Source organism: Propionicimonas sp., from assembly GCF_049840635.1.
In the GTDB taxonomy this organism is placed as follows: domain Bacteria; phylum Actinomycetota; class Actinomycetes; order Propionibacteriales; family Propionibacteriaceae; genus Propionicimonas.
This window is the reverse complement of the sequence record NZ_JASGKL010000005.1, coordinates 1718163-1833505: the sequence shown is the minus strand read 5'-3', so window position 1 is coordinate 1833505 and position 115343 is coordinate 1718163. Positions and strand designations below refer to the sequence as shown.

Sequence of the window (115343 nt, the reverse complement as noted above, 5' to 3'; positions counted from 1 at the left end):
ACGCTCAGCGGTCGTAATAATGCGTAGCTCCAACCCGTCCCAGACGGACGGAGCATGCCGCCGAACCCAATACGATGAATTCACCGGGGGTAAGCAAGTGTCACCGGGTAGCCATCGGATCGGAAACGAACCGGGGGGGAACGTTCGGGAACAGCAGGACATCGGCCTCGAATTTCGGGACCGGGCGCACGTGACTGGCATCTGGCGCCCGACCTGACAGGGCAGGACGGTGGTTCCCTAGATTCGGGGCTACCCGATGTGGCAAGGCACTTGGCCGGGTTCGCGATTCGGGGGGGTCGACGAGCTGGCCCGGGTAATCCACACGGCGAGGCCGGTCCGGAATAATCCGGACCGGCTTCCGCCTTTTCTCCTGCGTCAACAGTGAGTTCTCCTACCACCACGAGATCTCCGACCACGACCCTCCGGGTCCCCCACCCTGACCAGCTCCCACCCGAAGGCCACCATGACCATCGACGAAGAGACCCGCGCGACGACCGACCGGCTCCCCGCCCAGACTGTCCGGGTGCTGGCCGTGCTACTGGTCGGCGCGTTCGTCGTGATCCTCAACGAGACCGCGCTCAACGTGGCGCTCTCCCGGATCATGGCCGACCTCGGCATCGACGAGCGGACCGCGCAGTGGCTCACCACCGGCTTCATGCTCACGATGGCCGTGGTCATCCCCGTCACCGGCTGGCTGATGGAACGCCTGCCCACCCGCACCGTGTTCACCCTCGCGATGTCTCTGTTCAGCGCGGGCACGCTGGTGGCCGCCGTCGGCTGGGGTTTCCCCAGCCTGCTGGTCGGGCGCATCGTCCAGGCCAGCGGGACGGCGATCATGATGCCGCTGCTGATGACGACGGTGATGGAACTCGTCCCCGCCCGCAGCCGCGGCAGGGTGATGGGCACGATCAGCCTCGTCATCTCTGCGGCGCCCGCGATCGGCCCGACCATGTCCGGGGTGATCCTGCAGTTCCTGCCGTGGCGGTTCGTCTTCGCGATCGTCCTCCCGATCGCACTGGCCATCCTCGTCGTCGGCGCCCGCCAGGTCCCGAACCTGAACGAGCCGGTCGCGGTGAAGCTCGACATCGTGAGCATCCCGCTGACCGCGTTCGGCTTCGGCGGGCTCGTCTACGGGCTCAGCCAGGTCGGCAGCGCGAACACCACCGGCATGGAGGTCGGGCTCGGTGTCGGGGTGGTCGGCCTGGCGCTGTTCGTCTGGCGCCAGCTCGTCCTCCAGCGGACGGACGAGGCGCTGCTCGACCTGCGCACGTTCACCCGTCCGATCTTCGCCCTGTCGATCGGGGTGATGGCGATCGCGATGGCCGTCCTGTTCGGCACGATCATCGCCCTCCCGCTGGTGCTGCAGCAGGTGATGCACGCCCCGCCGCTGTACGTCGGCCTGCTCACACTCCCGGGCGCCCTGCTGATGGGCCTCCTCGGGCCGGTCGTCGGACGGCTCTACGACCGGGTCGGACCCCGCTGGCTGATGCTGCCGGGTGCGGTCGCCGTCCTCGGCTCGTTCGGCCTGTTCACCCAGGTGTCGGTGTCGACGCCGTGGTGGGAACTGCTCATCGCGCACATCCTGCTGAGCCTGGGCCTGGCCGCCCTGTTCACCCCGCTGTTCACCGTCTCGCTCGGATCCCTCCCACCGCACCTGTACGGGCACGGGTCGGCGATCGTCGGCACCGTCCAGCAGGTCGCCGGCGCGGCGGGGACGGCCCTGTTCGTGACCCTGATGTCGGCCGTCGCCGCGGCCCAGCCGCCGGGGACGCCCGCGGAGGTCGCGCTGGCCGCGGGTGCGCGCGCGTCCTTCCTCACCGTGGGCGCGCTGTGGTTGTTCGGCATCGTCGCGATCGTGTTCCTCCGCAAGCCGGCGGACGCCGACGACGCCACGGCCCCGGTGATGCACTGAACCACCGCCGCGGCAGCGCGTAGGGTTCGCCTGTGCCGACTCCAGAGTTCATCCTCGCCCTGCGGGAGAAGGTCGGGACCACCCGGCTGTGGCTCTCCGGCTCGACTGCCGTGGTGGTCAGGGACGGCGGGGACGGCGAGGAGGTGCTCCTCGTCCGGCGCGCCGACGACGGGGAATGGGCGCCCGTGGCCGGCATCATCGACCCGGGCGAGCACCCGCACGACGCCGCCGTCCGCGAGGTGGCCGAGGAGGCGGGGGTGACCGCTGAGGTGGAACGCCTCGTCTGGCTGACCGTGACCGAGGTGATCACCTACGCCAACGGCGACGAGACCCAGTACATCGACCACGTCTTCCGCTGCCGGTGGGTGGACGGGGATCCCCACCCCGTCGACGGGGAGGCGTCCGAGGCCGCGTTCTTCGCCGTCGGGGCGCTCCCCGCGATGTCGGAACGGCACGCCGAACAGGTGGCCGTCGCCCTGGCCAACCACCCCGAGGCCCGCCTCGGCTGACCGGCAGCCCCGCACAAACGCTCCCGAAACGCGCAGAAGCCACCGAAATTTCGGGAGCGTCTGTGGTGGGACGTGGACGGTGGCGGCGGGTAGCTCGGGCCGTGACGGGTGCGGGAGGATCGACCCATGAACACGACCGGGAGCCGCCCATGAGTCTGGAGCTGGTCGCCATCGTCGGGGTGGTGCTGGTCGTCGCGGTGTCCGTGATCGCGCCACGGGTGGGCGTGGCGGCACCGCTGCTGCTGGTCGTGCTGGGCGTCGCGGTCACGTTCCTCCCGTTCGTGGACCGCGTCACGATCCCCCCGGAGTGGATCCTCGGCGGCATCCTGCCGCCGCTGCTGTACTCGACAGCGGTGAACACCCCGTCCATGGAGTTCCGCAGGGACTTCCGGCTGATCTCGCTGTTCTCCGTGATCCTCGTGGTGATCACGTCGGTTCTGGTCGGCCTGCTCGCCTGCGCGCTCGCCCCCGGGCTCCCGCTGGGGATCGGGATCGCCCTCGGCGCCATCGTCAGCCCGACGGACGCGGTCGCGACCTCCGTGATCCGGCAGGCAGGAGTGCCCCGCCGAATCGTCACCGTGCTCGAGGGCGAGAGCCTGCTCAACGACGCCTCCGCGCTCGTGCTGCTGCGCTCCGCCGTCGCGGCGATCGGCGTCTCGATCTCGGTCTGGGAGGTGGGTCTGGACTTCCTGTGGGCCGTCGCTGCCGCCGTCGCGATCGGCTGGGTCGTGGGGAGGCTCAACCTGGCCATCCGGGCGCGCATCACCCAGGTGACCAGCAACGTCACGCTCTCGCTGGTGGTCCCGTTCCTCGCCTACCTCCCCGCCGAGCACCTCGAGGCGTCCGGCCTGGTCGCCACCGTCACCGCGGGCCTCGTCACCGGCTACGGGGCGCCACGCCGGCTGGGCGCGGAGGAACGGATCGCCGAACGCACCGTGTGGCGGACCGTCGAGCTGCTGCTGGAGAGTGCGGTGTTCCTGCTCGTCGGCCTCGAGGCGCCCAGCCTCGCGGCGGACGTCGTGGCGTCCGGCGGTGGTCTGGGACTCGCGGTCCTGGTGGCCGTCCTCGCCGCGACCTGCGCGATCGCGGTCCGGTCGGGGTTCGTCGCCTGGTCGCTGTGGACGCTGGCCCGACGCAACCGGAGGGCTCCCGAGGTGCGCGACCGCCTCACCGAACTCCAGGACCAGATCGCGGAAGGGAAGGTGCCGGACTTCGGCGCGTCCGACCCGCACCTCGCCCAGGGCCGCGGGGACAGGCGGCCGTCCCGGCGCAAGGCCCGCCGGCTGGAACGGCGCGCGGCCGCGGGAACCGCGACCAGCGAGGAGCGGATCGGCCGCTGGCAGCAGATGCTGCGCAAGCGGGTGGCGGACCTGGACTACCTGGCCGCGGAGAAGCTCGGCTGGCGCGAAGGCGTGATGCTGGTGTGGGCGGGCATGCGCGGGGCGGTCACGATCGCGGCGGCGCAGACCCTGCCGTCCGGCACGCCGCACCGGTCGCTGCTGATCCTCGTCGCGACCCTGGTGGCCCTCGGCACGCTGCTCATCCAGGGGTCGACGCTGGGCTGGCTCGCGACGAAGCTCGGGCTCACCGGCGCGGGCGAGGTCGACCCCGGACAGTGGGAGGCCCTGCAGGCCGAGCTCAACCGGGCGGCGTTCGACCGGCTCGCCTCCGGAAGGCTCGAGAGCTTCCCACCCGAGATGGTGGAGAAGGCCAGGGAGCGGATCGCGAGGGCGCCTCGTTCGGACGAGGACGATTTCCGTCCCGGCAGCCCGGCGGTGCGGGCCCGCATGGAGCAGTTCCGGACGCTGCGCCTCGACCTGATCGCCGCGCAGCGGGACGCGCTGCTGGACCTCCGCGACCTCGGCGCATACCCGTCCACGGTGCTGGACGCGGCGCTGGCCCAGCTCGACGCCGACCAGATCGGCATCGAACTCCACCAGCACTGAGCCCGGGGGTTCGGCGTTCACGATGCGGTCCGCCCGGCGGGGCGGACGGAGCTAGCATCGCGGCAACCGGAGGAAGGAACCTGATGCTGCCGTTCGCGGAGTTGCACCTGCACCTGGAGGGCACGCTCGAGCCCGACATGGTGTTCGAGCTGGCCGAGCGCAACCGGATCGCGCTGCCGTGGCAGGACGTGGACGACCTGCGCAGCCGCTACGAGTACGGGTGCCTCCAGGACTTCCTCGACGTGTACTACGCGAACATGGCCGTGCTGCGCACGGAGGCAGATTTCGCCGAGCTCACCGACGCGTACCTGGCGCGGGCGGCCGCGTCCGGGGTGGTGCGAGCCGAGGTGTTCTTCGACCTGCAGGCGCACACGGCGCGCGGCGTCCCCGCGCCGGTGGCGCTCGCCGGGGTCGCGGACGCGCTCGCGCGCTCGGAGGCGGACCACGGGGTGAGCTCGGGGCTGATCGTGACGTTCCTGCGGCACCTTCCGGCCGCGGACGCCGAGCGTGCCTACGCCGAGGCGCTGACCACCGGCGTCGACCTGCTCGGCATCGGACTGTGCTCGTCCGAGATCGGCTTCCCGGCGATGCCGTTCGCCCCGCTGTACGCGCGGGCGCGGGCCGACGGCCTGCACACGGTCGCGCACGCCGGGGAGGAGGGCGGCCCGGAGTACGTGTGGGAGGCCCTGGAGACGCTCGGGGCGGAGCGGATCGACCACGGGATCACCGCGCTGCGCGACCCGAGCCTGGTCGAGCACCTCGTCCGGAACCGGATCCCGCTCACGGTCTGCCCGCTGTCCAACGTGCGCCTGAAGGCGGTGCCGGACCTGGCCGCACACCCGCTGCCCGCCATGCTGGACGCGGGCATCGTCGCGTGCGTGAACTCCGACGACCCCGCCTACTTCGGCGGCTACCTGGACGCGAACCTCGCCGCCGTCCGCCGCGACCTCGCCCTCAGTGACGACCAGCTCGCCACCCTCGCCGCGAACAGCATCGAGGCGTCCTTCCTCCCCGCCTCGGAGAAGACCCGCCTGAAGCAGGCGGCCCTCGTCAGCTGAGGTGGACCGCCCCACCCACCACAAGAATGGACGCCTCCGCGGCGAACTCGCGACAAACCGTCCACCTTGACCCGGACACACAATCCGACAGCCCTGTCATCCCGGCGAAAGCCGGGATCTCGACGACAACCAGCCCGCACCCACACCGAGATCCCGGGTCAAGCCCGGGATGACAAGTGCCCCGCCCACGGCCCCCTACACCGAGATCCCGGGTCAAGCCCGGAATGACAAGAAGGGGCACGCGGGGGCTACGCACAGCGGCCACTTGACCGGTGCCGCACGAGCCCGAATGCTGAGACGTCGGCATGCCAGAGGGGGTGGGCAGATGCGCTCGGAGAGTGCCCAGAAGGTCGGGTGCGACACGTCGGACCTGATCATGATCCACAACATGTTCCGTCGGCTCTACGGCGAGGCGCCGGGGCTGATCCGCGGGGTGACGAACGGCGACACCGCGCGGTCAGAGGTCGTCGGCTTCCACATCGAGGAGATCGTCGCCGGCCTGCACATCCACCACCACGGCGAGGACGTCCTGCTCTGGGACCGGCTCGAGTCCCGCGCGCCGGCCTGCGCGCTGCACGTCGGCCAGATGCGCGCGCAGCACGAGGCCATCTCCGGCCTGCTGGACGACGTCAACGCCAGGCTCCCGGCCTGGCGGTCGACCGCGTCCGCCGCGGACAGGGAAGAGCTGGCCGCCGCCGTCGAGGCCGTGGCGGCCAGCCTCCAGGCGCATCTGGGCCAGGACGAGGAGCAGATCGCACCGGTCGCGGCCACCACCCTCACGCAGGCGGAGTGGGACGAACTGGCCGAGCACGGTCTGGGCGCCATCCCCCGTAACCGGCTGCTGATCCAGCTCGGCGCCATCCTCGACGCGCTGCCCGCGGACGAACGGGCCGCCTGGGTCCGGCAGAACCTGCCGCCGCTCCCCCGGCTGCTGTGGGCCGTGCTCGGGAAGCGCCAGTACGCGAACTACCTGCGCGAGTTGTACGGGACCGGCCGGGCCGCCTGACCGGCTCCGGACGAGCCGTGAAACGCGCCCGCCGGGTGGCGAGTCAGGCCGTCGGCGAGGTGGACGGTGCCCCGTCCTCGCGCGAGCGGGCGTGGGCGCGACGTCCCTTCTCCGGGGGGGACGGGAGCGCGAACGTCCCCAGGTGGTTGGCCCGCAGCAGCAGCCGGCTGGTTCGCAGCGACTTCGACCGTCCCGACAGCGGTGCCACGTCCGCGTCCCTGCTGAGCTCGACCACGCCGACCTTAAGGCTGCGAGCGAACGGCATCAGCAGCAGCAGGACGCCGACGCCCAGCACCATCACCCGCAGCGTGTCCGACTCGGGCCCTGGCAGCTGGTTGGTCAGCCCGAGGTAGGTGACGACGACGCCGAGCAGCAGGAATGCACCGTTGACAAGCCGCTTGCGCCAGTTCGACCACCGGTAGGCGATCATCAGCAGGGCGAGCCGGGACGCCTCGTCCCGATCGGGCAGGTGCCGCACCTGGTGCACCAGGCGCCGCCAGCGCGGCCCCCACGTCCGGCAGCACGGCTGGTTCACCGAGCGCAGGTGCTGGACGAGGTCCTGCGCGTCGTCGATCAGTTGTGCGTCGCCCTTCAGGCCGAGCCGGTCCAGGCCCTCCTGGGCGAGGATCGCCGCGTGCAGTCCCCGTCGGCACACCTCGATGAACAGTCGCGGCGCCAGCGGCTCTGAGCCGACCCTCCCGCCCGGCCGTGCGCGTCCGGTCTCCAGGTAGTACCGGGTGTCGCGGTGCAGGTCGGCAGCCATCCGGTAGTCGGCGACGGCCACCATCAACTGCTGCGCGTTCTCCACCGAGCCCGTGTTGCCGGTGCCGCCCTCCGGGCCCTCCGCCATCGCCAGCGCCGACTCGAACTCACCCTCCGCCTGGATCGTGCGGGCGAGGATGTGCTCGCCGACCGCGTCGGTGATCGCCATCGCCTCCCGCATCGCCTCCTTGTACCGCCCCGCGATGAGGGATGCCTGCGCGTCCAGCACGCGCAGGTCGAGGTCGTGGCGCCGCAGCGGCAGCACCTGGGCCAGCAGGGCGTCGGCGGCGACGTCGTCGCCGGTGCGGAGCAGCAGCATCGCCCCGAGCACCTGCACCGACCACGGGTCCGCCGGCGTGAGCGGCTCGGCCGCGATCATCGTCGCAGCCCTGTCGTCGTCGCCGGCGAGCAGCGCGAGGCGCAGCAGTTGCCGGCTGTCCACCTCCGGGCCCGCCTGGGCCAGCAGCGCCCTGGCAGCGGCCTGCCCCGTGTACCGGGAACCAGCGAACGGGTTGTCCGGGTCGACCAGCCGGCCCTCCGACGTCGGCGTCCCCCATTGCGTCCCCGCCCACAGGCAGGCCTCGGCGTACGACGTGTTGTACGGGTCGGGCGTGTCGAGCTGGCGCAGCTCGGCGAGGATCGCCAGCGCCATCGGCTGGTCGGCGAGCAGGATGCGGATCCGCAGGATCGAGCGACGCAACTCGTCCGGCAGGGACGTGTCGTCGAGCTCGACCGACTTGCGCAGGTGGTCCCACGCCGCCCGGAAGTGGCCCTGCTGCGCGGCAAGCCGGTAGGCCAGCAACCGGTAGACGTGGCGCCAGTGGGCGAACGAGTCCTGGGCCATCCCCGCCGCGGTCCAGCCTCCCGCGTCCCCGGGGCGTCCCTCGACCACGGCGATCGTGCGCAGACACGCCTCCTCGGCCTCGGCGAAGCGGCCCACGTCCGTCATGGCCTGCACCCACCGGGAGCGGTCCTCCACGTCGAGGTCGCGGACGCCGACGCCCCAGTCGGCGGCGAGCTGGTCGAACAGCCGTGCCGACGTCGTGAAATCGTCCAGCTCGGCGGACGCGACCGCGCGGACGAGGACCGCCGCAGCGCTCAGCTCCGCACCGGTGACGAGCTCGAGGGCGGTCACCGGGCTCTCGGCAGCCAGCAGGTCGGCCGCGCGGAGGGTCGATTCCGGTCCCGCAGCGGCGAACCGTTTCAGGGCGCTCTCGAACTCCGCGTAGCTGCCGATCGGCGTCCGCTGCCTGCGCCCGGCCTGGAAGAACCGGTCCAGCAGCCCGATCAGCCGGACGCCCTCCGCGTCCGTCCGCGGCACCGGCCCGGCCATCTTCAGCGCCGCCGACCACGCCTCCCTGGCGAGGTCGTCGTCGTCGGACTCGGCGTCGGCAGCCCTCGTCTCGGCCCGTTGCCACAACTCTGCGGCCACGAATTCGAGGATGTCCTGGTCGTCAGGGAAGCTGGCCACCAGTTCGGCGAGGCTCGGCTGCGGGCGCCGGACGCCGAGCGCGCGCAGCGTCCGCAACCAGTTCCCGGCGTCGACGCGGTCGAGGCCGCCGAGCCGATGGAGCTCGGCATAGGCGGTGTCGGCCACGTCGAACGTGCCGTCCGCGATGCCCGCCTCCGCCCGGCGTCGCAGGGCCGCCAGGTCGGCGGCAACTGTCGGCTGATCCAGCATCTCGCCCCCGGTGATGAATTCTTCGCCGGCGGGACACCCCCGGCAATGCTTCGAATTGCCCACCGGCTACGCAACGGAGCGCGCCGGCGGGTGCGGTCACAGTGGACGGAGCCCGCTGCTGTCATCCCGGGCTCGACCCGGGATCTCGGAGCGGGTGGTGTCGGGTTGTGTCGTCGAGATCCCGGCTTTCGCCGGGATGACAGGGGCCGTCTGCGCACGGCCCGCCCAGCGGACAGTGCCCCACTGCTGTCATCCCGGGCGTGACCCGGGATCTCGGTGTTGCTGATGTCGGGTTGTGTCGTCGAGATCCCGGCTTTCGCCGGGATGACAGGGGCCGTCTGCGCACGGCCCGCCCAGTGGACAGTGCCCACTGCTGTCATCCCGGGCTCGACCCGGGATCTCGGAGCGGGTGCGGAAGTCAGGCCAGCAGATCGGCGTAGTCGGGGTGCCGGTCGAACCAGTACACGACGTAGGAGCAGACCGGCCGCACCTTCCACTCCCCCGCCGCGCGGACCTCGTCCATCGCGTACTGGACGAGGCGGCCGGCGACCCCGCGCCCGCCGAACTCGGAGGGCACCATCGTGTGGTCGAACGCGGCGACGCCATCGCGCACCGTGTAGTGGGCCTCGCCGGCGAAGCGGCCGTCGACGGTCACCTCGAACTGGTGCGCGGCGGCGTTGTGGGTGAACTCCTCGCTCATGCGACGCTCAACGAGGGAGGGGGAGGCCCTATTCCGGCCGCCAGCCGGCCGACGGGTATCGTCATCGGGTGCGAGGAGTGCGGGGGGCGGCGGTTGCGATCGCCCTCTCGGTGGCGCTGACCGGGTGCCAGGTGGCCGCGTCTGATCCCGTGGTCCCGTCCGCTCCCGTGGTCGCGGAGAGCCCCGCGTCCGCGAGTCCCTCGGGGTCACCGGCCACACCGGGCCCGTCCGCCTCGGCGACGAGTGCCACGGCGGCGCCCACGCCGACGATGTCCCCGACGCAGGACGCGCTGCCGCTGGCGGGCAGGACGATCGTCATCGACCCCGGCCACAACGGCGTGTGGACGAAGCGCGAACTGCGCAAGGTGCCCAGCGGAAACGGCCGCTCCAAGGAGTGCAACTCCTCGGGAACCGCGACCAACGCCGGCTACGCCGAGCACGCCTACAACTGGGCGCAGGCGAACGCGCTGGCGAAGGAACTGCGGGCGCGCGGCGCCACCGTCCGGCTGACGCGTCCGAACGACCACGGCGAGGGGCCGTGCGTGAACCTCCGCTCAGCCCTGGCGAACGAGCTCAAGGCGGACGCGCTCGTGTCCATCCACGCCGACGGCAGCTTCGCCAGCGGTGCGCGCGGTTTCCACGTCATCGTGAGCACGACGATGGTCGGCGGGTCGGCGGTGGAGAAGGAGTCGACCGCGCTGGCGAAGCGGCTGCGCCGCGCGCTGGAGACCGAGACGGCGATGCCGCGCTCGACCTACATCGGCGGCGGCACCGCGCTGAGCTTCCGCAACGACCTCGGCACCCTGAACCTGTCGAAGCGCACCGCCGTCATGCTCGAGATGGGCAACATGCGGCACGCCACGGACGCCGCACTGCTCGGCTCCGCGAAGTTCCGCACGCAGGCCGCCAGGGCGATCGCGGACGGGCTCGAGGCCTACCTGGGCTGACGCGATCCTGCCGTCCAACGGCCCCGGCGGGACGGGTGTGCCGCCTGGGCCGGACACAGTGGCAGGATCACGTCACGGCCAGACCGGCCCGGCCGCTGCGAGCCTCAGTCGCTGACGCCGTCGATCGCCATGAACTTGGTGTTCTTGGAGATGTTGCCCATCGCCGCGGCGAACACCGACGTGAGGTCCGAGGCCGACGCCGCGCAGTAGTAGTAGTCGGAGTCGCTGTTCTCGGCAGCGATCTGCGTCGAGTTGCTGCAGGTGCTGTCCGCCGTGCCGGTCCCGGTCACCGAGGTGTTGGTGGACGCGGCGTACGCGAGCACCGAGCGCGCCGTCGCCGATGACCCGCTCGAGTTGCTGCAAGAGGCGCTGTTCACCGAGCCGAAGCCGATCGTGACCATCAGGATGCCGGCCGCCTTCACCTCGTCGGCCACCTTCTTGAAGTTCTGGCACGCCCGGTAGTCGTCGGTCGAGCCGATGTCGTCGGCGTTGGTCAGTGCCAGGGGCGTGGCCGCGTCGGTGGAGGCGTCGGTGAAGACCTCGTCCGGCTGCCCGTCGGTCTCGAAAATGATCACGTTCCTCACCGGGATCTTGAGGTCGGCGCGGAAGCCGTCGGAGTCCAGGCTCGACACGTAGTTGTTCGAGTCGACGTTGGCCAGCAGGTACCGGGCCGCACCCTTCAGTGCGGACGCGAGGTGGGTGCCGGTACCAGCGTTGGAGTAGGTTCCGTCATCGCCGAGCTGGCTGTTCCAGAAGTAGGTGGCGCTGGACCCGTTCGTCCCCGACGTCGTCAGGTTCGAGTACGCCAGGTTGTGAACGCTCGCGTAGAGGTCGGTGCTCGTGTTGAGGCTCTTGTCGGAGTTCAGGTAGGTCTTGGTGAACCCGACCGGTACCCAGGTGCCCGCGAACTGGTTCGTGCGGGCAGCCGTCGTCACCGTCGTGCGCGTCTTGTAGCAGGCGCTGTTGTACCAGTAGTAGCTGTACTTCTCGCACTTCGTCTGTGAGTTGTAGGTCGTGCCCGTGACCTGGTTGGAATAGGTGTAGGAGGTGCTGGTCGTCTCGCCGAAGATCTTCCCGCCCGATGCCAGCGGCTTCGTCAGGTTGTCGGCGGCAGAAGTGTTCGTGACCGTCGTGCTCTGGTGCAGGGCGCCGAAGGCGACGTACTGCTGGTTCGGCGTCATGATCTGGAGCATCCCCTCGATGCCAGAACGGAGGGCGCTCAGGTTGGAGTCGTTGCCGGTGCCTGTCACCTTGCCGGTGGAGGAGTTGACGGAGGTCAGGGTGCCCCACATGGACGGCGTCCGGTCGGCCATCACGACGACGTTCATCGGGTTGGGCGTCGCCTCGCCGCCGCAGCTGCCGCGGCACGAGACCGTCGAGGCGGCGGCCGAGCCGTGGTCGATGTTGATCGCCGGTCCGAACACGAACTGGACGGTCTTGCTCGCGCTGACCTGGACCGCGTTGCACACCGCGCCCGCGATCGTGGTCGGTGAGCACGGGATCGCGCAGGAGGTCCCGCTGCACTTGGTGCCCGTGGTGTAGTCGGTCGAGCTCGGGTTGGGCCGACAGGTGCTCGGGATCTGGTTGGTGTTGGGGCTCACCACGGCCGAGCTGCCGGACGTGTTGGCGACCACGCAGTAGAACGCCACGGTCACGTTGGCCGTGGTCAGCTTGGGACCGTAGGTGGCCGTGCCGTAGTTGGCGACCGCCGCGCTCTTGATCAGAGCGACCATGTCGGCGGCTGCGGAGGTCCCCATCGCCGTCGACGTGAGCCGCGCCGCGCCGATCTGGGCGGCGGCGTCGACCGCGGCACGCACCTGCTGCCGCTCGTAGACGAGCTTCGCGATGTCGAAGCCGAGCGCGCCGGCCGCGATCAGGACCATCATCACGAGGGAGAGGACGACGGCACTGGCGCCGCGCTGGTTGTGCCGGCGTCGCCGGGCCTGTGCACTCATGAGGTGGACTCGATTCTCATGTAGCTGGTCTGGCTGACCGTGACGGGGTTGCTCATGCCCACCCACCCCGGCAGCGGAGTGATCCAGGAGTACCGGTAGCTGACCGTGACCCGGACGATCGCGTCGATCGCGGCCTTGCTGTCGTAGGTGGTGGAGTCGCCGGACGCCGTCCCGCTGCACGACCAGGTGGTGGCGTCGATCGTGGCGGCCGTGCAGATCGTGTAGGCGATCGTGGAGCTGTTCAGCAGGGCACTCGTCTCGCCCCTGATCTGCGTGCCCGCGGCCGCGTACTTCTTGCCCAGGCTCGCCGCCCGGGCGCCGTCCCGCGCCGCGTTGGCGACGGTCGACTGCGCGTTGAACGTCATGGCGAAGTCCACCATGCCGAACACAAGCAGCATGAGGACGGGCAGTATGATCGCGAACTCAAGTGCAGCGGCCCCACGCTGCGACTTGCGCGAACGCCTCTTGGTATCCACGCATACTCCAGTTTTGTTCTGCCGAATTCTCCGGACCCCTCCAGAATTACTGTGAGTCTAGGTGGGCTGCTCGGGCAGTGTCAATGATCGGCGGCGAACCGTCCAGATTACTGCGCCCGGCTCGTCGGGTCGCGGATTTCCCGCTCGGTGTGTCGCCCCACTTCGACGCAACACCCCTAGTCAAACCGGTGTGCACGGCCAAGCGAGGGACTGGGCCCGCACCAATCATTTCCGGTGTCACCCTTTTGGATGACATGACCAGAAAATGCCAGAGAAATGAGTCGTTGTCACCCGTGAGGGGACGCCAGAAATAGATTCCGTGTCACCCGTCAGGGGGACACCGGGGAAAGCACCGCGGCGGCCGTGGCGCCAGCGCCGGCCTCGACCGAAGCGCCCGTTCCCGGACGCGGGAGGCCGATCTTGTCGAGGATCCGGCGCCGCCCGCTCGTGTACTCCACGTCGAGGTCGCCCAGCGCGACCGAGGACCCGTCACGAACCACACCCCTGGCGCTGGTCGCCCCGAACCGCAGGTTCACCCGGACGGCGCGCTGCCCCTTTCCTCCCCCGCGCGACCCGGCGACCGCGCCGGTCAGCCCGGCCAGGTCGGGCACCGCCTCCGGGGCGGTGAGCTTCATCCGGCGCCCTTCCAGCACGATGTCGGCCAGGTCCCTGCCGTTGCGGCGGATCGTGAGGAGGCCGCTCAGCGACGGCGTGAAGAGGGCACGGACGAACAGGAAGAGGACGAACGCCACGGCGAGCCCACCGGCGACGCCGGCCACAGTGGGCAGCAGGGTGGGCGGAACCTTGATCGGCGCCGCGGGCACGGTGGCCGTCCCCTGGATCGCGGGCGCGAACTCGAGCCCGAGGTCACCGGTGAGCGCATCGCTCCACGACGAGGTCACGACGGCGGTCAGTCCGACCGTGGCATCCGGACCGCCACTGCCCGACACCGTCGCCGTCGCCGACACGTCCGCGTGCCCGTTCGGGTCGAGGGTGACCTTGTCCGGGAGGCCGGTGAGGGTCACGTGCAGGCCGGGGGCCGTCTGGACGGCCAGCTTCGACAGCTGGACCGGGACGTGCGGGTAGGGGGAGACGAACTCGAGCTGGACGGCAGCCGGCGTCCCTTCGGCGAGAGCGGCGCCGAGATCACCGTGCCAGTTCACGACGATCGGCTGGGCGAGTTCGCTCTTCAGCGCCTGCGCAGCCTGCAGCCTGACCAGGTCGCTCCCGACCGCGGCGAAGCGATCCCCGACGTCCGCCGCGTCCACCTCCGTGGCCTGCGGCAACACCTTCTTGAGCAGCCCCGCGTCCGTGCTCGCCATGAGGGAGACGGCGTACGCGGCCACCTGGTGGTCGGTCCCGAGGGCGCCGGCCCGCGTCTTGAGTTCCTTCCACGCCGACGACTTCACGTCCGCGTACTTCGACCCGGGGGCGTCGAGCTTGCCGTCGGTGATCAGGATCAGGGCCGCCAGGCGGCGCGTGTCCGACCTCTCCAGTTCGGTGAGCCCTGCCGAGATCGCCGCGCCGATGTCGGTGTGCTCGCCGGCGGCCTTGGCCGGCAGCTCGGCGAGGACAGCTCCGCCGTCCTTGCCCACCTCACCACGGAACCGGGGGGTGACCGTGGTATCGAAGGTGAGCAGTGACACCCTGTCCTTGGGCGAGAGCCCCTTCACGAGCGTGGCGAGCTGGTTGCGCACGGAGGTGTAGCGTCCGTCGGCCTGCATCGAGCCCGAGGTGTCGACAAGGAGCACGTAGTCCGCCGGCTCCGCGGTGAGCCCCAACGCCGACACGACGTCATCCACGTCGGTGCCCGCGTGGGCCGTCGCCGGCGCACCCAGTCCGAAGCACAGCAGCCCCGCGACCGGCACCAGCCATCTCGTCCAGTTCCGCACCAGTTCCCCCTTATGTCCTCTTCCGGGTGACAAAGACGCATCAAATTCTGAGGCCATGTCCTCCTTCGGGGGACATTTTCGGCATTCATTGCCTGCCCTACGTCCTCCTTTGGGGGACCGCAAGTGGCCTTGTGAACACCACTTTAGTACGGATCTCGAAGTTCTTGAAGAAACCCTTTGACATCACTCACTCAGCGATGTAATCATTCTTCACGACGGAGTTCTGGTGGATGGTTTCCAGGCTCCAGCGGACCTATCCCACACCACCTGAAAGGGGTCTCTCATGAAGAACCTGCCCGCCAAGATCATCGGTTCGGTCGTCGCCACCAAGGACCGCGGCGCCACCGCCGTCGAGTACGGCATCATGGTCGCTCTCATCGCCGCCGTGATCATCACGGTCGTCGCCACCCTCGGCACCAACCTGACCCACCTGTTCTCCAACATCGGCACCGCGATCTGATTCGCCGGATACCCGGAAAGGCCTAGTCATGAGCAATATCGTTGCGAAGACCGTCGGTTCGGTCGTTGCCACCAAGGAGCGCGGCGCCACCGCCGTCGAGTACGGCATCATGGTCGCCCTGATCGCCGCCGTGATCATCACGGTCGTCGCCACCCTCGGCACCAACCTGACCAACCTGTTCTCCAACATCGGCACCGCGATCTAGGACCCACCGGGTTCTGGCTCCACGTCGAGCCTGATTCGAGGCGCCCCGCGCAGACGCCCGGGGCGCCTCGAAAGGCATCAACCCAGGAAATGCCCCCCATTTCCTCCCGCACAATCCAGTCACCCGCACGGAGGACATTCGTTCCCCGTTCCGAGGACCCGCCGGCCACACCGGCGCCGCTTCCCGGAGAGTGACTCACCAAATCATTGCGGCACGGACGACATTGTCACCCGAAAGGATGACAAGGACCCGGGCCACCGCCGGACCTGCATCTGGACCCGGCTCACGGAATTCAATACTCGTCAACGCCCTGCTGGCGGCAGGGGGGACGAGCGCCACCCGGCAGCACCGCTGCCGACGATTGTCTTGTCCACTCGAGCACCGAGGCGGTCCTCATGCAACGCCGAATCATCGCCGCTGTCGCGGCAGTCCTCCTCGCCGGCATCGGCGCGGTCCTTCTGTACAACTACGTCAGCAACGCCGACAAGCGCGCGATGGCCAACATGGAGACGACCGGCGTGCTGGTCGTCACCCAGGCTGTGCCCGCCGGTACCTCCGGCGCGAGCCTGACGCCCTACGTGCAGCTCAAGCAGTTGCCCAGGATGGCAGTCGTCGACGGGGCTCTCACCGACACCTCGTCCGTGGCCGACCTGGTCACCGACAGCGCCCTCGCCGTCGGCGAGCAGGTCCTGTCGAGCCGCTTCATCACCCCCAACACCACCAGCACCGGCAGTGTCGAGGTCCCCGCGAACCTCCAGCAGGTCAGCATCGCCCTCGAGGGCACCCGCACGGTCGGGGGCACGATCCAGGCCGGTGACAAGGTCGCTCTGCTGATCACCGGTCCCCTCAAGGACAAGGACGACACGGTCACCGCGCAGGCGCTGCGCAACGTGCTCGTCGTGAACGTCCAGGGAGCCTCCACGGAGGGCTCGGACGACGCGGCCGCCGGCAACACCCTGACCCTGACGCTCGCGCTCGACCCCGAGGACGTCACCCGCGTGGTCTGGGGTGCGGAGAACGCGAAGATCTGGGCCGCGCTGGAGCCGAAGGACGGCAGCACCAACTCGTTCCCCGTGATCACAGGGAAGACCGTGCTCAAATGAGCCCCGTCCTCGTCATCAGCCGCAACCCCCACGTCGTGGGCCTGGTCCAACAGGCGTGGGGTCCGGACGGCTACGCGATCGCCCCGGACCAGTTTCCGGACAAGGTCCAGGTCCTGCTGAACCACCTGCAGGGGGCGCCGCTGCCCGCGGTCGCCGTCCTCGATCCGGGCGAACAGGTCCCGGCCGCACTCTCGCTGGCCGTGGAACTCGATCAGAACTTCACCATCTCCTCCGTGCTGGTCACTGACCTGGGCGCAGAGGTGAGCCTCGACGCCATGCGTGCCGGCGTGCGTGACATCGTCATGCCCGGTGCGCCGGTCGAGGAGATGAAGAAGGCCTTGGAGCGGGCCGCCACCCACTCCGGGCCGCGGGTGATGCAGCAGGGGACGCTCGGCGTTCCCGGTGCTGTGTCGACCCAGCGGGGGAAGGTGGTCACGGTGGCTTCGCCCAAAGGTGGCGTGGGCAAGACCACCGTGTCCACCAACCTCGCTGTGGGTCTCGCCCAGCGCCTGCCGCAGTCGACGGTGCTCGTCGACCTCGACGTCCACTTCGGTGACGTCGGCAGCGCCCTGAACATCACGGCGGAGTACAGCCTTCCCGACATGGCGCACGGCCCGGCCGCGCACGACCCGCTGGCGTTGAAGTCCTACCTCTTCCAGCACCAGACCGGCCTGTACGTCGTGCCCGGTTCGGAGTCGCCCGCCGCCGCCGACGCGGTGACGAGCAAGGACGTCGTGAACCTGCTCGACACCCTCGCAGGGCAGTTCAAGTACGTGGTGGTCGACACCGCCCCCGGCCTGAGCGAGCACACCCTGGCCGTCCTCGACCAGACCGACATCCTCGTGCTGGTGACCAGCCTGGACGTCCCGGGGGTCCGCGGGCTGCGCAAGGAGCTCGACACCCTGCGTGACATCGGGCTGATGGTCGAGTCGCGGTCGGTCGTCCTGAACTTCATGCACCCGAGCCGCGGCATCTCGGTCGCGGACGTCGAGGCGTCCATCGACCGCAAGGTCGACTTCCAGATCCCGCAGTCGAACTCCGTGCCGATCTCGGTCAACCAGGGCATCCCGCTGCTGCAGGCCGGCAGTCGTGACCCGGTCGCCAAGCAGCTCAAGGCGCTCGTCGACGCGGTCGATGCCGGTGAGAAGGCCGGCGAGAAGGGCCGCCGCTTCTTCGACTTCGGCCACAAGAAGGAGGCGTAGCAGTGAACCTCGCAGAACGGGTCCTCGCCGCCCAGAAGGGCGAGCGCGGCATCCCCCGGGAACCGGACGCTCCCCGCTCCACCTCCAGCCCGACGCGGGCCTTCACCAGCATTCCGGCGCCCGGTGCGGCCAACCCGGCGGCACCCGCCGACAACGCTCCGCCCGCGCCGTGGCTGCCGGTGCCGGAGAGCGCGAGCCAGCCCTCGTCGGCCGCGGCGCCGACCGTGACCTGGGTGCCGCCGACGTCCGCTCCGGCCGCCGAGGACCACCGCCTGGTCAATCGTGCCTCCACCGCACCGGTGGTCGTGGAGACCCACGACGCGCTGGCGCGGATCAAGGAGGACGCGGTCGAGCAGCTCTTCGAGCGGATGGGCAACCGCCTGACCGACTCGACGCTCGACGAGTCCGCGCTGCAGGGGCTCGTGCAGGCCGAGCTGAACGCGATCATCGAGGGCGGCAAGCTGCCCCTGACCGCGCGGGAGCGGCAGCGCCTGATCCGGGAGGTCCACGACGACGTCCTCGGCCTCGGACCGCTCGAGCCGCTGATCACCGACAAGGCCGTGACCGAGATCATGGTGAACGGCCCGTACAAGGTCTACATCGAGCGGGCGGGCAAGCTGACGCTGAGCCAGGTCCGCTTCAAGGACGAGCCGCACCTGCGGCGCGTGATCGAGCGGATCGTCACCAAGGTCGGTCGCCGCATCGACGAGTCGTCGCCGCTGGTGGACGCCCGCCTCGAGGACGGCTCCCGCGTCAACGCGATCATCCCGCCGCTGGCGGTGAGCGGTTCCACGTTGACGATCCGGAAGTTCTCCAAGGACGCGCTGACCGTCCCCGACCTGATCGAGAAGCGCTCGCTGAGCCCCGAGATCGCCGAACTCCTGCACGCCTGCGTGTCCGCCCGGCTGAACATCATCGTCTCCGGCGGTACCGGCACCGGCAAGACCACGCTGCTCAACGTGCTGTCCAGCTTCATCCCGAACGACGAGCGGATCGTCTCGATCGAGGACGCGGTGGAGCTCCAGCTGCAGCAGGACCACGTGGTGCGACTCGAGTCGCGTCCGCCGAACGTGGAGGGCAAGGGCGAGGTCACCATCCGTGACCTGGTCAAGAACTCCCTGCGTATGCGTCCCGACCGGATCATCGTCGGCGAGTGTCGTGGCGGCGAGGCCCTCGACATGCTCCAGGCCATGAACACCGGCCACGACGGCTCGCTGTCGACCATCCACGCCAACACCACCCGCGACGCGCTCGCCCGCCTCGAGACCCTCGTCCTGATGGCCGGCATGGACCTGCCGCTGCGGGCCATCCGCGAGCAGGTCTGCAGCGCCATCGACGTGATCGTCCAGCTCACCCGTCTCCGCGACGGCACCCGGCGCGTGACCTCGGTCAGCGAGGTGAACGGCATGGAGGGCCAGGTCGTCACGATGCAGGACGTGTTCGAGTTCGACTACTCCGCCGGGCTGTCGCCCGACGGCAAGTTCCTCGGCAGCTGCCGGCCGACCGGCGTCCGTCCGACCTTCACCCAGAAGTTCGACGACTACGGCATCAAGCTGTCGCCGAACGTCTTCGGGAACGGCGGCCTGTGGTCGGCGGGGCACCGCTGATGACCGCCTTCCTCTCCTCGTCCGCAGCGCTGACCCTCGGGTGGGTCCTGCTGGGGATCGCCGGCCTGACCACCGTCGTCCTGGTGACGATGCCGAACAACCGGCTCCCGCTGGACCGGCGCCGCCCGGGGTCGGCACCACAGGGCTCGGGCATCCAGCGCATGGCGGACGCCGCCACCGGCGCGGTGGAGAAGATGATCCGCGGCCGCAACACGTCGTTCGACACGATCCTCGAGGAGGCCGGCGTCACCACGCCGATCAAGGACCTGATCGTGATCGTCGGCGCGGCAGCGCTGGCCGCGTTCGCGCTCGGCCTGGTCCTCGGCCAGCCCGTGATCGGCCTGCTGCTCGCCCTGCTCTGCCCGATCATCGGACGGATGCTGCTCTCGACGCTGGCCGACCGGCGCCGCAAGGAGTTCGGCAAGCAGCTCGACGAGGTCCTCCAGATGATGGCCGGCAGCCTGCGTGCCGGCTACAGCCTCCCGCAGGCCGTGGCCACGATCGCGCAGGAGGCCGGGGCGCCGGTGTCGCAGGAGTTCGCGCGGGTCACCAACGAGGCCCGGGTCGGACGCTCGATGATGGATTCCCTCAACGACGTCGCCACCCGGATGCGCAACGAGGACTTCTACTGGATCACGCAGGCGATCGGCATCAACCGCGAGGTCGGCGGGAACCTTGCCGACGTCCTCGACAACGTCAGCAAGACGATCCGCGAACGCACGGCGATGAAGCGCCAGGTCGCTGCGCTGGCCGCGGACGGCAAACTGTCGGCGATCATCCTGATGTTGCTGCCGTTCGTGGTCTCGCTGTTCCTCTTCCTCTCGAACCCCGGCTACATCATGAAGCTGTTCACCGACCCACTCGGCTGGATGATGCTGGGCGCCGGCATCGTGATGCTCGGCATCGGCGGTTTCTGGCTGACCAAGCTCATCAACCTGAAGTACTGAAGGAGGACCCGTGCAACCACAGGCCTACCTCGGGATCGTGCTCGTCGCCGCCAGCATCGGCGTCCTGCTCTGGTTCGCGTTCGGCGGCGCCACCATGACCCGGCGCCAGATGCTCGCCAACCTCCGCCGCCAGCTCGACAAGCCCAAGCAGGCCGCCGGCCCGACGCTGGCCGGCGAGAAGAAGGCCGGCGGCCTCGCCGCGACCATGCGCCGGGTCATGCCCGCCCCCCTGATCGGGACCATCACCAGGTTGTGGGCGGGCGCCGGGCGCCCGGAGAACAACACCCCCGACCGGATCCTGGCCAACATGGGGATGCTGGGCCTGCTCGGTGCGGTGGCCGGGGTCCTGATTTCGCGGCAGGTGCAGCCCCCGCTGGGGATCCTGATCGGGATCGCGGTGTGCCTGCTCGGCTTCTTCCTCCCCATGGTCCGCCTGCAGAGCGCGGGCAAGGACCGCCAGGAGGCGATCAAGCGGCAGTTGCCGGACACGCTCGACCAGATGAGCATCGCCGTCAACGCGGGGCTGGGCTTCGACGCCGCCATGATGCGGGTGGCGAAGAACGGCAAGGGCGAACTCTCCAGCGAGTTGGTCCGCACCCTGCAGGACATCTCGGTGGGCCTGACCCGCCGCGCGGCCTACGAGGACCTCGCCGAGCGCACCGGGGTGGAGACCCTGCGCCGGTTCGTCCGCTCGATCATCCAGGCCGAGGCGTACGGCATCGCGTTGTCCGACGTCCTGCAGGCGCAGGCGGACGAGCTCCGCATGGAGCGCCGCCAGTACGCGGAGCGCAAGGCCATGGAGATCCCGGTCAAGGTCGTGTTCCCGCTGATCCTGTTCATCATGCCGGCCATGTTCATCGTCGTGATGGGGCCGGGCGTGATCGGGATCGTCCACTCCTTCGCCGGCATCGGGTGACCGGGTCGAGCCTCGTGGCGGTCCTGCTCTGCGCGCTCGTCGCGGCCGTCGCCGCGTGGGCGCTGACCGGGTTCCTTCGCCGCTGCGCGACCTCGGACGCCCCGATCCTGCGCCGCTGGGTGCACGTCCCGGTGGCCGCGGCGCTCGGCGGTCTGGCCGGGCTCGCGCACAGCTGGGCGGAGATGCTGGCCTTCGTCGTCCTCGCCGTCGCGTCCGGACTGCTCACGGTGATCGACCTGGCGGAGGAGCGGCTGCCGGACCGGATCGTGCTGCCCCTGATCGGGCTGACGGCGGTCCTGCTCACCCTCGCCGCCTGGACCACCGGAGCGTGGGGCGCGCTCGGTCGCGCGGGGCTGGCCGCGGTCGCGCTGTTCGTCCTCTACTTCGTGATGGCGGTGTTCTCCCCCGACTTGGGGTTCGGGGACGTGAAGCTCGCCGCGGCGGCGGGCGCTTTCGGTGGCTGGTTCGGCTGGGGAGCGGTGGTGTTGGGCTTCGGGGCCGGCTGGATCACCTTCGCCGTCGCCGGGCTGGCGTTGATGGCAGCCCGCCGCCGCGGCCGGAAGGGTTCGTTCGCCTTCGGCCCGTTCCTCATCCTCGGCGCCGTCCTCGGCGTCTTCTGGGCGGGCGCCGTCCTCAGCTGGTAATCCCGTGGGGGTCAGCCCTCCGGCAGGGGGCGCTGCCCGCGCAGCGGGAGCCCGCCGAGGCTGATCCAGAGGGCGAGGACGACCGGGAAGAGGCCCAGCACGGGCACGTCCAGCGGCCCGATCGGCTCTGGCCACAACGGCGACAGCACCCCCAGTGCGACCAGCAGCGTCCAGCCGCCCGCCCTGATCCCGCGTCCGCGGGAGAACACGAGGAGGACCGCGGCGAGCGGCAGCCAGACCTGGTAGTGGTCCCAGGCCACCGGACTCACCAGCGCCGAGGCCGCCCCCATCGTGAGCAGTGCGGACGCCTCGTCACCGGCGACGTGTCGACGCGCGGCCTGACGCAGGGCGAGGGTGAGGACGACCGCGCCGAGGGCCACCCACGCGGGCAGGACGAACGCGTCCGGAACTCCCCAGAACCTGAGCTGGCCCACCAGGGAGAGGTTGGTCTGCGCTCCGAGGCCGGGAACCCTCGCGGCGTCGAGGATGACGCTCGTCCAGTAGCGGAGCGAGTCCGCGGGCCAGACCGCAAAGCCCAGCGCCGTGGCAGCGAGGAAGGCGACCAGCGCGTTCACCGCAGCCCGCCACTGCCGGGTGACCAGGAAGTACGCGAGGAACACCATCGGCGTGAGCTTGACCGCCCCGGCCAGACCGACGAGGACACCCTTCCACCGTGGGGGGAGGGCCATCAGGTCGATCACCACCAGCGTGGTCACCAGGAGGCTCACCTGGCCGAGCAGGACGCCGGCCAGGACCGGACGGCTACCGACGAACAGGACCCACACGAGGCCGGCGGTGAGCGCTGTCCCGATGCTGCGGACGGCCCCCGGCCATCCCTGCGACCGCGCGAGCACCCCGACCAGGAGGCCGGCCATCGCCAGCTGGCACAGGGCCCAGATCGTCGCAGCCGAGCCGAGCGGGAGGACGCTGAAGGGTGCCCCCAGCAGCGCGGCGAACGGCGGGTAGAGGAACGGCGCGGGTGCGGACCCCGGGTCAGGGAGCGCCACGTCGTAGAGGCTGCCCCCCGACAGCGCCGCGTCGATCGCCGCGCGGTAGACGCGCAGGTCCAGCCAGCCCGTGTCCGGCCAGGGGGCGGGGAACGCCGCCCCGACCACGCCCACCACGACCGCGCCGACCAGCACTGCGTGGAGGCGCCGGGTCGTCCGGCCTGACGGGACGACCGGGGCGGGCGCTTCCTGCGGCGGCACCCCTGCGACCGCCTGGCGATTCCGCATCACGACCCTCCCGAGTGAGCAGCAAACGCTACCCACCTGCCGGCCGGCGCCGCGAGACCCCTCAGGGGTGACTCCGGGCCACCTCGCTCGTGGTCACGACCCCTCGGGGGCGATCACCTGGTCGAGTTGCAGGCTGCGGGGCGGGGACTGGTCGCCGGACCGGCGCCGGGTGACCAGGACGTCGCAGGGCGCGTGCTCGACGACCTGGTCGCTGACCGAGCCGAGCAGCAGCCCCGAGAAGCCGCCCAGGCCCCGCGTCCCCACCACGACGATCCGGGCGCCCTCGGACGCGCGGATCAGTTCGCGTCCCGCCGCGCCGTGCGGCGCCTCGTAGGCCACGTCCACGCCGGGGAACTCCGCGACGATCGCCGCGGTCTGGTCCTTCAGTTGCTCGAGGACCGCTGCGGCGAAGTCGTCCACCGGGGGCACGTAGCCGGGCTCCCAGGTGCGCGGACGCGGCGCGTTGCTGATCGTCCACGCCCGCACGACCCGGGCCGGCGCGCCGAGCTTCGACGCCAGCCACAGGCCCTTGCGCAGCGCCTCCGCAGCGAAGTCGGAGCCGTCAAAGCCGATCACGATCGGGGCCTCTGCCATGCACCGACTCTAGCCACGCCGCGCGCCCGCGGGGGAGGGCTGGCGGCGCGAACGGCCACGGCCACCCCTCGGGCGCGAGCGCCACCCCTCGCGTCGAGAACCCCCGTCCGGACGCGGGCCCTCGACCGGAAGGGTGGCGATGGGCGAGGGCGGGTGCAACTCGGCGGCGCCACATGCTCGCGGGCGAGGGAGAATGGAACCAGGAGGAACCGCCATGAGGATCCTGATCGTCGGCACCGCGGGCAGGGACTTCCACGTGTTCAACACGCTCTACCGCGACAACCCCGACCACACGGTGGTCGCCTTCACCTCCACCGACCTCGGGCCGGACCAGCAGGGCCACTACCCCGCCTGCCTGTCCGGGCCGCTGTACCCCGACGGCCTTCCGATCCTGCCCGAGTCCGACCTGGAGCGGATCATCGCCGCGGAGTCGGTGGCACAGGTCGTCTTCGCCTACTCCGAGATCGACAGCGAGGTCGTCACCCGGCTCGCCGCCCGCACCCTCGCCGCAGGCGCCGACTTCCACCTGGCGAACCCCCGGCGCGCGATGCTGCGCTCGTCGCGTCCGGTCATCGCGGTGACCTCCGCGCGGTCGGGCACGGGCAAGTCCCCCACGGTCAGCTACCTGGCCGCGCTGCTGCACTCGTGGGGACGCAGGGTCGCGGTCGTCCACCACCCCGTCCGCGCGCTGACCTTCACCGACCACGAGCAGGACCTCGCCCGGCTCGACGACACGATCGTCGACGCCGGCGCCGCGCCACTCAGCGAGCCGTTCGCCGCGATCCCCGGCGTCCGGGTGTTCTCGGGGCTGGACTTCGGGTCCGTCCTGGCCGCAGCGCAGGAGGACGCCGACGTCGTGCTCTGGGACGGCGCGGACAGCGACCTCCCGTTCGTCGAACCCACGCTGCACGTCGTGGTGACCGACCCGCAGCGGGTGGACGAGGAGTCCGACTACCTGCCCGGCGAGGTCGGGTTGCGGATGGCGGACGTGGTGATCATCACCGGCGGCGACACCGCGACAGCCGAGCAGCGGGCGGGTGTCGAACGGATCGTCCGCCGGCTCAACCCCGGCGCCGACCTGCTCACCGCCGACACCCCCGTGGTCGTCGAGGGCGGCGGCGGCGTCTCCGGACGCACCGTCGTGGTGGTGGAGGAGGAGGTCGCGCTCACCCTCGCTGGCCTTCGGCCGGGGGCGGGGACGGTCGCCGCGCACCAGCTCGGGGTCTCCGGGATCATCAGCCCGCTGCCCCAGGCCGTCGGCGGCCTCGTCGAGGTGTATGCCCGGCACCCGGAGGCGCAGTCGATCCTGCCCGCGTTCGGACGCGACCCGCGCCTGCTGGCCGATCTGGCCGCCACCCTCTCCGCGACGCCGAGCGAGGCCGTCATCGACGCCACCCGGACGGGCCTGGCCTCCGTCCTCGACCTCGACCGGCCGGTGGCGCGGGCCGCGTTCACGCTGCGTCCGCACGCCCCCGAGCGCCTGGCCGACCTCGTCAGGGAGGCGATCGGCCGACCGCCCGCAGCCGTATGATCACTGGTCTGGCACCAGGAAGGAACCCATGACCACCGCCCACGGCGCTGCCGAGACGGCCATCGCGCAGATCGAGACGTTCAGCTCCCACAACTACCACCCGCTGCCGGTCGTGGTGGAGAGCGGCGAGGGCGCCTGGCTGACCGACGTCGACGGCAACCGCTACCTCGACTTCCTCTCCGCCTACTCCGCGGTGAACTTCGGGCACTCGAACCCGGAACTGGTGAAGGTGGCCGTCGCGCAGCTGGCCAAGGTGTCGATCACGTCCCGGGCGGTCTACTCGGCGACCTTCGGCCCGTTCGTCGAGGCGCTCGCGAAACTGTGCGGCAAGGACATGGTGCTGCCGATGAACACCGGCGTCGAGGCCGTCGAGTCGTCGCTCAAGCTCGCCCGCAAGTGGGGCTACGAGGTGAAGGGCGTGCCCGAGGACCGGGCGAACATCATCGTCATGGAGGGCAACTTCCACGGCCGCACGATCAGCGTGATCTCGTTCTCCTCCGACGACGACGCGACCGGCAGCTACGGGCCGTTCACCCCCGGTTTCGTGAAGGTGCCCTACGGCGACCTCGAGGCGATCGAGCAGGCGATGGACGCCGACACGGTCGCGATCCTCGTCGAGCCGATCCAGGGCGAGGCCGGTGTGATCACTCCCCCGCCAGGGTTCCTGCCGGGCGTCCGCGAGCTCGCCGACCGGCACGGCGTCCTGATGATCGCCGACGAGATCCAGTCCGGGCTCGGCCGCACGGGCAGCACGTTCTACTGCGACCAGGTGGGCGTCGTCCCCGACCTGTACCTGCTCGGCAAGGCGCTCGGCGGCGGCATCGTCCCCGTCTCGGCGGTCGTGGGGAACGCGGAGGTGCTCGGGCTGCTGAAGCCGGGCCAGCACGGCTCGACCTTCGGGGGCAACCCGCTCGGCGCGGCCGTCGGGCTGGCGGTCGTGCGGATGCTCGAGACCGGCGAACTGCAGGCGCGGTCGCGCGAGCTCGGCGCCTACCTGCACGACCGGCTGGCCGCGCTCGTCGGACGCGGCGTCACCGAGGTCCGCGGCATCGGCCTGTGGGCAGGCGTCGACATCGACCCGGCGCTGGGCACCGGCCGCCAGATCTGCGAGCGGCTGCTCGCGCACGGCGTCATCGCCAAGGACACCCACGGCCAGACCGTCCGGATGGCACCCCCGCTGGTGATCACCCGCGAGGAGCTGGACCTGGCCGTCGACGCGCTGGCCGAGGTCCTCGCCGAGGCCGGGGCCGAGGCCGGGGCGGTGGCCGTGGGGGCGGCGATCGGGTGACGTTCGCGGCCCGGGCGGCCCGCGTTCAGCCGGTGGTCGGCAGCCAGAGTTCGTAGGTGCGGTCCTCCGTGTCGAGGCGCCACTGCGGCGAGCCGGCCAGGCGCTCCCGCAACCCGGAGGTCACCTCGTTGGCGGTGTTCACCAGGACGCACGTGGCACCCGCGGGGACGACGTCGTCGGTGACACCGGAGTAGTAGGCGATGCTCTGTTCGAGCAGGTCGCGTCCGAAGAAGTCGGCCCTGCCGTCCATCCAGACCTTCACATCGGGCCGGAGCAGGACGACGGCGCCGCCGATGTCGGGAGCGGAGAACAGTCGGCAACCCTCGGGCAGCCGGGCGACGATCGCGCTCTCCGAGGGCACCCCGTGCTCCCCGGCCAGCAGCACCACGGCCGGGGACAGGCCGACCAGCACCACGGAGAGGACGACCCTCCAGAACCGACCCGCGGTGTAGTCGCCGAGGACCCGCTGGACGCGTCCCCGCCCCGCTCCTGCCCGCAGCCACCGGCGCAGACGGTCGACCCCGTGGGTGGCCAGCGCGGCCACCACCGGCGCGAGGGTCAACGGGCCGATGCCCAGGAACCGCAGCGCGACCAGTCCGGCCAGCGACGCCGGCACCCCGATCATGGTGAGCGCGGCGAGGAGGCGGACGTCCGCACCGCGTCGCCACTCGCGGTACAGCCACCACGAGGACGCGCCCGCCACGAGCAGGGCGATCACGACCATCCCGGTGTAGGCGCCGCCCTGGATGGGATCGAACGGCGAGCTCCACTCGGTCAGCAGGCCCTGGCTGGCGTCCTGCACCGCGCGGGCCCGCTCGAGCCCGCCGACGACGCCGAACGGTGACAACAGCGGACCGAGGGCCCACCCGAGACCGCCGAGGACCACCAACAGGGTCCGGCGACCCGTCGAGACCCCCGGGGTCAGCCACCAGATCACGGCCCAGACCACCGCCAGCGCAGGCCCCACGAGGAGGAAGGAGAGGTGGATCCAGTTGCCGAGGACGGACAGCGCCAGCGCGACGCCCGCTGTGGCCGCGGCCAGAGCACGGGGTGGCAGGACGGCCACCCGATCGCTCAGCCACAGCCCGGCCCACACGGCGAGCAGGATCAGGACCTGGGCACCGATCGTCGCGCGGGCGCCCAGGTAGGGGAGGGCACCGGCGAAGATCGCGAAGAGCCCGATCAGGCCGGGCAGCGGCCGGGCGCCGAGCCGGGCGGCGAGCAGTGCGCTGACCACCAGCAGCGCGAGCAGCACGAGCGCGGAGAACGCGAAGAAGCCCCAGAACCCGCCCGCCTGGTAGGAGAGGGCGAGGAGCACGTTCCACAGCGGCGAGTTGGGATACCAGTCGCCCGGCACCCCTGACCAGGACCAGGTGTCCGGACGCGCCAGCGGGACGCCGGCCAGGTTCTCCAGGCCGGCGCGGATCTGCCAGAACGGGTCCCGCTCGGCCACCCGTCCGGCGCGAACGAGGGCGAAGGAGACCAGGAAGCCCGCCAGCAGCACGCGATCCCACCAGCGATCCGTGCTGCTCGCCCTGCCTCGCGATCCCGCCATTCCCCGTCCTCCCCCGCCTGCGCTGACAGCACCCTACTGACGGGGGCGGATCCGGCGGCGCGCACCGGGCCGCCGACCCCGCCAGGAGAAGTTCGTGCCGGGACCGCGTCCGGCAGGGGACGCGAAACCGGTCCGGGACATCACGTCCCGGACCGGCTTGCAGAGGTGGAGGAGTGCGGACGGACCCGTCACCCCAGAGACGGGCCCGCCCCGTCGGGTGGGCTCAGGCGGCCTTGATGGCCGAGACCTCGAGCTCGAGGACGACCTTGTCGCTGACCAGCACGCCGCCGGTCTCCAGCGCGGCGTTCCAGGTCAGGCCCCAGTCCTTGCGGTTGACGGTGACGTCGCCCTCGAAGCCGATCCGGCTGTTGCCGAACGGGTCGGTGGCGGCGCCGCCGAAGGTGAAGGGGACGGTCACGGACTTGGTGACGCCCTTGATGGTCAGGTCGCCGGTCACGTTGACGGTCTCGTCATCGGCGATCTCGAAGCCGGTGCCCGTGAAGGTGATCGTCGGGTAGCTGGCGGCGTCGAAGAAGTCAGGGCTCTGCAGGTGGCCGTCGCGGTTGGCGTCACGGGTGTCGACGCTGGCGACCTGGATGGTGACCTCGAGGCTCGAGGCGGACGGGTTCGCGCCGTCGATGGTGGCCGTGCCGGACACCTCGTTGAACGCGCCGCGGACCTTGGCGATCATCGCGTGGCGGGCGACGAAGCCGACGCGGGAGTGCGAGCCGTCGAGGGTGTAGGTGCCGCTCAGGTCGCGGACGGTGCTGATCGTTGCAGTGGTCATCTGGGGATCTCCTTGCATTGTTGAACTGTCAACTAAAGGGTACCTCGTCATTGTTGATGCGTCAACTACCCATTCAGCAGCTGGCGAAACACGCCTGACGGAGGGCGAGCGAGCGGGGGTAAGGTGGCCGCACACTCACGCGCGGCGCGCCGCGCCTGCAGTTCGTCGACCAACGGAGGATGGATGAGCACAGCGACTTTCAGCCACGATGACGTGCGCCTTGACCTCCCCCTGGTGGCGGCAACACAGGGCAACAACGGCTACGACATCACCAAGCTGCTGGGAGCCACCGGCGACACCACGCTGGACGTCGGGTTCGCGAACACGGCGTCGTGCCAGTCGGCCATCACCTTCATCGACGGCGACGCCGGCATCCTGCGCTACCGCGGGTACCCGATCGAGCAGCTGGCCGAGAATTCGAGCTTCCTCGAGGTGTCCTACCTCGTCCTGTACGGCGAGTTGCCGAACGCCGAGCAGCTGGAGGTGTTCAGCAAGGGCATCGCCCGCCACCACATCGTCGACGAGCGGATGCGGGAGATGTTCCGCACGATGCCCCGCAAGTCCCACCCGATGCCGGTCCTCTCCGCCTCGATCAACGCGCTGTCGACGTTCGCCGTCTCGCGGTACGGGGACGCGGCGTACGAGGCCGAGCAGGCCACCCGGATCCTGATGGGCGCCGTGCCCACGCTGGCCGCGTACGGCTACAAGAACTCCGTCGGCCAGCCGTTCCTCTACGCCGACGACTCGCTGTCCTACATCGAGAACTTCCTGCGGATGTCGTTCGGGCTCCCGTCCGGGCCGTATCCGTTCGACGACGCGATCACCCGGGCGCTGGACGTCCTGCTGATCCTGCACGCCGACCACGAGCAGAACTGCTCGACCTCCACGGTCCGGATGGTCGGCTCGTCCGGGGCGAACATCTACGTCTCGATCGCCGCGGGCGTCAGCGCACTGTCCGGGCCGCTGCACGGCGGGGCGAACCAGGCCGTGCTGGAGATGCTGCAGGGCATCAAGGACGACGGCGGGGACGTGAAGGCCTACGTCCGCAAGGTGAAGGACAAGAAGGACACCACCAAGCTGATGGGCTTCGGCCACCGCATCTACAAGAACTACGACCCGCGCGCCGCGATCGTGAAGAAGCACGCGGACGCGATCCTGCGCACGCTGACCGGGACGCAGGACGAGCTGCTCGACCTGGCGCTGGAGCTCGAGGACGCCGCGCTCAGCGACCCGTACTTCCAGGAGCGCAAGCTCTACCCGAACGTGGACTTCTACACCGGCCTGATCTACCAGGCGATGGGGTTCCCGCAGAACATGTTCACCGTCCTGTTCGCCCTCGGCCGGCTCCCCGGCTGGATCGCGCACTGGCGCGAGCAGTTCACCGACCCGGCCACCAAGATCAACCGGCCCCGCCAGGTCTACGTCGGCGAGGTGGAACGCGCGTTCGTCCCGCTGGACCAGCGCGCCTGAACCGTCAGGAACCGTCCCCGCGTGCCCGGCACGCGGGGACGGTTCTTTCGTGCCCGGCACGGTGGGGACGGTTCCTATCGTGCCGCGCCGGCCGTATCAGGACCGGTCGCTGCGCCTCCCACGGTCAGGAGACCTCAGGAGGAGCCATGCTGATCGTGAGACTGGCCGCCCTCGGCGGCGCGCTCGCCGTGGCCGGCGGGATGCTCGTACCGTCCACCCACGCGGCGATCGCCGCCCCGTCCGCGACGCAGGTCGCGACCCGCTCTGTGAGCGTCGACGTCGACGGGGACGGCGCCGCGGACGCCGTCACGATCGAGCAGAGCGCTCCCCAGACCTTCGTCGTCAACGTCGTGACCGCGGCGTCGGAGAGCGCAGTGACGACCGTGACGTCGTCCATCATCGACGACTGGGGCGTCGAGCCCTGGTACGGCGCAGCGAAGCTCGACCACGTCAAGGGCAAGGAACTCCTACTGCTCACGTCCGGCGGTGACGGGGTTACTTTCCGGGTGCTGACCTGGCGCAACCACGCGCTGGTGTTCGAGCGCGCGCCCTCCTCACTGGCCAAGGGCACGCTGGGCTGGTACCTCGTCGATGTCGAGGCGGCGCGGTTCGGGTACCGCTTCAGCACGGTGGACGGGAAACGCCACGTCCGCGAGTTCGAGCTCTTCCCCCACGGCAGCCACTGGAAGGGCACGATCGTGACGTCGGTCTGGAAGGCCGGTGCGTGGAAGAAGGTCGGCACGAAGACCGTGAACCTGACCGCGAAGCAGGCCGAGCGCTACCGCCGGCTCGCCGGGGTGACGATCACCCACCGGCCCTGACCAGCGGGCTCGCCGAGCGAGCCGAGATCGCGGGTCACGCCCGGGATGACGCCCTACCCCTTGTCATCCCCGCGAAAGCGGGGATCCCGGTGTACGACGCGGACCCCACAGACACCCAGATCCCGGGTCACGCCCGGGATGACGCCCTACCCCTTGTCATCCCCGCGAAAGCGGGGATCTCGGTGTACGACGCGGACCCCACAGACACCGAGATCCCGGGTCACGCCCCGGATGACGCCCTACCCCTTGTCATCCCCGCGAAAGCGGGGATCTCGGTGTACGACGCGGACCCCACAGACACCGAGATCCCGGGTCAAGCCCGGGATCTCGGGGGCGAGGTGAGATCAGGCTCCGGCGGCGTGCCTCCGGCGGCTGGTGCGGACCTTTGCGACGTTGCCGCAGACGGCCATGTCGCACCAGACCCGGGAGTGGTTCCGCGAGCGGTCGTAGAAGGCCTCGCCGCAGTCGTCCCCGGGGCAGAGCTTGACCCGGCTCCACTCCCCGCGGGCGGTGAGCCGTCCTGCGCACGCCAGCACCGCACCGGCCGCGTCCAGGCCAGCCACGTCCACCCCGTCCGGTCCCACCGTGGCGTGCAGGGCCACGACCGGCATCGAGAGGTCGCCAGCCACCGGACGGGTCACCGCGCGGCGCAGCACGTCCCGCACCTCGCGCGCGAACCCGAGGTCACCGGGAACGGTGCCGTGCGCCGCGCACCAGGCCGCAAACGCCCCGGGATCGTCCAGCAGGTCGGTGCCGGCCTCGAGGTCGACCGTGTTCAGGAAGTCGACGACCAGTTCGGCATCGCGCTGCGGCATGCGTCCATCTTCCCATGTAACCAGCGAAATCATTACAATGGTTACATGATCGGGCTGGTGGCCGCACTCCTCTCGAGTGTCCTGTGGGGCGGCTCGGACTTCGCGGCCGGGGTGAGCGCCCGCGGCGCGGGTCCACTGCGGGCCGCCGTGTGGTCCTACCTCGGGGCCAGCGTCGGGTCGCTCGCGGCCCTCGCGTGGACGGGTGGCACCTTCTCCCCGGCGGCACTGGCCGCCGGGACGGCGGCGGCACTGTGCAGCGCGATCGGCTTCGTGGCCTTCTACGCCAGCCTCGCCCGGGCCCCCATGGGCGTCGCCACGGCCATCGTCGCCGCGGGTGAGGTGGTCGTCCCTGTCGTCGTGGGCGTGGGACTCCGCGGAGAGTCCCTCCCACCTGCGGGCTGGCTCGGCCTGGTCGCCGCCGCGGCCGGCGCCGTGATCGTGGGCGCGGCCGGAGGGGACCACGGACGCGCCGCTCTCGTCCCCGTGCTGCTGGCCGGCGCGGCGGGCGTCTCCTTCGGGCTCGCCGTGGTGGCCCTCGCCGCCGCGCCACACGCGTCCGGTCTCCTTGCCCCCACCGTCGAGGTCGCCGGCGGCCTCGCGCTCACGGCAGGGCTGCTGGCCGTGATCCGGGTCGCACCGGGCATGCGCCGCTTCGCGGTCGGGATCGGGCTGACCCCGACGCGCGCGGGCGGGGCGGTCGGCGTCCGCTCGGGCCTCGTCGCAGGGGCCCTGCAGGGCGCGGCGAACATCACTCTCATGTACGCACTGTGGAACGGCCAGCTCGCCGTCGTCGGCGTGGTCGTGTGCCTCTACCCGCTCACCACGGTCGCGCTCGCGCGATCGGTGCTGGGCGAGACCCTGACGCGCGGCCACCTCGCGGGTATCGCGCTCGCAGTCGCCGGCTGCTCGGTGCTCGCGCTCAGCTGACCGGACGAGGGGTCAGGATGGCACGACAGGAACCGTCCCCATCGTTCCCCCTGCGGTGCTGGCGGCACGATAGGAACCGTCCCCTCGTGCCGCAGCCCGGCCAACCCGGGTGGTGCGAGAGCGGGGACGGTTCTCGTTTCGCGCCGGTCAGGACTTCGTCGGGCCCTGGAGGTGGAGGACGGTCGGGCGGCTGACGTCGGCGAAGAAGTCGTTGCCCTTGTCGTCCACCACGATGAAGGCCGGGAAGTCCTTTACCTCGATCTTCCAGATCGCCTCCATGCCGAGCTCGGGGTACTCCAGCAGCTCGACGCTGGTGATGCAGTCCTGGGCGAGCCGCGCGGCGGGGCCGCCGATCGAGCCGAGGTAGAAGCCGCCGTGGTTGTGGCAGGCGTCCGTCACGGCCTTGGACCGGTTGCCCTTCGCCAGCATGACCATCGAGCCGCCGGCGGCCTGGAACTGGTCGACGTAGGAGTCCATCCGGCCCGCGGTCGTCGGCCCGAAGGAGCCGGACGGCATGCCCTCGGGCGTCTTGGCCGGCCCCGCGTAGTACACCGGGTGGTCCTTCAGGTACTGCGGCATCTCCTCGCCCGCGTCCAGCCGCTCCTTGATCTTGGCGTGCGCGATGTCGCGTCCCACGATCACCGTGCCGTTCAGGCTCAGCCGGGTCTTCACCGGGTACCTGCTCAGCTCGGCCAGCACCTCGTCCATCGGCTTGCGGAGGTCGATCTCGACCACGTCGCCACCCTCGAGGTGCTCGTCGGTCGTCTCGGGCAGGTAGTGGGCGGGCTCCCGCTCGAGCTGCTCGATGAACACGCCCTCCGGCGTGATCTTGCCCAGGCACTGGCGGTCGGCCGAGCAGGACACCGCGATCGCGACCGGCAGGGACGCGCCGTGGCGCGGCAGCCGGACCACCCGGACGTCATGGCAGAAGTACTTGCCGCCGAACTGGGCGCCGATGCCCATCTGCCGGGTCAGCTCGAGCACCTGCGCCTCCAGCTCGACGTCACGGAAGCCGTGCGCGCTCATCGAGCCGGACGTGGGCAGCGAGTCGAGGTACTTGGCGGACGCGTACTTGGCCGTCTTCAGCGCGAACTCGGCCGAGGTGCCGCCGACGACGATGGCCAGGTGGTAGGGCGGGCACGCCGCCGTCCCCAGCGAGCGGATCTTCTCGTCGAGGAACTTCATCATCGACGCGGGGTTCAGGATCGCCTTGGTCTCCTGGTACAGGTAGCTCTTGTTCGCCGAGCCGCCGCCCTTGGCCATGAACAGGAACTTGTAGGTGATCTCGTGCCCGGGCGCGGTGTCGGCGTACAGCTCGATCTGCGCGGGCAGGTTGGAGCCGGTGTTCTTCTCGTCCCACATCGTCAGCGGCGCGTTCTGGGAGTAGCGCAGGTTCAACTTCGTGTAGGCGTCGAACACGCCCTTGCTGAGCGGACGCTCGTCCGTCCCCTCGCTGAGCACCTGCTGGCCGCGCTTGCCCATGATGATCGCGGTGCCCGTGTCCTGGCACATCGGCAGGACGCCGCCGGCGGCGATGTTGGCGTTCTTCATCAGGTCGAGCGCGACGAACTTGTCGTTCGGGCTGGCCTCCGGGTCGTCCAGGATCGTGCGCAGCTGCGTCAAGTGCGCCGGACGCAGGTAGTGCGCGATGTCGTGCATGGCGGTCTCGGCCAGCAGCTCCAGCGCCTCCGGCGCAACCTTCAGGAACGTCCGTCCGTCCGGGCCCTCGACGGTCTCCACGCCCTCGGTGGTGAGGAGCCGGTAGGGGGTGGGGTCGTCGCCGAGCGGCAGCATGTCCTCGTAGCGGAATTCGGCCATGACACTCCTTCATTCGAGCCGTTGTCGAGCCGCCGTCCATCCTTCCACCGGGGGACGCGCCGCACTGCCGAACACGGATAGCCGGACGTGGACGTGGGTACCATCGGGACTGTGCCGACGACGAGGTCGGCGCGTGACACCCGCCCCACGGAGGTTCGATGTTCGGCCAGTCCCGATTCGCCGGCATGAACGCGCTCGTGAACGACGTCCTCACCGAGGAGAGGGTGCTGGTGGCCGCCCATCGGGGCAGCGGCGGCGGCAGCGTGATGGTGAACACCGGCCTGGCCGTCCGCGCGGCGCTCCTGCAGGGTGCGGGCATGGTGGAGCTGGACGTGTCCGCGTCCCGCGACGGCGAGTTCTACTGCTTCCACGACGGCTACGAGCCCGAGGCGCTGGGGTTCGCAGCCAACGTCCAGACGCTGACGGCTGCGGAGATCGACCACGCGTCCTACCAGTGGGTGGACCGGCCCGGGCGGGTGGCCCGCGTCGAGCGGTTGCTGCCGATGCTGCGGGAGTTCAAGGACACCCGCGCCCTGTTCAACATCGACCGGTCGTGGTGGCGGTGGCCCCATCTGCTGAAGGCGCTGGAGGGGCTCGGAATGGCGCCGCAGCTGGTGCTGAAGTGCCCGGCCTGGGAGTCCGCGGCGCTCGACCGACTGCGCCAGTTCGGGGTGAAGTACCCGTTCGTGCCGATCTGTGCGACCCCGGAGGACGTGCGCAGGGTGGCCGGCGACCCCCGGCTGAACACGGTCGGGGTCGAGCTGATCACCACCACGCGTGACCACCCCTGGTTCGACCCGGCGGTGATCGAGGAGCTGCACGCTCAGGACCTGTTCGTCTTCGTGAACGCGGTGACGCTGACGACCGGCATCCCGATGTTCGGCGGCCTCGACGACGAACTCGCCCTCCTCGCCGGCCCCGAGGCGGCCTACGCGCCGATCCTCGCCCTCGGCGTGGACGCCGTCCAGACCGACTGGCCGGCGATCCTGAGCACGTACCGCGACCGCTGGCTCGCCGAGCACCCCCGCTGAGGCCGCGTCCACCACAAGGTGGACGCTTTGTCGTGACTACGCCGCAGAAGCGTCCACTTCAGCGTGAGGGGAGCCGGCACTCGCCCGTCATCCCGGGCTTGACCCGGGATCTCCGCGTCGACGCCGACACCAGCAACATCGAGATCCCGGCCTCCGCCGGGATGACAGGATTGGGAGGCGTGGACGCCACCCGCTCCACCACAAGGTGGACCCTTTGTCGCGACTACGCGGCAGAAGCGTCCACTACAGCGTGAGAAGGGCCGGCAGGCGCCACTCGTGACCGTCATCCCGCGCTTGACCCGGGATCTCCGCATCGACGCCGACACCAGCAGCACCGAGATCCCGGCCTCCGCCGCGATGACAGGACGGGAGAGGCGTGGACTCCACCTGCTCCACCACAAGGTGGACGCTTTGTCGCGACTACACCGCAGAAGCGTCCACTTCAGCGTGAGGGGAGCCGGCACTCGCCCGTCATCCCGGGCCTGACCCGGGATCTCCGCGTCGACGCCGACACCAGCAACATCGAGATCCCGGCCTCCGCCGGGATGACAGGACGGGGAAGGCGTGGACGCCACCCGCTCCACCACAAGGTGGACCCTTTGTCGCGACTACACCGCAGAAGCGTCCACTACAGCGTGGACCGGCTCTTGCTTCACCACAAGGTGGACGCTTTGGGGCGAGTACACCGCAATACCGTCCACTACAAGGTGGACGGACAGGGCGGCGCCGGTCAGACGGGCCGGCCTGCGACGAACCCCTCAGCGGGCGACGAGGCTGGCGAGGCCGGGAGCGTCGGCGACGGACGCGGGGAGGCCGACGAGGATCGCCGTCATCAGCGAGATCAGGAGCGCGAGCAGGATCGCGCGGGCCGTCCGGAAACGGACATCTCCAAGGAACGTGTGCATGACCCCTCATACGTCGTACCGGTGAGCCAAGAGCTTCCTGAGCAGCCCTTCAGTCTTTTCTCAGCATACTGCGTTCGGACCGGTCCGCGCAGGCCGTCCAGCGACGACGCGCGGGGCGGCGCCCACCGTCAGGCGCGAGCGCGGAGGCGTCCCTCGATCACCTGCTGGCAGAGCTCGACGGTCTCGGGCAACAGGTCGACGCCCAGCGTCCGGGCGCTCCCGGTGACCTGTCGGACGAGCCGCTCCACCTCAGCGGCGTTGCCCGCCCTGTGCTCGGTGCGGATCCGTGCGCAGAGCAACAACTCGTCGTCCGGGGCCGCGGCCAGCGCGCGGGCGGCCGCCCACCGGGCCAGGTCGATGTCGCCCCTTGCCAGCGCGCGCTCCGCGAGGACGACGCCGACGTCCCTCAGCGCGCTGGACGCGTCCGTGCGCAACTCCTCCGCCCAGTGCCACTGGCTGGGTGCGGCGTCGGCGAGCGGCGCGCCGCGGACCAGTTCCAGCGCGGCGACCAGCGTGCTGTCACCGACCCGGTCGACGCCCGGGGCGAGCAACAGCTGCAGCCGGTGCCAGTCGGAACCGACCCCCGGGTGCAGCACCACGCGGCCGGAGTAGGCGTCGGGGAGGTAGGGCTTCCCGTCGGGAGCATCGCCCAGCCACGCCCGGAGCCTGCTCAGGTTCGAGCGGCGGGTGCTCTCCGCGACGGCCAGACCGGCGGCCATCGCCGTCGCTGTGCTGGCCGGGTGCTCCAGCAGCCACGCGCACAGTTCGACGAGCTGCTGGCGGGAGCGGGTCGGCTCCGGGCCGGGGGCGCCGGTCAGCTCGGCGGGCCCGAGCAACAGCACTTGTGGGTTCTCGGCGCTGGCGACCAGCCTGACGATGTCCACGTCTCCTCCTCGCTGGGCACGCGGGGGCAGGGTCCGCACGTTGCCGGCGCCGTCGTCCTCGCCGCCCCACCACGGCGCGGGAGTGGTGGACGGGTCGTCGGCCGCCGCGAGCAGCCGCACGACCCCCGCCCTCGTGGCTTCAGGGATCGCGTGGGCGACGAGCTGCTCGCCCACGCCGGCCAACCGTCCGGTCGGGGCGTCGGCCCCGCCGCCGACCTGCCACTGCGCGGCAGCCTCCGATCGCGTGCCCAGCAGCACCGCCGTCCCCGTCGCCGGGCCGGCGAGCACCTCGTCCAGTTCCTCCGCCACGTCGGGCGGGACGTCGTCGAGCAGGCAGACCACGACCGGCGCGACCGCGTCCGCCCGGTCGGGGTCGACGCGCAGTGCGGCGAGCGGCTCGTCGCCCAGCGCCGCCCTTCGGCGGGCCACGAGCGTCCGCAGGTCGCCGAGCGCCTCGTCCGGCTGTGCGGTGTGGACGCGGTCGCCGCCGGCCAGGGCCACCAGCCGGGCGTCCGCGCCGACCACGACCAGCCGCGCCTCTGCCGACCACGGCGCGCACGCCAGTTCCACGGCCATCGCCGCCAGCGCCGAGCGCCGCAGTTCGGGGTCGTCGGACGCGACAGCGAGCACGCGCGACCGCTCCGCGTCCACCAGCACGAGCCGGTCCCCGTCCGCCGTGCTGCCGAGGCTGACCAGCGCAGGGAACGGGCACGGGTGGTCCCCAACGTCCGGCGGCTCGGCCAACGCGGCCTCCCACCGGTCGCGCGTGCCGGTGAAACCGGCGGGCGGCAGCACCGTCGGCGACGCCCACTCCAGAACCACGGAGGTCGGCCCGACCACGGCGCGCGCCAGGTCGGGCAAGGGGATCCTGCGGACGTGGCAGTGTCGGCCGACGGCCCGCAGCGCAGCGTCGAGGACGGTGAGCGGACGGGGTCGCTGCCGCGCACCGAGCCCCGCCCTGAGCCGGGTGGCCTCCTCGTCCGGAGGGATCAGCCGGCGGCCCACGGGGCGCTCCCGCAGCCGCAGCGTGCGCCGGGTCTCCACGACCCCGAGGATCGCCGCAGCGGCGAGGGTGCCGAGCGTGCCGAGCAGCGGGAGCGCAGGAGCGGGGGCCTGCGCGTCGTCGGCCGCGCCCGTCGACGCGGTGGGCGCGTCCACCCGTTCCGGGGGAACGTCAGGGGACGGGGCCGGGGAGGACCGCCCGACCTCCGTCTCGTCGTCCCGGGAGGCCCGCCCGACCTCCGTCTCGTCGTCCCGGGAGGCCCGCCCGACCTCGGTCTCGTCGTCCCGGGAGGTCCGCCCGTGGCCAGCCTCGCCATCGGGGGAAGACGGCTCCCGCGCACCCCCCTCACCGTCGCGGGAGGCGGACGACCGCTCATCGTGGTCGTCCTGTCGCTCCGGGGTGGCGCGGTCCGTCGCAGCCGCGCCGGGGACGGTCAGCCGCCAGCCGACCTCGATGTGGTCGGGATCCTCGACCAGGTGCGCGTTCGCCTCGGCGATCCGCGGCCAGCGTCCGGCGTCGCCGAGGTACTCCAGCGCGAGGCCGCTGAGCGTGTCGCCCCGCTCGACCCGGACGTGGGTCGCGGCCCGGGCGACCGACGCGGGGAGCGTGAGCCAGGTGCCGGGCGCCAGCCGCGTGGTCGGGTCGTGGAGGTGCGCCGGGTTGGCGGCGGCGAGTTCGCGCCACCGCGCGCCGTCCCCCAGCAGCCGGACGCTGATCGACCACAGGTCGTCACCGGGCTCGACGGTGTAGTGGTCGGCGTCCTGCTCGACCTGCTCCGTGGGTGCTTCCACCGCGCCTTCCGGCGGTGGCGCGACCGGTTCCCGCGGAGCGGCGACGACCAACGCGTCCCCCGCCGTCTGGGACGGCGTCCCGCTCGGCGCGAGCGCGAGGACCGCGAGCAGCAGGCCGGCGCTGACGCCCTGGAGCCCGCCCAGCAGCGGCAGCCGGAGCGGACGGTGCTCGCGGTCACCGAGGCGCACGGCCTCGACGAGGGTGGATGCGGCGAAGGCTGCCCACGCGATCCAGCCGGCCACGGTGAGGACGCCCAGCAGCAGCGTGCCGTCGTCGGGGCGGATGAGGTCGGCCCACCCGGACGGCAGCCGGCCCCACGCGAGAAGCGCGAGCGGGGCGCCGACCAGCGCCAGGAGGAGAGCCGCGCCCGCGCCCAGACCCTTCAGCCAGCGCATCACTGCCTCCCCCGGTACCGGTCCACGATGGACGTGGAGGTCGCGCGCACGTCGATCGAGCCGGGCCAGCCCGGCACGAGCACGTCGGCCAGCGGCACCGCGCAGGTCACGGTGGCGGACACCGCCCCGGGCGTGCCGGGCGCGGTGGCGAGGGCGGTGGCGTCGACCTCCACGACCCAGCGGTCGCAACGCAGGCCGTCGACCGCGGCCTGGGCGGACGCGAGGTCCCTCGCGGCCTGCCGCGCGTCGGCGGGGGTGCGGGCCTGCGAGACGCCCCGGGCGGCCGCTGCGGCGGCCTGCTCGACGACGCCGCGCGCCAGCCAGACCCGCGCGCCGCCCACGACCAGGCCGAACAACAGCACCACGACCGGCACGATCATCGCGAACTCGACGGCGGCGGAACCGCGCTCGCTGGCGGTCATGGTGGGGTCACCCGCTCCAGCGGCAGCACGGCGCGCTCGACGATCCGTCCCTGCCCCACGTCGAAGAAGACCGGCGCGCGCCCGCTGACCGTCACGACCAGGTGCCCCGCAGCGGCGTCCACGCCGATCTGGACGTCCTGCAGCCCGCCGTCCGTCGCGATCCGCAGGCCGGCCTCCCGGGCTGCAGCGTCCGCGGCCGCCCCGGTGACGCGCAGGTCGGCCACCGTGGCGGCGGCCTGGGCGGCGACCGTCCGGGAGTAGAGCCAGACACCCACCTGGACGAGTCCGAGCACGAGCAGCAGGAGCGTCGGCAGGAGGATCGCCCACTGGGTCGACTCGGCCACACCGCGCTCGCTCCGCGTCCGGACGCCGCCGGGGTGCCGGGTGGCACGGCTCGGCGCGACCGGCGAGGCGGGGTTCACGGCCTCGGCAGCTTGGCGTTCACGTAGACGGTCACGGCCGCGACGACGGCCGCGGCGACGAGCACCGCCCCGCCGAGCAGGATGGCCGTCTCCGTGGACTGGGAGAGGCCGCGCTGGTCGCGGCGTGGTGGTGGCCCGACCAGGGTGGCCACCAGCAGGTGCAGGAACCTCATGTGCAGTGCCTCCTCCGCCCGGCTCAACCGCCGAGCAACCGCAGGATCGGGGGAACGAGAAAGAACAGGCCGAAAACGAGCGACGGAACGACCATGAACAGCGCCATCCGCTCGGACACGGCGGACGCGGCGATCCTTGCCTGGGTCAGGTGGGCGTCGCGCAACTCCCTCACGCGGGCGCGGAGCGCGACCGAGAGGGAAGCGCCGGCCTCGTCGAGGGCCATCACGTCGGCGACGTCGACCAGGGCGGGGAGTTCGAGTTCGGCGCCGAGCCGGCGGAGCTCAGGGTAGGGCGGACGTTGCTCGAGGCGGGCGCGCTCGAGCGCGTCCCTGATGGCGGCGAACACCGTGACGTCGCTGACGGCTGCGGCCGCGCGCAGGGCCTGGCTGCCCGAGGCGTTGGCCAGCCGCTCGAGGGTGACGAGGTCGAAGTAGGTGAGGAGGGCCTCGGTGGCGTCCTCGGTACGCTCGGCGTCCGCGCCGCGCAGAAGGAGGTCCGGGACGAAGAAGCCGACCACGGCCCCGGCGAGCCCGACGAAGGCGGGGACGGCGAGGCTGGTCCCGAGGAGGAGCGAGAGTGCTGCGCCGAACAGGGCGGGCAGGAACAGTCCGACCAGCGCGCCGATGACCTTGTGTGCGTCGTGGCGCTCGACGCTGCGTCCGGTGAGCCGGAGCCGCCGCAGCGTGGCGGCCGGCACCGGACGCCGCAGCCGTGCGCGCAGCCAGCCGCCGAGCCGGTCGATGCCGGTGCGGGGCTCCCCGGTGGGGACGGCGAGCCGCCCGTCCAGAAGGTCGAGCGCGTCGGCCAGCCGCGGCCGGACGGGGAGCGCGACGCCGGCGACGGCCCACACCCCGAAGCCGAGCAGGGCACCGGTCACGATCGCCAGAACGAGCGGGTTCATGGCGTCCGCCGGGGCTCGGGGTGCGCCTCGACGGCGACGGGGGCCGGGCGTCCGGCGAGGATGCGCTGGCGCGGTCGTGGGAGGGTCATCCGGCGCAGCAGGAGCAGCGAGCCGAGGTAGGCGGTGACGAGGGCGAGCAGGAGGACCTGGCCGATGTCGGTGCCGTAGGGGGCGAAGAACGAGCCGCCGAAGGCCAGCGCGAGCGCGAGGACGACGGCGGTGATCACCGTCACCTGACGGACGACGAACCGGGGCTTGGCCCGCTCGGTCTCGATCTCTCGCAGGGCACGCAGGCGGTCCTGGATGTTGTCGGCGAGCGCGGCCAGGGTGGTGCTCGCACCGGTGCCGCCGCGCTGGGCGGCCAGCGCGAGAGCGGCGAGGACGGCGTCCGCGTCCGCGCTGTCGAGGTCGTCGGCGAGCGCGAACAGTGCCTGCTCGATCGTCCAGCGGTCGTCGAGTCGGGCGATCAGCAGGCGGAGGTCGGACGCGATCGGCGTGGGAGCCTGCCGGACGGAGACCCGGATGGCGTCGGAGATCGAGCGTCCGGTGGGCAGCAGGGACGCCAGCGTCCGTACCCAGCGGTCGAGGGCCTCGAGCAGTGCGAAGTCGCGGTTGGCCGGGGCGGACAGCACCAGCGGCAGGCCGTAGCCGACGACAGGAACGAGTACGGCGAGCAGCGGCCACCCCGTCACGGAGGCGACGACGACCCCGGCCACGACGGCCAGCAGCACCTGCCACCAGCGCCGCCGGACGGCCCGGCCAAGACGACCGTCCACAAGACTTGTCCACAGGCCTGTGGATGAGGACCCGCCCGCAGCGGGAGGGGTGTGGAAACCCGCGATGAACAGGACGATGCCGCCGACGACCAGGACGCCGCAGAGGGCGGCGAGGAAGGTTCCCATCACGCCTCCCACGCCGTGGTGTAGGGCGCCAGCTCCGCCAGCAGGCCGGGCTCGGGGTTGAACCAGTCCTCACCGTCGTCGGACCGGTAGACCACGTGCGTCACGGGGCGCCCGTCCTCGAGGCCACCGGTGAGTTGGCGGATCTCGGCGACGGTGCGCGTCCGAAGGCCGCCGCACCAGGTGTCGTCGACGAGCCGGACGTGGACCAGCAGCGCGATGTGGTGGGCGATCTGGCGGTACGCCTCGTCCATGCTGAGCACGCCGCCCTGGGCCACCCGGGACGCGAGCCGGTCCATCGTGGACGCGGCGGAGTGCGAGTGCGTCGTGCTCAACGTGCCCGCGCCCGCCGTCATCGCCTCGAACATGGCGCCCGCCTCGCCGCCACGCACCTCGCCGACGACCAGCCGGGAGAGGTTCTGCCGCAGCGCCTCGGGGATCAGGTCAGCGACCGTGAACTCGCCGAGGCGACGCCCATGGAGCACCTCACCCATCCCGACCCGGGCCTGCAGCGCCACCATGTTCCGCCGGTGCGGCTGCAGGTGGGTGAGCAACTCGTAGTCGGTTTCCAGCGTCCCGAACCGCTCGGTCTCCGGGATCGCGGCGATCAGCGCGCGCAGCAGGGTGGTCTTGCCCGCGCCCTGCCCGGCGGAGGGTAAACCACTACCCTTGTAGCCGCGCCCACCGCGCCAGCCACCGAGGAGTTCCAGCATGTCACCGAAGAAGGTCCGTACCTGCGTCCTGTACGTGCGCATCAGCCTGCGTACCGATGAGTCGGTCAGCATCGCCCGGCAGATCGAGGCCGGGGAGGCGTACGCAACTGCCCGAGGCTGGAAGGTGGTCGGGATCTTCAAGGACGAGGGCGTGTCGGCCACGCACAACAAGCCGGAGGACCGGGCGGGCTGGCGGGCGCTGCTCGACTCCTCCACCCGGTTCGATGCCGTCGTGGTGTGGAAGGTGGACCGGCTCGCCCGGCGGGTGATCGACTTCCTGAACGCCAACGAGTCGGTCAAGGCCAAGGGTGCGGGCATCGTCGCGGTCGAGGACCCCATCGACATGACCACGGCGCAGGGTGAGGCGTTCGCGATCATGCTCGCGGTGTTCGGTCAGATGGAGTCGGCCGCGATGCGGGACCGGCAGCGGGCGGCGCGCAACTACCTGCTGCGGGTGGGCCGGTACCCGGGCGGTGTGCCGCTGTACGGCTACCGGAGCGTCCCGAACCCTGATGGGGCGGGCTACCTGCTGGTGCATGACGAGGAGCGCATCGGCTACGTCCGGGAGATGGTGCGGCGCACGCTCGCCGGGCTGTCGATCTACTCCACGATGCAGTGGCTGGAGGAGGTCGGAGCGCCGACGTCCAAGGGGTCGGAGAAGTGGCGCTACGCGACCGTGGAGCGGATCATCCGACACCCGCTGCTGGCGGGCATGGTGCCGCACAACCCCGGCAACACGACCAGCAAGGTTCGAGGGGACGATGTCGTGCGCGATGAGGACGGCCTGCCCGTGGTCGATGAGTCGCTGGCGATCATGCCGGTCAGTCAGTGGCGGGCGATGCAGGCCAAGCTGGCCGAGCCCTCGCGTGCCCAGCGGACGCCGGTAGCCCTCCGCCGCAAGAACTCCGGTCTGCTGTCGGGCCTGATGTGGTGCGCTGAGCACGCCGAGCCCGTGAGGATGTGGCGGGCGTCGCTCGGGACGAAGGACAGGCCCCGCCTGGCCTACCAATGCCGCGAGTGCCACCAATCGTTCTCCACTCCCGACGATCTGGTGATCGCGGAGTTCCTGACCCAGCGAGGCGACGTCCTGCACCTCAACATGGTCGAAGAAGTCGTTGAGGGCGGCTCGGTGCAGTTGCAGGAGGCGTCCGTTCGGCTGGCCGAACTCGGGCGCGAAGTGGTCAACGCCACCCCCGAGCGGGCTGTTGAGATCGTGGCTGAGATGACCCGGCTCAAGGAGGTGCAGGAGGAGGCCCGGCACCAGCCGCCGCAGGTTCAGTACGTGCCGGTCGGCGGCGAGACGCGGACCTTTGCGGAGGACTGGGAGGCAGCGCAGACCGATGAGGAGCGGCGGCTGATCCTCGGTCACGCCCTCGACCGCGTGCTGGTGCGCCGAGGCCGGCAGGGTGACAAGGGCGATGCGCTGAGGCTCGCCCGACTGACCTTCGACTGGCTGCCCGCTGGGCAGGTGTCCGAGCCGAGCGACGCGGAGCTCGCGGCCTGGGGCGCCACGGTCACCGGGTAACGCAGTGCACCGTTGGCCGATTCCCCCCGGCTGTCGGCGGGACCCTCTAGCCTCAGGAGCATGAGCGAGGAAACACGCCTTGCGCTGAAAGAGGCGCAGGCGAGACTGGACGAGGCATCAGGCCTCGCCGACGAGTTGAAGCAAACGCACCTTGAAGCGATTGCAGCGGGCATTCCCGACGCTGTCGACGCCTTGGCGCGTGCCGCAGCACAGGCCCAGCCAGAGGTCACAAAGGCCCTCGGCAAAGAAGGCGTCGTACAGTTCCGAGACGAGTTGGCCCGCGCGTCATCAGTGCTGGCGGCCGACGTTCGCGGAGCCGTCGGCAAGATCAAGTGGCCTGGTTCGTCGGAAGACACCGCACGGAACCGTGCTGTGACCTTCACCCTCTACGACTTCTTCAGGGGACAACGGGTCAACGCCATTGCTGCCATCTTCAGGAAGCATGGCTATGCCGTCCGTACGGGTCGAGACGGCAGCCAGACACTCATTCATCCGTACAGCCTGTTCAACGAGGACGCTCTCGCTCCGCTTACCGATGCTCTGAAGAAGGAGGCAAAGGCGCGAGACGCAGTCGCCCGGGCGAAAGCAGCGGACGATCGCGACATCGTCGACGACCTCTGGGGAGACGGACCTGCAGCCGCACGCCTGCCAGGGACACCATCGCGCGAGTGGTGAACGAGCATCCCGAGGTTCCGTTCTGAGGAACCCCGAGCCATCACCCGTGACAACACCCTGGGCAACACCAAGGCCCTCCGCGTACCGTTCCGCGGAGGGCCTTGGGGATGGTGCGGAGGGTCCGGGGCGAGTGACGAGAACGCCCCGGGGTCCGCTGGTCTACTCGGCGGCTGCCGCCTCCGCAGCGACCAGGGCGGCGGCGATGGCCTCCTGGTTGCGGACGGCCCGCCGGTGCTCGGCTTCGGCCTGGGCGACCTGATCGTTGAACTGGCCCTGCGCCCACTCCTGCCGGGCCTCGGCCGACTGCTCTTCCTGCCAGTTCCGGAAGGCGTGCCTGTGGGCCTCGGAGCGGTCGAAGGTGTCCTTCACGCTCGGGGTCAGATAGGGGACGCCGCCGCATTCGATGGCGAACTCGTAGCGGCTGGTCCAGTTCCCGGGGAGCTCCATCTGTGCCCGGGTGTCCGTGGCGAGCCGGTTCCAGGCGTCCTGAGTCCAGGCGAACAGGATGCACCACTCAGCGGCGTAGTCGTTGCGGGCCTTCCACAACGGCTGGCCGGGCTGCCAGGACAGGAGGGTCTGGTGCGCCTCGTGGATGCCTTGCCCCGCGTTGCGGTGCTCGGCGGCGGCGTACGGACGGTACGCCGTGTTGAGGATGCCGATCAGGGCCGGGCTGGCGGCGCGGATCGTGGCGGCGGCCTCGTTGATGGCGGTCGTCTTGGCGGCGTTGATGAGGGCGTCGGCCTTCGCCATCTCCCGGAGTCTGCCGGTCATGGCGGTGGTGAACCGGTCCTCCCAGTCGTCGGCCGCGAGGTCGCTCTTGTCGAAGATGGGCGAGGCGACCTTCAGCTTGTGGGCGCGCTGGGCGATGGTGGCGGTGGCCTCCAGGGTGTCGGCCACCTCGGCGGGCACCTCCAGGTGCAGCTTGGCGAACACGCCCAGCAGGCGCAGCAGTTCGTCGGAGCCGACGGGCACGGTGGCGCTGCTGCCGTAGGTGGCCCGCTGGAGGCCTCCCAGCTGGTGGATGGTGCGGGTGGCGGTAAGCGCCCGGGTGGTGGTGTTGTCGGTCATTGCCGTTCCTTCTGTTGCGGTTGCGGTGGTCACTTCTGGTCCTTTCACTGGAAGCTGTAGGTGGTGCCGGGCCTGGGGCCGGGCGGCTCGGTGAGGGTGAGCGCGACGGCGTCGGCCCGGTCAGGGGACGGCTCGCCCCGGGCGCGCATAGCGTCCTTGGATTCGATGAGGACTCGGCCCTTGGAGTCGAGCCTGTAGCGGAGCCGGGCCAGTTGGCGGGCGAGTTCGTCGTCGGCGGGGTCGATGTCCAGAATCCCGACCTCGAGCGCCTGCCGCACGCGCCAGTAGCCCTCTGCCCGGGCGTTGGCGAACAGCTTCGGGTCAGCTGCCTGAGCGGCGGCGATGATCGGCTCGACGTTCACCCGGTTCTCGTTGAGCATGTCGGTGACGCCGCCACCGACGCCGGTGTCATCGACCCGCACGACGCAGTTGTTGAACCGGCGGCTCAGGTTGGTGAGCAGCCCGGCGGTCTGGGTGGTGGCCCAGCCACGCACGCTCTCCATAATCCGAACCGACCAGCCCTGCCGAAGCGCGATCACGGTGGAGTCGCCGCCGAACCGGGCGACGTCGCAGCCGATGATGAACGGGTGCGGCCTGCCCGGGTAGGTGAACCGCTGCCCGGCCTTGATCTGATCCCACGACACCAGCGCGTCTGCATCCTTGGCGGGGAACTCTCCGAGCACGCGGGACGCGTACTGCGGGCTGTTCTCACCCCAGCCGCGACGGGCGTCCTCGACCCATTCCCGGGCGGGCAGCACGGCCAGCAGGTCGTCGCTCACAGCCTCCCCGGTGAACGCCGGGCTGGCGGTCACGGGTACGTGGATCGGCTCCCAGCCAGACCCAGGCTCGAACGCCTTCTCAAAACGTCCGCCTCGGCTGTCGGGGTTCCCGATTGCCAACTGCCGGGAGGTGGCCGAGGTCACCACACCGGCGACGGCGTCCCACAGCGGGTCGGGTAAGCCTGCGGCCTCGTCCAGGATCGCCAGCACGTGGCGGGCGTGGAGTCCCTGGAAGGCGACCTCGTCTTGGTCGGCGGGCTTCTGGCCGATCGCAACGAGGGTGCCGCCGATGCGCCACACGTTGTCGAGACCGATAGTGCCCGGCAGCCCGAGCCGGGCATGCAGCCGGCGAAGCTCGCCCCACAGGATGGTGGACACCTGACGCTGGGTCGGCGCGGTCGTCACGACCAGGGCCTCCCCCACCGGGAACCGCGACACCCACCACGCCGCCAACAGCGACGCAGTGAACGACTTGCTGACGCCGTGCCCAGCCCGCACCACGGTGCGCCGGTTGTCCCGCACCGAGGCCATCACCTCGCGCTGCTTGGACCACAACTCGATCCCGTTGCCCTCAGCCCAAGCCACCGGGTCGGCGGCCCGGGCGGCACGCTCGGACTCCCCGCCCATCAGGTCGAGCAGGGTCGTCCACACCTCGGCGGTCATGGGAGCAGGTCCGTCCGAGTCGCCTTGTTCCCGAACGCACGCAGGTTCATTGCCTTGCGCGCGGCGGCATCTAGCAGGAAGCCCTTGGCCTCTTCGAGCTCGTTGTCCGGCACCACATCCAGCAACTCGGTCACCACGTACAGAGCGGTGTCGTATTGCTCCTCCGACATCCGCGACCGGGGGTCTAGGGGTTCAGGCATCGCGGCCTCCAGTGGCGGTGAGCATGGCGAGGTTCCGATCTGAGGAGTTGGCAGGGCGTCCGCTGGCGCTCGGCTTGGGGATGAGACCGAGGGAGGCGAGGGCGGAACCGAGGGCGTCGGGCACCCGGGCTGCCTGCTCAGCGGTGAGGCCCAGCGCGTTCAGCACCCTGTTCATCACCTCGGCGATCTGGCGGGCCTGGCCCTCAGCGATCCGGGCCTGCTGCGCGATCACGAGCTCGTCCGCCTTGGAGGACACCACGACCGACGCGGCCTTGCTCAGCCGATCAAGCCACTCCCCCAGGAGGTCCAGGTTGGCGGGGTCGAGGCTGTGCCCGGCCCCCTGCTTCTGAAGCATCAGCACCACGCGCCCCGTGGAGTGGGCGGCGTGCAGCAGCATCTCCGCCGGTGTGGCGTCAGCCAGCGTCGGATCGGCCTTGGCCTCGGCCAACAACTCGGCCCGGGTAACGCGCTCCTTGGCCTTGGCGCGCACCTGTGGGGCGCTCCCGCCGTGCTTGTTGCAGACGGTCCCGCCTGAGATCGCCCAGCCACGGCAGCGCTCGCCGGTGGCGTTGCACTTGGCCTTGCAGCGGCGTTCATCGGACGGGATGAGTGGTGCTCTGGTCATCGGGTAACTCCGTTCGTTGCGGCGCGTCGGACCTCGACGCGACGAATGGCGGCCAGCACGTGTGCGTGGTGCCAGGCCTTGCATGTGTTGGTGGGTCGGGCCACGCCCTCGGCCTCCAGTAGCGCCGCGATGGCGGAGGCGCTGACGCCGTCCGCGTGCATGTCAGCGATGCGGTCCTCCACCTCGGCGGGGATGGCTGAGGGACGGCCCAGGTGCTTGCCCTCACGCCGGAGTTGGGCGAGGGCCTGGCGGGTGCGCTTGGCGATGAGCCGCCGCTCGTAGTCGGCCATGAGTGCGTGGATGGCGGCGGCGAGCCAGCCCTCGGGCTCCCGGGTGTCGAAGGACTGCTCGATGGCGAAGATGTTCCAGCCCTTCTCCTCGATCAGCCACAGGAGCCGCCACGCCTTGCGGCTGAGCCGGTCCAGGCGGGTGACCACCACGACGTCGGCCTCCCCGGCGTCGATGAGGCGCTGGACCCGCTTGTAGTCCACGCGCTCGTCGTCGGTGCCGGAGCGGGCGAAGTCCTCGTAGATGTCCAGGAGCTCCCAGCCCTTGACTGCGCAGGCAGCCGTGATGGCGTCGCGCTGCTGTCGGATCGACAGGCGCTGGTCCTCGTCGGTCTTGTCCCGGTCAGCCTTACTGACCCGGGCGTACCCAACTGCCTTCATCGGTGCATTTCTCCTTGTCATCGCCGGGAAACGTGCGGTTGCTAGCGAACGTTAGCCGAACATCTGTTCGATTACGCGTGCCCTGGTGCTTACTCTGGAGCTCTGTGATGTCTCAGGACAGCGGTGACAGTTCAGCATCAGGACATCGGTGACGGATCGTGTGTCAGGACTTCGGTGACGTTCGGTGGGTGCTGCGGGTCCGGCCGACGTAGGTCACCCCGGCCGCTGGTCGGGTGGTTTCCAGGAGGATCTCGCCGTTGTGGTCGATGACGGTGATCTGGTCGTCGTGTTGCTGGACGAGGACTTCGGCGAGGCCGTGTTCGGGGCCGACGAGGTATCGGACGTTGTCGAGTCCGAAGGTTCCTTGGCTGGTCAGGTGGCGGATCACGGTGCCGGCGGGCAGGTCGGGCGCCGGTGCGGGTCGGCGTCGCTTGCGGGGGCGGGGAGGGGTCGGCTGGCTGGTCAGGGGGCGGGGTGGTGCGGCTTTCGGAGTGGCGAGCCAGGCGGTCTCGGGGGTGACCCGGCCGGGCAGGCCTTGGTGGGGCCGCTGGGTGTTGTAGATCCGGTCGAAGGTGTCGACCTGGGCTTGCAGTTCCGCCAGGGACTCGGCGAGGGGTTGGGCGTCGAGCCAGCGGAACAGGGTTTGGTGGAAGCGTTCGTTCTTGCCCTGGGTGGTCGGCTTGTAGGGCTTGCCGGTGATCGCGTGGATGCCCATCCGGGTCACGTGGGTGAAGAGTTGTCCGGTGACACCGCGCCGGGACGGGTTGAGCGCGGCACCGTTGTCACTGAGGAGGCGTTGGGGGACGCCGTGGGCGGCGATGCCCTTGTCGACCACCGCGATCGCCGCAGCGGAGGTTTCGCTCCAGGCGACGTGGGAGGCGACCGCGTAGCGGGAGTGGTCATCGATCAGCTGGAAGACCACACACTTTCGGCCACCGGTGAGCACGTACTCGGTCGCGTCGAGCTGCCAGCACGCGTTCGGTGCCGGATAGACGAACCGGCGCCACGCGGCCCGTGGCCTCTTCTTCGGCTCGGCCCGGGCCACGCCGGCCTGGCGGAAGATGCGGGCCAACGCTGCGGTGGAGGGCACCACCGGCAGGCCCATCGCGGTCATCTTGTCGTGCACGCTGATCGGGCCGTGATCCAACCCGGAGGACTCCAGCACCTTGCGGACCGCGACCGCCTGCGCCTTCACCTGCTCGCTCAGCCGCGTCGGGGACGACCTCGGCCGCCGCGACCTCGGTTCGAGGACCGCCGCCTGCCCGTTGACCCGTGCCCGTTTGCGCAGCTCGTAGAACGACTTGCGCGAGATTCCGTGCTCGGCACAGAACGTCGACACCGCACCACGAGGGGCGTCGTCGGGCCACTCGGCGATCGCGAGACGGACAACAGGATCGATGGGGTCGTTGGCAGCCATCCGGCCAACCCTGCCGAGGAAGTGTCACCACCAAGAACCCCGGAACCGTCACCGATGTCCTGACGCAGAACCGTCACCGATGTCCTGAGAGATGACACTTACTCTGGAGCTCCCGAACTAGGGCTGGCTCATGGGTTCAGGAGCCTCATGGGCTCTCGGACGACGGCACCTCTTCCTCGGGGCTCGCCCCATCCGCCGACGCTGCTCCCTCTGGGCTCGGGCCTTCACTCGATGACGCGGCCAAAGTGGTCCTGCACTCCTCACTGCTCCTCCTCCGGTTGCCGGTTGGTCTCGATCACAGACACGCCCTGCTGGGCCTCACGCCACGCCGCTACGCCGCCCCTAAGAGGGGGGCGGCGGCGGCGTGGGGCGCGGAATGGCCGCGGAAGCTGCCACGCCGGGTCACGCCGTTCCGCTACGGCGTGGGCTCTGACTTCGCGCTTCATCACTTCTCGGCTCCTTCACGCCGTGCCACGCCGCTGTCCTCCGGCGTGACCGAACCGAGCCCGTCGCCCGCAACCGCCACGGCGTGGCCCTCGATGGGCTCGAAGTCCGCTTCTCGATCTCGGCGAAAGGCGACGGCCTCACGCACGACGGCCCGGCTGAAGCTGCACGGCTCGCCCTGCCCCTTGATCCAGGCCCAGGCCTTGTCCTGGCCCAGCCGGGCGTCGAGGCCGAGGGAGTCGAGCCACGCCACGCACTCATCGAGTCGGCGCTGGGCCGGGCGGGTGTGGTCGCTGCTGAAGGTGGTGTAGCCGTCGGCGTCTTGGCGGACGTGGATGGTGAGTTCACCGACGCCGCGCTGGCGCACCTTGCCGGTGCTGACCTGCACCAGGTCGCCGTGCGACTCCATCAGGTACTCCACGTCCACGTCGTCGCGCTTCCCCGAGGAACCGCGAGCGCCCCTGGCGACGTCCTTGCCTGTGTTGTCGGTGCGGATCACGGTGAGGCCGCGCGCCTTCAGTCGGACGCCGGTGTGGCGGTAGTAGCCGCGCGTCGTGTCGGAGTCGTTCTCTCCCGCCTCGGTGACGCGCTGGTAGCTGTCCAGCACAACCAGGTCGCCTCGCTCCATGCCGTACGCATCGAGGATCGCCATGAGGTCGTCGCCGCCGGTCTTGGTGTCCAGCGGGCTGAGTGCCGGCAGCGATAGGAGGACCAGCCGGTCGAGCCGATCAGTAGGCGTCAAGCCGAAGGACAGCAGGCGGTCGCGCAGGTCGTCGGGGGTGTTCTCCATGTCCACGTACAGGACGCGCCGGGCCTTGGGGATCGTCATGCCAGCGAACGTCGGCTCACCCTTGGCGACGGCGACGGCGAGGCCAAGAGCGATCAGCGACTTCCGGTGACCCGCTGGCGCCACAAAGGCGACGGACACCCCGGCCAGGATCATGGGCTCTACGACGTACTCGCGCGGTGGCTGGTTGGGGTTGAGCAGTTCGGCCAGGGACATCCGGGGGAACCGGTCGAGGACGCCGTCGTGCTTGGCGTCGGGCAGCGAGTCGAAGTCGGCCTCCGGGCTCTCGACGCGGGGGCGCTCGGGGCGGGCCTTGCTCATGGCTGACTCGCAGGAGGCATCGAACTCGGCTCGGGTGTACGGGTGGTCGCCGGGCGCGTCCTGCACCGCCTCCCAGAGCCGGTCCCCAACCTCGTCCTGGTCGAGGCAGTCCGCGAGCACGAAGTTGTAGAGCGGGAGCAGGTGGCGGCTGACGGAGTTGTTGCGCCCGCCCTCAGCCAACCGCACCTCGCGGCAGGCCTTGTCCAACACCGCGCGCGCCTTGTCGAGCTCCTGGGGCGTCGGAGGGGTACCAGCGTCAGGGCTCTCAGCCTCCGCCTCCGGAGAAGGGAGCCTCGTCCCGATCACATGGCGGAGACGGTTGGCAGCATCCGCCGGATGCTGGCCGAGGTCCGGCCACTCGTCGCGCGGCAGCACCCGGTATCCCTCCGTGGGCGGGGCCAGGACGAAGCGCCCTGAGCTCTGGAGGTCGATGCCGGGCAGCGGCTTGGAGCTCTCCAGCCCGAGCGCAGGGACGTACACATGCCAGCCACCAGAGGGTGTCGCAACGACGGCCACCGGCTCGGGCAGGAGGTTGTCGGCGGTGAGCCGGGCTAGCGACTGATCGCCACCATTGCGGGGGTCCACGTCGATGATGTCCACCGCCCCACCGCCGAGGACGCCGACTCCCTCGGTTGGCCGCAGTGCGGCCAGGACGCGGTCGTTCTGGTCAGGGCTGGAGGTCTGCCACCCCTTGGGCGCCCGGTACCGACCCTTGATCGCCCCACCCTTCTGGCGGGGCAGACTGAACACAGGGACGCCGAGGAGGTCCAGCTGCGCGAGGAAGTCGTCGGTCACGCACCCTCACCGCCCAGCAGCAGGAGGGCCAGGCGCTGGCGCTGATCCGAGGACAGGCGCGGCTCGGCGGCCATCACCTCGCGGACGTGACGCTCCAGCTTGGCGGCGCGGAGGTCGCGCTCCAGTTCAGCGATCAGTTCGAGGTCAGGCGGACGGTTGCCGATCTTCATGTGCGCTCGGGCAAGCGCCGACCGGGCCACAAGCACGGGGTCAGACATCGGAGTCTCCTGGGTGATGGCTAGGCCCAACTGCCCTCTTGGGCAGGTGCCGTCCCTCCGATGTGAACGGCTCACCCTCCAGTCACCCGTATCAACGGGTGCCGGGCCTCACGCATCCCGGCTGTCTCTCCGGCATTGGCGCTTCGACTCGCGGACCTAAGTTGCTGACTCCAAGGCTAGCGCGTGAAGGCACTACCGACCCAGCAAGGAACATCGCCATCGCGCCTTGTCAGAGGCATCTCGTTCGGCGCGCCGCGTGCCGGTCCGAAGCGGCTTCGGCCATGTTATCCACATGGTGTGGGTGGTTATCCACAGGCCGTCCACATGTCGTAACTTCGTCATCCCATCCGCGCGGTGTACGCCTGTTCGAATGTTCCATCCCCATGTGCTTGCACTCGGCCCATGTCCATGGGAGGATCTGATGTCATGAAGAACCCTGAGATGGAGGCTGTGCTGAGGCAGCTGGAGGAGCAGGCTCGTCAGCTGCGCTCGCAGGCCCAGCAGCTGCAGGCGCAGCTTGCCGTCATCCGGGAGAAGCTTGAGCCGATCAGCCAAGCCATGGAAGGACTGAAGAAGGTCCTCGCGCAGTCCGAGACGACGCCGGTTCCCCAACCGCAGCCCGACGCGGAGAGCAATCCGAAGCCGGTGGCCGCCGACCTCGACCAGCCCACGCCGCGCGACGAGGATGGCCCGGATGCTCAGCCTTACGCCGAATCGCTGCCCAGCAAGCAGCCGTGGATCGACCTGGCCTTCACAGAGGTGCCCATCGAGACCACGTTCCCCAACCGCAAGCGGTTCCGATCGACCAAGTTCGTCACTGACCTACTGACCGAAGACCCTCGCGTCTGGGGGTTCGAGGAGATCCTTCGGGCGTTCGAGCGTGCCGGAGCTACGTCGTCAATGCAGAACCCCGAGGGTGCCGTCCGCACGGCGATTGGACGGGCCATCAACAAGGGCGAGGTCGTCCAGGTCGACGACGACCACTACCGGGCGATCCGGGACAGCGATTTGTTGGGGGATACGTGATGGCCAAAAGTTGATCGGGCGAGCGCCCCGAGTAGCTGGACGCAGTGCGCTCGCCCCACGGTTCGTCAGGCGGCAACCTGGCGGATCGTCAGCCACAACAGAGTGGCAGGGAACCTTGTAGTTGGATTCCCGGGTCCGGTTTCGCAACCAACCTCATACTGCCGCGAGACGTCGCGGTAGACAACTACCAACGAGGGTCGGTCTCAATCTGAGATCGACCCTCGCTGCTGTCTCATGGTGTACGAAGCTGCGCTCATGCCCGCGAACTGTCAGCGGCTCCCGATACCTTCCAGTCATGGCAAAGAACAAGCGTGTCCCCGATTTCATGCTCGAGACCTTCTTGGAGAGTGGAGGCGGGATCGGGCTCTCCATCACGCTATTCGTCAAGGGCGTCGTGATCACGGGCAACATCACCAAGGTGTCGGACTTCTACCGCAAGGCGGTGGTGGAGCAGCTGGACGTTGACGGGTCGGTGGGGCTGGAAGACTTCGCGAAGGAACTCGCGGAGGAGGAAGCCGAGTACAAGCGGATCAGCGATCTGCCGGACGAGGAGCGGACGGAGGACCAGCGCAAGGCTGTGGCTGCCCCCCACAACTTCATCAACCTTACCGATGCGCATTACCAGATCGGCGACGGCTCGTTGGTGCCTGGAGGCGAGAAGGGCCTTAACGTGCGTGTACGCGCCGAGGCTGTCGATGCCTGGGTGCTGGGCCGCATGTCCGTCGAACGACGCGCGGGCTGAGGACACTGAATAGTGGTTTAACCTCGGGCGGTTGGTCGCCGGAGATCACCATGGACTTGCGGGCGAGGACGGCCGCATGGAGGAACCGCGCCACCTCCTGCGGCATCATGCCGCCCGCGGCGAGGCGGCGCAGGTCGATGTCGACCAGCGTGTGCTGACGAATCGTGACGCTCGGCCGGTAGGGCCGATCACGACTCAACAGCCGAAATGTTCACGACTCAGGCGTGAGATGTTCACGACTCAGGGTGCTGGCAGCCTCGTGGATGGAACGCAGATCCTCGATCTATCCGCTTCTGAACGCATGGAGCGAAGAGTCGGCGGCGCGGCTCAAGACGCTGTCTGTTCGCTTAGGCTGAACGACCGAAGGCCAGCTCACAAACCGAGGTGGCGTTCCTCGATCGAGGAACGCCACCTCGGCGCGCCGCCTAACCTCTCGCGGCCATGCCACCTTCAATGCCCTACGCCTGGACCTTGCTAGTCCACCCGACCTGCTACGCCGTGCCGCTCATGGCGGACTACACCTTCTGGCACGTCCCGTAGGCTATTCCCTGTGCGAGGTCGACACGGAAGCCTAGGATCTGTCTCAGCGCGGCCGACCCTAGTGCTCGCAGGTACCAAGGGATGTCATTGCACCGGAAGTTGTTGACGGTCCCGCTGACGTATCCCGACCTTGCGTCCACCGCCCAGGACTGACGCGAACCGCCGCACCCAACGTGGACTTGGTAACGCCCTCCGGCGTTGAGCGTGTAGGCATAGTTGGCTTGCGATAGCCCGCCGAGAACGTACGGCATCGACCATGACGCCCAGCCCGATGTGCTGGATTCGGCCTGGATCCAGACGCCCTGGACGGTGCTGTTGATGCAGGTCACCGTTCCTGACACACGGGTTGCTGCGGCGGCGCTGGTTGCGCCATTGAGTCCCCACCCAGCGCACATGATCACGCTGGCGAGGGAGAGCGCAAGTACACGAAGAACTCGGTTCATCTCTTCCTCCTTCTAGGCAGAGTTGTGATGTCTTGACGTCGGTCATGGCCATGGCTTGCTGTCTCAACTAGAATGACAGACTCCAAACTTCGGATACAAGACTTCAGACTTCATGTCTGTTAAGGAAAGGCTGAGATAGTGCTGGATGACGATCCGCTGGGCCGCGGGGCTTCGCGACAGCGATTGAGCGAGGACGAGACCACGCGACGCATGATTGAAGCTGGCGTGCGGATGGCCGCTGAGCAGGGCTTGAGAGTGAGCTTCGATCTGGCCCGATTCGAAGATGTCATCGTTGCGGCGGGCGTCTCGCGATCTGCCGTGTACAAGATCTGGCAGAGCAAGGACCTGTTCTACGTCGAACTGCTGCTTCGGCTCGCCGGAGAGACACATCCGGTGATCGCCGCCTTTGACCTGGAGACGATCCGGACGGCGGTCGGTCTGGCATCGGAGCATTCCGATTGGCTCAGTTCGACCGATGGTCGGCGATCCCTCTTCATCGAGATGTGCCGCCTTGGGGCACTCCAGAACTTCAACACTCTCGTCGAGCGCTCAGAGTGGCAGACCTACATGGCGCTTCACGCAACGTTGCTGTCACTCCCCGGCAACCAGTTCCAGCAACGGATGCGCGAGGCGCTGGGGAAATCGCAGCGAGGCTTCATCGACAGAATGGCGAGCTTCTACGGCAAGTTGAGGGATCTCCTTGGGTTCAAGTTCCGCGACTCAGTTGAGCCTGTCGGCTTGGATGAGTTTGCGGCCCTCGGTGAGGCGATCGTGATAGGGCTAGCCCTAACTGCCTCGTCCACTCCTGAGCTTGCGGGGCGTCGATTCGTCATCGATCCCTTCCTCACTGGCCAGATCGCCGAGTGGTCGTACCCAGCCCTTGGCTTCGCGTCCATCGCGACTGCTCTTCTGGAAGAGGACCCGTCCGTGACTTGGGACGATGCCCGCCTCCAGGCTGTGGCCGAGAGCCTCGAGGCTCTTGTGGCGACCAAGCCTGAAGAGTGGGCGGACGTAGCATCCGAGATGCTTTGAGCCGCAGCGGCGCATACTGCCGGGTTCTACATAGGACGAGGGCGAGAAGTGATGCAATCGGGTGCCCTCAGCGAGTTCCCCGATCACGAGGGAGGCGGGGGCCGTAGCCGAGCTTTTCCCTTCGACGTTCCTTCTGCGCCTTCGTGGGCCCTCGTCCTTTGGCGTCGACGGGGACGGGATCTTGGAGCCAGCGTTCTGTCTTGCGGAGGTTGATGGCGACGACGTCCATGGCGACGAACAGGTTCGCGGCTGCGAATCCGCGTACCCGGCGGCGGTCGGCGATGTGCATCGCGGTGGCGGTGCCGAGTTTGAGGTAGCTGTTGAATGACTCGATGGACTGCCGAAGTGTGGTGTACCAGGCGAGCCACTCTGGTGTTCCGTACTGTTTGTCCTGGATGAGCCTGGGGAACCTGCTGGTGGCTTTGAAGGTCACGACACCGGATATTGAGGTGCACAGCGCGCTTCGGTCGTGCTCGTCTGGTAGTTCTCTGGTTCTGATCGGCCACAGTCCGACTGTCTTGGGATCTTCGCGGGGGCGGAGCGGGCATGTGACTGTGGGTGCTGGGCCTGCGGCGGGGCACATGAAGCGGCCGGTCCCGTTCGGCTGGATTCCCCCGTGAGGCTTGAGGAGGTAGCGGCCTCGCTGTGCGACACGCTGGTCGTATTCGGCTTGGGTGATTCGTCGTCCATTGACGGCGTCGCCGTAGCGCAGGTCCTGTGTCGCAGTGATCAGCTTCTCGCTCGCGGCCATGGCTGGGCAGTAGAGGTTCCCTTCGAGTAGCAGGGCGCCTTGGATCCGCCGCGTTCTGGCGGTCTCCTTCTCGGTCAGGTCCCACAGCAGTTTGTAGCCGAGTTCGCGTGCTGGTCCGGCGTAGTCCTCTGTCACCGGTTTCGGTCCGTAGGCCCTGTCTCCTGCGAGGTAGCTGGCGGGCATTCCGGCCGCGTGCATGCGGCGTAGCGCGTCGATGGCGTGCCGTCCCGGGCTGATGCCGGGCGGGTGGAAGTTCATGCCGACGACGAGGAGCGGGAATGTGGCGACTTCGTCGGGGAAGTTGGCGGCCATGACGACGAGGGTCGTCTCCCATCCCCACGAGATCTTGCCGAGTTTGGTTCGTTCGGCTCGGCTCATTGTTCGGAGGTCTTCCCCGGAGACTCCGTGGTCTTTGCGTCGGATGTAGTAGCCGGCGAAGGGTTCGCTTGCGACGAGGTCGTCGTCGCCGATGGCACTCGCCCAGGGGGTTCCTTTGCCGCAGAAGGCTTGGACGAAGGTGGCGTCGACGCAGCAGTTGCCTTGCCATCGTTGGCGGTACTGCTCGGGGACGGCCCGGTAGGTTTCGGCGAGGAGCGCGTTGGTCAGTTCGAGGAGCCTGCGCTTGCGTTCCTCGACGAGCCCGTCTGGGAGTGACAGCTCGTACCTTCTGAGTTCTGCGAACGTTTGCTTGAGTTTCTTGGGGCCTGGGTGGGGGTCGATGACGTCGAGGGTCCGGTGGAGTGATCGGCTGACCCTGGCCCGGATTTCGTTGAAGGTTGCTCCGGCCGTGTCGAGCCCGAGAAGGGTGAGGCTTTCACTGTCGAGTCCTCGCAGGATGAGACTGGCCATGGAGTCGACGGTCTGCGGGTGGCCGCTGCTGGTGACGAGATGCAGGACTGTGAGTACTTGCTCATCCGACAGCCACGATGGCATTCCGCCTCGGCTGACCTGTCCAGCGCGTCGCCGGTCGTCGTTGCGCCAGTTGCGGAGCAGGTCGGGTACGCCGGAGCGGCGCACGAGGCCGAGCGCGTCTCTGACTTGGTCCGGGTCGGCGCGCACGTGCCGCGATTCTCGTGAGATCGTCATCTGGTTTGGCCTTCGTTGACGTCTTGATCCGATTCGGGCGGTTGTTCGGATGGTCTTGGTGGGGAGTCCAGGGTTGTGCAGACGGTTGAGTCGGGGGCGCGGTGAAGGTTGCGGAAGGCTGTCCGGTAGTCGTTGAGCGGCGCTGTCTCTACCCAGGGGAGGTACCTGTCGATGGCGGTGAACGTGTCGAACCCGGCAGCAATCCGTAGCGCATCTGCTGCCACTCCACGGCTGAGGTGGCCCACAATCCAGGTGGCGCGGAGCCTGCGGCCGGTGATCGGGAACCCTGTGTCGGTGTCGAGGCGGACATTCCAGCCTGGGCGGTAGACGGGATTGTCGGGTGCGCGGTACGCGCGCAGGACTTTGCTTCCGGGCTGGGTGGTGCTGGCCAGGTTCACGCACAGTTCTTCGTATTCGGCCAGGACGGGGACGAGCCGCGCGTGGGCGCCTCTGACCGCTACGAGCACACCTTCGTTGTCGCGTGTCACATCTTCGGGCTGGAGTTCGCCAAGCTCGCCGGTACGGAGACCGGCACCGAGCCCGAATGCCACGATGCAGCTGGCGGCTCTTCGGCGGTAGGGGGTCGACTGCTCTTGGGGCCAGGCGCGAATCATCCGGATCTGGTCTTCGCGGTAGGGCGCGCTGGCGTCCGGGTTGGCGTTGGGCGGCATCCGGATGCCGCGGCGATGCTCTGGGACCAGTACGTCGGCCATGGCCAGAAGGCAGGCTCGATGGGCGATCCTTGAGCTGTACGAGTTCCGGGCCATGACGTGTGCGGTGTAGAACGCGATCCGCTCGTGGTCGAAGATGTCCGCCCGCGTGAGGGCGCAGCCGGCCGTTCCGAACGCCCAGGCTGCGTACTGGGCGAGGCTGGACAGGTAGGCGCGTGCGTTCGCACGGGCGGCGCGTGAGAAGTAGTCCGACGCTTGTGACTTGACGAACTCTTCGACCGGCCGCCATTGGTCGGCCGGCATGTTCCTCGGCTGGTATGCGCTGATCATCGCCAGGGCGGTGTCCGAGGGTTTCTCGGCTGCTCTGCGTCGACTTGCCATCTTGCGTTTCCCCCCAAGCAACAGACGACGGGAATCCCGTCGTCTGTTGCACCATACGGCCGTGCCCCGCCTGCTGTCTACTGCAACAGACAGCGGCCGGACCCCGGCTCTGCATCCGCGTCCGCGCGCTCCTAGGCCGCCTCTTCGCGGTCCCTTGCGTCGACGCTCACTGTCCCGGTGCGTTTCCCGCGGGGGCCGTAGCCCACGTCGTCGCGCCTACGAAGCTTCCTTATGGAGAGCGGGCCGCGCCCCTCCGAATCGGGCTGGACCGGGCTCTGGAGCCAGCGCTCGATTTTCCGGTCGTTGCCCGCCGCGAGAATCATCGCGACACAGAGTTGCTGTGCGGCGAAGCCCCTCACCCTGCGGCGGTCGGCCGAGGCGAGTGCAGTGAAGGCTCCGTCCTTGACCTGGTTGTTGAACGACTCGACGGTCTGCCGCATCCGGGTGTAAGTCTCGTACCACTCCCGGGAGCCGAAGTGGAGTTCCTGGAAATAGCGCGGATATGTGGCTCCTGGCTTCATCGTCACAGTGCCGCCGAGGCTCGAGCACAGGCCGCTGCGTTCGTCCTTGCGGGGCAGCTCTGCCCTCTTCACGTTGTGAAGGCTCGCCGACTTGGCGTCGTCACGCGGACGGAGGGGGCAGATGACGGTCGGCGCGTCTCCGGATGCCGGGCACCGGAACCGTGCGCAGCCATCGGCCTCCATGCGGCCATGCGGCTTGAGGAGCAGCTTCGCGCGGACGTCCACCGACGCCTTCCAGTCCCCGAAGGTGGTCTTCTCCTTCGTGGCCGGGTCGCCGACGCGATGGCTCCGGGTCGCGTTGACCAGTCCGCTGTTGCGCATGATGGCCGGGCAGTACAGGTTGCCTTCCAGCAGGACCGCACCATTGACCATCTGGGCCTTGCCCAGGTCTTCGTCCTTCAGTTCCCACACCAGCTTGTACCCGAGTTCTCTCGCGGGACCTGCGAAGTGCTCCAGCAGCGGCGAATACCCGTACGCACGGTCGCCGACAAGATAGCCGGCGGGCATCCCGGCGGAGCGCACCAGGCGCAATGCCCTGACCGCGTTCGGCCCGGGTTCGAAGCCAGGCTTGTGGAAACTCATGCCGAGGCACAGCAGAGGGTACGTCGGTTCCCGCTGGGGGTCCTCCATCCCCATCAGGATGGTCGTCGCCTCCCAGCCCCACTTCGCCTCGCGGACCATCCACTTCGTCTTGGCATCCTTCGCGGCGAGCATTTCCGGGGTGAGCCCATGGTCGAAGCTGTCGCGGACGTACCAGCCCGCGAACGGCTCGATGGAGACGACGCGGCTGCCGTCGGCGTCTTCACGGCGTGGGTTGCCTGCGCTGGTGTAGGCAGGAACGAAGGTTGAGTCGACGCTGCAGTTTCCGTTCCATCTCGCCAGGTAGGTGCTGGGCAGAAGCCTGACAGAGGCCATCACGATGGCGTTGCTCAGTTCGTGCAGCCGCTGGAGACGCTCTGCTTCCACGGTGCGGTCGAGTGATTCCTCGTACTCACGCTGTTCCGTAACGAGCTTGCGCTCCTTCTTGGTGCCGGGGTGCGGGTCGAGCACGTCCAGCAGCCGGTGGAGCGACCGGCTGACTCGCTCCCTCACGTCCCTGGGGCCCATCCCGGAGGGGTCGACGCCGAGCAGCAGAAGTGCCTCCCTTTCGAGCCCGTGGTAGACGAGGCTCGCCATGGCATTAACGGTCTGGGGCCGGCTCGCGCTGGTCACGGTGTACAGCAGCGCGAGCACAGCCGCGTCGTCGAGCCATGCAGGCATGCCGCCCTTGCCGGTGCGCCCGCTGGACCGCTTGTCGTCGGACCGCCAGCCGTCGAGCATCGCGGCCGCGCCGGAATCCTCGATGAGTGCGACAGCCCGCGCGACGTGTTCGGTCCTGGCGATGATGTGCTCTGACAGATGGACCCGGCTCATCGGGTCTTCCCTCCGGCCTGGGTCCGGGCCTTCCTCTGCTTGGCCTGCTGCGCGAGCGACGCGAGCCTGAACTCGCGGTACCTGTGGTGGTAGGCGTTGGCGTTCGCGCGGTTCGCGGCATCGAATGCCTCATCGAAAGCATCGAGCGAACCAGGGTCAATCCACGGGCGGAACCTGCCGAGTGAGGTGATACCGCTGATGCCTGCCGCCAGAAGTACGGTCTCCGGCGGCACGTCTCGGTTGAGGTGGCTCAGAATCCATGTGGCTCGTAGCCGGCCCAGGTTGATGGGAAACCCGCTGTCGGTCTCAAGCTTTCCTCCCCACTTGGCGATGGCCGAGTTTGAGCTTGTTCCTACCCGCTCGGAACGGAACACCAAGGACCCCGGCCGTACGGCTTGGGCGAGAGCAAGGCACTGGCTTTCGTAGGCGGCGAGGATGGGGACTGCGCGGGGTGCCATGCCGGTGGTCACGTTCACGAGGACACCGTGTTCGTCGCGTGTGACGTCCTCGCGGGTGATGGTGCTCAGCTCACCGGCGCGGAGACCGGCACCGAGGCCGAAGTTCACGATGCACGCGGCGGCGTGCTTACGGTAGGCGGACGACAGTTGCAGCGGCCACGCCCTGACCATTGAGACCTCGCGGGTCGAGTATGGGGCGGTTACCTGCCGTGCGAAGCTGGTCATCCGGACGGCGCGGCGTCCGGCCGGCTCAAGAAAGTCGGCCATCCGGAGCAGCCGCGCACGGACCGCTGCCCGCGTGTTGTCGGTCATCCCGGTGAGAACGGATGTCGCGTAGTACGAAATCTGCTGGGGGTCGAACACGCTTTCACGGGTGAGGTCGCATCCTGCAGCGGTGTTCGCCCACACGACGTAGGGGGCGAGTGCGCTCAGCAGCTTTCGCGGCTGCCGCTGTCGGGAGTGGGGGAGGTAGTCGAGGACGGCTTGCCTGACGAACGGTGCCACACGGGACCAGGCATGCTCGGGGAGACTTGCTGGGCAGTAGGCGGCGACCGTCTGCCGGTCGAGGTCGGTGATGTCGCGCTGGGGTGGTCGATGCCGGGTGGGCACCGGGATGCCGTCGGCTACCTCGATGGCCCGCCACCCGTCGTGAATGCTCCCATCCGTGTCATCCTCGGCAGCTGCATTGTCTGTCGCGGCAGACAAGGTGAGTCGGAGGCGGCCGCTGCGCTGCCGCTCTCGTAGCGTGCGGGCATGAGTTCCCGTCCGCGTCGCGCTCCGCGGGAGCTGACTGACGACTGGCCGGAGGTCCCCAGCGGCGACCCCGCCGCTGAGGCCATCAGGCTCTTCGTGCTTGCGCTCGGCGACGCCATCGGCCCTCTCAGCCTCCGTCAGGTCACCGCTGTCACCGGAGTGAACCACGCGGCCATCGGGAAAATCGTCAGCGGCGAGGCGTGGCCCGATGCCCGCACCGTCGCCCTCCTGGAGGCCGGGCTGAAAGTTCGCTTGTGGCCAGACGTCGGAACGTCCGGGAAGCACTCGGCCGCGGCTGGTGACGAAGTAGGCCATGTCAACCGGGCCGATGACGTCGGTGATGGTGACGGCGAAGCTCGCTGAGACGGGGCCCCTCAGCATCTGCCGCCCGGCAGCTGTCAGTTCGTTGCTGTTGTTCACGTCCGTAGTGGTGGGCGGCGTGCCGCAATCATCCGGGTATCGGGCGCCGGAAATCGCCGGATGATGACGAAATCAGGACGATGCTGCAGACATTCTCACCGTCCTGCTGGTGACAGCACCGACCCTGCACACGCCCTACTCTCTGGGAATGTGAGAGAAGGCCGGGCCCCGAACACCTATTGCGTCGAGCCGTGGCGGTTCTCTGAACCGCGAAGCCTGCGATGGGCGCCGCTCGACCAAGCGTCTTCGGCGGAGCGCAGCGGGCTGTCGGCGGCGAAGATCCAGGCGGCAACGATGCACACGGTCGCCGCGTGGTCGAGAGAGCGCAAGTGGTCCAACGCGAAGCTTGGGCGGGAGTCGGGCTTGGGGGCGGCTCGCGTTGGCCGGCTCATCCGCGGAGAGACATGGATGAGACTGGATGACGCGACCGCCCTGGGAGACGCACTGGGCGTACACGTGCTCGCCGGCGCCGCCCTCACGGGCCACGCACTCCAGATGCGCTGGACACATGCCCCCCGCCCTGAGATGCGCGCGCCCCATCTGGGCGGTGCCTGAACGCGGCGCCCGAATGCACGGGGTTCCGACTTGAGGCCACGCACCATGTTGGAAAGAACGCTCCACGTCGACGTGCTGTCCGTACGGCACGGCTGACGACAAGTCGCGGCAGGGCGCATCGAGTCGGGCGCCCCGGTCGGCGACTATCCGAGACGGTGCCCGGGGCACGCTGGCACTCTCGTGATCCCTACGGAGATCGTGCACAGCCCGGGCGACTGGGCTCGCCCAGACCAGCGGTTCACAACGAGCCGGCGGGAGACTTCAGATCTGGGGTGCGTCGGCGACGAGTCTGAGCGCGGCCGTGCGAGGGCTCCACCATCGTGAGAACACCCCCAGATAGATGAGGCAGGCGACGAAGACGATCAGGAAGCCGGAGGCCGCGATCCAGCTGCCCAGCTTGCCAAGCGCGGACGAGGCGAACAGCAACTCGAAGATCATCGCCGCGGACAGCACCGCGAAGATGATGGCGTTCCGGCGGCGTCCTCCGCTGACCACTGTCACGGCGTACCTCCAACCCAGGACGAACTGCCTGTCGGCAAGCTGCCGCCCAGTGGGTGGCGGCGCGAGCCGCTTCGACAGTCCAGCAACGATCACCGCGGCCGCGATCAGGTAGATGACTGGCCCGAACAGCAGCGCTGGAACGGGCCGCGCGAGGTACCGGATGAACTCTCCGGCAACGGCGCAAAGGATGCCAATGAGGCCGACGACGCGAGGCGCCCTGGTGGCACGAAGCCAAGCCTGCACGCCCGCCTTCTGGCCGTCCTCATAGCTGCCGGGCAGCACCGAAGGCTGCGTTCCGAGCACGCCCGACTCACGAGTCGGCTCAGGACGGCTGTGACTGACGGCTTCGTTCATTCTTGCTCCTTCAGAGGTCACGGATCGACTCGTCGCGGCGAGGCATCTGCGCCGACCTGGTCGATGGGAGGAGTGCCCGACGAAACACCCGCCTGCACCATGAGGGGCTCAGGGCGCAACCACTCAACCGACCGGTCGATCCGCATGCGACTCGGCAGGTCGAGCCTGAGCGATGCTCATCCGCTCCACCCAACGAGTCGAAGCTGGGACACCGGATCCCAGTGATCTGGAGGCCGCCGTAGCAGTTCACTTGCCCACGGCATTCCACGCTGCACCCACTGCTGGCGCCAAGCTTCGTAGGAGTATCCGAGGTCGTCGTCGGTCACACCGAACTCGAAGCCGCAGCTCCAGCAGATCTCGTAGGATGCTCCATCTTCCGAGCGCGGCCTCTCGCTCAGATGAGGCCAGCCGCACACAGGGCAGGTGAACTCGGTCATGGCACCATTGTCCCGGGCTGGCGGTCCCAGTAGGTTGCGCTCGTTGGTTTGAAGAAGGTCTTGGTTTGTCCAGACGCACTGAACGATCCGAAGGTGTTAGACGCTGGGTCGTAGATCCGGATCGTCCCATCGGGACCGATCTTCGTGGGTAGGTTCGCCTTGCCGCTCCGCTGGAGGAACTCGGATGCCATCTGTGCATACTCGTCGGCCGAGTTCGCCCCAAAGTCACCTCCGTGACGCGCAAAGTGGTCTGCGAGAGTGTTCGGATTGGCCCAGCTCTCCTCGCTGGAGAGGCGGACCAGAGGAGACTCGGCGCTAGCGACCACATCCGCGCCACTTGCCTCGATACGCGCACCAGTTCCGATCAGAGATACCCCTCCAGCGACCGAACCACCGGAGGCGAAATCGAGTGTGCCAGCGGCGACGCTCTCCGCCGCACAGGCAAGTCCACCGGTTCCTACACAAGCTGCCGCAAGGAGCGCGACGCCAGCGATGATCGCGACTCCTCCTGCGAGCTGAACCAGCGCGTCTTGGATCGTCACGTTGGGGTCCACGTTCTCGACCGGCTTGACGTTTCCCAGGCTGGGGCTCTGATAGGAGTTCGAGTTCCCGCCGTGAAGGGCGTTCCAGGAAGCTTCCGGGTCTGGTGGTGGGGCGGTAGTGGGTGGTGGCGCTACCCATGGCTTTTGGTTGTAGTCGTGGATCTCGCGCTGGCGGAGACGGAAGAAGGCAGCCTGCGCTGCACGCGCCCTGGCCGCCGCGGCAGCCCGTGCCCTGGCCGCCGCGGCAGCCCGTGCCTTCGCGGCAGCGATGGCGAGCCGTCGCATTAGCCAGCGGTTCGCTGCGCGGTCGGCCTTTGAATTGCAGGTGTCGATGCACATCCGGTACCACTGGCCGGTCGGGTCGGCCTGGGTGACGGGCGTGTTGTTCGCGTACAGGTACGGGTTCCATTGCAGCGGGTCGCTGGCGTCCTGGACCGGGTCTACCGTGATGAATCTGCCCAGTGCGGGGTCATAGTCGCGTGCCCCGACTCGCGTGAGCCCGGTGGCGTCCTTGGTTCCACCGACGAAGCCACGTTCGCCTGTCCATGTTGTCGGTGCGGTGCCACGGGTCTGGCCGTAGGGATCCTGCCATGTGGTTTGGACGGCACCGGTGGTGTTGTTGACCTGCTGGTGGGTGGTGCCCTGCCAGTCGGGGATCAGGATGGTGACGGTGTCGTTGCTGGCTCCGGTCCGGACCGCGAGGGTCTTCCCAGCGTGGCTGTAGTAGCGCAGGGCCGTGAGGGTGGTGGTGCCGCCGGTCTGCGGGGGCTGGGTGCCGGATCCGGTGACAGTGAGTTCGGTGCCGCCGAGATAGAGGGTGGTGGTGTTCTTCTCCTGGCGGATGATCCGGTTGCCGCTGGCGTCATAGACCATGCGGGCGACTGTGGCGGCTCCTTCCTTTACCTGGGTGAGCTGGTTGGTGTCGTCCCACACGAGGGTTTGCTGGTTGCCATCAGCTCCGGGTCGGCTGGTGGTGTTGCCAGCTTGGTCGGCGCTGTAGGTGCCTGTTCCGGTTGCGCTGCCGGTCGTCGTGGTGCCGGTGATGAAGTGGGGGGTGACCGAGCTGGCGCCGTCGTTCGGGTAGGAGTAGGTGGTGGTGGAGCTGGTGGTCTTGGTCCGGTCGGTGCGGCTGGCCGTCTTGCCGGTGGTGCCTGTTGTCCAGCTTGTCCAGTACGGGGAGGGCCCGGACAGGTTCGCTTGGCTTCGGGCCGCGGTGTCGCAGGTTGCGGTGTTCGGCGTCCATGCTTCGGTGAGTTGCTGCTGGTAGTCGTAGCTGAAGCACTGGTTGTCGACCTGGCCGTCGGCTTCGGTGGCTTTGACCTGGGTGACGTTGCCGGCGTTGTCGTAGCCGAGGTCTGTGTGTTCGTCGGTGACGCCAGGGCTGACTTCGCGGTTCAGCTGTGTGCCGGTGAGCCGCATGGTCGCCAGGTCGTAGCTGTAGCTGGTCATGATGGCGTTGCCGGCCTGGGTGCCGAGGACGAGGCCGGACAGGCTTGCCCATTGCAGGTAGTAGGTGTTGGTGACGTAGGTGGCGGTGGTGCTGCCGAGGGTGCCGGTGAGTGTCTTGGGCAGCCCGGTAGCGGTGTACCCGTAGGTGAGGGTTTCCGCGGGGACGGGTCCGGCTGCGGGCAGTGTCTGGCTGTTGGTGCTGCCGTCGGCGTTGTAGGTGGTGGTCGAGGTGTAGCTGCCGGCCAGCTGGGATCCGATGAGGCCGTCGATCTGGGGCACGACGGTGGTTGTGCTGGTCGCCCGGCCGGCGTTGTCGTAGCTGTCGACGCGGTTGGTGATGGTGCCGCCATCGAGGTGGCGGCTGGTGGAGGTGACCAATCCCTTCTTGACGGTGTCGTAGACGGTGTCGGTGAGGACGGTGGTGCCGTCGCCCTTGGTGGTCTTGGTGGCTCTGCCGAGGTTGTCGTAGAAGTACTTCAGGGTTGTTCCGCGGGCGTCGGTGGTGCTGGTGAGCTGGTTGCCGGTGTTGTAGCTCATCGTGGTGAGGCCCTTGTCGGGGTCACTGGCGGTCAGCTTGTTTCCTGACAGGTCGTAGGTGTAGTCCCACTTGTTGCCCTTGGTGTCGCTCATGCGGGTGAGGTTCCCGGCAGGGTCGTAGGTGTAGCTGGTGGTGATGCCGGTGGCGTTGGTGTCGGTGCCGAGATGCTGGGTGAGCTGTGTGGTCCGGCCCTGAATGTCGGTGACGGTTGTGGTCGGGGTACCGCCGTTTGGCGGCGTGACGTCGGTACGGTCGCCGCCGTAGCTGCTGAGTGTCTGCCACTTGTACGTTTCGGCGCTGTAGAACGCGTCTCGGGTCTGCCGGTCGGCGAAGTCGAAGGTGTACCGGTGGGAGTTCAGGATGCTGGTGCGGACGGTCGGCTGGACGAGGGTCGAGGATGGGGCGTCTGAGTTGTAGTAGCTGTCCTCGAGGACGGCGTTTCCTCTGGAGTCGTAGCGGGTGTCGCTGATGAGCCTTCCGCTGATCGCGGCTTGGCTTTGGACCTGGCGGGTGCGCAGCAGCGAGTCGACGAGTTCGACACTGGTGGAGTAGTCGGTGCCGTTGGGCAGCAGGGTTTTGGTGGTGACGCTGCTGGGTGCGGTGTTGCTGATCGTGTAGGCGTATGTGGTTGTGGCGGTCTGGGTGGCCTTGTCGCGGCCTGGCTTCCAGACAGAGGTGATCCGCCCGAGGGCATCGATCGCTGCTTCGGTGATCTGCCCGCCGGCGTCGACGGTCTTGACGGGGGAGTTCCAGCGGGTGTCGTAGGTGATGGTGGTGGTGAGGGGCGTGCCGGTTCCGGAGCCGTCCGGGTCTGGCGTGGTGGTGGCCATGGTGGAGAGCAGGCCGCCTGTTGTCTGGGTGAACGTCGTCGTGGTGGTGTTGCCGAGACTGTCGGTGGCCGAGGTGACGCGTCCCCACTGGTCGTAGGTGCTTGTGCCGGTGGTGGTCCAGGCGCGGCTGGTGCCGGAGCCGGTGAGCTTCTGGGTCTTGGTTTCGAGCGCGGGCGCCGCGACCGGGTCGGTGTAGGCCGCGGTGCCGTAGTAGTGGCGTGTCGCGGTGAGGACCTGGTTCTGGTCGGTGCCGGTGGAGCAGAGCGCCGGCATGGTGCTGGTCTCGGCGACCTTGTCGATTGGGCCGGTGGCTGTGTTCGACGGGGCGGCGTAGCTGGTACGTGTGCACGTTTCGTCGCCGGTGACGCTGGTGTCGCCCTGTGATTCGGACTCGGTGGGCTGCCCGTAGCTGTCCCAGGCGAGGGTCGTGTCGATGCCGGTGCGGGTCCCGCCGGTAGCGAGCTTCTGACGGCTGACGGTCTTGGCTGTCCCGATCTGGCGGGAGGTGAGCCGGCCGTCGCTGATGCCGGTGGTCACGTGGGGGTCGGTGATCGTGCCGGAGTCCTCGGTGCCGCCAGCAGCGGTGAGGGTGCGTGACTCCCGGGTGATGCCGGACAGCCAGTCGTCGTCGGGCCAGGTAGCGCCGGTGGAGTCTGTAACGGTGACGGTCTTGGTGCCGCCGGAGTCGTTGGCGCGGTCTCCGTTCATGCCGCGGAAGAAGGTGTCTTCGCTGACGTCCTGGGTGGCCCCGGATCCGCTGACGGTGGTGACCCTGCCGTAGCCGCGCCATTCGCCCCAGGTGCGGTACTTGGTCTTGATCATGGGCGAGTCGCTGTAGCGCCATGCGGCGCCGCCCGTGTAGGTGTAGCTGGTCACCTGGTCCGCGGAGATGTCAAGGTTGAGGCTGGTGAGGTTCACGTCACTGGCGGCGACTGGGTCGTGGACGGTGACGGACTTCACGACGTACTTGTTGAACCACTGCAAGCTAGGGTCGGCGGTGCCGTCGGAGTACCACACGGGCATGCAGCGGGTCGTGTTTGTAGGGATCTGCGCGGTGGTGGGCACGGTGGACGCGGTGCATTCGGGGTCGGCGTAGGTGACGATCGTCTGGGCGCCGGTTTCGGCGGTGACGACGGCCAGGCGCGGCTTCTCGAGGGCGACACTGGAGCCGCTGATGCGTGAGTCCAGCATGGCGGGGGTGAGGGTGACAGCTGGGGTGGAGATGGCGGTCCCGGCCTTGCCGGTGTGGGTGATGCTCGCCAGCCACAACGATGGTGTTGCGCCTCCGTCGGCGGGTGCGGGGAACGAGCCGGCCAGCGACCAGGAGTCGACCGTGTCCCAGCCGGTTCCGGCAGCGTTGCGGGTGTACGTGTCGATCTGGGACAGCCGTTTGCGGGAGAAGAACGTCGGCGAGGTCTTCTCGCTGGGGCAGTAGTCGGACTGGCAGTAGGCGTCCATGGGGACGTCAGGCCACGCTTTCGCGGTCGAACTCTTGGGAGCAGCCGTCTTGCAGCTGGACGAGACGGTGGTGTCGCAGCGTTCTTCGACGGTGAAGGTCACCTTGGCTGGTGAGCCGTCGCTGGTTTCGGATCCTTGACGTTCGCCGTACTGGATGCTGGCGAGGTAGCCGCCCCGGTCGTAGGACGTCGAGGTCGACAGGTTCTCCTTGTACTTGTTCGCCTCCTTCGCATACGTGTAGGTGACGGTGGTGCCGGTCGGGGACACGACGTAGTCGAGGTTCCACCGCCAGGGCCGCTGCTTGAAGCTCTTGGAGAAGGTCGAGCTGTAGCCAGGTTCGCCAGAGTTGTTGGCAGCGACGGGGACGCTCCACACCGAGTTGGTGGCTGCGGCGCTGGTGGCGTCTGACTTGCCCTTCCCGAAGAAGTACTGGGTGCCGTCGGGGGTGGTGACCCGCCAGTACTCGTTGTTGTCGGTCGTGTTGCCGATCTTGGCGACCCGGGTGCCGTCGTCGGCTTCAAGCCGCCAGTTGGCGGTGTTCCCGTCGCGGACCAGCTCGCCGGAGTGCCCGTCCATAGAGAGGAAGGCGTTGTCCCATGGCTGGTCGTTCGTCTTCTTCGAGTCGGTGTACCAGCACAGGTCTACCGCGTTGGAGGACTTGTTTGATGCCCCGGACCTGTCGTCGTAGCAGCCTGCGTACTTGCGTTCGATGAACGAGTTGGACAGTTCGAAACCTTCACCGACCCAGGAGGCTTGGTTGTTCGTGTTCGACACTCCGCCGTCGGTTCCTCCGGAGGAGTAGGAGACGACAAGGTTCGGGGTTAGGGCACTCGGCACGGCCGGCACGCGCAGCGGGTAGGTCCAGTGGAAGTCGCCGGATGATCCGCCGGCGGACCAGCTGGAGGATGGCTTGAGCGAGGTGGCGCCGTAGTCGCCCTGGTCGCTGGACGTGGAGGCGACTGCAGCGAGCACCATGACGGCGGTGTCGGCGGTCTGTGTGGTGTCTGTGCTGGACGCGGAGGGGCTGGATGTGGCTGACGCGGTCGCGGTGGGTTGGGTCGCCTCGGTCGCGGTGGGCTGTGCAGCCGCGGTCTCCGTCGGGCTGGGTGATGTGGTGGCTGTCGGCTGCGCTGAGGGATTGCTGTCTTCGCCGGCGGGTGCCGTGATGGTTGCGGTGAGCTGCTCGGTTTGGGTGTCGTTGACGGCGCCGAGGTCGGTCTGGGTCTGGCATTGCGGCTCGTCGGGCGTGGTCAGGGCGCATTCGGGGAGTGCGACGAGTCGGAGGCGGCTGCCGTATCCGGCGCCGGAGGCGTCGGCGAAGCCGGAGTAGTCGAGGCTGACGGTCTGGACTGAACCCGGAGCGGTCTGGAGTTTCGCCACCACGCCGGGCCCGACGAGTTTGTCGCTGGACTGCCTGTCCAGGACCGTGACTGTGGCCCGGTTTGCGGCCGGGCTCGTGCCGGCCGGGGTGCCGATCCGGATCGGTGTCGTGCCTGCTTGTGCCATGTCCCCGTGCTTGACGCTTGCAAGGTCGATGCTCGCCTGCTGCGCCGCCGGCCAGGTGACTGGCCGGGCGGCGTAGGCGCCAGGCTTGCGGACAGTCTTCCGGGCGGCCGCCGGGCTGTCCTTCACGGCCACGCTCGTGACGCTTTGGAGGTCGGGTTTCCATCCGGCCGCCATGGCAGGCGCTGCTGCCCAGTGCTGCAGCCCGATGGCGAGCGGGAACACCAGAAGGGTTGTGGCGGTACGAACCTTTGCGCGCATCAGCGGCCTCACGTCTCGAGTGCTGGGTGAATGGACGGGTCAGGTGAACTGGATGGTCTGGTTCAGCGCTGCGGAACTGGTCGAGTGGGCGTTCTTGATCGCGACGCCGACCACCGGGGTCTGGCCCATCCCGAAGGTTCCGGCCGGGATGGTCAGGTTCCCGTCGCCCGGCAGTACCGGGCAGTTGTCGCTGGTGTCGGCGGCGTTGAGGTCGAATGGGGCGCCGTCGATGGTGACGCAGGCTTCGAGGCCCGTCCTGCCCGAGTCTGAGGCGTCGGGCGTCACGTGCATCGTGAGATTCTGCGAAGCGGGAAGCGTGGTGGTGCTCGTCCAGCCGGCAGGCTTCGTCCACGTCCAGGTGGGCTGCTTCGGGGTCAGGTCGACGGTGAACTTGAACGTGGGCACGTTCGCCGTGAGTGTGTACAGGCCGGTGTAGCTGTTGTAGGTGCGCACGCTGACCTGGTATGCCCCCGAGGTGAGCCCGGTGAGGCCGATCTGTGCCTTCTCGGTGGCGTCGGCAAGTACACCTGCGGAGTGCTGGTCCGTCACGATGGCAGTCGAACCGCGAGTCACGGTGTAGACAGCCTGAACGCACCTTGAGTTGGCTCCGCGGCATCCGTAGCCGCTGGCGAGGGTTGCCGTGACTCCGAGATTGACGTCGGCGCGTGTGGTGACAAGCAGACCCTGCGGGTCGCTGACCGGGTTGTCGATGGTGAACGCGGTGGGGGCGGGCGGCTCGGGTTCGTAGTCAAGGACAAGTTTGGGGGAGGTGGAGGTGTTCTTGTACTCCCGCCAGCCCATCTTGTCGGTCTCGTCGGCGGAGTAGATACCGACGGTGACGGTGGTGCGGGTTCCGTAGACACCGCGTTCGTCCTGCAGCATCCCGGTGATGTTCCACTCCTGCACCTCGGTCGTGTCGCAGTAGTCCTCGTGGCCGACGGCGAGGTAGGTGGTAACCGGGGACCAGTCGTGCGAGTCGGGCAGGTTGCTCCATGTGGTGTCACTGCCGATCGCGTTGAACAGCTTCACTTTCTCGCCGGGGTAGCTGGTCGATGTCGACTTGCACGGGGAGTGCTGCGGGGAGTGGGTCTGGGTGTACTGGAACTTGCCTCCGGCGATCTGCGCCGCGACGAACGGGGCTCCGCTGGTGTTCGTCGGCCAGTGGAACTGGTAGTACATCCGGGACTTGTAGTACGGCGATGTCCAGCCGTTGTAGCCGATCTTGCCGCGGTCGCCGATGTCGTCGTTGTACTTGTTGAACTCCTGCGTGACGCGGACGGCGTAGCTCTGGTCGAGAACTGCGGCGGACGGATCGATCACGACGGGGTAGGTGGTCCCTGGATCGTCGAGGATCGACTTGGCGTCGGTGCCTGTCGTGAAGGTGGCGGTGTCGCTGGCCTGGGACACGGTGACCGGAAGCGAAGCGACTTGGGCACCTTCGGCGGGTTCGAGGACATCCTGGATGGTGGCGTTGTCGTCCTGGCCGGTGGAGTCCCAGATGTAGGCGGGCCTGACAGCGATCTGGCTGCTGGCGTCGTCCCCTGTGTAGATCACGGCACCGTCGGCGTGCTTGGCAGCGTCAAGGTCGGAGGCTGAGACGCTGATCGGCACCTGCTGCGCGGTTGGGGATTGCGCAGCGTCTGCGTTCTTGACCACCAAGTAGGTTTCCGCGCCCTCCACGGTCGCTTTGACGACGAGGTCAATGCCGGGCGACACCTCCGGGTAGGTGGCGAGGTCGCCGTCGATGCTGGGGGTCGGCAGCGGGGACGGCCAGTTGAGCGACACCGTGTTGTCACCGTCTCCGACGACTGCGATGGAGCCTGATCCGCCTCCGGAGATCGTGATGTCGGCCGCCGCCGCGGCCGGGTGGAAGGTCCCGTCCGAGCCCTCGGTGAGGGTGGTCGAGGGTTCCTGCCATCCGCCGTTGCCGTCGGGAACCCGCGCCACTCCGGCTGTGAGTTCGGCTCGCATCAGCCCGGTCGCCGGGTCTGCGGTGATCAGAGTGTGCTCGTCAGTGAGCGCTCCGGCCACCACGGGCTCACCGGTGCGCTTGGCCTTGGCCATCGCCTGGTCGGCGTTCAGCTGGGCGGCCGCGGCGGGGGTGTCGGCGGGGTCGGCGATCCCGGCTGGCGGAGGGACCATCAGCAGACCTGTTACGACAGCGAGTGCTGTGAAGGCTGCGGCGGAGCGTCTGCGGCTCATGTTCGTTGTGTCTCCTGGAGCGGGGGGTGGGATACCCGGGCCTGGATGCGGCTGCGGGGGATGGATTCGGTGAGTTGCTAGTGGCAGCCGGGCCAGGAGGGGAAGTAGTCGCAGATGGTGTCGGCGTGAACGGTGCCGGCGGTTGCCGGGTGTGCCGGAAGGGCGATGGTGAGGCTCAGCGTGAACGCGGCGGCCAGACGAGTCAGGAGGAGTGCCATGGCGCGATCATTCAGCGCGCCACCGAGCGGCACGGCCCGGATCACAGGTGAGTGTCCGGGTGGGTAATGGGCATGATCCAGTTGGACATCGGTGGGTTCATTTGAGTGTCCATGTGGGCTACCTTCTTGCTCGGGGAATGGAGCCAGCCGACCCGCCAGGCGAGTTCGGTTCGGAGCGGTGAGGATCGGAAGGAATGATGAGCCGTCGGCGTGCCGCGCCGGACCAGGTCAGCTGGCTAGCGCGGATGGTGGACAGCGGGACGCTGGAGGCTGCGCTCGCGGGCCTGCTCGCAGTGCTGGTCGTCCTGCTGGACGGGTTGACGGCTCAGCCGTGGCAGCCTGTCGCGCTCGACCTGACCGCGTGCGTGCTGGCGGGCTTGACGCCGCGGTGGCCGCGGGCGGCTGGGGTTTCGCTTGGTGCGGTGCTGACCCTCTACGTGTTCATTCCGGCGTCGTGGGGCACTTTGGGTGAGTACTCGCTGCTGATCCCGATCCTCGGCACCGGTATGAGAGGCAGCCGTCGCACACGGCTGTTCATGACGCTCGCCTACTTCGTGATTCTGTGCGCCGAGGCGGTCACTGACGATCCGGCTGGCCGGACCCCGGTGATCGGCTGGATCGCCTGGGCGGTGCTGATCGCTGTGCTGTGGCTGATCGGCAACGTCTATTTCGCGACGATCCATGCGCTTCGAGCCGGGAAGAAGGCTGAACTGGTGCTTCAGCGGCAGGCGCTGGCCCGCAGCCTCCACGACACCGTGGCGCGATCCTTGACACGTGTGGTGATGGCGGCCGAGGCGGCCCAGCTGCGCGGGCATGCGTCCGGCGCGGATCTCGCGCTCATCTCAGACGCGGCTGCCCGGAGCACCGACGAGCTTCGTTGGCTGATGGCTCTGCTGCGCGATCCGGACGAGGACGCCGAACTCAACGTGGAAGACCCGACACCCCTGGACCGGGCTCTCACCGAAGCCCAGACCGACTTGGCGAGCCACGGTTTCGTTGTCGCCATGAGCGCCGAGGGAGGATTCGAGCGGCTCAGCCGGACGCAGAGCGAACTACTCGGCGCCATCGCCGCGGAAGCCTGCGGCAACATCGTCAAACACGCCGAGCCGGGCACGGCATGCGCCATCATCGTCAAGGTGGGCGAGCAGGACGCAGAGATGGTGTTCGTGAACCGGCCGCGCAGCGAGGCGCGCGAGCCGAGCAGGTTCGGATCCATGGGCCTGTCGAACGTCCGCGGGCGCGTGGAGCAGCTGGGCGGAGAACTGGTCGTGGAACGCCAGCCCGACCAGTGGTCGGCACGGGTCCGGGTCCCGCTCGCCCAGGACGGCAGCCCGCCCGAGAAGGTGGCCTGAGGTGAGCTCCGCAGATCCTCCCATCCGCGTCATGGCGGTCGACGACGACCTGTTCGTCCGCGAACACCTGCGCGACTACCTGGCCGCCTCGACCGACCTGGTGCTCGTGGCGACCTGTTCGAGCGGGGCCGAAGCCGTCGAAATGGTCAGGCGCAACCCGCCCGATGTCGTCTTGATGGACATCCAGATGCCGATCATGGACGGCATACAGGCGACAGCAGCCATCGGAGCGATCGCCCCGGCCGTCAAGGTCGTCGCGCTCACCTCTTTCGGCGACGATGACGCTGTCGCCGAAATGCTGAACGCCGGCGCCGCCGGGTTCTTGATCAAGAACACCAAGCCGCAGGCGCTGATCCAGGCGATCAAGGCGGCCCACAACGGCCTCACCGTCTATCCGGCCGACCCGATCCGCCGGTGGGGCCAGTCGCGGCGCCGGCCCGTCGCCCCGGTGCTGACCGAACGGGAACGCCAAGTCCTCGACCTCTTGGCCGCCGGGCTCAACAACCGGCAGATCGGACAGGCAATGTTCGTATCGGCCTCCACGGTCAAGAACCATCTGAGTGACCTGATGGACAAACTCGACGCACCGTCCCGGATCGGCGTGGTCGCCCGCGCCCACGAACTTGGCCTGCTGACGCGCCGCGACACCTGACAGCCTGTCAGACCGCCCTGCCACCATCAGCCTCAGGGCGGCGGCTGTACCTGGCGGCCGCCCGAGGGGGCTAGCAATGTTCGTGGATCTACCGGTGGAGCGGCTTCTGCTTGCTGGCGACATGCATGGGAACACCGGCGCGGCGCTTGCGGTGATCGATCATGCGGCCGCGCTCCATGTTGATCTGATCTTGCAGCTTGGGGATTTCGGGTTCTGGAGGCAGGGGCAGAAGTTCCTGCGGAAGGTGGAGGCACGGCTGGCGGCACGCGGTCTGGAGTTGTGGTGGGTCGACGGGAACCACGAGGACTTCGACCGGTTGAACGTGCTGCCGGTCGGCCCGGATGGCCGCCGCAGGATCAGTGACCATGTGTGGCATCTGCCGCGCGGCTTCCGGTGGCGGTGGGGCGACACGGTGTGGGTGGCGGCGGGTGGGGCGGTGAGCGTCGACCGCAACTATCGGACCGAGGGCGTCGACTGGTTTCCGCAGGAGGAGCTGACCGGCGCCGAGGTGGACCGGATCATCGCCGACGGGCCGGCGGACATGGTGGTCGCCCATGACGCGCCGCTGGGGGTGCCGTTCCTGCGGCGGCTGCTGCATCAGGAGCTCCCGGCGTGGCGGCGCGAGTCAGCGTGGCCGACCGGCGTGCTGATGCGTTCGGATGAGCACCAGCGCCGCGTCCGCCGGCTCGTGGAGGGGGTGCAGGCCAAGCGGGTGTTCCATGGCCACCATCACATCGCGTACCGGGACGTGCTGGACGCCGGTCATGGCCAGGTCGAGGTGTTCGGGCTGGGCATGGATGCGGATCCGCTGTCGGCCCGCACGCTGCTGGTGGATGGTGACGGCTGGCCGATCGTGGAGGTCGACGAGTGAGGCCGGTGTTGCTGCTGGATGTGGATGGGGTGATCAACAGCTATCCCGGGCCCGGGAATGGTGCCCGGTCTGGTGTGGAGGTGTACCGGCCGCGGGACGAGGACGGTGTCGAGTGGACGGTCTGGGTCGAGCCGGAGGTGCGCGGATGGCTGGCCGAACTCGCCGACACGTTCGGGATTGTGTGGTGCACGACGTGGCGGAACGCGAACGAGGCGATCAGCCCGCTGGTGGGTCTGCCGACCGATCTGCCGCAGATCCTGTTGCCGGTGCGCGGGCGGGGTGAGCCGTTCTGGTTCTGCTGGAAGACCCCGCAGGTGCGCCGGTGGGCCGCCGGCACGCGCGTCACGAGGTTCGCGTGGATCGACGACGAGGTCAGCGATGCGGATGTTGATGCTTTGTCGGAGCCGTGGCTTGCGGGACGGCTGCCCGGCAAACGGTGGGAGTGGACGATCCAGCACACCCCGGCGATCCGCAGGGACGATCTGATGCTGGTCAGGACCCGGCCGCAGGTCGGAATGACGGAACGGCAGGTTGGGGATCTGCTCGAGTGGGGCCGGCATGGCTAGCACCATCACCTTATGGTCGCTGCAGGACCTGGAGGTGTGGGATGTGCTGCGGGCCGGCGGCGTGTACCGGACGGATCGGCAGATCGTGGAAGCAGCACAGATCGCCGACCATTCGGCGGAGTACGGGGTGGCGTACAACTGGCTCGCAGGGCAGCTCGCAGCGAGGACTGCGCCGCCGGTGCCGGGCATGTGGCCGGTGTGGGCGTGGCACACCTGCGATCCGGCTCGGCCGAACCGGCGTCCGGACCTTCGCCGGATGCGGCCAGACGTCCCTGGGGTGATGCTCGAACTCCAGGTGCCGGCCGAGCAGGTGTTGTTGAGCGACCTCAACCATTGGCATGTCCCGTTGAACGGCTGGTACGACGGCCGGGACTGGCGCCGGTTCGAACGCGAGGTCGACGCGCGCGGTATCCGGTTCGGCGACTGGGACGCGGCACCCGACCTGAAGGCCAGGGTTGTCGGGTCGTGGCAGGCGTGCCTTCGGGTCCGGCCCGACGTGTGGCCGGTCCAGGCAGTCTTGTGGGAGATCCGTCCCGAACACGTCCGCAACCATTGGCGGTTCAACGGCCGCCCCGACCGGTGGACGGTGCCCACCCGGCAGGCCGGCGAGATGGAAGGGGTGCCGCGGTGAGGGTGGCGGAGCTGGTCGTCCGGTTGCAGGCGCTGGACCCGGACGCGGTTGTGGTGGTGCCGGGCTACGAGTCGGGTGTGGACGATGTGGACCTGGTCGAGCCCGTCACGACCCAGCTGTGGGTGCTGCGGGAACGTGGCACGGCCGACCGGATCTCGAACGACCCCCAACCGCACGCCTACGACCATGAAGGTGTGCACCGGCTCGTTGCGGGCCAAGGAGTGCCGGGGGTCCTGATCGGGTCACGGCGGCACGCCGCCCGGTTGGAGGTGTGACTGTGCGCTGGTTCACCTCCGACACGCACTTCGGGCATGCCAACATCCTTCGGTTCGAGCCGTCCCGGCCGTGGACCGACCTCAACCGGATGAACATCGACCTGGTTGCGCGACTCGCGGCGCCGCTGCACGCCGAGGATGAGGTGTGGCATCTGGGTGACGTTGCGCTCGGCCACCTCGACTCGAACCTGCCGTTCCTCGCCATGCTCGGCGTACCGGTCACCCTCGTGGCAGGCAACCATGACCGGGTCCACCCGTACTACGGGCAGCGGGCCGAACAGTTCACCGGCGTGTACCGGGATCGGTGCCGGCTGGCTGGCTTGGTGCTGACGAACACTCGGCTGACGTTGGCAGACGGCACCAGCGTGCAGGTCTCCCACTTCCCTTACGGTGACCCGTCCGTGCCGGGTGTGGAGGAACGGCACGGGCACCAGGGGGCGGACAAGTTCGCCCGGTGGCGACCGGTCGACGACGGGGGCTGGCTGCTGTGCGGCCACGTCCACTCCGACTGGCGACAGCACGGCCGCCAGATCAACGTCGGTGTCGACGCGTGGGGCGGCCAACCCGTCCCTGAGGAGACTCTGGTTGAGCTGATCGGGCTGGGGCCGGCGGACAGGGGCCCGCTGCCGTGGGTCTAGCGGCTGTCGTCGGAGGCGGGCGGACCCTCGAGACCGAGGAGGCGCCGCAGCCGCGGGTCAAGCTGCTCGACGGGGTCCATCGCGGGGCTGACCGGACGGCGCGGTAGGTCGAGGGCGGCCTTCAGCCATTCTTCGACCTGGCCCTGTTCGGTTGGTTCGATCCGGGTGCAGCGAGTCTGGTCGTACCAGCCGTCGGAATAGGTGCGGGTCCAGCGGTGCCGCCACCCGACCCGGAACTCCCAGTGCCGGATGTCGTCGGGGTCGTCGGGGTTCCGGCCGGCGACATCGGCCAGCCGCAGCCACTGGTTGTCGTCATAGCCAACGTTCCCAGCCGTGCCGCGGATCCGGATCGCGCGGGACTGGCCATACCGACGCCCGTGCCAGTCCAGAACCCAGATCGCGCCGCCCGGCTGATCACCGTAGACAGCGAACAGACCATGAGGCTGGTCGGCCAGCACCAGGTGTTGCGTGTTCACAGTTCGCGGTCCTGATCTGTGGGCTGCGACGCGGGCCGGCCGTGGATGTCGACCAGCAGGGTCAGGTCGCTGATCGGCTGGCCGGCCGTCCCGAGACCCTCCACCTGCCAGCCGGCAGGCTCGATCCGCAGGCTGTACCGCAGATGGTGATGGCCGTGGACCCACACCCCGCCCGGGACCAGGCACCGGTCGGCGATCCGGCGCAGCCGCCGCTGATGCTCATCCGACGCCACGATCCGGTCCTCATCCCACCAAGTCGCCTCGATGCGTTCCGGCCACGGCAGGTCCTGCCCCAGCGACCGGGCCAGCGGCCCCGAGGGTGTCCCGCCGGTAAGCGGAGCGCTCCACAGCGTGTCGTGCGCCACCACCACCTGTGCCGGGTCCGGGTTGCCCGCGATGATCTCGTTGGCCTCGGTGTCGCTGACCGCTTCGCCGGCGACAGGCCGGCCGCTGATGCTGACCGCGCCGCCGATACACAACCAGCCGCGCTCACCCCACGGCAGCCGGTAGCCGCGCGGCAGATGCACCACCCCCGGCGCCACCTCCAACAGCGCACCCGGCCCCAGACACTGTTCGGTGCGCATCGCAGCGAGCAGGTCGTGCCGGTCATGGTTCCCCTCAATCCAGAAGAACGGGATGCCGGTCTCGGCGACCGCCTCCGGGATCGTCGTCTCGATCTCCAGCGACGGCGTGATCGTGGCGCCGGGCCGGACCATCTCCCAACCAAGATCACCCACCTGCACCACCACCTTGGCACCCACCCGTGCGGCATACCGGATGACCTCGGGGGCATGCCAGGACCGGTGCAAGTCACCAACCAACAGAGCACGATCCGGGCTGTCGCCGAGCCACCGCCCAGCAAGTGAGGCCGTCACGGGTGGACCCTCTGCGCCCGTACCAGACGGGTGGGACGGTCGAAGTAGACGCCGGGCCGGTTCACGGCACGTCGATCACTTCGACCGCGACGACCGGCGTTGTTTCCCGGACGGTCACGTCGTAAGCCGGGTCCAACGGCTCGAGGAACAGCAGCCACCGCTTGCCGATCACCGGATCGGCCGGCCGCTGAAGCAGCCGCAACTCGTCCCCGTCACGGCGAAGAGTTGCCCGGTCGACGCCCTCGGCCGGGTCGACCGGCAGCTGAAGCCGCCGGTAGGCGAGCGTGTCGAAGTCGACCTCGTGGCAGCTACCAGACGCCGTCTCAACACGCACGATCATGCGTCGCCTCCCGCCGTCCCGGCCCGCAACCGTGCCATCTCGGCCTCGCCCACCTTCCGGAAACCGGTGCACGTCCGCTGCAGCCACCACCAGTCGCTCTCCCCAAACGTGCCCTCAGGATCAGCCAGCCACCGATGCCGGCAGCCGACTCGGACCATGCCGGGCAGCGGCTCGGCGCCGTCACCGCTGATCGACCAGATGCCCAGCAGCGGCACCACCTGGTCGTCCCACCACGCACGGCCGTGCGTCCCGGGCCCGGTGATCCGGACCATGTGCAGCCGGCCCTGCCCCCACCGCAACGCGTACCGGGTTGCTGAATCCGACTCGACCAGATACCAGCCCGCAGCCAGGTGTTCGTCCAGCATCAATGTGTCCATGACCGCGATCCTGATCTACACCACTGACACCCCCGCTCGCGTTCGCGACCATGTGGTGTCCGCCACAGGGGTACTGCTAGTCGAGACCGCCTTGTCGGTATAGCGGGCTCGTCCTGAGCGAAGTCTCAGCCCGCCAGCTGCGGGGCAAGACGTGCATCGAGGACCTCGTCAATGGCTTGAAGGGCGGACTGCTTGAATCGAAGCAGGCGTCGGTGCTCGTCTGCCATCCGTTGTTGGCTTGCTAGGCATGGCTGGCCCGCTGGATCTAGAGGGATGGTGGCGTGGACGAGCTGAGCGACGTTGGTCAGGTTGGCGCGGAAGACCCTGTCGAAGCCGTACTCGGAGCGGGTGGCTCGGAGAGCGAAGCACAGGTACTCGGGGTCGATCCGCTTGTCCAGGATTTCGGCGCGCCCGCAATGGTCGGTGGGCACGAACTCCTCACCTGCAGGGAGCAGGCTCCAGTCGAAGACGCCGTCGATCCCCCAGAGGAGGGAGGGGTGTTCGAAGGTCAGCTCGCCGGCGGACTCGACGCGTCCGAAGACTCGGCGTACGTTCGCTGAGTAGACCGGCACGCCGTGGCTGTGGGGACTCCGGATGTCTTTGAGCACGAGTCGTTGGCCGATACTGAGCCGGAATACACTTCTGTCGCCCATAGACAGCAGGCTGGACTCGGCAGGTTCGGCGAAGGTCAACTCAGCCTCGGAAATGTCTGTCGCGATCGCGGATAGCTGTGATCTGATCGCGTTGACGCGCTCAAGCCTGCGCCCCAGTTCCTCCATGGCGTCGTAGTCCAGCTCACCGGTCAAGGGCTCCACCGGCAGTGTGACAACGATGTCTGCCACCGTTGACGGGTAGAGCTTCGTGTACTCGTTTCGTCTGCCATCGACTCGCCGCCCAACCGCCTGGGCAGTGAGCAGTGGTTCTAGAGCGAAGCGCAGGTAGGTGAGTGAAGGCGTTCGCACGCCGTCGCGCGGCACCAGCACACACCGGTCGTGGTTGGTGCTGAACCGTCCTTCGATGATCCGCATCCGGCCGGCATAGCCGCTTCGGACCCAGGTCAAGTACTTTCCGTCGTAGTCGAACGAGTCGATCGAGCCGAAGGTCCGCGTCAGGGACGCCGAGAAGACGGGGTACTTCCCTGGGTAAGCTTCGAGGTAGGAGCGGACAAGATCGAACCGACCCGGCGTCGGCGTGAAGAGGTCTCCGACGCGCACCTCCCGCATTTCGGTCATGCCAGTTCCCCGAGCAGATCCTCAAGAGACTGGCGCGCCTCGTCGATCAGCTTCTTGAGCGTGTCTGCGTCTACTTCGATGGCCTCCTCGACGATTCCAAGGCTCACCTTCTCCTCGGCGCTCCAGTTACGGTCGATCAACCAGTTGCCCTTACCTCGAAGATCGTCGAAGGCAACGATCTTGCATCGAGGGTCGCTGGACGTGTAGCCGGCACGGTTGGTACTGAAGTAGCCGAACTGCTCGCGCATGGTTGGCAGGTCGTTGTCGTTGATCGGGATCCGCCGGGTGTCCCGCGACTCTCCGATCTCGGAGACCAGGTACGTAAACACTGGTTCGGTCTGGGTCACGCCGGGTTCGGGCTTGGCGTCGACCGCGAGGATGAACGTCTTCTTCGGAGTCGAGTAGAAGGTCCTGGACGGGAGCGCGACGATCGCCCGGACCATTGCCTTCTCCTCGACGAACCTCAGGATCGGTGCCTGGTTTAGCAGACCGTCAGGCACCACGACGAACGCCTGACCCACCTTGGGCTTGAGGTGGTTCACGATCCACTGGATCGCCAAGGATTCCGTGCCGCGCCCACCTACGGTGTACTCGTTGGTCAGGTTGGCGGCCTCCAGGGCTGTGCGCAGCGACGCCGAGCCGCTCGTGACGTACGGAGGGTTCGTCAAGATCAGGTCGTAGCGTTCCGACGGATCGACACGGCCAAAGGTGCCGAGGTTGGAGCGGAGCAGCTGGAAGGTGTCGTTGAACGCGTGTCGGGCGAACTGATCCAGGACGTTCTCAGAGTGGTACTCGGCCAGGAGGTCGGACAGATAGACCAGCATGTTCGCCTTGGCGAGGATGATGGTCCGCTCATCCTCCTTCTCGTCGGTGCCTTTGTCGTAGCCACGGAACGTGATCCTGGGTGCAACGACTCCGTCTTGCGGGCGGAACTGATCCAGCAGGTTCGGGTTCTCCGCGATCGCCTCCAACAAGAACCCGCCAACCCCGCAGAATGGGTCGCAGATCGCCGCGCCGTCGGTCAGCGACCCTGCCCGTGACATCCTCACGATCTCTTGCACCACATTGCGCGGAGTGAAGTACTGCCCCAGCGACCGGATCCCGGCCTGCTGCCGCAGGAACGACTCATACAGGCGGGTCTTGAACTGGCGGTCGATGTACTTCAGCGACCCGCTCTCGTTGTCGAACGCTTGGAACGCCTCGATGACCTCTCCGAACAGTGACGCTTGGGCCTTGTTCGGGTCGCCTTTCTCGTTGACGAAGATCGTGCCGTTGATAATCGTCGTACCGTCCTCGGACTTGGGGAACAGGGTCCGGATCCGAGGTCGACACATGTTGGCGTACTGCTCCAGCGCCGTGTTCGCGCCCTCGTTGGCGAGCACTTCGACTACCGACTTGAACGAGTGCTGGCCGGTCAATACGCCCGTGTCGGACAAGAACTTGAAGACCAAGATCTCGACCACGTTGTAGAGACACTTCTCGGGCTCCTTTCCGGTGTTCACCCAGATCTTCTGCCAAACCTTCTTCGAGAGGTTGGTCGGGTCAATCACCGCGCGCGGCAGCAACTGGTCGTTGTCGGCCCGGAGCGAATGCTCGGCCATCTCGATCAGGGAGACGATCTCAGCCGCGTCCTGCGAACTGATCGTGCCCGACGACACGGCTGCCGGGTCGAATAGGCGCTGGACCGGGTGGCCATCTTGTCCGATGACGGGCCGCCGGGTAGCCGCGTTGTACCAGTGGCTCTTCTTGCCATCAGTCAAGATCAGGAGCCGGCAGACAGCATTCGCGATCGGGGCATACTTTTCAACGACCGCCGCCAACTTGCCTGCCGTGAGTTCTTTCGGCTGCTTGATCTCGACAACCGCCTTGATCCCACCCACGGGCAGAAACACGATGCCATCAGGCTTCCGCTTTTCCTCCTCTGGCGAAAGCGTCGAACGGATGAACCGGCTCTTGCGAAGCTGCTGCAGGGTCGTCGACCCCAGCGACAGGTACGAAAGCCGTCCCAGCGGTTGGGCCGCTCGGGCGACCAGGTCCTCGCTCACGCCACCCGCCCTCCAGCCTGCACCCACCGGTTCGCCGCGACGGCGCATACGGCCCTGAGAAGGGAACACGTTCTCTGCCCCATGCCCTGAGCCACATTCATGTGCGCCATCCTTCCACTCACCTCAGCCATCTCCACATTTGGGGATCTCTGGTGACATTCTCATAGCGTTCTTATTCGAGCGCTATTATTCTACCACCATGACCTCCCCGCTGGCACCGCTCGGCACTGCGATTCGCGCGCGCCGCGAGGGTTCAGGCATGACGCAGGAACAGCTCGCGGCCCGAGCGGGGATGGGCACGTCCAGCCTTCGAAAGTTCGAGGCCGGGCGGGCCAGTGGCGTGAGCGTGATCACAGTTCTGCGGCTGCTCAACGTGTTCGACATGCCGATCACGTCGCTTGAGCCGCTCGCCCGTCAGCTCGCCTCGGATGACGACGCAGGCCCCCCCACGCCCCATGGCCGTGCTCGTCCGCGGACGAGCCCAACCGGCACTGCGTCTTGACCGCGCGCTTTTGGGGTCGACCAAGGACCATGCTCCTGGCGGGCTTAGGCTCTGCTTCGTGACTAGGGCGATGGAGCGCTCGCCGGGCGACAACTACACCGCCACGGAGATCATCTACCTCTCGCAGATCCGCGACCTGCTTGACGCGGTGCCAGAGCTTCATCGCGTTCGTGAGAGCCATGTCCGGGTGAGGCCGAAGCCGACCAGCCAGATCGGAGTGGATGACGCAGCCACCAACCCAACGGAGCTGTCTCACATGGTCACCTACTGCCAGAACGTGGCCATCGACAATCTGCGTTCCCTCGAGCTTCTCCTACGGGCGAAGCCTCCGGGGATCTTCCTGCCACAGTATGGCGCGTATCCACTCATTCGTGCCGTGATCGAGTCGAGCGCCCAGGCAGTCTGGATGTTGCGACCGAACGAGTCGCGCGAACGCATCGCTCGTACGCTTCGAGCGCGGCGCGGCGAGGTGAAACACGAACTGGGCCTGCGCCAGCTGATGAACGCGCCAGACGACTCCGACTCTCCTCAGGTCCGGAAGGCGAAGGCCACCGCCCGACAGGACGCTGCCATTGCCGCCAAATGGTGGGATAAGACGGTCGCCCGGCTCGCCGGTGAGGCCGGAATCACGGCAGCAGCAACTTCAGAAGGAACGCCGGGCTACGGCCCGCTCCTGGAGGACGCATCAATCGCGCTAGGTGTGCCCGGCGCCTATTCGCGGAGCATCTGGCACATGGTGAGCGGTCTCAGCCATCCATCCAGCACCCGTGGGCTCGCGTTCTCGCGTGTCGAAGAGTTGCCAGGTACCACGTCCAGACTCAAGGTCACCCGGATGACGGCCGACCCGCGCGTCGTCCAGTCGGCGCTGAGCTTAGGCGTGGCCTTCTATCAGGCCGCCGAGGATCTGCTGGTCACACGATTGCTGACTCCGGCCACCAGGTGAGCACCCGCTCAGTTGTCCCGGCGGCGAACCCGAGCGGCCGTCACGTCTAGAGTCCTGCCGTGAACGTGACCCCTGCAACATGCGCTCTGCTCGCCCAGATCGTGCCCGTGTTCTTGCTGACCTTCGCGGTCCGCGGCAGCCATATGGCGCGATCCTCAGCTGACGATGTGCGCCGACGCCCAAGGCGATCTAACAAGCGGTTCCGCTGGTCAGATCCCCGGCTGCAGTGGGCGTTCGTCGTGCTGCTATTCATCGGTTTCGAGGCGTTCCTTGTCGCCGCGGCAGAGGGCATTGCCGTCGCACCAGCGGTCTTGGTGTGGACCTGGTTCGGGCTAGTGCTGCTGTACGCGGGCATCGAGTTCTGGATATCCGGTGTCGCGAAGGATCCGGTGCAGTCCGCAGCCACCAACGATCACGACTCGTAGGTTCGGCTGCCGGTGCGCTGGCCGGACGCCTAGCCTGCTGGGGGCGCGCCAGACGGCTATCCCACGATCGGCGGGCGCGTCCACCAGCTCACAACTCGTGTGCCGGCTGCCCCCCGACTGGTCGGCGTGAGTTGCGTCCCCGGAGCTTGGCGGAACCCGGGGAAGGCCGAGGATTGAGATTACCGACCTGGGACCGCGATCCCCAGACCCCGTCCGGGTGACGCCTTGCTACAAGCGAGCGGCCGCACACCGCCTAGGTGTGATGTGCGGCGTTCAACGATCTCCGGCCAGGACGAATGCTGCTGGGGCGGAACTCTGCCCGCCAGCCAGTGAAAAGTCCGGGCCTCGCGGGACACGAGGGTGCTGAATCTCAGCCGGCCATGGGCAAAGGCGCGCAGATCAGTCGAGGCGCTTGCATCCTCCGCATCGGGGTAGCCCACCGGTACCGGAGGCGAGGTTCTTCTTCTCGATCTGCTCACCGTTGGGGCAGTCGCGGTAGTCGTGGCAAACCCGCGGATCCCGCAGGTCGATCGAGTGGTACGGCGTGCACCTGATGGCCATCGTCAGTCCTTCCTTCAGCGGTCGCGACCGCGCGAGTGCCGCCACCTCCGAGGCTAGGACCGGCCATCCCGCCCAGCGGCTGGCCAGGTGGCCAGACTTCAGGGATCTCGGCTGTCCACATGGATCGACTTCGGCCCGGACAAGCCGACTGTCATCTTCTCGGCGACGCGATGGAGTCACGTCCACCCCATGGAGGACGTCGGGCTGATCGTCGCGCGTCCGACCAAGCCGGCAAATTACGTGGCCGACCACGCAGTTCCGGCCCCATGCGCTGACAGTGATCGCCGCCGCCATGCTGATCACACCCTTGCCCAAAACCGCCACTGCAGGTGGGCAGATCGCAGACGACACGGGACTCGTTCCGAGGCCCCAGCGAGGGGGATCTACTTGGCGAAGGAATTCTCGATTGTCCGCTCGACCGTGGCCGATGTGAGTTTCTCGACGTCTTTCTCAAGTGTCGCGGGGACATCGTCGGGAACTGACAGATCCCCGCTCTCGTCGACGAAAATGGTTCCGGCACCAAGCCCGACGATCGCGTAAGCACCCGAAGGATACGGCTTGAGGAACAGGACTGCACTTGCGCCGTCGGAAGCGGGGCGAATCGCGCCGTCGACGTCCGTGGTCACCTGGGAGACCTGGATGGTCGTTCCGGCGAGGGTTTCGTCGCCGGCGACGACCTCGTCCACAACGAAACCCCATAGCTCCATCGGCAAGCCCTCCCAGTCACCGCCGTTGAGTGCACCTTCGGTGACGGCCTCAGAGCGGGCTCCGAAGTGACCCTTGACGACCAGGTCCGCTTCTGCGGCGAGTTGCTCCACTGATCCGAACTCCGGCCCGTCAACCGACACGATTCTCTGCTCGCCGTTGCTATTGGCCGTGCCTGGGGATGTCGCAAGCGATGAGCTGCACCCTGCCAGAAGCAGGCTCGCTGTCGCCACAACGGCCGCCCGAATCACGATCTTCTGCATTGTCTGTCTCCTTCTCAGTAGATCGCGTTGACGCCTTTGACATCGTCTGCCCATGGATCGTCGTTACCCCAGTCGCAAGTCCACTTCGTCGTGCCCTGTACCATGACCGACTTGGTATCGCTACAGGTGCGGCTGACGTGGGCCAGACCCAGGACGTGGCCGAACTCGTGGACTGCGACCATCCGCAGCTGCGCGGTCGTGAGCCCGGAAGATCCAGTCGAGTTCCAGGTTACCGTGACTTGACCTGACCACTTGCCGCTGGATGAGCAAGTACCCGAGGTGACGGCGTAGTAGGTGTCCACCGCACTGATCCCGGTCACCCACACCTTCGCCGAGGAGGCGCTTGAAGCTGTCGTGAACGTCACCGGCTGGCTCTCGGCATTCCACCGACTCTTCGCCGTGTTTGTCGCTGTGACATACTTCGCGATACTGGCGCCGTTGTACACCGTCGTCGACGTGCTCGGCAGTTTGCAACCGTTGAGCGCATAGGCGCTCGCAGGAGTAGCTCCTACCAGCGAACCTACGAACGCCGCGCCAACCAATACCGCTGTGGTGAGCAGCCTGCTCGTTCCACCCATCTTCTACCTCCGGAAGGCATCAGGAGCCGCGGGTCTCAATCCCCAAGGCGTCACCTTTGTCTTCACGCTACCGGACCTACCTATCGTTGCGCTGGGATTTTCAGGAAGAGGACAACAAGGGCTCATCAATCCAAGGTGCAATTCAGGCAGGATGAACGCTTGGTCGGCTTGCGACGACACTCACGGATAGGTCTCATCCGTTGGGCGTCGGGTCGGTAGCCTGACATGTCGTGGGTCGGCGTGCTCCTGGGGTGGGTTGCGCGCCGGCCACACCTCGACCGGAGGGGCACGACACGCTCGATCATCCGAGCCCGGACAGGTAGATCGGGACGAACAACTGGCGCACTCGTGCGAGTGCAGATCGGGGGCCCGATGCCCAACGGCAACGAACGCCACGTGGTGTCGAACCTGAATGGAGGTTGGGACGTTGTGGCGCCGGACGCGAAGCGTGCCAGTGCCACACCGACACCCAGAAGGCCGCCCAGGACCGGGCTCGCGAGATCGTCGAGAACGCCGGCGGCGGCGAGGTCGTGACGCATGGCCGTGACGGCAAGATCCGCGACTCGGACACGATCGCGCCTGGCAACGACCCGTTCCCGCCCCGCGACAAGAAGTAGACGGCTGAAGCCGCGCCATCCGGTCGAGAAGTTCAGGACGCGGCCGCCCGCCGGACCTCCCGATAGATCGTGGTCCGAGAGACCCCGAAAAGTTCGGCCAGTTCAGCTTGGGTGTGCTCGCCGGCCGCATCCAGGGCGAGGAGGTGCCGTCGTTGTGCCGGGGTCAGCTTTGGCTGTTTGCCGCGGAGCCGGCCCTTTGCTTTGGCGACTGCCATGCCTTCGCGGGTGCGCATCCGGATGAGGTCGGCCTCGAACTCGGCAACCATGCCGAGGACGTTGAACAGGAGCCTGCCGACGGGATCGGTTGGGTCGTAGACGCTGCCGCCGATGCTGAGCGCGACCCCTTTGCGGGTCAGTTCGTCGGCGATGTCACGGGCGTCCGGCAGCGATCGAGCGAGTCGGTCGAGCTTGGTGACGACCAGCGTGTCGCCCGCCCTGACCGCGGCCAAGGGTTCCCGGAGGACGGGGCGTGCCCGGTCGTGCCGGTCAGCCCGTGATCGACATGGATGATGCCCTGATCGATACCGGGAGCTGTAGCCCGTTGTACTGCCCGGTCAGGTCCTGACCACTTGTCGACACTCTCGCGTACCCGATCCTCATGCGCTGGAGTGTTGCAGTTGGCACCCCCACAACGTGCATCTCACCGTACGAGGCTTACGTGCATCACGCTGACCGGGCGGACGGGCCCTCAGAGGACGCCAACACGATGCACGGTGAAAGACCGGCGTACGCGCGTGGTCGGCTGGTCAACCCGTCTCACCCCGAGCAGAACCGTGTCCGCCCGATAATGGGCCCTATGAGTGAGAAGCGTCAGGGTGCCGCGCGTTACGACCATCCGTTGCTGCACGAGACGATCTGGTCAACCGTTCCAGACTCGATCCCGATCCAGTTGCAGCGCAGGTACATGAAGCGAGAAGCGATCCGGGGACGCGCCCTCGATTCGCAGCGGGTCGTCTACTACCTGCGAATGCCCGAGCAGTCACCGAAAGCCGGATTGATCAAGATCGGCCATACAGAGGACCTCACCCAGCGATTGAGCCAGCTCACCGCAAAGTACGGCGGCCGACCGGAAGTCCTCGCGACAGAGCCGGGTGATGGTCCGCTGGAGGAAGAGCGGCACTCCAGGTTCGGGCACATCTCGGTCGGCGGCTTCAACGAGTACTTCCAGGCCGACGGTGAACTGATGCGCTGGATCGATCAGGTCGTGGCCATCTGGGGTCCTCCCATGATCACCGGGCCGCTTCCGCCAGGCTGGCCATGGCCCGAGTAGCGAGCGCAGGCGGCCCGACCTTGTGGGCTCTTGAAGTCAAGATGCATCGAGATGCGCGCGGCTGTCAGAGATAGTGGCTAGACTGAAGTCAACAGTCCCCCCGCCGCCTCTCCACGATGCGCCCTGCGGGGGTCCTTCCTTGTCAGGAGTGGAGCTTGTCGACGCCAGCGCGGCCCTTCCTCACGCTCGACGAGCGTGTGGACTACCTGCGCCGCAAGAACTACCTGTTCGACAGCATCCCCTCCGAACGAGCGCAGGAACGACTGGCGGGAGTCAATTTCCACTACCTCCTCGGCTACGCCCGCAACTACCGGCTTCTCGGGTCGACTGGAAGGGTGCCTACTGATGACGCTCTTGACAGGGTGTTCGACATCGTCGACGCTGACCGCGAACTGGCAATCTCTGTGTTTCGCGGCCTGCGGATGCTTGAGTGGAAGCTACGTGCCCTGTTTGTGGAGCACCATTGCGCGCTGTTCAGCCCCGATGCCTGCTACCTCAAGGCCAACCACTACCGAGTGTTCAAAGCTGATCTTCCCCCGCTCGCCGGAATCCTCGAGAAGCACATCCGCCGATCCCGTGAACCGTATCTGGTCGAGCACTTCGCGAACAGCGACGACGCAGGCGCGCTACCGGTGTGGGCTGTGGTCGACACGTGGTCGTTCGGTGCCCTCAGCCGGGTGATCTGCGAAACCGTACCCGCGACCTGCGCTCGACAGAGCGACGAACGACGACTTTGGAAGGAAGTCGCAACGTCACTCGGGGTCAGCGCGACAACAGTCATGGGCAAGCTTGAGGCAATGACGGTGCTCCGAAACCTCGTCGCCCATCACTCTCGGCTCTGGATGCGCCCCACCGCCTACACGCCCAAGATCCCGAAAGTGTTCCCGGAGTCGCTTCGCAGCAGCGTGCAGCCAAAGTCTATGTACGGAGCCTTCCTGACCCTCGCGGAGATGCTAGGGCCACGCGATGAGGGCCGAGCCCTGCTTGCCGAGATTGACAAGATCCTCAGCGACAACGCGGCCTTCAGGCTTGGGATCACCCACCCGATCGCCAAAGCGTCATAGCCGACCTGCTTCGAGCGGTCCGGCACGATGCCGGCCGTACCCGCAACGCCGCGAATCTGCGCGGCTACCACCCTCGACCTGGTGCCGCCACCCGAACGACGCAACCAGCGCCCCCGACCGGTGTTCTGCGCCTAGACCTGAACAGGTGATCACGCGATGAACTCGGAATCAGATTCTGACTACCATCGTGCCGGTTGGGGCGACACGCATTGGTTCGTGTCTGGCTGTTTCGCGGAATCATCCGGCGGAGGCCCAACCGCCCGCCGAGAGCGTGTCCACACCGGATGAGGCGGCCCACCTTGAAGCTACGCGCAACAGAACCCGGCCGCGCCGCACCGGAAGCCTGTCGTAGTGCAGCAATAGCATCTGCTCGTGAGCACTCGCGAAACTCGAGACGGCCCGGTGGGTGATGGCATTTCCCTGCACAGTCTCTCGCCTCAGTTCGACCCCGACCATCACGGCATCTACCTTGCGGCACTCAAGGACGCCGTCAACAACCGACCCGGGATTCGCAACATCGCCCTCACCGGCGCATACGGAACGGGCAAGAGCAGCATTCTCACGGAGCTGGCACGGCAATGTCCGCAGCGGGTGGTGGAGGTCTCACTCTCGTCGGTCGGCGACCCTCCGGCGCCCACGGGTGGTGAGCCCGACGTGACAACCTTGGAGGAGCAGACGAACCTCATCCAGAAGGAGATTGTCAAGCAGATCCTCTACAAAGAGAAGCCATCGAAGACCCCTGGATCGAGATTCCCCCGGGTGTCGCAGTTCAAGTTTGGGCTGGCAGCCCTCCAGTCCGCGGTCATCTCGCTGGTGATCACCGGGATCATCTGGCTCACCGGCTCAGGCAAGCCGATCGAGGCTATTAGCGGTCCCGACCCTGCACTCGGCGTCCTCGCCTACACGATGCTCTGGCTCGCGATCACCGCCGCCATCCTTGTCTTGCTCCGTGCCACCCACGGCCGGGTCACTCTCGACAAACTCACAGCAGGTCCTGCCGCCGTCACCCTGAACTCCCAGTCGTCGTCCTACTTCGACAAGTACCTGGATGAGATCGTGTACTACTTCGAGGTAAGCCAGCGTGACATCCTCATCCTTGAGGACCTCGACAGGTTCGAAAATGTCCGCATCTTCGAGACACTGCGAGCGCTGAACACAATCCTCAACGGCTCTTCGCAGGTTCAGAAGGAGGTCAGGTTCATATACGCCCTGCGGGACAGTGTGTTCGAGAGACTCGGTGCCGATCCGCTGGGCGACCTGCCCGATGCCGCCCAGCGAGAGGTGGAGCGCGCCAACCGAACCAAGTTCTTCGACCTCGTCATCCCGGTCGTGCCGTTCATCACACACAAGAACGCCCGGGACCTCATGACCAGGGCCATGGACGGGACGGGTGTCTCAGCGGACCTGATCGATCTGGCTGCCGGGCACATCGCCGACATGCGCCTGATCTGGAACCTCCGCAACGAGTACGACATCTTTTCCCACCGACTCCTCGACATTGACGATCCGGTGCCGGGCCTTGATCCGGACCGGCTGTTCGCGCTGCTCCTGTACAAGAGCGTTCACATGACCGACTTTGAGCGCATCAGGCTTGGCCGGAGCGCTCTCGACGACCTGCACGTGAAGTGGCGCGGGCTCGTTGCCGACTCCCTAGCAATCAAGTCGAAGGAGCTGGCTGCTCTGTGGAAGGAGTCCGAGGGGCCATCGGCCTCTGCCCGGGCTAGTGCCCACCTGGGCGCACGCCTCATCGCGTTTGCAGCGGGACTCAACGCCACAAGGTATCCAGCCAACGGGAGCACGCAGGTCAGCTTGGCCGGCACCCTGTATGGCGAGGACGAACTCCGGTCAGCCGAGTTCTGGTCCCGAGTCCTCCAAGGTCAGAGCACGATCGACATCACCTACGGCATTGGGCGTAGCCAAGCCAGCATCCAAGTTCCGGTCAGCGCGCTCGAGTCGCTCCTCGGTGTTGAAGTCCGTGCCGAACTCTGGGCCGACATCGACCGAGGCGCTATCGAGGAGGACATCGAGGGCTGCAATCGGGTCATCGAGTTCCTCCGTCATCATGAGTGGTCACAGGCGTACAGCAGTCCTCATCTCGCGCCAAAGGGCAACGATGCTCCACGAGAGACCTTCAAGACTCAGGTCGACAAGCTCGAATCCGAGCTGGCCCAGCAGCTGGTCCGCCGCGGCTACATCAACGACTACTTCAGCCTCTATGTCTCGCAGTACTACGGCCAGCACCTTCACCGCGACGCACTGAACTTCATCGTTCACGCCATCGACAAGAACGAGCCTGACCCCACCTACAGTCTGAGTCCAGAGGACGTGGAAGCGATCTTGGCCGAACGTGGCGAAGGCGTCCTCCACGAGCGATGCATGCTCAACATTTCGGTCGTCGACCATCTCCTCGAAACGAAATCGCCGCTCATGAAGCCTGTCATCGGACAACTCACCAATGGAGCCCAACCAACCCACGAGTTCCTCGATATCTACCTAGCCCAGGGCGTCCACCGGCGTGAACTCATCGAACTCGTATCCCCCCACGATCCGGAGATCTTCCTGCACCTCGTGAAGGATGCGCCAGTTGACGAGGACACCAGAGTCGACCTGGTTGATGCTGCCCTGACGAACTGCAGCAGCGAACTCACCTACAAGGTCGCAGGCGAGCTCGGTGACTATCTCGAGACCGAATACCTCCGCATGCCCGTTCTCACAAGCGATCGCGAACTTCCGCTGGAGGCGGCAGAGCGGGCAGCGGGGATCCTGGCTGTCGCGGGTGTGCGCCTTGAGAGCCTGGCCGACCTGAGCGCCACTTCGCGCCCACACGTCGTGAAGCGCAGCACCTACAGAATCAGCGAAGACAACATCCTTCTGGCGGCTGCGTGTTCGGACATCGCCCTCGACACCGTTCTCGCCGGTAACGAGAACGTCTACAACTACCTCATCCGCCACCTCGGCACGTACCTGGAAGTTCTTCGAAGTGCGGCCTCGACACGCCTCAGCGTCGCCAGCCCGGATAAGTACAGCGACGTCGTTGCCGACGCTGCACGTCGCGCCAGCGCCGATGAGATCGAAAGGGTCATCAGGTCCGCGTCGCCGGACTGTAAGGTAACCAGTCTCAACGAAGCGCTACCGGAGGGCGCCTGGACGCCGCTGGTGGCAGCTCAACGGGTCACGCCCACGTACACGAACGTAACGAACTACATCCGGTTAACCGGCAGAGTCGATGAGCCCCTCGCAGCGCTTCTAGCCACTTGCAGGAGAATCACTGAAGCCGACTTGGCGTCCGCTGCCGAACGCCAAGACCTCGCACTTCGGATACTCCAAGCGCGAGACGTGTTGCCAGACCCCGAAGCTCGGGTAGTCCTCGCAGAGAGCCTCGACCTCGAAGCCCCATTGCCGGTATCTCAGATCGGCGTAGAGTCTGGACCTCTCGCCGGACTCCTAATCCGCGCCGGACTCGTCGCCGACGAAGCCAGCACCTTCACCCCTGATTTCATGCCTGACTGGGCCACACTGGAGAACGCCATCGAGTGCTCCGCTCGGTTCGTCGAGTTCATGAGCCCCGACCTCATTCGTGCCGACGACCTAGGCCACCTCTTCGACAGCACCATCCTCGAGTCAATCAAGCTCGAGGTACTGGATCATCTCGATGAGTACACCGAGGAAGCCGAGTCGGCTGAACTTGCGGCTGTAGCTCGATACGCATACCACAGCCGGGTCGAACTCGACCGGCCACCGCTCGAGATCCTGGCAACGGGCGGCGTCTCAGGCACGGTGATGATCCACCTCCTAGCCAACGCGCCGAACCTTCCCACCGAAGACCTCCGGGCCACGCTGCGCGACCTCGGCGGCGACTATGCGCTCATCGCAGACGTTGGGTACGCAAGGCCCAGTTTCCCGCACGATGAGCCGCATCGTCTCGTCCTCGAAAGGATGAAGACTGCTGGGATCGTGAGTCAGTACTGGCCCGAGATGGGTGGCCGCCTTAGGGTCAGCCTCAAGCAGCACTGAGCCATCCGGACCACTCTCGTTCGACTCAACCCAGGCACTAGGGGCGGCACGGACGTTCTCGCTAGCGACCATCGTGGATCACTGCGGCGGCGCCAAGAGGCAACCCGTACCAAACACCCCCGTGGGGCACCGTCCTGCCGTCAGACCGAGATCGCTGCCTCGCCCCGACCTATCATCGTGCGACCCGCTGTAAAGCCCCCTGTAAACACCTGGCGTGGACGCTGTGAACGCCGACCTCCGGCGACCACCGACACACCTAGCCAGCGACGAGTCGTGATCAACCCCGGTAACTCAGTCCGAAACCGATCGCGTGGAGCCGGTGCCGGTCACCGAGGGCGAGCGTCATCATCGGGTGCGTGTCATCGAACGGACGAGCCGGCGACACGGTCTCGCCCAGGAAGCGGATCGCCTCGACGAGTTCCTCGTCGCTGTCGGCGACCGGCGGACGGCTCTCCCTGTGGCCGTCCCCGAACTGGACGACGACGGAGTCGCAGCCATGGATCTCCACGTTCTCCGCGTGGGGGATCTCGAACAGCGGCTGCAAGCGGCCGAACCCGAAGATCGCGTTCTCCACCGCATCCGCGTACGCCTGCTCGACAGCGATCGGCCACAGCGCCTCACCTCGCGTGCTCAGCGCGTCGACGTGGTCGCGGACCACCGTCCGCACGATCGAGCGGCCGAGCAGGCGACGGTCCACCTCGGTCAGCGGGCCCTGTCGATCGGCGATCGCGGCGGTGATCCGCTCCGACGCCCTGCGGCGAAGCACCACCACCAGCTGCCAATCGACCGGCGGCTGCTCGGGCCGCGCCTCGATCAGCCGCTCCCTGGTGACCACCTGGTCGAACGACACCGCGCCGGCCAGGAGGTCCACCTCCGCCAACCGCTTCACGGTCGCTCACCGCTCACGGGCGTCGGGCACTCCACGGAGCTTCTCCACACCGGGCTGCCGCCCGGGACCAGTCCGGCCATCGCCCGACCCCCTGTACCGCGGGCCCGGCTGGCCGGGGGTGGCCACGCTGACCCGCGAATCCGAGGATCGTAGGCGACCCCCCACCCGCCCCCACAAGTAGTCCCCGCCAAATTGTGGATAACTTCCCGCACTCGTACAGTCCGTCCACAACAAGGTGGGCCAGAGCCGCGGCGAACACGCCATTCCCGTCCACCACAAAGTGGACCGATCGTCGCGAGTTCACCGCACATCCGTCCACCACAACGTGGACCACCCGCCGCCCACCACAAAGTGGACGCATCATCGCGAGTACACCGCAGAACCGTCCACTTCAAGGTGGACGGTCAGTGCGGCAGGGCAAGCGTGGTCGGGGTCCGGACGGCGAGACCGTCGGCGACGAGGGACGCGACGGCGCGATCACGCTGCGCGGCGTCCGGCCAGTCGGGGAGGAGGTCGGCCAGCTCCACCGGCGCCCCCGTCTCCCGCAGGATGCGCAGGACGGCCCCGCGCGCCTGCCGGTCGCTGCCCTCGTACCTGGCCTGTCGGCGCCGCTCGTCCCCGGTGTCCGGGTGGCCCGCCCCGTGCCAGGCGCACTCCGCCGACACCGGGCAGTCCCCGCACCGCGGCGCCCTCGCCAGGCACGTCGTCGCGCCCAGCTCCATCGTCGCGGCGTTCACCACCGCCGCCTCGGCCGGGTCCTCCGGCAGCAGCGCGGCCATCACGGCGAGGTCCCGACGCGACGGTGGCCCCGGCTGCGACCGCCCGTCCACCGCCCTGGCCAGCACCCGCCGCGTGTTCGTGTCGACCACCGGCTGCCGCTCCCCGTACGCGAACGCCGCCACCGCCCGCGCCGTGTAGTCGCCCACCCCGCTCAGCGCGAGCAGCGCGTCGACGTCCCGCGGCACCACCCCGCCGTGGCGCTCACAGATCTCCCCCGCAGCGATGTGCAGCCACAGCGCCCTGCGCGGGTAGCCGAGGTTCGCCCACTGCCGCAGCACGTCCGCCGGTGTCGCGGACGCGAGCGCCTCCGGCGTCGGCCACCGCTCCAGCCACGCCGCCAGGTGCGGGACCACCCTGTTCACCGGGGTCTGCTGCAGCATGAACTCGCTGACGAGCACTCCCCACGCCCCGAACCCCGGCCGCCGCCACGGCAGGTCGCGCGCGTTCTCGCGGTACCACGCGGCCAGCGCGGGAGCGAGATCGGGCACGCCCACAGCCTAGGAGGCCGGCGACCCGCGACCCGTGGCGTGGTGCGGGACGGAGGAGCGCCCCGGCTCGCGCAGCAGCGCCCGCCGATCCGTCGCCCTGGCGGCCAGCACCGCGCCGAGCGCCCGGACATCGGCCACGTACGCGCTGCTCAGGAGCCGGCGCGGCGCAGGCTCCCCGGACGCGAACACCCCGGCCTCCACGGGCTGCCAGGCGACCTTGCCCCACACCGGGACGCCGAAGCGGTGCCCGATCTCCCCCGACCCGTACGGACGCCCCGGCCCGACCACCACCAGCCCCACCCGCTCCTCGCCGGCCGCGGCCACGACCAGCGGCAGGTACAGCCGCAGCGCGGCCAGGTCGACCAGGCGGCTGCCGGTCACCACCGCCACCCCGCTGGACGCGGCGACGAGCGCCGGCGGCAGTCCGTCCGGCGTGATCCGTCCGGCGTCGACCAGCACCGTCCGCCCCGCGTCCTCCAGTGCCCGCGCCAGCTCGGTCCACGCCGGGCCGAACAGCGCCACCATCCCGGGGTGCGAGAAGCCCGGCAGGAAATCCCGCCCGCCGTCGGCCAGCGGCACCGTCATGGCGTCGAGGCAGGCGGCCAGCGGACGCCGCTCGCGGTGCGCCTGCAGCAGGCCGCCCAGCCCGCGTCCCCCGGGATCGCTGCCCTGCAGGTGACCGGCCAGCACCGTCTGGTCGGGCTCGCGGTTCGCGTCGACGAACAGCACGGGCTCGGGCCAGGTCACCGCCAGCGCGACCCCCAGCGCGGTCACCCCCGGCGCGTGCCCTGCCGAGGTGAGCAGCAGGACGCTCACCGCGGCCCGCCCGCCAGCCGCACCAGGACCAGCTGGTCGCCGGCCGCCAGCCGCGCGACCCGCTCCGCCTCCGACGCCGCCACCGTCACGTCCACCACGGACGCACCGTCGGGCAGGGTCGACGCCTCCGTCGCGATCCGTCCCGCCACGCTCGCGCCCACCGGCACCTCCCCGCCGTCCCTCGCCACCGGCACCAGCAGGACCTCGGTGCCCGGCGGCATCGGCGAGGACGGGATCCGGCCGGCCGCGAGCCGCAGCCCCACCCGGACGCTGCCGGCCTCGACGGCCGGCTCCCCGTAGGCGCGCGGGCTGAGCAGGCTGCCCCCGGTGAGGTCCTGCAGCGCCGTGCGTCCCACCACCTCGTCGAGGCGTTCGACGGGGACGGTCTCCACCCCCGCGACGTCGGCGGCCGACGTCACGCCGAGGTCGTCGGCGGTGATCACCTGGTCCCGGAACACCGTCCGCGTCACGGTGATCACGCTGTGGGCGTTGCTGAGGTTGCCGTACAGGAGCGCCGCCCCCAGGCCGCCCAGGCAGATCGCCATCACGCCGACCGCCATCCAGCGCACGTTGCGGCGGGCGCGCACGGCCCCGCCGGATGCTCCCTGCCCGGCCATCGCAGCCCCCTCGCGCCGCCACGGTGCGGACCGGGGGTGGTGGCAGGCCGTGCCGACGATCAGGCGATCGTAGGGGACACGGGGTTCCCGTTCCTAGGCCCTGCGCCAAGGCTGTGGACAACTCCGTAGACTCAGTCGGGACGGCGGCACCGTCCGCCCCCGCCGGAAGGAGCCCCGATGACCGCCCCACGAAGGATCCTGCGATGAGGCGCCTCCTGATCACCGGCGCGGGAGGCCCGGCCGGCATCGCCCTCGGCGCGCAGCTGGCCGCCGGCGCGGGCGACCTCGACCTGGAGTGGATCGGGGTCGACATCGTCGGGCTCGACGACCCGAACTTCCCGGTCACGTCGCTGGTTCCGCGCGCCGACGACCCCGACTACCCGCACGGCATGCACGAGGCCATCGCCCGCTACCGTCCGGACCTGCTCATCCCGACGGTCTCGGACGAGCTGCCGCAACTCGCCGTCCTCGCCGAGGCACTGGGCCTGCGTGCCCCCGGACTCACCGACGGCCCTTCGATCATGATCTCCGCCGCGGGCCCCAGCGCCATCGCCGCCGACAAACTGCTCACCATGTGGGTGCTCGAGCGCGCCCGGGTCCCGATCCCCCGGTTCGCCGCGACGACGGACTTCGCCGACACCGCCTCGGCCATCGCCTGGGGCGAGGGTCCGGTGGTCGTCAAACCCCGCATCTCCCGCGGCGGACGCGGGGTCGTCCTCGTCGAGAAGCCCGGCGACCTCGACTGGACGCAGACCGGTCCCGCCCAGATCGTGCAGACGTTCGCCGGCGGCGACGAGTACAGCCCCCAGCTGTACCGTTCGCCGCTGACCGGGGAGTGCACGGTCGTGGTGCTGCACAAGACCGAGCTCAAGGAGGGGCGGGTCGGCAACGCGCTCACCACGCAGCGGGTGGACGGGGACGCCGTCGCCGACGTCGTGGCCACGGCGATCGCCACCGCGCAGGCACTCGACCTGGTCGGCCCCGTCGACATGGACATCCGGCGCGACGCCGACGGCACCCCGGTCGTGCTGGAGGTGAACTCCCGGTTCGGCGCCAACTCGCAGAACGCGCCGGAGCTCCTGGCCGCGGTGCTGGCGGAGTGGCTGGCCTGACCGTGCTGGGTGAGGTCCTGGGCTCGATCGCCCTCGTCTTCGGGGTGACCATCCTCGTCACGGGCGTGGTGCGGCTGGCGCAGGTCCCCTTCGCCCTGGTCCACGAGGTGAGGCACCGACGCCTGCCCGACGACGCCCCCATCGAGGCCGGCTCGATCTTCGACGCCCCGCCGTCGGTGACTGTCGTCGTCCCCGCGTACAACGAAGAGGTGGTGCTCGAGAACTGCCTGCGCTCGATCATGGCGAGCGACTACCCGGACTTCCAGGTGATCTGCGTCGACGACGGTTCCAGCGACAACACCTTCGCGATCGCCCAGCGCCTGGCGGCGGAACTCCCCGGCCTCACCGCTGTCCGGCAGGAGAACGCGGGCAAGGGTGCGGCGCTCAACCACGGGATCGGGCTGTCGACCGGCGACGTGCTCATCCTCGTCGACTCCGACGGGGTGTTCGGGGCCCGCACGCTCACCGAGATGGTTCGCGGGTTCACCGACGAGCAGGTCGGCGCGGTGTGCGGCGACGACCGACCGGTGAACCTCGACCGCGTCCAGACCCGCTTCCTCGCCCTGGTCAGCCACGTCGGCACCGGTCTGATGCGGAGGGCACTGGACGTGCTGCACGCGCTGCCCGTGGTGTCCGGCAACACCGGAGCCTTCCGCAGGGACGTCCTCGACCAGACCGGCCTGCTGCGCACCGACACCGTCGGGGAGGACCTCGAACTCACCTGGCGGATCTACCGGGCCGGCTACCGGGTCGCGTTCCGTCCGACCGCCCTCGTGTACGCGGAGTCGCCCTCCACCCTGCGAGGCCTGTGGCGCCAGCGGGTGCGCTGGGCGCGCGGCCTGCTGCAGACGGTGGGCCACCACGGTGACATGGTGGGCAACCCGCGCTACGGCTTCTTCGGGATCTACCTCGCGATCAACTACCTCACCCAGGTGCTGGTGCCGTTCCTGCAGGTGCTGGCCATCATCGTGATGGTCGTGATCGCGCTGCTCGGCACGCGGGAGAACGTTCCGCTGGGCCTGTGGCAGCTGATCCTCTTCCTCGGACTGCCGATCTCGGTGGCGCTGCTGCTGCTCGCCCTGTGGCTCGACCGCGCGCCCGAGGACCTGCGGCACCTGTGGACGCTGCCGCTGTGGCCGGTCTACTCGGCCCTGATGACCGCCGTGATGCTGCGCGCCGTGTGGCTGGAGGTGAGCCACGCCGAGAACCGGTGGAACAAGCTCGACCGGACCGGGACGGTGTCGATCCCTCCCGGTGGGGCCGGGTCCTGAGCCACGGGCCGACGGGTCGCCCTGCGCGGCCCCACCCGGCCGGAACGGCTCCGGTCAGCCCCAGGCCGTCTCGAGCGACGCCCAGTGCGCGTCGGTCATCAACGAGTACGGGGTCACGTTCACGTCGATGATCCCGTTCGTCGCGGCCTCCCCGACAGCGACCCCGAGTTCGGCAGCGCTGATGGAGTCCAAGTTCTCCACCTGGGTGTCGCCCTTCCAGAGTCCGACCGAGATGATGAAGCGGGTCATGTCGAACCCGGCGTCCTTCAGGGCCGCGGTCACCGAGCGGATCTGCTCGGGAGGCTGGCCCGCCCTGCCGAAATAGGTCCACAGCTGGAGGCGGATGCCCGACTCCAGCAGGATCGCGTAGTCGTGCCCGCTCTCCGGGCGTCCTCCCGCCGGGTCCCGCCAGCTCACCCGGACGTCCAGCGCGAGCTCGATCTGCGAACCGCCCTCGACCGCATCGACGGCCGTCCGCATCTTCGCCATGAAGTCGCGCAGCACCTCCGAACGCCAGGTGCCGAGTGCGGGCGCGTCCGTGTTGATCTCGCCGCCCTTCGACCGCGGCCAGTCCTTGGCCCCCGTCATCCGCTGGTAGAGGGCGAGGTCGTCCGCGCCGAAGGAGAACACGTTCAGGAAGAGTTCGGTGACCTCGATCTGGTTGGGGTGGTAGCGGTCGGCGAGGGCGACCGCGTAGTCGCGGAGCCGTTGTCCCACCTCGCCCTCGAGGATCTGCGCCGCGGACGCGGTGTAGGTCGAGCGGCGTCCACGCGCATCGACGCCGGCGAGCGACGGGTCCTCCTTGATCCACTCGGGCACGTAGGTGTCGAGGATCAGGTTGATCTCCCGGTCACTGCCGTCCGCGTTGAGGTGGAGCGCGTTCGCCGCGACCGCGAGGTGGTCGACCCCCGGGACAGCGGCGGCGTCCGGGTGCGCCGGCCAGTCGAACGCCGTGAACTCCACCCTGCCGGCGTTGAGGTTCACCGTGGTCGCACCGACCTGGTCCAGCCGGGCGTCGACGCCCTGCCAGTCGGTGTGCAGGTTGTCCACGATGTCGAAGTCCAGGCTCACCGAGCGGATCCGGTCGAGCGGGGCACCGGGGCGGAAGGTGGGCAGCGTCGAGGGGACGGCGGTGGACGGGGGCGGCACCGACGCCGAAGGCTCCTGGAGGACCGGCCGCAGGACCTGCGCCGCGATGACGACCACGGCGATGGCGAGCAGGAACGAGAACGAGATGAGGATGCCGCGTCGGTGGGATCCGTGGCCGGCGTCACCGGACGGCTGTGTGCCCTGCCCCATCCCTTCCTCCTTCCGGCCACCGGGTCGTGCCCGGTCACGTCAAGGATGCCCCAGATCTGGCCCTCCACGGGGTGCGGGTAGCATGAACCGGACCCGACCGCCGCCACGGAGAGGCTCCCGACCCGCATGACCCTGCACCGCCGCACGTTCGCCACGCTCTGTGGACTCACCCTGCTGCTCACCCTGATGGCGAGCCCGCCCGCGGAGGCGGCGACGAGGCAGTCGGTGACCATCGTGGCCGGTACCACCGCCGCCGAGGTGGGCCAGAAGGTCGCCCTGAGCGGGAAGACCACCCCGAAGGCCGCAGCCAAGAAGGTCCGCATCCAGCAGCGCAACGCCGGCTCGTCGGCCTGGCGGACGGTGAAGACCGTGACCACCACGAAGGCCGGCACCTGGTCGACGACGGTCACGCCGGGCAACGACACCGACCGCTACTACCGCGCGTACCTCCCGGCCCGGAAGGGGTACACGAAGGCCAGCGCCAAGACCTCGAAGATCGTGGTCGACAAGCGGACCGTGACCGTCACGGCGCAGGGGGACAGCCCCGCCACCGTCAACCTCGCCACCACCATCCGGGGCACGGTGACGCCGTACGTCGCGTCCTCCCCGGACGTCTACGTGCAGCAACGCGACGCGGGGACCTCCACCTGGACGACGGTGAAGCGGCTCACGCTGGACGATTCCGGCGCCTACCTGTTCGCGTGGACGCCGGATTCGACCGGTGAGGTGGAGACCCGGGTCTACAAGCCGGCCCGGGGCGACGACAAGGCCGGGTACTCGCCCGTCGTGACCACGGCCGTCGAGGCGGACTCGGAGGACGAGGAGGCCGGCCTGCCCGCGTCCCGGCACTCGGTGAGCCTGGGGATCGAGGACATCGTCCTCGACGCCGACGAACAGGCCGCCCACTGGTCGGCGCTGCGCTCGGACCTCGACGAGGCGCACGTGAACGTCCTGCACCTCTCGGCGGGCCGGGTGGAGTGGACGGCCTTCGACTGGGCCGCGCACCCCGAGGTCGCCGCCGACTCCGGCACCGACCACCTCGCCGAGGCCATCGCCGCGCTCACCCCGATGGCGAACGGCGGCACGCGCAAGGTCGACCTGCTGATCGATGCGCTCGTGCCGAGCTGGATCGCCGCCGACCCGTCCATCGCCGGCGTGGACGCGAAGGGCAAGCGGGCCACGTACACACCGTCCGCGTCCGCCATCCACGACGGCGAGGTGGGCGACCGCTACGTCGAACTGGCCAGGGACCTGTCCGTCCGCTACCGGCCCACCGAGATCACGTTCTCCGAGTTCATGTTCGACAACGAGACGTTCGGCGCGGACGACCTGGCCCTGTACCAGCGGATGACCGGCGCGAAGGACTGGCCGCGGACCCGCTCCGGGGCGATCGACGAGGACTCCCCACTGATCGGGGCGTGGCGCTCAGAGGTGCTCTACGACCTGCTGGCCCGCGTGCGGCAGGCGCTGGACGAGGTCACCGACCAGGTCGGCCACCGCGTCGAGCTGGGCACCGACGTGCTCGTGAACTGGGACGACCCGACTGCCGGCCGTCCCGACGTCGGCGACGACTACGACGTGCTCTACGGCGCGGTCGACCGGATCATCCTGTGGGGCTACTTCGGCACGGAGGGCCGCACTCCGGCCGACTTCGGCAACCTCGGCGCGGCGCTGCAGGCATCCAAGGTGCCGACGGAGCGGTTCGCCGTCTCGGTCGGCCTGTGGTCGGGGGAGGACGAGCAGTCGGTGATCACCCCGGCGGAGCTCGCCGAGGCCGTGGGGGTCGCCACCAGCGCAGGGTTGACGTCGGTCAACGCGACCCCGGTCACCCTGATGACGCAGGCCCACTGGGACGCGCTCGCGGGAGTCTGGACCAGCTGGCCAAAGTAGGGCCCGTCCCGGAGCGGGGCACGACAGGAACCGTCCCCGTCGTGCCCCCGTTGCGGCTCAGGACGGCGGGACGATCGGGATCGACACCGTGAACGTCGTGCCCGCGCCGAGTGCGCTGCGGACGTCCATGCGACCGTGGTGGGCGTCGATGATCGCCTGGGTGATCGACAGGCCCAGTCCGATGCCACGGATCCGCTTCCCGCGCGCAGAGCGGGCCCGGTAGAAGCGCTCGGTCAGCCGGTCCACCTCGTCGGGGCTGATCCCGATGCCGGTGTCGCTCACCTCGACCACGGCGAGACGGGCCTCCGCCGGGCCGCCCGGACGCGTGCGCATCCTCACCGTGCCGCCGGCGGGGGTGAACTTCACCGCGTTGCTGAGCAGGTTGTCGACCACCTGCGCGAGCCGCACCGCGTCCCCGTACACCGGCACCTCCTCGTCGCACTCCAGCACGAGGTCCACCCCGGCGACGTCGGCCGAGGAGGCGATGGTGGCCGCGCACGACCGCGCCACCGCGGACAGGTCGACCTCATCCGACAACAGCCCGAACGTCCCCGCCGACAGCTGGACGCTGAGCAGCAGGTCGCTGACCAGCCGCTGCAGGCGCTTGGCGTTCCGCTCGATCACCTCGAGGTCGGACAGCTGTTCCTCGCCCAGTCCGCCGCCGAGCCGGAGCAGCTCGACGTAGCCCAGGATCCCGGTCAGTGGCGTCCGCAGCTCGTGGCTGACCAGACCGACGAACTCGTCCTGCAGCCGGTCGGACTCCCGCCGCTCGGTGTTGTCGGTGGCCACGAGCAGGTACCCCGACGGCGTGCCGTCCAGCTGGGCGGGACGCATGGTCACCACCACCTGGCACGGCACGGTCTCCGCGTCGCGGCGCCGCAGGTGCCACTCGCGCACGCTGGTGCCGCCGTCGGCGGCCTCACCGACCACGGTCGCCAGCCGGCCGGACGCGTCCGAGGAGGCCCGGTGGTCGCGGACGGCCGCGTCGAGCTCGTCGGGGTCGTACAGGTCGAAGACGCGCATCCCCCTCGCCTCTTCGGCCGTGTAGCCCAGCATGGAGGCGGCACCCTTGTTGAACACCGAGATCCGGCCGTCCGGCTCGACGGCGACGACGGCGTGCAGCCGCGCGGCGTCCACCAACCCGGACATCAGCTCCGAGGTGGAACGGAGCTGTTCGGCCATGGACTGCAACTCGTCCCTGTTGCGCCGCACCTGCTCGAGGGTGGCGTCCTGCTCCCGCCGGAGGGCCTGCAACGCCCTGGTCCTGCTCCGCAGGCGGTTGGTCACCCCGTACACCGTCAGGCCGACCAGCAACGCGGTGATCGGCACGACGACGGTCCGGGTGACCGCCACGTCCCACTCGTTCTCGCCACGGAACAGCGCGATGGCCTGGGTCGCCCCGTACGCGCCGGCCGTGCCCAGCACCACTCCCCACAGGCTCCGCTGGAGCGCCAGGCTGACCACGGGGATGAACACCAGGGCGGTGAAGTAGGTGCGCACCGTGCTGGACCCGAGCTCCAGCAGGACCAGGGAGAGCATCTGGACCAGGGGCAGCACCATCTGCGCGGAAGGGCGGAACCGCTGCCAGGGCACGACGACGCCGGCGAGCTGGACGAGCAGCACGAGCGCCAGGCCCACCCACATCCAGGGCGCCCGTTCCGGCACCATCGCCAGGGTGAGCACGAAGGAGGTCAGGAAGGCGACGGTGAACGGCACCTGCCGGATCGCGACCGCGTCCGGGTCGAACCAGGACTCGAGGAACGGGTCGACCCGGGCGGCCACCCTGGCCGCCAGCGAGCCGGCCGGGCTGGCGACGTCGTCCGGGTCCTCGGTCACGGTCACGGGCTCAACCCTCCGGCGAGAGCTCGCCGGCCGGGCCGACCACCGGGGCCAGCTGGACGGTCGACCTGATCGCCTCGAGCGGCTCGACGAAGCGGCTGACCCCGTACCGCGACCAGTACCGGCACGTGGCCAGCACGATGTCGGGCTGCATGTAGCCGCGGTGGCTCTGGGACGCGAACGCTGCCAGCATCGCGAGCTTCGTGTCGAGGTGGCCCTCGACGTCGACGAACCGGTTCGGCCGGAAGTCCACCGTGCTCGAGGGGCTCTGGTAGCAGGCGAGGTTCGGAATCGACCGCGCAGCCACCTGCACGGCCTCGTTCACGGCGCGGTGGTCCTGGTGCCGGTCGTGCGCGGTGTGGGTGTAGAGCTGGTCCGGCCGCACCTCGGCGATCACGCCCTCGATCGCGGTGATCACGCCGTCCGCCGGGTCGATCCGGGTGTCCGGGAAGTCGAGGTGGATCAGCCGGGCGCCCACGATGGCCGCGGCCGCCCTGGCCTCGGCCTGGCGTGCGGCGGTGTCGCCGCCGACCCCGCCTCCCGACAGCGTGAGGATCACGATCTCGTCACCCGCGGCGCGATGGGCACCGAGCGCGGCGCCGACGCCGATCTCGACGTCGTCGGGGTGCGCGCCGACGGCCAGCACCGTCCGCGCCCGGGGCGAGCGGGCGCGACGTTCCCTGCCGTCGGAGGCCAGGGTGTTCACCCGGTCCACCAGCGCCTCCACCCCGATCGGCTTGCTGAGGAACTCGTCGACCCCCGCCCGCAGCGCGTCCACCGCGTAGTCGACGCTGGCGTGGGCGGTGAGCATGACGACCGGCACGCCCGGAGCCAACCGGTGCACCTCCGGCAGGATGTCCAGCCCTGACTCGCCGGGGAGCTCGATGTCGCTGAGCACCAGGTCGAACGTCGCCTCGGAGAGGGCCTGGAGCCCTGCCGCCGCGGTCCTGGCGAGCACCGTGGACATGCCCCCCACCCGTTCGAGCGCTGTGCAGGTGAACAGGGCCGCGTCGGGGTCGTCCTCGATCACCAGGACCCGGAACTGCTCCTCGGCCATCGGCCCTCCTCGTCTCGCGCACCCGGCTCGTGCCCATGGTCGCACGCCGGACGCCGGCGCGGCAGCCCGCCGACGCCGGCGCGCGGGACACCCATTCCGACCCCCACCGCTCCCCCCGTTCAGATCTGCGGGGACGGCGGCGCGTCCACGGTCCACTTTCGTCTAGGTTGGCGACGTGAACGTCGCCGGCATGGTGGCCGCCTACCGCGGGCTCGTCGTCGCGGCCTGCGAGTGGAGGGCCGTCGGCGTCGCCGACCCGCGCGCGATGGCCGACGAGGTCTTCCGGCAGCTCGACCAGGACGCCGACCACGACCTGCACGACCTGTACGCGTCCATCGACAGGGTGGTCCTGGCCAGCTACCAGCGCTACTCCGACCAGTTCAGCGTGCTCGAGCGGCTGCGCGACGGTGCGACGATCGGCGGGCCGCGGCGCACCCGCACCCCCGCGGACGACTTCCTGTCCGCGCTCAGTCGGCTCCGGCACGCCGACCGCGAGCTGGTCCAGCTCCGGTTCTGGGACGAACTGACCGACGCGGAGGCCGCCGAGGCCCTCCGGACGACACCGGAGGTGATCCGGGAGCGGCTGGCCCGCGCCGGCACCCGCTACCTCGCCAAACTGGCCCGCACCCATCCCGACCTCGCCATCACCGACGTGGCGGACACCGTCCGCAGCATCAAGCCCGGCGTGCACCGCCGCTTCGAGACAGGGGAACACCCATGAGCGACCCGATCGACTTCCGCTACCGGGACGCGTCCCTGTCCGTCGACGAACGGGTGGAGGTCCTGCTGGGGCAGCTGACGCTGGAGGAGAAGGCCGGGCTGTTCTTCCAGAACATGATCCTGCCCGGCCAGGACGGGGAGCTGTCGCCCGGCAACGCGGCCTTCGGGCTGCCCGGCGCGGACGAGTACGTCCGCGAGCGCCACATGAACCACTTCAACGTGCTCGGCGCCGCGCCGGAGGCCGGGCTGCTGGCCGCCTGGCACAACCGGCTGCAGGAGCTGGCCGCGTCCACCCGGCTCGGCATCCCGGTCACGCTCTCCTCCGACCCGCGCCACACCTCGTCCGACAACCCCGGTGCCGCGCTGTCGGCCGGCAGCTTCTCTGCGTGGCCGGAACCGCTCGGCCTGGCCGCGGTGGGCGACGAGGCGCTGGTGGAGCGGTTCGGCGACGTGGCGCGGCAGGAGTACGTGGCGGTCGGGATCCGGCTGGCGCTGCACCCGCAGGTCGACCTCGCCACCGAGCCGCGCTGGTCGCGCCAGTTGCAGACCTTCGGCGAGGGCGTCGAGCTCGCCTCGACCCTCGGCGCCGCGTACATCCGGGGGTTCCAGGGCCCGGTGCTCGGCCCGGAGTCGGTCTCGGCCATGGTCAAGCACTTCCCCGGCGGCGGCCCGCAGAAGGACGGCGAGGACCCGCACTTCGCGCACGGCCGCGAGCAGGTGTACCCGGGCGGGGAGTTCGAGCTGCACCTGAAGCCGTTCGAGGACGCGTTCGCCGTCGGCGTCAGCCAGGTGATGCCCTACTACGGCATGCCGGTGGACACCGACCTGGAGGAGGTCGGCTTCGCCTTCAACAAGACGGTGGTGACCCAGCTCCTGCGCGGGCGGTTCGGTTTCGACGGCATCGTCTGCACCGACTGGGGCCTGATCACGGACTCCTTCATCATGGGCGACCCGTTCCCGGCCCGCGCGTGGGGCGTCGAGCACCTCACCCCGCGCGAGCGGATCGTACGCCTGCTGGACGCGGGCGTCGACCAGTTCGGCGGCGAGGCGTGCCCCGAGCTGCTGGTCGAGTCGGTCCGCGACGGTGAGGTGGCGGAGGAGCGGCTGGACGTGTCGGTTCGACGACTGCTGCGCGAGAAGTTCGTCCTCGGTCTGTTCGATCGGCCGTACGTGGACGCCGACGCCGCGCGCCTGGTCGTCGGCAAGCCGGAGTTCGTCGAGGCGGGCCTGGCCGCCCAGCGGGCGTCCGTGGTGCTGCTGGTGAACCGGGACATCCTTCCGCTGCGTTCCGCCGCCGCGGCCTCGACCATCCCGGGCTCGACCCGGGATCTCCGCCTCTACGTCGAGGGGGTCTCCCCCGACATCGCGTCCGGCTACGCCACCCTCGTGGCCACCCCGGCCGAGGCGGACGTGGCGCTGCTGCGGCTCCAGGCGCCGTGGGAGGAACGTCCGACGGCGTTCGAGAACCGCTTCCACTCCGGCTCGCTGGACTTCCCCGAGGACGTGGTGGCGCACGTCCGCGAGGTGGCCGTCGCCGTCCCGACCGTGGTGGACGTGTTCTGCGACCGCCCGGCGATCCTCACGCCGTTCGCGGACGCCGTCGCCGCGCTGCTGGTGACCTTCGGGGTCAGCGACGCGGCCCTGCTCGACGTGGTCACCGGCGTGGCGGCCCCGCAGGGCAACCTGCCGTTCGACCTCCCGCGCTCGATGGCCGCCGTCGAGGCGAGCCGCCCCGACGTCCCGTTCGACACCGCCGACCCGCTGTTCCGCTACGGCGACGGCCTGCGCTACTGACCGGCGCGTATTCGGCCGGCCGGTGGGTGGCCGCGCTCAGACGGCGTGCAGGGCGAGGTAGAGGGTGGGCATCGCGACGATGCCGACCAGGATGCTGACCGAGTTCATCAGCGTGGACAGCTCGACGTCGAGGCCGGCGCGGGCGGTGAACACCGGCATCATGGACGCGATCGGCGAGAACAGGACCATCACCACCACCAGGCGCGCGTCGGCGGGCAGCGGCAGCAGGAACCAGCAGGCGACGGCGGCCACCGCCGCGAACGCGTACCGGACGCCGAGCATCCGGGCGGCGGCCCGGTACTTCGTCGGGTGCAGCCGGAGTTCGAGGCCGATCCCGATCATCAGCATCGCCAGGAACGGATTCGCGGCGCCCACGATCGAGGTGAACGTGATCACCGCGTCCGGCAGCCGCAGGTCGAGCAGCCGCATCGCCAGCAGGACGACGTAGGTGACGAACACCGGCGAACCCGCGAGCGTACGGACGAGCTCCCGCCGCCCGTGCGTGCCGGGCTCGCTGGCCAGCGTCATCCCCCACCCGTACGCGAGGCCGGCGGACGAGAACGCGCCGCCGAAGTCGAAGAGCGTCGAGTACACCATCGCGTGGGGGCCCATGAACCCGGAGAGGTACGGCGTGGCGAACGCGCCGATGTTGTAGCTGCCCGAGTTGAGGACGGCGAACGCCTGCTCACGGCGTCCCCGCCGGGCCGCCATCGCGTACCCGATCAGCTGCTGGGCGACGTTCAGCCCGAACGCCAGGACGGTGAGCCCGAGCAGCGCGTACTCGAGGTGGTAGTCGTTGAAGCTGGTGAACAGGGCACACGGCAGGGTCACGCCGAGCACGATCTTCGAGAACTTCCCGAAGTCCTCCCTGCCCACCCAGCCGGCGCGCTTGATCGCGACCCCGATGCCGACGATCGCGACCAGCGAGAGGGCCCGCACGACGATGTCCAGCATGCGCGCAACCTATCGCCCGGCCCGACCGTGCCGGTCTCGAACGGGGTACCACGAGACGGGACGCGGCGGAGAACGAGATATCTTGATATCGAGATAGTTGGGAGGTGGAGTCGATGGCGAGCGAGCTCTCCGTCCTGCTGCGGCGGCTGGCCCTGCCGATCTACCTCCCGACCGTCCTGTACGCCTCCGGCGCGTCGGCGATCGTTCCCGTCCTGCCCCTGATCGGGCTCGACCTCGGGCTCAGCGTGACGCAGGTCGCCCTGCTCAGCACGGTCGCGGGCCTGGTGGTCGTGGTCGGGCCGCTGCCGACCGGCCAGCTGGTGGCGAGGATCGGAGAACGGGCGGCGCTGGTGATCGGCGGGCTGGTCTCCATCGCGTCGATCGTCGCGTGCCTGATCGCTGCGCGGGCGGGGACGCCGGGCGCGGTGCCGGCATGGGCCGCCCCGCTCTTCTGCGCGGGGATCCTGGTGATGAGCCTCGGCGACCTCACCTGGGACCTCGGCCGCCAGACCTACCTCGCCGACGAGGTGCCCGCGCACTTGCGGGCCAGGGCCATGACGCTGTTCGGCGGCATGATGCGGGTCGGACGGATCCTCGGCCCGCTGGTCGGCGCGGCCGTGATCGCCACGGCGGGCGCATCTGCGGCGTTCATCGTCCACCTCGTCGCCGCCGTGGTCAGCCTGACCCTGATCGTGGCCTTCGTCGCGCCGTACGCGACCGCGTCCATGTCGGTCACGGGGGACGCCGACGAGCCGGCGCCCGCCCGGTCCGACATCCTCCGTCCGCTGCTGCTGGTCGGGCTCGCGGTGCTCGTGCTCACCGTCGCCCGGACCAACCGCGACCTGCTGCTGCCGCTGCTCGGCAACGCCTACGGGCACTCCGGGGCGACGGTGTCGCTGGTGTTCGCCGTGGCCGCGGTCGTCGAACTGGCGTTCATCCTTCCCGCCGGCACGCTGATGGACCGGTTCGGACGCGCGGCCGTCCTCGTCCCCTGCCTGGCGCTGATGGGTGTCGGCTTCCTGCTCGCCGGGCAGGCGGCGACGCTGCCGGGGTTCGTCGGCATCTCGCTCGTCTTCGCTGTCGGCAACGGCCTCGGCGCGGGGATCAACAAGACGCTCAGCGCCGACATGACCCCCGCCCGCAACCGGGCCAGCTGGCTGGGCCTGTGGAACAGCCTGACCAACGCGGGCGCTCTGGTCGGACCCGCGATGGTGGCCGCGGCCAGCGGCGTCGCCGGAGTGGTCACCGCCAGCATCGCCACCGGCTGGACGAGCATCGCCGGCGCCGCCTGGGCGGCCTGGTGGCTTCCCCGCATCCTGCCCGGCGCGGCCCGCCTGTCCCTGCGCCGCACAGCGGATCGTCCCGGACGCCGCCAGTCCCTGTCATCCCGGCGAAAGCCGGGATCTCGATGACGAGCCGGTAGGCACCGACACGGAGATCCCGGGTCAGGCCCGGGATGACAGCCACGACGCACCGCTGCCCGCCCACCCCCGCCGCTCCCGTCTGCTCCCGACAAACGCTCCCGAAACTCGCAGAAGCCACCGAAATTTCGGGAGCGTTTGCGTGTTTCGGGAGCGTCTGTGTGCCGAGGAGCCGGGACGGTCTGTGGCGGGACGGTCAGTCGAAGATCGGGCCGACGGTCCGCGTCCGCTTGAGCTCGAAGAAGCCGGGGTAGGCGCACACGTTGACGAAGCCGTCCCACAGGCGGCCCGCCTCCTCGCCCTTGGGCGCGGGCGAGATCACCGGGCCGAACAGGCTCAGCCCGCCGTCGACGCGGATCACCGGGGTGCCGACCTCGTCCCCGACGGCGGCCGTGACCTCGGCCTGCGCGGCTCGCAGCGCCGCGTCGTTCGCGTCGGTGTCGGCGGCGTCGGCGAGCTCGACCGGCAGCCCGACCTCCGCCAGCGCCGCCTCGTGGGCGGGCCGGCTGTTCGACTCCTTGCGGAGGTGGATCCGGGTGCCCAGCGCGGTGTAGAAGTCGGTCAGCTTCTCCGGGTACTGCTGCTGGACGGCCAGCGCCACCCGCACCCCGCCCCACGCCGCGTCCATGCCCGCGCGGTAGTCCGGCGGCAGGTCACGGCCCTCGTTGAGGACGGAGAGGCTCATCACGTGGAACTCGACGTCCACATCGCGGACCTTCGCCACCTCCAGAGCCCAGCGCGAGGTCATCCACGCCCAGGGGCACAGCGGGTCGAACCAAAGATCCAGCTTCCTTCGCTCAGCAGTCATGGCGCGAGTGTAGGACGCGCCCCGAACCCGGGCCGCGATGCGGTCACCCCAGCGGCAGGTAGGAGACAGCTGCCTCCCCGGGCGCGTCGACCGCCACGACCAGCAGCCCGTCCTCACCCCCGATGACGTCCTGCCAGGGCAGGTTCCCCTGCGGCGGCGCGGACAGTTCCGTCCACGTCCCCGCCGCCGGGTCGTAGAGGTGGCCGGACGCGCCGAAGCGGCCGCCGGCCACCACACCGTCCACCTGGTCCAGGCCCTCGCCGGCCGGAGGGGACGCGGCCCGGCCCGTCTCGGACGTGGCCGGCTGGAACCACCGCGCAGGGACGGCGCGGCCCATGGCCAGCCACACGATCCGGTCGCCGACCACGAACGGGCCACCCCCCACGGACGGCGGGTCGTCAAGCCGCGTCCAACCCCCCAGCGAAGCGTCGGCCACCGCCGCGCGCACCGTCCCACCGACTGAGCGGGAGAACAGGTACAGCCGGCCGTCCACCCAGACCATCGACCGGTCGGAGGCCTTCCCGAACGGGTCCGCGGCCAGGTCGGCCCAGCGGCCCAGCGCCGGGTCGAACACCTCGTCGACGCTGGCCGCGGACTCGTCGGCCTGCGCGACGGCGACCACCACGTCCCCCGCTGCCACCAGACCCGACACCTCGATGCCGGGAGCGGGCAGCTCCCGCCACGACCCGTCCGACGGGTCGTAGGACGCCGCCGCGCTCCGTCCGGCCGCGTCACGACCGAGGTAGTAGAACCGGCCACCCGCGACGGCCGGCGGGTCGGGGTCGACGACGATCGGCGCGTCGGCGAGCACCGTCCACGTGTCGTCCCCCGGATCGTAGGACGCGCCGTCCGTGAGCGTGTTCAGCCCCATCGGGCAAGGCGCACCCTTGGGGCACGAGGACGCCTTCCGTCCGCCGACGAGGTAGAAGCTGCCCTCGAACCACACGCCGGCGACGTCGACCCGCGGCGAGAGCGGTGGGGTGGCGACGCTCAGCCACGGGCCCGCGGACGCGTCCGCGGTCGGCTCGCGGCTGCCGGCATCGGCCACCGTGACCTCGGGCGCCGCGGCCCCCCCGGCACCCGACGCCGAACTCGCCGAGCCCTGGACTCCCCCGACCAGGCGCGGCAGCACGAAGGCCAGCCCCGCGACCAGGACCACGACGGACGCGGCGGCGGCCAGCCCGCGTCCCCATGCGGCCCACGCCGGCCGGGAGGGTGCGGGCGAGCTCCGCCGCACCGTCGCCGGGTCGAACGGGGTGAACCCCTCCGCCTCGGCCGACGCGCGCAACGCCTCCGCGAACGCGCGCTCCTCCCGCGCGAAGTCGTCCTGGGGCCCGGAACCCTCACCGCGCTCGAAGTCAGCCATCCTCGCCCCCCAGCCGTGCGCGCAGGGCCACGAGCGCCCGGTGGACGTGGGAGCGGGCGGTCGCCTCGGGGCAGCCGAGGATCCGTCCGATCTCGGCGAAGCTGCGGTCCTCGTAGAAGCGCAGCACGACGGCCGCGCGCTGGACGGGAGGCAGTTCACCGCACAGTCGCAGCGCCTGGTCGGCGTCCGCGATGGCGTTCGCCGCGTCCGGCACGACGGGCGCGGACGCCGACAGGGTCGGGTCCTCGCTGGGGGAGAGGCGGCGCACCTTCCGCCAGGCGGAGATGTGGGCGTTGACGATGCTGCGCCGCACGTACGCGTCCACCTCGCCGGAGGCGGACACCCGCGCCCAGCGCGGGTACAGGCCGGC

The 115343-nt window shown here is 69.1% G+C and carries 99 protein-coding genes and 4 pseudogenes (1 of these 103 only partly in view); 46 read left to right on the top strand and 57 right to left on the bottom strand.

Going from position 1 to position 115343, the window contains the following annotated elements:
- The first annotated feature begins 463 nt into the window (after positions 1–463).
- The 5 genes from QM779_RS14125 (at position 464) to QM779_RS14105 (ending at position 6431) form a co-directional block, all read left to right on the top strand.
- On the top strand, positions 464–1912 hold the full coding sequence (locus QM779_RS14125) for an MDR family MFS transporter (protein ID WP_428536297.1): 1449 nt from the start codon (positions 464–466) through the stop codon (positions 1910–1912).
- A gap of 32 nt (positions 1913–1944) precedes the next feature.
- Complete coding sequence (locus QM779_RS14120) at positions 1945–2421, top strand: NUDIX hydrolase (RefSeq protein WP_428536295.1); 477 nt, start codon at positions 1945–1947, stop codon at positions 2419–2421.
- A gap of 149 nt (positions 2422–2570) precedes the next feature.
- Positions 2571–4367 carry a cation:proton antiporter gene (locus QM779_RS14115; protein ID WP_428536293.1) on the top strand — a complete coding sequence of 599 codons (1797 nt, stop codon included), beginning with the start codon at positions 2571–2573 and terminating at the stop codon, positions 4365–4367.
- Positions 4368–4450: 83 nt separating this feature from the next.
- Entirely contained in the window at positions 4451–5425 is a 975-nt protein-coding gene (locus QM779_RS14110) for an adenosine deaminase (protein ID WP_428536291.1), read from the top strand.
- Between the two features lie 325 nt (positions 5426–5750).
- Positions 5751–6431, top strand: a complete 681-nt coding sequence (locus tag QM779_RS14105) for a hemerythrin domain-containing protein (protein ID WP_428536289.1) — start codon at positions 5751–5753, stop codon at positions 6429–6431.
- Between the two features lie 43 nt (positions 6432–6474).
- Here the strand turns inward: QM779_RS14105 and QM779_RS14100 are convergent, their stop codons facing one another.
- Both QM779_RS14100 and QM779_RS14095 read right to left on the bottom strand, forming a co-directional pair.
- Complete coding sequence (locus QM779_RS14100; RefSeq protein ID WP_428536287.1) at positions 6475–8874, bottom strand: hypothetical protein; 2400 nt, start codon at positions 8872–8874, stop codon at positions 6475–6477.
- A 418-nt stretch (positions 8875–9292) separates the two neighbouring features.
- Positions 9293–9574 (bottom strand): GNAT family N-acetyltransferase, encoded by a 282-nt coding sequence (locus QM779_RS14095; protein ID WP_428536285.1) that lies wholly within the window; start codon positions 9572–9574, stop codon positions 9293–9295.
- Between the two features lie 68 nt (positions 9575–9642).
- Between QM779_RS14095 and QM779_RS14090 the strand changes: the two genes are divergently transcribed.
- Positions 9643–10521, top strand: coding sequence for an N-acetylmuramoyl-L-alanine amidase (locus QM779_RS14090; RefSeq protein ID WP_428536283.1), 879 nt, complete (start codon positions 9643–9645; stop codon positions 10519–10521).
- A 104-nt stretch (positions 10522–10625) separates the two neighbouring features.
- Here the strand turns inward: QM779_RS14090 and QM779_RS14085 are convergent, their stop codons facing one another.
- The 3 genes from QM779_RS14085 to QM779_RS14075 form a co-directional block, all read right to left on the bottom strand.
- On the bottom strand, positions 10626–12476 hold the full coding sequence (locus QM779_RS14085) for a TadE/TadG family type IV pilus assembly protein (protein ID WP_428536281.1): 1851 nt from the start codon (positions 12474–12476) through the stop codon (positions 10626–10628).
- A complete protein-coding gene (locus QM779_RS14080; protein ID WP_428536279.1) occupies positions 12473–12952 on the bottom strand; it encodes a TadE/TadG family type IV pilus assembly protein in 480 nt (159 codons plus the stop codon). Before QM779_RS14080 ends, QM779_RS14085 begins: the two co-directional genes overlap by 4 nt.
- A gap of 329 nt (positions 12953–13281) precedes the next feature.
- The gene (locus QM779_RS14075) at positions 13282–14844 is read right to left on the bottom strand and encodes a vWA domain-containing protein (RefSeq protein WP_428536277.1); all 1563 of its coding nucleotides are present in this window, start codon (positions 14842–14844) and stop codon (positions 13282–13284) included.
- Positions 14845–15127: 283 nt separating this feature from the next.
- On the opposite strand from QM779_RS14075, the gene QM779_RS14070 reads away from it, so the two are divergent.
- The 3 genes from QM779_RS14070 (at position 15128) to cpaB (ending at position 16612) form a co-directional block, all read left to right on the top strand.
- The gene (locus QM779_RS14070; RefSeq protein WP_428536275.1) at positions 15128–15304 is read left to right on the top strand and encodes a Flp family type IVb pilin; all 177 of its coding nucleotides are present in this window, start codon (positions 15128–15130) and stop codon (positions 15302–15304) included.
- Positions 15305–15332: 28 nt separating this feature from the next.
- Positions 15333–15509 (top strand): Flp family type IVb pilin, encoded by a 177-nt coding sequence (locus QM779_RS14065; RefSeq protein ID WP_428536273.1) that lies wholly within the window; start codon positions 15333–15335, stop codon positions 15507–15509.
- 395 nt (positions 15510–15904) lie between these two features.
- Positions 15905–16612, top strand: a complete 708-nt coding sequence (cpaB, locus tag QM779_RS14060; RefSeq protein ID WP_428536271.1) for a Flp pilus assembly protein CpaB — start codon at positions 15905–15907, stop codon at positions 16610–16612.
- Here the strand turns inward: cpaB and QM779_RS14055 are convergent.
- A pseudogene (locus QM779_RS14055) lies at positions 16605–16658 on the bottom strand (hypothetical protein); the annotation flags it as partial. The gene cpaB and the pseudogene QM779_RS14055 overlap by 8 nt on opposite strands.
- A gap of 229 nt (positions 16659–16887) precedes the next feature.
- Between QM779_RS14055 and QM779_RS14050 the strand changes: the two are divergent.
- Genes QM779_RS14050 through QM779_RS14030 form a run of 5 tightly spaced genes read left to right on the top strand, consistent with a single transcriptional unit; the run spans position 16888 to position 21928 of the window.
- Positions 16888–17814: an AAA family ATPase gene (locus QM779_RS14050; protein WP_428538432.1), complete on the top strand. Its 927-nt coding sequence runs from the start codon at positions 16888–16890 to the stop codon at positions 17812–17814.
- Between the two features lie 2 nt (positions 17815–17816).
- The gene (locus tag QM779_RS14045; protein ID WP_428536269.1) at positions 17817–19421 is read left to right on the top strand and encodes a CpaF family protein; all 1605 of its coding nucleotides are present in this window, start codon (positions 17817–17819) and stop codon (positions 19419–19421) included.
- Complete coding sequence (locus QM779_RS14040; protein ID WP_428536267.1) at positions 19421–20368, top strand: type II secretion system F family protein; 948 nt, start codon at positions 19421–19423, stop codon at positions 20366–20368. The genes QM779_RS14045 and QM779_RS14040 overlap by 1 nt, the downstream gene beginning before the upstream one ends.
- Positions 20369–20378: 10 nt before the next feature.
- Positions 20379–21284, top strand: a complete 906-nt coding sequence (locus QM779_RS14035) for a type II secretion system F family protein (RefSeq protein WP_428536265.1) — start codon at positions 20379–20381, stop codon at positions 21282–21284.
- The gene (locus tag QM779_RS14030) at positions 21281–21928 is read left to right on the top strand and encodes a prepilin peptidase (RefSeq protein WP_428536263.1); all 648 of its coding nucleotides are present in this window, start codon (positions 21281–21283) and stop codon (positions 21926–21928) included. The genes QM779_RS14035 and QM779_RS14030 overlap by 4 nt, the downstream gene beginning before the upstream one ends.
- An 11-nt stretch (positions 21929–21939) precedes the next feature.
- Here the strand turns inward: QM779_RS14030 and QM779_RS14025 are convergent, their stop codons facing one another.
- Positions 21940–23163: a glycosyltransferase 87 family protein gene (locus QM779_RS14025; RefSeq protein WP_428536261.1), complete on the bottom strand. Its 1224-nt coding sequence runs from the start codon at positions 23161–23163 to the stop codon at positions 21940–21942.
- Between the two features lie 93 nt (positions 23164–23256).
- Positions 23257–23757 (bottom strand): universal stress protein, encoded by a 501-nt coding sequence (locus tag QM779_RS14020; protein ID WP_428536259.1) that lies wholly within the window; start codon positions 23755–23757, stop codon positions 23257–23259.
- A gap of 214 nt (positions 23758–23971) precedes the next feature.
- Here QM779_RS14020 and QM779_RS14015 point away from each other — a divergent pair, with 214 nt between their 5' ends.
- Both QM779_RS14015 and rocD read left to right on the top strand, forming a co-directional pair.
- Positions 23972–25288 carry a hypothetical protein gene (locus tag QM779_RS14015; RefSeq protein WP_428536257.1) on the top strand — a complete coding sequence of 439 codons (1317 nt, stop codon included), beginning with the start codon at positions 23972–23974 and terminating at the stop codon, positions 25286–25288.
- A 28-nt stretch (positions 25289–25316) separates the two neighbouring features.
- Complete coding sequence (gene rocD / locus QM779_RS14010) at positions 25317–26576, top strand: ornithine--oxo-acid transaminase (protein ID WP_428536255.1); 1260 nt, start codon at positions 25317–25319, stop codon at positions 26574–26576.
- Positions 26577–26601: 25 nt separating this feature from the next.
- On the opposite strand, the gene QM779_RS14005 is transcribed toward rocD, so the two are convergent.
- Together QM779_RS14005 and QM779_RS14000 are read right to left on the bottom strand one after the other, a co-directional pair.
- Entirely contained in the window at positions 26602–28131 is a 1530-nt protein-coding gene (locus QM779_RS14005; RefSeq protein ID WP_428536253.1) for a hypothetical protein, read from the bottom strand.
- A gap of 223 nt (positions 28132–28354) precedes the next feature.
- Entirely contained in the window at positions 28355–28918 is a 564-nt protein-coding gene (locus QM779_RS14000; RefSeq protein ID WP_428536251.1) for a YceI family protein, read from the bottom strand.
- Between the two features lie 183 nt (positions 28919–29101).
- On the opposite strand from QM779_RS14000, the gene QM779_RS13995 reads away from it, so the two are divergent.
- Positions 29102–30388, top strand: coding sequence for a citrate synthase (locus QM779_RS13995; RefSeq protein WP_428536249.1), 1287 nt, complete (start codon positions 29102–29104; stop codon positions 30386–30388).
- A 146-nt stretch (positions 30389–30534) separates the two neighbouring features.
- Positions 30535–31209: a hypothetical protein gene (locus tag QM779_RS13990; RefSeq protein WP_428536247.1), complete on the top strand. Its 675-nt coding sequence runs from the start codon at positions 30535–30537 to the stop codon at positions 31207–31209.
- Positions 31210–31553: 344 nt separating this feature from the next.
- On the opposite strand, the gene QM779_RS13985 is transcribed toward QM779_RS13990, so the two are convergent.
- Positions 31554–32024, bottom strand: a complete 471-nt coding sequence (locus QM779_RS13985; protein ID WP_428536245.1) for a CGNR zinc finger domain-containing protein — start codon at positions 32022–32024, stop codon at positions 31554–31556.
- Positions 32025–32069: 45 nt separating this feature from the next.
- Here QM779_RS13985 and QM779_RS13980 point away from each other — a divergent pair, with 45 nt between their 5' ends.
- A complete protein-coding gene (locus tag QM779_RS13980; protein WP_428536243.1) occupies positions 32070–32951 on the top strand; it encodes an EamA family transporter in 882 nt (293 codons plus the stop codon).
- A 147-nt stretch (positions 32952–33098) separates the two neighbouring features.
- On the opposite strand, the gene QM779_RS13975 is transcribed toward QM779_RS13980, so the two are convergent.
- Complete coding sequence (locus QM779_RS13975; protein ID WP_428536241.1) at positions 33099–34769, bottom strand: fumarate hydratase; 1671 nt, start codon at positions 34767–34769, stop codon at positions 33099–33101.
- A gap of 158 nt (positions 34770–34927) precedes the next feature.
- On the opposite strand from QM779_RS13975, the gene QM779_RS13970 reads away from it, so the two are divergent.
- The gene (locus tag QM779_RS13970; protein WP_428536239.1) at positions 34928–35800 is read left to right on the top strand and encodes a glycerophosphodiester phosphodiesterase family protein; all 873 of its coding nucleotides are present in this window, start codon (positions 34928–34930) and stop codon (positions 35798–35800) included.
- Positions 35801–36558: 758 nt separating this feature from the next.
- On the opposite strand, the gene QM779_RS13965 is transcribed toward QM779_RS13970, so the two are convergent.
- The 8 genes and pseudogenes from QM779_RS13965 to QM779_RS13930 form a co-directional block, all read right to left on the bottom strand.
- A complete protein-coding gene (locus QM779_RS13965) occupies positions 36559–36705 on the bottom strand; it encodes a hypothetical protein (protein WP_428536237.1) in 147 nt (48 codons plus the stop codon).
- Positions 36706–36833: 128 nt separating this feature from the next.
- Complete coding sequence (locus tag QM779_RS13960; protein WP_428536235.1) at positions 36834–39779, bottom strand: LysM peptidoglycan-binding domain-containing protein; 2946 nt, start codon at positions 39777–39779, stop codon at positions 36834–36836.
- Positions 39779–40201, bottom strand: coding sequence for a TadE/TadG family type IV pilus assembly protein (locus QM779_RS13955; RefSeq protein WP_428536233.1), 423 nt, complete (start codon positions 40199–40201; stop codon positions 39779–39781). Before QM779_RS13955 ends, QM779_RS13960 begins: the two co-directional genes overlap by 1 nt.
- Positions 40198–40623 (bottom strand): TadE/TadG family type IV pilus assembly protein, encoded by a 426-nt coding sequence (locus QM779_RS13950; RefSeq protein ID WP_428536231.1) that lies wholly within the window; start codon positions 40621–40623, stop codon positions 40198–40200. The genes QM779_RS13955 and QM779_RS13950 overlap by 4 nt, the downstream gene beginning before the upstream one ends.
- On the bottom strand, positions 40620–40796 hold the full coding sequence (locus tag QM779_RS13945) for a hypothetical protein (RefSeq protein WP_428536229.1): 177 nt from the start codon (positions 40794–40796) through the stop codon (positions 40620–40622). Before QM779_RS13945 ends, QM779_RS13950 begins: the two co-directional genes overlap by 4 nt.
- A gap of 23 nt (positions 40797–40819) precedes the next feature.
- Positions 40820–41698, bottom strand: coding sequence for a type II secretion system F family protein (locus QM779_RS13940; RefSeq protein WP_428536227.1), 879 nt, complete (start codon positions 41696–41698; stop codon positions 40820–40822).
- A complete protein-coding gene (locus QM779_RS13935; protein WP_428536225.1) occupies positions 41695–42600 on the bottom strand; it encodes a type II secretion system F family protein in 906 nt (301 codons plus the stop codon). Before QM779_RS13935 ends, QM779_RS13940 begins: the two co-directional genes overlap by 4 nt.
- A pseudogene (locus QM779_RS13930) lies at positions 42600–43241 on the bottom strand (ATPase, T2SS/T4P/T4SS family); the annotation flags it as partial. The pseudogene QM779_RS13930 and the gene QM779_RS13935, both read right to left, overlap by 1 nt.
- Before the next feature lie 67 nt (positions 43242–43308).
- Here QM779_RS13930 and QM779_RS13925 point away from each other — a divergent pair.
- Both QM779_RS13925 and QM779_RS13920 read left to right on the top strand, forming a co-directional pair.
- The gene (locus QM779_RS13925) at positions 43309–44835 is read left to right on the top strand and encodes a recombinase family protein (protein ID WP_428536223.1); all 1527 of its coding nucleotides are present in this window, start codon (positions 43309–43311) and stop codon (positions 44833–44835) included.
- Between the two features lie 60 nt (positions 44836–44895).
- Complete coding sequence (locus tag QM779_RS13920; protein ID WP_428536221.1) at positions 44896–45510, top strand: hypothetical protein; 615 nt, start codon at positions 44896–44898, stop codon at positions 45508–45510.
- A 159-nt stretch (positions 45511–45669) separates the two neighbouring features.
- On the opposite strand, the gene QM779_RS13915 is transcribed toward QM779_RS13920, so the two are convergent.
- The 8 genes and pseudogenes from QM779_RS13915 to QM779_RS13880 all read right to left on the bottom strand — a co-directional run bounded on the left by QM779_RS13915 (position 45670) and on the right by QM779_RS13880 (position 53495).
- Positions 45670–46578 carry a hypothetical protein gene (locus QM779_RS13915; RefSeq protein ID WP_428536219.1) on the bottom strand — a complete coding sequence of 303 codons (909 nt, stop codon included), beginning with the start codon at positions 46576–46578 and terminating at the stop codon, positions 45670–45672.
- Between the two features lie 44 nt (positions 46579–46622).
- Positions 46623–48020, bottom strand: coding sequence for a hypothetical protein (locus QM779_RS13910; RefSeq protein ID WP_428536217.1), 1398 nt, complete (start codon positions 48018–48020; stop codon positions 46623–46625).
- Positions 48017–48220: a hypothetical protein gene (locus QM779_RS13905; RefSeq protein ID WP_428536215.1), complete on the bottom strand. Its 204-nt coding sequence runs from the start codon at positions 48218–48220 to the stop codon at positions 48017–48019. Before QM779_RS13905 ends, QM779_RS13910 begins: the two co-directional genes overlap by 4 nt.
- Entirely contained in the window at positions 48213–48845 is a 633-nt protein-coding gene (locus QM779_RS13900; protein WP_428536213.1) for a hypothetical protein, read from the bottom strand. Before QM779_RS13900 ends, QM779_RS13905 begins: the two co-directional genes overlap by 8 nt.
- Positions 48842–49513: a recombinase family protein gene (locus QM779_RS13895; RefSeq protein WP_428536211.1), complete on the bottom strand. Its 672-nt coding sequence runs from the start codon at positions 49511–49513 to the stop codon at positions 48842–48844. The genes QM779_RS13900 and QM779_RS13895 overlap by 4 nt, the downstream gene beginning before the upstream one ends.
- A gap of 445 nt (positions 49514–49958) precedes the next feature.
- A pseudogene (locus QM779_RS13890) lies at positions 49959–50930 on the bottom strand (integrase core domain-containing protein); the annotation flags it as partial.
- A gap of 445 nt (positions 50931–51375) precedes the next feature.
- On the bottom strand, positions 51376–53277 hold the full coding sequence (locus QM779_RS13885) for an AAA family ATPase (protein ID WP_428536209.1): 1902 nt from the start codon (positions 53275–53277) through the stop codon (positions 51376–51378).
- Positions 53274–53495, bottom strand: a complete 222-nt coding sequence (locus QM779_RS13880) for a hypothetical protein (protein WP_428536207.1) — start codon at positions 53493–53495, stop codon at positions 53274–53276. The genes QM779_RS13885 and QM779_RS13880 overlap by 4 nt, the downstream gene beginning before the upstream one ends.
- Positions 53496–53921: 426 nt before the next feature.
- Between QM779_RS13880 and QM779_RS13875 the strand changes: the two genes are divergently transcribed.
- The 3 genes from QM779_RS13875 to QM779_RS13865 all read left to right on the top strand — a co-directional run bounded on the left by QM779_RS13875 (position 53922) and on the right by QM779_RS13865 (position 57278).
- The gene (locus QM779_RS13875) at positions 53922–54521 is read left to right on the top strand and encodes a hypothetical protein (protein ID WP_428536205.1); all 600 of its coding nucleotides are present in this window, start codon (positions 53922–53924) and stop codon (positions 54519–54521) included.
- A 295-nt stretch (positions 54522–54816) separates the two neighbouring features.
- Positions 54817–55263, top strand: coding sequence for a hypothetical protein (locus tag QM779_RS13870; RefSeq protein ID WP_428536203.1), 447 nt, complete (start codon positions 54817–54819; stop codon positions 55261–55263).
- Positions 55264–56384: 1121 nt separating this feature from the next.
- The gene (locus QM779_RS13865) at positions 56385–57278 is read left to right on the top strand and encodes a hypothetical protein (protein ID WP_428536201.1); all 894 of its coding nucleotides are present in this window, start codon (positions 56385–56387) and stop codon (positions 57276–57278) included.
- A 67-nt stretch (positions 57279–57345) separates the two neighbouring features.
- Here the strand turns inward: QM779_RS13865 and QM779_RS13860 are convergent, their stop codons facing one another.
- The 8 genes from QM779_RS13860 to QM779_RS13825 form a co-directional block, all read right to left on the bottom strand.
- A complete protein-coding gene (locus QM779_RS13860; RefSeq protein WP_428536199.1) occupies positions 57346–59115 on the bottom strand; it encodes a hypothetical protein in 1770 nt (589 codons plus the stop codon).
- Positions 59112–60116 (bottom strand): hypothetical protein, encoded by a 1005-nt coding sequence (locus tag QM779_RS13855; protein ID WP_428536197.1) that lies wholly within the window; start codon positions 60114–60116, stop codon positions 59112–59114. The genes QM779_RS13860 and QM779_RS13855 overlap by 4 nt, the downstream gene beginning before the upstream one ends.
- Before the next feature lie 182 nt (positions 60117–60298).
- The gene (locus tag QM779_RS13850) at positions 60299–62101 is read right to left on the bottom strand and encodes a hypothetical protein (RefSeq protein WP_428536195.1); all 1803 of its coding nucleotides are present in this window, start codon (positions 62099–62101) and stop codon (positions 60299–60301) included.
- Positions 62098–63732 carry a hypothetical protein gene (locus tag QM779_RS13845; RefSeq protein WP_428536193.1) on the bottom strand — a complete coding sequence of 545 codons (1635 nt, stop codon included), beginning with the start codon at positions 63730–63732 and terminating at the stop codon, positions 62098–62100. The genes QM779_RS13850 and QM779_RS13845 overlap by 4 nt, the downstream gene beginning before the upstream one ends.
- A gap of 816 nt (positions 63733–64548) precedes the next feature.
- Complete coding sequence (locus QM779_RS13840) at positions 64549–65142, bottom strand: hypothetical protein (protein ID WP_428536191.1); 594 nt, start codon at positions 65140–65142, stop codon at positions 64549–64551.
- A 433-nt stretch (positions 65143–65575) separates the two neighbouring features.
- The gene (locus QM779_RS13835) at positions 65576–71902 is read right to left on the bottom strand and encodes an RHS repeat-associated core domain-containing protein (RefSeq protein ID WP_428536189.1); all 6327 of its coding nucleotides are present in this window, start codon (positions 71900–71902) and stop codon (positions 65576–65578) included.
- 297 nt (positions 71903–72199) lie between these two features.
- Positions 72200–74302, bottom strand: a complete 2103-nt coding sequence (locus tag QM779_RS13830) for a hypothetical protein (protein WP_428536187.1) — start codon at positions 74300–74302, stop codon at positions 72200–72202.
- A 137-nt stretch (positions 74303–74439) separates the two neighbouring features.
- On the bottom strand, positions 74440–74580 hold the full coding sequence (locus QM779_RS13825) for a hypothetical protein (RefSeq protein ID WP_428536185.1): 141 nt from the start codon (positions 74578–74580) through the stop codon (positions 74440–74442).
- Positions 74581–74774: 194 nt separating this feature from the next.
- Between QM779_RS13825 and QM779_RS13820 the strand changes: the two genes are divergently transcribed.
- The 7 genes from QM779_RS13820 (at position 74775) to QM779_RS13790 (ending at position 79565) form a co-directional block, all read left to right on the top strand.
- Positions 74775–75932 (top strand): sensor histidine kinase, encoded by a 1158-nt coding sequence (locus QM779_RS13820; RefSeq protein ID WP_428536183.1) that lies wholly within the window; start codon positions 74775–74777, stop codon positions 75930–75932.
- 31 nt (positions 75933–75963) lie between these two features.
- Positions 75964–76584, top strand: a complete 621-nt coding sequence (locus QM779_RS13815) for a response regulator (RefSeq protein WP_428536181.1) — start codon at positions 75964–75966, stop codon at positions 76582–76584.
- Between the two features lie 76 nt (positions 76585–76660).
- A complete protein-coding gene (locus tag QM779_RS13810) occupies positions 76661–77455 on the top strand; it encodes a metallophosphoesterase family protein (protein ID WP_428536179.1) in 795 nt (264 codons plus the stop codon).
- 5 nt (positions 77456–77460) lie between these two features.
- Complete coding sequence (locus QM779_RS13805; protein WP_428536177.1) at positions 77461–78021, top strand: HAD domain-containing protein; 561 nt, start codon at positions 77461–77463, stop codon at positions 78019–78021.
- Complete coding sequence (locus QM779_RS13800; RefSeq protein WP_428536175.1) at positions 78014–78652, top strand: DUF3841 domain-containing protein; 639 nt, start codon at positions 78014–78016, stop codon at positions 78650–78652. The genes QM779_RS13805 and QM779_RS13800 overlap by 8 nt, the downstream gene beginning before the upstream one ends.
- Positions 78649–78927 (top strand): hypothetical protein, encoded by a 279-nt coding sequence (locus QM779_RS13795; RefSeq protein ID WP_428536173.1) that lies wholly within the window; start codon positions 78649–78651, stop codon positions 78925–78927. Before QM779_RS13800 ends, QM779_RS13795 begins: the two co-directional genes overlap by 4 nt.
- A 2-nt stretch (positions 78928–78929) precedes the next feature.
- Entirely contained in the window at positions 78930–79565 is a 636-nt protein-coding gene (locus QM779_RS13790; protein ID WP_428536171.1) for a metallophosphoesterase family protein, read from the top strand.
- Here the strand turns inward: QM779_RS13790 and QM779_RS13785 are convergent.
- The 6 genes from QM779_RS13785 to QM779_RS13760 form a co-directional block, all read right to left on the bottom strand.
- Positions 79562–80041, bottom strand: coding sequence for a hypothetical protein (locus QM779_RS13785; RefSeq protein ID WP_428536169.1), 480 nt, complete (start codon positions 80039–80041; stop codon positions 79562–79564). The two genes, QM779_RS13790 and QM779_RS13785, sit on opposite strands and share 4 nt — an antisense overlap.
- Complete coding sequence (locus tag QM779_RS13780; protein WP_428536167.1) at positions 80038–80916, bottom strand: metallophosphoesterase; 879 nt, start codon at positions 80914–80916, stop codon at positions 80038–80040. Before QM779_RS13780 ends, QM779_RS13785 begins: the two co-directional genes overlap by 4 nt.
- A 61-nt stretch (positions 80917–80977) precedes the next feature.
- Positions 80978–81256 (bottom strand): hypothetical protein, encoded by a 279-nt coding sequence (locus QM779_RS13775; protein WP_428536165.1) that lies wholly within the window; start codon positions 81254–81256, stop codon positions 80978–80980.
- Positions 81253–81633 carry a hypothetical protein gene (locus QM779_RS13770; RefSeq protein ID WP_428536163.1) on the bottom strand — a complete coding sequence of 127 codons (381 nt, stop codon included), beginning with the start codon at positions 81631–81633 and terminating at the stop codon, positions 81253–81255. The genes QM779_RS13775 and QM779_RS13770 overlap by 4 nt, the downstream gene beginning before the upstream one ends.
- A 125-nt stretch (positions 81634–81758) precedes the next feature.
- On the bottom strand, positions 81759–82865 hold the full coding sequence (locus QM779_RS13765) for a restriction endonuclease subunit S (protein ID WP_428536161.1): 1107 nt from the start codon (positions 82863–82865) through the stop codon (positions 81759–81761).
- A complete protein-coding gene (locus QM779_RS13760) occupies positions 82862–84910 on the bottom strand; it encodes an HsdM family class I SAM-dependent methyltransferase (protein ID WP_428536159.1) in 2049 nt (682 codons plus the stop codon). Before QM779_RS13760 ends, QM779_RS13765 begins: the two co-directional genes overlap by 4 nt.
- A gap of 199 nt (positions 84911–85109) precedes the next feature.
- Between QM779_RS13760 and QM779_RS13755 the strand changes: the two genes are divergently transcribed.
- The 3 genes from QM779_RS13755 to QM779_RS13745 are packed head-to-tail and all read left to right on the top strand — an operon-like array spanning position 85110 to position 86780.
- Complete coding sequence (locus QM779_RS13755; protein ID WP_428536157.1) at positions 85110–85412, top strand: helix-turn-helix domain-containing protein; 303 nt, start codon at positions 85110–85112, stop codon at positions 85410–85412.
- A gap of 58 nt (positions 85413–85470) precedes the next feature.
- On the top strand, positions 85471–86355 hold the full coding sequence (locus tag QM779_RS13750) for a hypothetical protein (protein WP_428536155.1): 885 nt from the start codon (positions 85471–85473) through the stop codon (positions 86353–86355).
- 59 nt (positions 86356–86414) lie between these two features.
- Positions 86415–86780 (top strand): hypothetical protein, encoded by a 366-nt coding sequence (locus tag QM779_RS13745; protein WP_428536153.1) that lies wholly within the window; start codon positions 86415–86417, stop codon positions 86778–86780.
- A 399-nt stretch (positions 86781–87179) separates the two neighbouring features.
- Here the strand turns inward: QM779_RS13745 and QM779_RS13740 are convergent, their stop codons facing one another.
- The 3 genes from QM779_RS13740 to QM779_RS13730 all read right to left on the bottom strand — a co-directional run bounded on the left by QM779_RS13740 (position 87180) and on the right by QM779_RS13730 (position 88611).
- Entirely contained in the window at positions 87180–87341 is a 162-nt protein-coding gene (locus tag QM779_RS13740) for a hypothetical protein (protein ID WP_428536151.1), read from the bottom strand.
- 383 nt (positions 87342–87724) lie between these two features.
- Positions 87725–88309 carry a hypothetical protein gene (locus tag QM779_RS13735; protein ID WP_428536149.1) on the bottom strand — a complete coding sequence of 195 codons (585 nt, stop codon included), beginning with the start codon at positions 88307–88309 and terminating at the stop codon, positions 87725–87727.
- A gap of 14 nt (positions 88310–88323) precedes the next feature.
- A complete protein-coding gene (locus QM779_RS13730; protein ID WP_428536147.1) occupies positions 88324–88611 on the bottom strand; it encodes a matrixin family metalloprotease in 288 nt (95 codons plus the stop codon).
- Here QM779_RS13730 and QM779_RS13725 point away from each other — a divergent pair.
- Both QM779_RS13725 and QM779_RS13720 read left to right on the top strand, forming a co-directional pair.
- Complete coding sequence (locus QM779_RS13725) at positions 88604–88798, top strand: hypothetical protein (protein WP_428536145.1); 195 nt, start codon at positions 88604–88606, stop codon at positions 88796–88798. The genes QM779_RS13730 and QM779_RS13725 overlap by 8 nt on opposite strands.
- Positions 88799–89306: 508 nt before the next feature.
- Complete coding sequence (locus QM779_RS13720; protein ID WP_428536143.1) at positions 89307–89504, top strand: DUF2188 domain-containing protein; 198 nt, start codon at positions 89307–89309, stop codon at positions 89502–89504.
- Positions 89505–89536: 32 nt separating this feature from the next.
- Here the strand turns inward: QM779_RS13720 and QM779_RS13715 are convergent, their stop codons facing one another.
- Positions 89537–89953 (bottom strand): recombinase family protein, encoded by a 417-nt coding sequence (locus QM779_RS13715; RefSeq protein WP_428536141.1) that lies wholly within the window; start codon positions 89951–89953, stop codon positions 89537–89539.
- A 347-nt stretch (positions 89954–90300) separates the two neighbouring features.
- Here QM779_RS13715 and QM779_RS13710 point away from each other — a divergent pair, with 347 nt between their 5' ends.
- The 3 genes from QM779_RS13710 (at position 90301) to QM779_RS13700 (ending at position 95852) form a co-directional block, all read left to right on the top strand.
- Positions 90301–90774 carry a GIY-YIG nuclease family protein gene (locus QM779_RS13710; protein WP_428536139.1) on the top strand — a complete coding sequence of 158 codons (474 nt, stop codon included), beginning with the start codon at positions 90301–90303 and terminating at the stop codon, positions 90772–90774.
- A gap of 155 nt (positions 90775–90929) precedes the next feature.
- Complete coding sequence (locus QM779_RS13705) at positions 90930–91838, top strand: Abi family protein (RefSeq protein WP_428536137.1); 909 nt, start codon at positions 90930–90932, stop codon at positions 91836–91838.
- 372 nt (positions 91839–92210) lie between these two features.
- Positions 92211–95852 (top strand): hypothetical protein, encoded by a 3642-nt coding sequence (locus QM779_RS13700; RefSeq protein ID WP_428536135.1) that lies wholly within the window; start codon positions 92211–92213, stop codon positions 95850–95852.
- A gap of 283 nt (positions 95853–96135) precedes the next feature.
- On the opposite strand, the pseudogene QM779_RS13695 reads toward QM779_RS13700, so the two are convergent.
- The 4 genes and pseudogenes from QM779_RS13695 to QM779_RS13680 form a co-directional block, all read right to left on the bottom strand.
- A pseudogene (locus QM779_RS13695) lies at positions 96136–96657 on the bottom strand (hypothetical protein); the annotation flags it as partial.
- Between the two features lie 488 nt (positions 96658–97145).
- Entirely contained in the window at positions 97146–98009 is an 864-nt protein-coding gene (locus tag QM779_RS13690) for an A/G-specific adenine glycosylase (RefSeq protein WP_428536133.1), read from the bottom strand.
- Between the two features lie 9 nt (positions 98010–98018).
- Complete coding sequence (locus QM779_RS13685) at positions 98019–98825, bottom strand: hypothetical protein (RefSeq protein ID WP_428536131.1); 807 nt, start codon at positions 98823–98825, stop codon at positions 98019–98021.
- Complete coding sequence (locus QM779_RS13680; protein WP_428536129.1) at positions 98822–99442, bottom strand: SAF domain-containing protein; 621 nt, start codon at positions 99440–99442, stop codon at positions 98822–98824. Before QM779_RS13680 ends, QM779_RS13685 begins: the two co-directional genes overlap by 4 nt.
- 203 nt (positions 99443–99645) lie before the next feature.
- Here QM779_RS13680 and QM779_RS13675 point away from each other — a divergent pair, with 203 nt between their 5' ends.
- Together QM779_RS13675 and QM779_RS13670 are read left to right on the top strand one after the other, a co-directional pair.
- Complete coding sequence (locus QM779_RS13675; protein ID WP_428536127.1) at positions 99646–100554, top strand: ATP-grasp domain-containing protein; 909 nt, start codon at positions 99646–99648, stop codon at positions 100552–100554.
- On the top strand, positions 100542–101825 hold the full coding sequence (locus tag QM779_RS13670) for a glycosyltransferase (protein WP_428536125.1): 1284 nt from the start codon (positions 100542–100544) through the stop codon (positions 101823–101825). Before QM779_RS13675 ends, QM779_RS13670 begins: the two co-directional genes overlap by 13 nt.
- A 54-nt stretch (positions 101826–101879) precedes the next feature.
- Here the strand turns inward: QM779_RS13670 and QM779_RS13665 are convergent, their stop codons facing one another.
- Positions 101880–103124, bottom strand: a complete 1245-nt coding sequence (locus tag QM779_RS13665) for a hypothetical protein (RefSeq protein WP_428536123.1) — start codon at positions 103122–103124, stop codon at positions 101880–101882.
- A 126-nt stretch (positions 103125–103250) separates the two neighbouring features.
- Here QM779_RS13665 and QM779_RS13660 point away from each other — a divergent pair, with 126 nt between their 5' ends.
- Positions 103251–105014 carry a hypothetical protein gene (locus tag QM779_RS13660; protein ID WP_428536121.1) on the top strand — a complete coding sequence of 588 codons (1764 nt, stop codon included), beginning with the start codon at positions 103251–103253 and terminating at the stop codon, positions 105012–105014.
- A gap of 57 nt (positions 105015–105071) precedes the next feature.
- Here the strand turns inward: QM779_RS13660 and QM779_RS13655 are convergent, their stop codons facing one another.
- Both QM779_RS13655 and QM779_RS13650 read right to left on the bottom strand, forming a co-directional pair.
- Positions 105072–106856 carry a sensor histidine kinase gene (locus QM779_RS13655; RefSeq protein ID WP_428536119.1) on the bottom strand — a complete coding sequence of 595 codons (1785 nt, stop codon included), beginning with the start codon at positions 106854–106856 and terminating at the stop codon, positions 105072–105074.
- 4 nt (positions 106857–106860) lie between these two features.
- A complete protein-coding gene (locus tag QM779_RS13650; protein ID WP_428536117.1) occupies positions 106861–107910 on the bottom strand; it encodes a response regulator in 1050 nt (349 codons plus the stop codon).
- A gap of 175 nt (positions 107911–108085) precedes the next feature.
- On the opposite strand from QM779_RS13650, the gene QM779_RS13645 reads away from it, so the two are divergent.
- Both QM779_RS13645 and QM779_RS13640 read left to right on the top strand, forming a co-directional pair.
- Positions 108086–108631, top strand: a complete 546-nt coding sequence (locus QM779_RS13645) for a hypothetical protein (protein WP_428536115.1) — start codon at positions 108086–108088, stop codon at positions 108629–108631.
- On the top strand, positions 108628–110424 hold the full coding sequence (locus tag QM779_RS13640; protein WP_428536113.1) for a glycoside hydrolase family 3 protein: 1797 nt from the start codon (positions 108628–108630) through the stop codon (positions 110422–110424). The genes QM779_RS13645 and QM779_RS13640 overlap by 4 nt, the downstream gene beginning before the upstream one ends.
- Before the next feature lie 36 nt (positions 110425–110460).
- Here QM779_RS13640 and QM779_RS13635 read toward each other — a convergent pair whose 3' ends face one another.
- On the bottom strand, positions 110461–111378 hold the full coding sequence (locus QM779_RS13635; RefSeq protein ID WP_428536111.1) for an AEC family transporter: 918 nt from the start codon (positions 111376–111378) through the stop codon (positions 110461–110463).
- A 113-nt stretch (positions 111379–111491) separates the two neighbouring features.
- Between QM779_RS13635 and QM779_RS13630 the strand changes: the two genes are divergently transcribed.
- Complete coding sequence (locus tag QM779_RS13630; protein WP_428536109.1) at positions 111492–112790, top strand: MFS transporter; 1299 nt, start codon at positions 111492–111494, stop codon at positions 112788–112790.
- 205 nt (positions 112791–112995) lie between these two features.
- On the opposite strand, the gene QM779_RS13625 is transcribed toward QM779_RS13630, so the two are convergent.
- The 3 genes in view from QM779_RS13625 to QM779_RS13615 are tightly spaced (at most 43 nt apart) and all read right to left on the bottom strand, a layout consistent with a single transcriptional unit that may run on beyond the window.
- Positions 112996–113607 (bottom strand): disulfide bond formation protein DsbA, encoded by a 612-nt coding sequence (locus tag QM779_RS13625; RefSeq protein WP_428536107.1) that lies wholly within the window; start codon positions 113605–113607, stop codon positions 112996–112998.
- Between the two features lie 43 nt (positions 113608–113650).
- A complete protein-coding gene (locus tag QM779_RS13620) occupies positions 113651–114973 on the bottom strand; it encodes a hypothetical protein (protein ID WP_428536105.1) in 1323 nt (440 codons plus the stop codon).
- Positions 114966–115343: the 3' portion of a SigE family RNA polymerase sigma factor gene (locus QM779_RS13615; protein WP_428536103.1), read on the bottom strand. The gene runs 168 nt beyond the window's last position; the window shows 378 of its 546 coding nt (coding positions 169–546); the start codon falls outside the window, past its right edge; the stop codon is at positions 114966–114968. Before QM779_RS13615 ends, QM779_RS13620 begins: the two co-directional genes overlap by 8 nt.

Coding starts and splice junctions, on each gene's coding strand:
- QM779_RS14125 (WP_428536297.1), top strand. CDS start 464: ATGACCATCGACGAAGAGACCCGCGCGACGACCGACCGGCTCCCCGCC.
- QM779_RS14115 (WP_428536293.1), top strand. CDS start 2,571: ATGAGTCTGGAGCTGGTCGCCATCGTCGGGGTGGTGCTGGTCGTCGCG.
- QM779_RS14110 (WP_428536291.1), top strand. CDS start 4,451: ATGCTGCCGTTCGCGGAGTTGCACCTGCACCTGGAGGGCACGCTCGAG.
- QM779_RS14105 (WP_428536289.1), top strand. CDS start 5,751: ATGCGCTCGGAGAGTGCCCAGAAGGTCGGGTGCGACACGTCGGACCTG.
- QM779_RS14100 (WP_428536287.1), bottom strand. CDS start 8,874: ATGCTGGATCAGCCGACAGTTGCCGCCGACCTGGCGGCCCTGCGACGC.
- QM779_RS14095 (WP_428536285.1), bottom strand. CDS start 9,574: ATGAGCGAGGAGTTCACCCACAACGCCGCCGCGCACCAGTTCGAGGTG.
- QM779_RS14085 (WP_428536281.1), bottom strand. CDS start 12,476: ATGAGTGCACAGGCCCGGCGACGCCGGCACAACCAGCGCGGCGCCAGT.
- QM779_RS14070 (WP_428536275.1), top strand. CDS start 15,128: ATGAAGAACCTGCCCGCCAAGATCATCGGTTCGGTCGTCGCCACCAAG.
- QM779_RS14065 (WP_428536273.1), top strand. CDS start 15,333: ATGAGCAATATCGTTGCGAAGACCGTCGGTTCGGTCGTTGCCACCAAG.
- cpaB (WP_428536271.1), top strand. CDS start 15,905: ATGCAACGCCGAATCATCGCCGCTGTCGCGGCAGTCCTCCTCGCCGGC.
- QM779_RS14050 (WP_428538432.1), top strand. CDS start 16,888: ATGCGTGCCGGCGTGCGTGACATCGTCATGCCCGGTGCGCCGGTCGAG.
- QM779_RS14040 (WP_428536267.1), top strand. CDS start 19,421: ATGACCGCCTTCCTCTCCTCGTCCGCAGCGCTGACCCTCGGGTGGGTC.
- QM779_RS14025 (WP_428536261.1), bottom strand. CDS start 23,163: ATGCGGAATCGCCAGGCGGTCGCAGGGGTGCCGCCGCAGGAAGCGCCC.
- QM779_RS14020 (WP_428536259.1), bottom strand. CDS start 23,757: ATGGCAGAGGCCCCGATCGTGATCGGCTTTGACGGCTCCGACTTCGCT.
- QM779_RS14015 (WP_428536257.1), top strand. CDS start 23,972: ATGAGGATCCTGATCGTCGGCACCGCGGGCAGGGACTTCCACGTGTTC.
- rocD (WP_428536255.1), top strand. CDS start 25,317: ATGACCACCGCCCACGGCGCTGCCGAGACGGCCATCGCGCAGATCGAG.
- QM779_RS14005 (WP_428536253.1), bottom strand. CDS start 28,131: ATGGCGGGATCGCGAGGCAGGGCGAGCAGCACGGATCGCTGGTGGGAT.
- QM779_RS14000 (WP_428536251.1), bottom strand. CDS start 28,918: ATGACCACTGCAACGATCAGCACCGTCCGCGACCTGAGCGGCACCTAC.
- QM779_RS13995 (WP_428536249.1), top strand. CDS start 29,102: ATGAGCACAGCGACTTTCAGCCACGATGACGTGCGCCTTGACCTCCCC.
- QM779_RS13990 (WP_428536247.1), top strand. CDS start 30,535: ATGCTGATCGTGAGACTGGCCGCCCTCGGCGGCGCGCTCGCCGTGGCC.
- QM779_RS13985 (WP_428536245.1), bottom strand. CDS start 32,024: ATGCCGCAGCGCGATGCCGAACTGGTCGTCGACTTCCTGAACACGGTC.
- QM779_RS13980 (WP_428536243.1), top strand. CDS start 32,070: ATGATCGGGCTGGTGGCCGCACTCCTCTCGAGTGTCCTGTGGGGCGGC.
- QM779_RS13975 (WP_428536241.1), bottom strand. CDS start 34,769: ATGGCCGAATTCCGCTACGAGGACATGCTGCCGCTCGGCGACGACCCC.
- QM779_RS13970 (WP_428536239.1), top strand. CDS start 34,928: ATGTTCGGCCAGTCCCGATTCGCCGGCATGAACGCGCTCGTGAACGAC.
- QM779_RS13965 (WP_428536237.1), bottom strand. CDS start 36,705: ATGCACACGTTCCTTGGAGATGTCCGTTTCCGGACGGCCCGCGCGATC.
- QM779_RS13960 (WP_428536235.1), bottom strand. CDS start 39,779: ATGCGCTGGCTGAAGGGTCTGGGCGCGGGCGCGGCTCTCCTCCTGGCG.
- QM779_RS13955 (WP_428536233.1), bottom strand. CDS start 40,201: ATGACCGCCAGCGAGCGCGGTTCCGCCGCCGTCGAGTTCGCGATGATC.
- QM779_RS13945 (WP_428536229.1), bottom strand. CDS start 40,796: ATGAGGTTCCTGCACCTGCTGGTGGCCACCCTGGTCGGGCCACCACCA.
- QM779_RS13940 (WP_428536227.1), bottom strand. CDS start 41,698: ATGAACCCGCTCGTTCTGGCGATCGTGACCGGTGCCCTGCTCGGCTTC.
- QM779_RS13935 (WP_428536225.1), bottom strand. CDS start 42,600: ATGGGAACCTTCCTCGCCGCCCTCTGCGGCGTCCTGGTCGTCGGCGGC.
- QM779_RS13925 (WP_428536223.1), top strand. CDS start 43,309: ATGTCACCGAAGAAGGTCCGTACCTGCGTCCTGTACGTGCGCATCAGC.
- QM779_RS13920 (WP_428536221.1), top strand. CDS start 44,896: ATGAGCGAGGAAACACGCCTTGCGCTGAAAGAGGCGCAGGCGAGACTG.
- QM779_RS13915 (WP_428536219.1), bottom strand. CDS start 46,578: ATGACCGACAACACCACCACCCGGGCGCTTACCGCCACCCGCACCATC.
- QM779_RS13910 (WP_428536217.1), bottom strand. CDS start 48,020: ATGACCGCCGAGGTGTGGACGACCCTGCTCGACCTGATGGGCGGGGAG.
- QM779_RS13905 (WP_428536215.1), bottom strand. CDS start 48,220: ATGCCTGAACCCCTAGACCCCCGGTCGCGGATGTCGGAGGAGCAATAC.
- QM779_RS13900 (WP_428536213.1), bottom strand. CDS start 48,845: ATGACCAGAGCACCACTCATCCCGTCCGATGAACGCCGCTGCAAGGCC.
- QM779_RS13895 (WP_428536211.1), bottom strand. CDS start 49,513: ATGAAGGCAGTTGGGTACGCCCGGGTCAGTAAGGCTGACCGGGACAAG.
- QM779_RS13880 (WP_428536207.1), bottom strand. CDS start 53,495: ATGTCTGACCCCGTGCTTGTGGCCCGGTCGGCGCTTGCCCGAGCGCAC.
- QM779_RS13875 (WP_428536205.1), top strand. CDS start 53,922: ATGAAGAACCCTGAGATGGAGGCTGTGCTGAGGCAGCTGGAGGAGCAG.
- QM779_RS13870 (WP_428536203.1), top strand. CDS start 54,817: ATGGCAAAGAACAAGCGTGTCCCCGATTTCATGCTCGAGACCTTCTTG.
- QM779_RS13860 (WP_428536199.1), bottom strand. CDS start 59,115: ATGACGATCTCACGAGAATCGCGGCACGTGCGCGCCGACCCGGACCAA.
- QM779_RS13855 (WP_428536197.1), bottom strand. CDS start 60,116: ATGATCAGCGCATACCAGCCGAGGAACATGCCGGCCGACCAATGGCGG.
- QM779_RS13850 (WP_428536195.1), bottom strand. CDS start 62,101: ATGAGCCGGGTCCATCTGTCAGAGCACATCATCGCCAGGACCGAACAC.
- QM779_RS13840 (WP_428536191.1), bottom strand. CDS start 65,142: ATGAACGAAGCCGTCAGTCACAGCCGTCCTGAGCCGACTCGTGAGTCG.
- QM779_RS13835 (WP_428536189.1), bottom strand. CDS start 71,902: ATGGCACAAGCAGGCACGACACCGATCCGGATCGGCACCCCGGCCGGC.
- QM779_RS13830 (WP_428536187.1), bottom strand. CDS start 74,302: ATGGTCCCTCCGCCAGCCGGGATCGCCGACCCCGCCGACACCCCCGCC.
- QM779_RS13825 (WP_428536185.1), bottom strand. CDS start 74,580: ATGGCACTCCTCCTGACTCGTCTGGCCGCCGCGTTCACGCTGAGCCTC.
- QM779_RS13820 (WP_428536183.1), top strand. CDS start 74,775: ATGATGAGCCGTCGGCGTGCCGCGCCGGACCAGGTCAGCTGGCTAGCG.
- QM779_RS13815 (WP_428536181.1), top strand. CDS start 75,964: ATGGCGGTCGACGACGACCTGTTCGTCCGCGAACACCTGCGCGACTAC.
- QM779_RS13810 (WP_428536179.1), top strand. CDS start 76,661: ATGTTCGTGGATCTACCGGTGGAGCGGCTTCTGCTTGCTGGCGACATG.
- QM779_RS13800 (WP_428536175.1), top strand. CDS start 78,014: ATGGCTAGCACCATCACCTTATGGTCGCTGCAGGACCTGGAGGTGTGG.
- QM779_RS13775 (WP_428536165.1), bottom strand. CDS start 81,256: ATGATCGTGCGTGTTGAGACGGCGTCTGGTAGCTGCCACGAGGTCGAC.
- QM779_RS13770 (WP_428536163.1), bottom strand. CDS start 81,633: ATGGACACATTGATGCTGGACGAACACCTGGCTGCGGGCTGGTATCTG.
- QM779_RS13765 (WP_428536161.1), bottom strand. CDS start 82,865: ATGACCGAAATGCGGGAGGTGCGCGTCGGAGACCTCTTCACGCCGACG.
- QM779_RS13755 (WP_428536157.1), top strand. CDS start 85,110: ATGACCTCCCCGCTGGCACCGCTCGGCACTGCGATTCGCGCGCGCCGC.
- QM779_RS13740 (WP_428536151.1), bottom strand. CDS start 87,341: ATGGCCATCAGGTGCACGCCGTACCACTCGATCGACCTGCGGGATCCG.
- QM779_RS13735 (WP_428536149.1), bottom strand. CDS start 88,309: ATGCAGAAGATCGTGATTCGGGCGGCCGTTGTGGCGACAGCGAGCCTG.
- QM779_RS13710 (WP_428536139.1), top strand. CDS start 90,301: ATGAGTGAGAAGCGTCAGGGTGCCGCGCGTTACGACCATCCGTTGCTG.
- QM779_RS13680 (WP_428536129.1), bottom strand. CDS start 99,442: ATGGCCGGGCAGGGAGCATCCGGCGGGGCCGTGCGCGCCCGCCGCAAC.
- QM779_RS13675 (WP_428536127.1), top strand. CDS start 99,646: ATGAGGCGCCTCCTGATCACCGGCGCGGGAGGCCCGGCCGGCATCGCC.
- QM779_RS13665 (WP_428536123.1), bottom strand. CDS start 103,124: ATGGGGCAGGGCACACAGCCGTCCGGTGACGCCGGCCACGGATCCCAC.
- QM779_RS13660 (WP_428536121.1), top strand. CDS start 103,251: ATGACCCTGCACCGCCGCACGTTCGCCACGCTCTGTGGACTCACCCTG.
- QM779_RS13650 (WP_428536117.1), bottom strand. CDS start 107,910: ATGGCCGAGGAGCAGTTCCGGGTCCTGGTGATCGAGGACGACCCCGAC.
- QM779_RS13640 (WP_428536113.1), top strand. CDS start 108,628: ATGAGCGACCCGATCGACTTCCGCTACCGGGACGCGTCCCTGTCCGTC.
- QM779_RS13635 (WP_428536111.1), bottom strand. CDS start 111,378: ATGCTGGACATCGTCGTGCGGGCCCTCTCGCTGGTCGCGATCGTCGGC.
- QM779_RS13630 (WP_428536109.1), top strand. CDS start 111,492: ATGGCGAGCGAGCTCTCCGTCCTGCTGCGGCGGCTGGCCCTGCCGATC.
- QM779_RS13625 (WP_428536107.1), bottom strand. CDS start 113,607: ATGACTGCTGAGCGAAGGAAGCTGGATCTTTGGTTCGACCCGCTGTGC.
- QM779_RS13620 (WP_428536105.1), bottom strand. CDS start 114,973: ATGGCTGACTTCGAGCGCGGTGAGGGTTCCGGGCCCCAGGACGACTTC.